Origin of the sequence: Novosphingobium sp. 63-713, assembly GCF_001898925.1 — a bacterium.
Classification (GTDB): domain Bacteria; phylum Pseudomonadota; class Alphaproteobacteria; order Sphingomonadales; family Sphingomonadaceae; genus Novosphingobium.
In genome coordinates, this window is sequence record NZ_MKVS01000006.1 from 1 (window position 1) to 114,401 (window position 114,401).

At 63.1% G+C, this 114,401-nt stretch carries 102 protein-coding genes, 1 tRNA gene and 2 pseudogenes; 55 read left to right on the plus strand and 50 right to left on the minus strand.

Annotated features, from left to right (window positions below; genetic code table 11):
• A pseudogene (locus tag BGP00_RS04440) lies at positions 1-106 on the minus strand (electron transfer flavoprotein subunit beta/FixA family protein); the annotation flags it as partial.
• A gap of 183 nt (positions 107-289) precedes the next feature.
• On the opposite strand from BGP00_RS04440, the gene BGP00_RS04445 reads away from it, so the two are divergent.
• Positions 290-892 carry a TetR/AcrR family transcriptional regulator gene (locus tag BGP00_RS04445; RefSeq protein ID WP_168606045.1) on the plus strand — a complete coding sequence of 201 codons (603 nt, stop codon included), beginning with the start codon at positions 290-292 and terminating at the stop codon, positions 890-892.
• Positions 893-1,417: 525 nt separating this feature from the next.
• Here BGP00_RS04445 and BGP00_RS04450 read toward each other — a convergent pair.
• From BGP00_RS04450 to BGP00_RS04460, 3 genes are all read right to left on the minus strand, one after another.
• A complete protein-coding gene (locus tag BGP00_RS04450) occupies positions 1,418-2,239 on the minus strand; it encodes a helix-turn-helix domain-containing protein (protein WP_292693140.1) in 822 nt (273 codons plus the stop codon).
• A 365-nt stretch (positions 2,240-2,604) separates the two neighbouring features.
• Positions 2,605-4,290: a hypothetical protein gene (locus BGP00_RS04455; RefSeq protein ID WP_292693137.1), complete on the minus strand. Its 1,686-nt coding sequence runs from the start codon at positions 4,288-4,290 to the stop codon at positions 2,605-2,607.
• A 34-nt stretch (positions 4,291-4,324) separates the two neighbouring features.
• Positions 4,325-7,138: a DUF3857 domain-containing protein gene (locus BGP00_RS04460; RefSeq protein WP_292693134.1), complete on the minus strand. Its 2,814-nt coding sequence runs from the start codon at positions 7,136-7,138 to the stop codon at positions 4,325-4,327.
• 506 nt (positions 7,139-7,644) lie between these two features.
• Between BGP00_RS04460 and BGP00_RS04465 the strand changes: the two genes are divergently transcribed.
• On the plus strand, positions 7,645-9,300 hold the full coding sequence (locus BGP00_RS04465; protein ID WP_292693131.1) for an aspartyl protease family protein: 1,656 nt from the start codon (positions 7,645-7,647) through the stop codon (positions 9,298-9,300).
• 147 nt (positions 9,301-9,447) lie between these two features.
• Here the strand turns inward: BGP00_RS04465 and BGP00_RS04470 are convergent, their stop codons facing one another.
• Positions 9,448-11,193 (minus strand): arylsulfatase, encoded by a 1,746-nt coding sequence (locus BGP00_RS04470; protein ID WP_292693129.1) that lies wholly within the window; start codon positions 11,191-11,193, stop codon positions 9,448-9,450.
• Positions 11,194-11,784: 591 nt separating this feature from the next.
• Positions 11,785-11,858: transfer RNA gene (locus BGP00_RS04475), tRNA-Cys, on the minus strand.
• Positions 11,859-12,121: 263 nt separating this feature from the next.
• Here BGP00_RS04475 and BGP00_RS04480 point away from each other — a divergent pair.
• The 8 genes from BGP00_RS04480 to BGP00_RS04515 are packed head-to-tail and all read left to right on the plus strand — an operon-like array spanning position 12,122 to position 19,534.
• Positions 12,122-13,234, plus strand: a complete 1,113-nt coding sequence (locus tag BGP00_RS04480) for an S-(hydroxymethyl)glutathione dehydrogenase/class III alcohol dehydrogenase (protein ID WP_292693126.1) — start codon at positions 12,122-12,124, stop codon at positions 13,232-13,234.
• Between the two features lie 16 nt (positions 13,235-13,250).
• A complete protein-coding gene (locus BGP00_RS04485; protein ID WP_168602910.1) occupies positions 13,251-13,631 on the plus strand; it encodes a VOC family protein in 381 nt (126 codons plus the stop codon).
• Positions 13,631-14,053, plus strand: a complete 423-nt coding sequence (locus tag BGP00_RS04490; protein WP_172249164.1) for an NAD(P)H-dependent oxidoreductase subunit E — start codon at positions 13,631-13,633, stop codon at positions 14,051-14,053. The genes BGP00_RS04485 and BGP00_RS04490 overlap by 1 nt, the downstream gene beginning before the upstream one ends.
• The gene (locus BGP00_RS04495; protein ID WP_292693123.1) at positions 14,050-15,561 is read left to right on the plus strand and encodes an NADH-ubiquinone oxidoreductase-F iron-sulfur binding region domain-containing protein; all 1,512 of its coding nucleotides are present in this window, start codon (positions 14,050-14,052) and stop codon (positions 15,559-15,561) included. Before BGP00_RS04490 ends, BGP00_RS04495 begins: the two co-directional genes overlap by 4 nt.
• Positions 15,558-16,091 (plus strand): molybdenum cofactor guanylyltransferase, encoded by a 534-nt coding sequence (locus tag BGP00_RS04500; protein ID WP_292693121.1) that lies wholly within the window; start codon positions 15,558-15,560, stop codon positions 16,089-16,091. Before BGP00_RS04495 ends, BGP00_RS04500 begins: the two co-directional genes overlap by 4 nt.
• Positions 16,081-18,915, plus strand: coding sequence for a formate dehydrogenase subunit alpha (gene fdhF / locus BGP00_RS04505; protein WP_292693118.1), 2,835 nt, complete (start codon positions 16,081-16,083; stop codon positions 18,913-18,915). The genes BGP00_RS04500 and fdhF overlap by 11 nt, the downstream gene beginning before the upstream one ends.
• Positions 18,912-19,121: a formate dehydrogenase subunit delta gene (locus BGP00_RS04510; protein WP_246870034.1), complete on the plus strand. Its 210-nt coding sequence runs from the start codon at positions 18,912-18,914 to the stop codon at positions 19,119-19,121. The genes fdhF and BGP00_RS04510 overlap by 4 nt, the downstream gene beginning before the upstream one ends.
• Before the next feature lie 2 nt (positions 19,122-19,123).
• Positions 19,124-19,534 (plus strand): ketosteroid isomerase-related protein, encoded by a 411-nt coding sequence (locus tag BGP00_RS04515; protein WP_292693161.1) that lies wholly within the window; start codon positions 19,124-19,126, stop codon positions 19,532-19,534.
• Between the two features lie 258 nt (positions 19,535-19,792).
• Here the strand turns inward: BGP00_RS04515 and BGP00_RS04520 are convergent, their stop codons facing one another.
• Positions 19,793-20,431: a winged helix-turn-helix domain-containing protein gene (locus BGP00_RS04520; RefSeq protein WP_292693114.1), complete on the minus strand. Its 639-nt coding sequence runs from the start codon at positions 20,429-20,431 to the stop codon at positions 19,793-19,795.
• 276 nt (positions 20,432-20,707) lie between these two features.
• Positions 20,708-21,910 (minus strand): LL-diaminopimelate aminotransferase, encoded by a 1,203-nt coding sequence (locus BGP00_RS04525; protein ID WP_292693111.1) that lies wholly within the window; start codon positions 21,908-21,910, stop codon positions 20,708-20,710.
• A 446-nt stretch (positions 21,911-22,356) separates the two neighbouring features.
• On the opposite strand from BGP00_RS04525, the gene BGP00_RS04530 reads away from it, so the two are divergent.
• The 8 genes from BGP00_RS04530 to BGP00_RS04565 all read left to right on the plus strand — a co-directional run bounded on the left by BGP00_RS04530 (position 22,357) and on the right by BGP00_RS04565 (position 32,042).
• Positions 22,357-24,201: an alpha/beta fold hydrolase gene (locus BGP00_RS04530; RefSeq protein ID WP_292693159.1), complete on the plus strand. Its 1,845-nt coding sequence runs from the start codon at positions 22,357-22,359 to the stop codon at positions 24,199-24,201.
• A gap of 311 nt (positions 24,202-24,512) precedes the next feature.
• Complete coding sequence (gene phaP / locus BGP00_RS04535) at positions 24,513-25,469, plus strand: phasin family protein (protein WP_292693108.1); 957 nt, start codon at positions 24,513-24,515, stop codon at positions 25,467-25,469.
• A gap of 280 nt (positions 25,470-25,749) precedes the next feature.
• A complete protein-coding gene (clpS, locus tag BGP00_RS04540) occupies positions 25,750-26,118 on the plus strand; it encodes an ATP-dependent Clp protease adapter ClpS (protein ID WP_292693107.1) in 369 nt (122 codons plus the stop codon).
• Positions 26,119-26,315: 197 nt separating this feature from the next.
• The gene (lptF, locus tag BGP00_RS04545) at positions 26,316-27,545 is read left to right on the plus strand and encodes an LPS export ABC transporter permease LptF (RefSeq protein WP_168602916.1); all 1,230 of its coding nucleotides are present in this window, start codon (positions 26,316-26,318) and stop codon (positions 27,543-27,545) included.
• Complete coding sequence (lptG, locus tag BGP00_RS04550) at positions 27,542-28,636, plus strand: LPS export ABC transporter permease LptG (RefSeq protein ID WP_168602917.1); 1,095 nt, start codon at positions 27,542-27,544, stop codon at positions 28,634-28,636. The genes lptF and lptG overlap by 4 nt, the downstream gene beginning before the upstream one ends.
• Before the next feature lie 180 nt (positions 28,637-28,816).
• Positions 28,817-29,701: a sterol desaturase family protein gene (locus tag BGP00_RS04555; protein ID WP_292693104.1), complete on the plus strand. Its 885-nt coding sequence runs from the start codon at positions 28,817-28,819 to the stop codon at positions 29,699-29,701.
• 129 nt (positions 29,702-29,830) lie between these two features.
• Positions 29,831-30,982 (plus strand): N-acetyltransferase, encoded by a 1,152-nt coding sequence (locus BGP00_RS04560; protein WP_168602919.1) that lies wholly within the window; start codon positions 29,831-29,833, stop codon positions 30,980-30,982.
• A 295-nt stretch (positions 30,983-31,277) separates the two neighbouring features.
• Positions 31,278-32,042, plus strand: a complete 765-nt coding sequence (locus BGP00_RS04565) for a response regulator (RefSeq protein ID WP_168602920.1) — start codon at positions 31,278-31,280, stop codon at positions 32,040-32,042.
• On the opposite strand, the gene BGP00_RS04570 is transcribed toward BGP00_RS04565, so the two are convergent.
• Positions 32,033-33,712 (minus strand): CHASE domain-containing protein, encoded by a 1,680-nt coding sequence (locus BGP00_RS04570; protein WP_168602921.1) that lies wholly within the window; start codon positions 33,710-33,712, stop codon positions 32,033-32,035. The two genes, BGP00_RS04565 and BGP00_RS04570, sit on opposite strands and share 10 nt — an antisense overlap.
• Before the next feature lie 158 nt (positions 33,713-33,870).
• Between BGP00_RS04570 and BGP00_RS04575 the strand changes: the two genes are divergently transcribed.
• Together BGP00_RS04575 and BGP00_RS04580 are read left to right on the plus strand one after the other, a co-directional pair.
• Entirely contained in the window at positions 33,871-34,125 is a 255-nt protein-coding gene (locus BGP00_RS04575) for a NepR family anti-sigma factor (protein WP_292693099.1), read from the plus strand.
• A complete protein-coding gene (locus BGP00_RS04580) occupies positions 34,122-34,700 on the plus strand; it encodes a sigma-70 family RNA polymerase sigma factor (RefSeq protein ID WP_168602922.1) in 579 nt (192 codons plus the stop codon). The genes BGP00_RS04575 and BGP00_RS04580 overlap by 4 nt, the downstream gene beginning before the upstream one ends.
• Here the strand turns inward: BGP00_RS04580 and BGP00_RS04585 are convergent.
• Positions 34,697-35,968 (minus strand): cation:dicarboxylase symporter family transporter, encoded by a 1,272-nt coding sequence (locus tag BGP00_RS04585; RefSeq protein ID WP_292693096.1) that lies wholly within the window; start codon positions 35,966-35,968, stop codon positions 34,697-34,699. The two genes, BGP00_RS04580 and BGP00_RS04585, sit on opposite strands and share 4 nt — an antisense overlap.
• A 150-nt stretch (positions 35,969-36,118) precedes the next feature.
• On the opposite strand from BGP00_RS04585, the gene glmM reads away from it, so the two are divergent.
• From glmM to thiD, 3 genes are all read left to right on the plus strand, one after another.
• Complete coding sequence (gene glmM / locus BGP00_RS04590; RefSeq protein ID WP_292693093.1) at positions 36,119-37,456, plus strand: phosphoglucosamine mutase; 1,338 nt, start codon at positions 36,119-36,121, stop codon at positions 37,454-37,456.
• A gap of 217 nt (positions 37,457-37,673) precedes the next feature.
• Entirely contained in the window at positions 37,674-37,898 is a 225-nt protein-coding gene (locus BGP00_RS04595) for a DUF1272 domain-containing protein (RefSeq protein ID WP_183627226.1), read from the plus strand.
• A complete protein-coding gene (gene thiD / locus BGP00_RS04600) occupies positions 37,895-38,641 on the plus strand; it encodes a bifunctional hydroxymethylpyrimidine kinase/phosphomethylpyrimidine kinase (protein ID WP_292693087.1) in 747 nt (248 codons plus the stop codon). Before BGP00_RS04595 ends, thiD begins: the two co-directional genes overlap by 4 nt.
• Here the strand turns inward: thiD and BGP00_RS04605 are convergent, their stop codons facing one another.
• Entirely contained in the window at positions 38,642-39,529 is an 888-nt protein-coding gene (locus tag BGP00_RS04605) for a TIGR00730 family Rossman fold protein (RefSeq protein WP_292693085.1), read from the minus strand.
• A gap of 253 nt (positions 39,530-39,782) precedes the next feature.
• On the opposite strand from BGP00_RS04605, the gene BGP00_RS04610 reads away from it, so the two are divergent.
• The 7 genes from BGP00_RS04610 to BGP00_RS04640 all read left to right on the plus strand — a co-directional run bounded on the left by BGP00_RS04610 (position 39,783) and on the right by BGP00_RS04640 (position 50,435).
• Positions 39,783-41,042, plus strand: a complete 1,260-nt coding sequence (locus BGP00_RS04610; protein WP_292923422.1) for an efflux RND transporter periplasmic adaptor subunit — start codon at positions 39,783-39,785, stop codon at positions 41,040-41,042.
• Positions 41,039-44,218 carry a CusA/CzcA family heavy metal efflux RND transporter gene (locus BGP00_RS04615; RefSeq protein ID WP_292693081.1) on the plus strand — a complete coding sequence of 1,060 codons (3,180 nt, stop codon included), beginning with the start codon at positions 41,039-41,041 and terminating at the stop codon, positions 44,216-44,218. The genes BGP00_RS04610 and BGP00_RS04615 overlap by 4 nt, the downstream gene beginning before the upstream one ends.
• Positions 44,215-45,627, plus strand: coding sequence for an efflux transporter outer membrane subunit (locus BGP00_RS04620; RefSeq protein ID WP_168602929.1), 1,413 nt, complete (start codon positions 44,215-44,217; stop codon positions 45,625-45,627). The genes BGP00_RS04615 and BGP00_RS04620 overlap by 4 nt, the downstream gene beginning before the upstream one ends.
• A 92-nt stretch (positions 45,628-45,719) precedes the next feature.
• Positions 45,720-47,105 (plus strand): MATE family efflux transporter, encoded by a 1,386-nt coding sequence (locus tag BGP00_RS04625; protein WP_292693078.1) that lies wholly within the window; start codon positions 45,720-45,722, stop codon positions 47,103-47,105.
• A gap of 135 nt (positions 47,106-47,240) precedes the next feature.
• The gene (locus BGP00_RS04630; RefSeq protein WP_168602931.1) at positions 47,241-47,528 is read left to right on the plus strand and encodes a co-chaperone GroES; all 288 of its coding nucleotides are present in this window, start codon (positions 47,241-47,243) and stop codon (positions 47,526-47,528) included.
• Between the two features lie 46 nt (positions 47,529-47,574).
• Entirely contained in the window at positions 47,575-49,212 is a 1,638-nt protein-coding gene (gene groL / locus BGP00_RS04635; RefSeq protein WP_292693074.1) for a chaperonin GroEL, read from the plus strand.
• A gap of 185 nt (positions 49,213-49,397) precedes the next feature.
• Positions 49,398-50,435 carry a serine hydrolase gene (locus BGP00_RS04640; RefSeq protein WP_292693072.1) on the plus strand — a complete coding sequence of 346 codons (1,038 nt, stop codon included), beginning with the start codon at positions 49,398-49,400 and terminating at the stop codon, positions 50,433-50,435.
• A 176-nt stretch (positions 50,436-50,611) separates the two neighbouring features.
• Here the strand turns inward: BGP00_RS04640 and BGP00_RS04645 are convergent, their stop codons facing one another.
• Positions 50,612-50,800 (minus strand): hypothetical protein, encoded by a 189-nt coding sequence (locus BGP00_RS04645; RefSeq protein ID WP_168602934.1) that lies wholly within the window; start codon positions 50,798-50,800, stop codon positions 50,612-50,614.
• Positions 50,801-51,059: 259 nt separating this feature from the next.
• Between BGP00_RS04645 and polA the strand changes: the two genes are divergently transcribed.
• Positions 51,060-53,909 carry a DNA polymerase I gene (gene polA / locus BGP00_RS04650; protein ID WP_292693069.1) on the plus strand — a complete coding sequence of 950 codons (2,850 nt, stop codon included), beginning with the start codon at positions 51,060-51,062 and terminating at the stop codon, positions 53,907-53,909.
• Positions 53,909-55,012 carry a mechanosensitive ion channel domain-containing protein gene (locus BGP00_RS04655; RefSeq protein ID WP_168602936.1) on the plus strand — a complete coding sequence of 368 codons (1,104 nt, stop codon included), beginning with the start codon at positions 53,909-53,911 and terminating at the stop codon, positions 55,010-55,012. Before polA ends, BGP00_RS04655 begins: the two co-directional genes overlap by 1 nt.
• A gap of 570 nt (positions 55,013-55,582) precedes the next feature.
• On the opposite strand, the gene BGP00_RS04660 is transcribed toward BGP00_RS04655, so the two are convergent.
• The 7 genes from BGP00_RS04660 to hisS form a co-directional block, all read right to left on the minus strand.
• Positions 55,583-56,365, minus strand: coding sequence for a universal stress protein (locus tag BGP00_RS04660; protein WP_292693067.1), 783 nt, complete (start codon positions 56,363-56,365; stop codon positions 55,583-55,585).
• Positions 56,366-56,537: 172 nt separating this feature from the next.
• Positions 56,538-57,752, minus strand: coding sequence for a methionine adenosyltransferase (gene metK / locus BGP00_RS04665; RefSeq protein ID WP_168603534.1), 1,215 nt, complete (start codon positions 57,750-57,752; stop codon positions 56,538-56,540).
• Between the two features lie 53 nt (positions 57,753-57,805).
• Positions 57,806-59,446, minus strand: coding sequence for an apolipoprotein N-acyltransferase (gene lnt, locus BGP00_RS04670; protein WP_292693065.1), 1,641 nt, complete (start codon positions 59,444-59,446; stop codon positions 57,806-57,808).
• Positions 59,447-59,508: 62 nt separating this feature from the next.
• Positions 59,509-60,507, minus strand: a complete 999-nt coding sequence (locus BGP00_RS04675) for a DUF4167 domain-containing protein (RefSeq protein WP_292693062.1) — start codon at positions 60,505-60,507, stop codon at positions 59,509-59,511.
• Positions 60,508-60,741: 234 nt separating this feature from the next.
• On the minus strand, positions 60,742-61,596 hold the full coding sequence (prmC, locus tag BGP00_RS04680) for a peptide chain release factor N(5)-glutamine methyltransferase (RefSeq protein ID WP_292693059.1): 855 nt from the start codon (positions 61,594-61,596) through the stop codon (positions 60,742-60,744).
• 10 nt (positions 61,597-61,606) lie between these two features.
• Positions 61,607-62,671, minus strand: a complete 1,065-nt coding sequence (prfA, locus tag BGP00_RS04685) for a peptide chain release factor 1 (RefSeq protein WP_292693057.1) — start codon at positions 62,669-62,671, stop codon at positions 61,607-61,609.
• Complete coding sequence (gene hisS, locus BGP00_RS04690; RefSeq protein ID WP_292693054.1) at positions 62,672-63,910, minus strand: histidine--tRNA ligase; 1,239 nt, start codon at positions 63,908-63,910, stop codon at positions 62,672-62,674. It abuts the gene before it with no gap.
• A 151-nt stretch (positions 63,911-64,061) separates the two neighbouring features.
• Between hisS and BGP00_RS04695 the strand changes: the two genes are divergently transcribed.
• The 3 genes from BGP00_RS04695 to ppa all read left to right on the plus strand — a co-directional run bounded on the left by BGP00_RS04695 (position 64,062) and on the right by ppa (position 67,365).
• Positions 64,062-66,008 carry a peptidase M61 gene (locus BGP00_RS04695; RefSeq protein WP_292693051.1) on the plus strand — a complete coding sequence of 649 codons (1,947 nt, stop codon included), beginning with the start codon at positions 64,062-64,064 and terminating at the stop codon, positions 66,006-66,008.
• On the plus strand, positions 66,009-66,686 hold the full coding sequence (locus BGP00_RS04700) for a DUF1345 domain-containing protein (protein ID WP_292693048.1): 678 nt from the start codon (positions 66,009-66,011) through the stop codon (positions 66,684-66,686).
• 139 nt (positions 66,687-66,825) lie between these two features.
• Positions 66,826-67,365, plus strand: coding sequence for an inorganic diphosphatase (gene ppa, locus BGP00_RS04705; RefSeq protein ID WP_168602945.1), 540 nt, complete (start codon positions 66,826-66,828; stop codon positions 67,363-67,365).
• 39 nt (positions 67,366-67,404) lie between these two features.
• Here ppa and BGP00_RS04710 read toward each other — a convergent pair whose 3' ends face one another.
• Both BGP00_RS04710 and BGP00_RS04715 read right to left on the minus strand, forming a co-directional pair.
• Entirely contained in the window at positions 67,405-68,751 is a 1,347-nt protein-coding gene (locus BGP00_RS04710) for a metallopeptidase TldD-related protein (protein ID WP_292693045.1), read from the minus strand.
• Between the two features lie 86 nt (positions 68,752-68,837).
• Positions 68,838-69,266, minus strand: a complete 429-nt coding sequence (locus BGP00_RS04715) for a hypothetical protein (RefSeq protein ID WP_292693042.1) — start codon at positions 69,264-69,266, stop codon at positions 68,838-68,840.
• A 195-nt stretch (positions 69,267-69,461) separates the two neighbouring features.
• Here BGP00_RS04715 and lptB point away from each other — a divergent pair, with 195 nt between their 5' ends.
• The gene (gene lptB, locus BGP00_RS04720; protein ID WP_168602947.1) at positions 69,462-70,247 is read left to right on the plus strand and encodes an LPS export ABC transporter ATP-binding protein; all 786 of its coding nucleotides are present in this window, start codon (positions 69,462-69,464) and stop codon (positions 70,245-70,247) included.
• Between the two features lie 26 nt (positions 70,248-70,273).
• On the plus strand, positions 70,274-71,788 hold the full coding sequence (rpoN, locus tag BGP00_RS04725) for an RNA polymerase factor sigma-54 (protein ID WP_292693038.1): 1,515 nt from the start codon (positions 70,274-70,276) through the stop codon (positions 71,786-71,788).
• Here rpoN and BGP00_RS04730 read toward each other — a convergent pair.
• Positions 71,785-72,441 carry an MOSC domain-containing protein gene (locus BGP00_RS04730; RefSeq protein WP_292693035.1) on the minus strand — a complete coding sequence of 219 codons (657 nt, stop codon included), beginning with the start codon at positions 72,439-72,441 and terminating at the stop codon, positions 71,785-71,787. The genes rpoN and BGP00_RS04730 overlap by 4 nt on opposite strands.
• 198 nt (positions 72,442-72,639) lie before the next feature.
• Here BGP00_RS04730 and BGP00_RS04735 point away from each other — a divergent pair, with 198 nt between their 5' ends.
• Entirely contained in the window at positions 72,640-73,260 is a 621-nt protein-coding gene (locus tag BGP00_RS04735) for an energy transducer TonB (protein ID WP_292693032.1), read from the plus strand.
• 19 nt (positions 73,261-73,279) lie between these two features.
• Here the strand turns inward: BGP00_RS04735 and BGP00_RS04740 are convergent, their stop codons facing one another.
• Complete coding sequence (locus tag BGP00_RS04740; protein WP_168602951.1) at positions 73,280-73,888, minus strand: HNH endonuclease; 609 nt, start codon at positions 73,886-73,888, stop codon at positions 73,280-73,282.
• 102 nt (positions 73,889-73,990) lie between these two features.
• Between BGP00_RS04740 and gluQRS the strand changes: the two genes are divergently transcribed.
• From gluQRS to BGP00_RS04765, 5 genes are all read left to right on the plus strand, one after another.
• A complete protein-coding gene (gene gluQRS, locus BGP00_RS04745) occupies positions 73,991-74,848 on the plus strand; it encodes a tRNA glutamyl-Q(34) synthetase GluQRS (protein ID WP_292693028.1) in 858 nt (285 codons plus the stop codon).
• An 18-nt stretch (positions 74,849-74,866) separates the two neighbouring features.
• A complete protein-coding gene (locus BGP00_RS04750; RefSeq protein ID WP_310015511.1) occupies positions 74,867-75,100 on the plus strand; it encodes an HIG1 domain-containing protein in 234 nt (77 codons plus the stop codon).
• A gap of 19 nt (positions 75,101-75,119) precedes the next feature.
• Positions 75,120-75,692, plus strand: coding sequence for a cob(I)yrinic acid a,c-diamide adenosyltransferase (locus BGP00_RS04755; RefSeq protein ID WP_292693026.1), 573 nt, complete (start codon positions 75,120-75,122; stop codon positions 75,690-75,692).
• A gap of 20 nt (positions 75,693-75,712) precedes the next feature.
• Entirely contained in the window at positions 75,713-76,582 is an 870-nt protein-coding gene (locus BGP00_RS04760; protein WP_292693023.1) for a 3-hydroxyacyl-CoA dehydrogenase NAD-binding domain-containing protein, read from the plus strand.
• Positions 76,583-76,665: 83 nt separating this feature from the next.
• Positions 76,666-77,076: a hypothetical protein gene (locus tag BGP00_RS04765; protein ID WP_168602955.1), complete on the plus strand. Its 411-nt coding sequence runs from the start codon at positions 76,666-76,668 to the stop codon at positions 77,074-77,076.
• A gap of 3 nt (positions 77,077-77,079) precedes the next feature.
• Here the strand turns inward: BGP00_RS04765 and BGP00_RS04770 are convergent, their stop codons facing one another.
• Both BGP00_RS04770 and mutS read right to left on the minus strand, forming a co-directional pair.
• Complete coding sequence (locus tag BGP00_RS04770; protein WP_168602956.1) at positions 77,080-77,274, minus strand: hypothetical protein; 195 nt, start codon at positions 77,272-77,274, stop codon at positions 77,080-77,082.
• Between the two features lie 50 nt (positions 77,275-77,324).
• Entirely contained in the window at positions 77,325-79,931 is a 2,607-nt protein-coding gene (mutS, locus tag BGP00_RS04775; protein WP_292693020.1) for a DNA mismatch repair protein MutS, read from the minus strand.
• Between the two features lie 113 nt (positions 79,932-80,044).
• On the opposite strand from mutS, the gene BGP00_RS04780 reads away from it, so the two are divergent.
• Positions 80,045-82,321 carry an NADP-dependent malic enzyme gene (locus BGP00_RS04780; protein ID WP_292693017.1) on the plus strand — a complete coding sequence of 759 codons (2,277 nt, stop codon included), beginning with the start codon at positions 80,045-80,047 and terminating at the stop codon, positions 82,319-82,321.
• Positions 82,322-82,381: 60 nt separating this feature from the next.
• The gene (locus tag BGP00_RS04785) at positions 82,382-82,888 is read left to right on the plus strand and encodes a GNAT family N-acetyltransferase (RefSeq protein WP_292693014.1); all 507 of its coding nucleotides are present in this window, start codon (positions 82,382-82,384) and stop codon (positions 82,886-82,888) included.
• Here BGP00_RS04785 and BGP00_RS04790 read toward each other — a convergent pair.
• From BGP00_RS04790 to BGP00_RS04805, 4 genes are all read right to left on the minus strand, one after another.
• The gene (locus BGP00_RS04790) at positions 82,885-84,147 is read right to left on the minus strand and encodes a GGDEF domain-containing protein (protein WP_292693012.1); all 1,263 of its coding nucleotides are present in this window, start codon (positions 84,145-84,147) and stop codon (positions 82,885-82,887) included. The two genes, BGP00_RS04785 and BGP00_RS04790, sit on opposite strands and share 4 nt — an antisense overlap.
• 163 nt (positions 84,148-84,310) lie before the next feature.
• Positions 84,311-85,450 carry an MFS transporter gene (locus tag BGP00_RS04795; RefSeq protein WP_292693009.1) on the minus strand — a complete coding sequence of 380 codons (1,140 nt, stop codon included), beginning with the start codon at positions 85,448-85,450 and terminating at the stop codon, positions 84,311-84,313.
• Between the two features lie 16 nt (positions 85,451-85,466).
• Positions 85,467-86,237: a DeoR/GlpR family DNA-binding transcription regulator gene (locus tag BGP00_RS04800; RefSeq protein WP_292693006.1), complete on the minus strand. Its 771-nt coding sequence runs from the start codon at positions 86,235-86,237 to the stop codon at positions 85,467-85,469.
• Positions 86,238-86,379: 142 nt separating this feature from the next.
• Positions 86,380-87,099, minus strand: coding sequence for a tRNA (guanine(46)-N(7))-methyltransferase TrmB (locus tag BGP00_RS04805; protein ID WP_168602962.1), 720 nt, complete (start codon positions 87,097-87,099; stop codon positions 86,380-86,382).
• Positions 87,100-87,181: 82 nt separating this feature from the next.
• Here BGP00_RS04805 and BGP00_RS04810 point away from each other — a divergent pair, with 82 nt between their 5' ends.
• Positions 87,182-87,358, plus strand: a complete 177-nt coding sequence (locus tag BGP00_RS04810) for a hypothetical protein (protein ID WP_273618048.1) — start codon at positions 87,182-87,184, stop codon at positions 87,356-87,358.
• Between the two features lie 70 nt (positions 87,359-87,428).
• Here BGP00_RS04810 and ctrA read toward each other — a convergent pair whose 3' ends face one another.
• The 4 genes from ctrA to dksA all read right to left on the minus strand — a co-directional run bounded on the left by ctrA (position 87,429) and on the right by dksA (position 90,810).
• Complete coding sequence (ctrA, locus tag BGP00_RS04815) at positions 87,429-88,124, minus strand: response regulator transcription factor CtrA (RefSeq protein WP_168602964.1); 696 nt, start codon at positions 88,122-88,124, stop codon at positions 87,429-87,431.
• 148 nt (positions 88,125-88,272) lie between these two features.
• Positions 88,273-89,757, minus strand: coding sequence for an ABC transporter substrate-binding protein (locus BGP00_RS04820; protein ID WP_292693002.1), 1,485 nt, complete (start codon positions 89,755-89,757; stop codon positions 88,273-88,275).
• Positions 89,758-89,841: 84 nt separating this feature from the next.
• Positions 89,842-90,210 carry a PilZ domain-containing protein gene (locus BGP00_RS04825; protein WP_168602966.1) on the minus strand — a complete coding sequence of 123 codons (369 nt, stop codon included), beginning with the start codon at positions 90,208-90,210 and terminating at the stop codon, positions 89,842-89,844.
• A gap of 141 nt (positions 90,211-90,351) precedes the next feature.
• Complete coding sequence (dksA, locus tag BGP00_RS04830; protein WP_168602967.1) at positions 90,352-90,810, minus strand: RNA polymerase-binding protein DksA; 459 nt, start codon at positions 90,808-90,810, stop codon at positions 90,352-90,354.
• 307 nt (positions 90,811-91,117) lie between these two features.
• Here dksA and BGP00_RS04835 point away from each other — a divergent pair, with 307 nt between their 5' ends.
• Positions 91,118-91,462 carry a hypothetical protein gene (locus tag BGP00_RS04835; RefSeq protein ID WP_292693000.1) on the plus strand — a complete coding sequence of 115 codons (345 nt, stop codon included), beginning with the start codon at positions 91,118-91,120 and terminating at the stop codon, positions 91,460-91,462.
• A 1-nt stretch (position 91,463) separates the two neighbouring features.
• On the opposite strand, the gene BGP00_RS04840 is transcribed toward BGP00_RS04835, so the two are convergent.
• The 5 genes from BGP00_RS04840 to BGP00_RS04860 are packed head-to-tail and all read right to left on the minus strand — an operon-like array spanning position 91,464 to position 94,725.
• Positions 91,464-92,603 (minus strand): GNAT family N-acetyltransferase, encoded by a 1,140-nt coding sequence (locus BGP00_RS04840; protein ID WP_292692998.1) that lies wholly within the window; start codon positions 92,601-92,603, stop codon positions 91,464-91,466.
• Positions 92,600-93,346: a glycerophosphodiester phosphodiesterase family protein gene (locus tag BGP00_RS04845; RefSeq protein ID WP_292692996.1), complete on the minus strand. Its 747-nt coding sequence runs from the start codon at positions 93,344-93,346 to the stop codon at positions 92,600-92,602. Before BGP00_RS04845 ends, BGP00_RS04840 begins: the two co-directional genes overlap by 4 nt.
• 2 nt (positions 93,347-93,348) lie before the next feature.
• Complete coding sequence (locus tag BGP00_RS04850; protein ID WP_292692994.1) at positions 93,349-93,813, minus strand: RidA family protein; 465 nt, start codon at positions 93,811-93,813, stop codon at positions 93,349-93,351.
• On the minus strand, positions 93,806-94,435 hold the full coding sequence (locus BGP00_RS04855) for an HAD family hydrolase (protein WP_292693153.1): 630 nt from the start codon (positions 94,433-94,435) through the stop codon (positions 93,806-93,808). The genes BGP00_RS04850 and BGP00_RS04855 overlap by 8 nt, the downstream gene beginning before the upstream one ends.
• Positions 94,435-94,725 carry a DUF3572 domain-containing protein gene (locus BGP00_RS04860; RefSeq protein WP_292692992.1) on the minus strand — a complete coding sequence of 97 codons (291 nt, stop codon included), beginning with the start codon at positions 94,723-94,725 and terminating at the stop codon, positions 94,435-94,437. Before BGP00_RS04860 ends, BGP00_RS04855 begins: the two co-directional genes overlap by 1 nt.
• A gap of 72 nt (positions 94,726-94,797) precedes the next feature.
• Between BGP00_RS04860 and BGP00_RS04865 the strand changes: the two genes are divergently transcribed.
• From BGP00_RS04865 to BGP00_RS04875, 3 genes are all read left to right on the plus strand, one after another.
• Positions 94,798-95,175 (plus strand): response regulator, encoded by a 378-nt coding sequence (locus BGP00_RS04865; protein WP_168602971.1) that lies wholly within the window; start codon positions 94,798-94,800, stop codon positions 95,173-95,175.
• A 78-nt stretch (positions 95,176-95,253) separates the two neighbouring features.
• Positions 95,254-95,493 (plus strand): acyl carrier protein, encoded by a 240-nt coding sequence (locus BGP00_RS04870; protein WP_168602972.1) that lies wholly within the window; start codon positions 95,254-95,256, stop codon positions 95,491-95,493.
• Positions 95,494-95,495: 2 nt separating this feature from the next.
• Complete coding sequence (locus BGP00_RS04875) at positions 95,496-96,695, plus strand: aminotransferase class I/II-fold pyridoxal phosphate-dependent enzyme (protein WP_292692989.1); 1,200 nt, start codon at positions 95,496-95,498, stop codon at positions 96,693-96,695.
• A gap of 232 nt (positions 96,696-96,927) precedes the next feature.
• Here BGP00_RS04875 and BGP00_RS04880 read toward each other — a convergent pair whose 3' ends face one another.
• Positions 96,928-97,578, minus strand: a complete 651-nt coding sequence (locus BGP00_RS04880) for a YqaA family protein (protein WP_168602974.1) — start codon at positions 97,576-97,578, stop codon at positions 96,928-96,930.
• A 183-nt stretch (positions 97,579-97,761) separates the two neighbouring features.
• On the opposite strand from BGP00_RS04880, the gene BGP00_RS04885 reads away from it, so the two are divergent.
• The 4 genes and pseudogenes from BGP00_RS04885 (at position 97,762) to BGP00_RS04900 (ending at position 100,355) form a co-directional block, all read left to right on the plus strand.
• Entirely contained in the window at positions 97,762-98,241 is a 480-nt protein-coding gene (locus BGP00_RS04885) for a hypothetical protein (protein WP_168602975.1), read from the plus strand.
• A gap of 109 nt (positions 98,242-98,350) precedes the next feature.
• Positions 98,351-98,692, plus strand: a pseudogene (locus BGP00_RS04890) (terminase family protein); the annotation flags it as partial.
• On the plus strand, positions 98,685-99,083 hold the full coding sequence (locus BGP00_RS04895) for a DUF2793 domain-containing protein (protein ID WP_292692986.1): 399 nt from the start codon (positions 98,685-98,687) through the stop codon (positions 99,081-99,083). The pseudogene BGP00_RS04890 and the gene BGP00_RS04895, both read left to right, overlap by 8 nt.
• 162 nt (positions 99,084-99,245) lie before the next feature.
• The gene (locus BGP00_RS04900) at positions 99,246-100,355 is read left to right on the plus strand and encodes an OmpA family protein (protein WP_168602992.1); all 1,110 of its coding nucleotides are present in this window, start codon (positions 99,246-99,248) and stop codon (positions 100,353-100,355) included.
• Between the two features lie 165 nt (positions 100,356-100,520).
• Here BGP00_RS04900 and queC read toward each other — a convergent pair whose 3' ends face one another.
• The 5 genes from queC to BGP00_RS04925 form a co-directional block, all read right to left on the minus strand.
• Entirely contained in the window at positions 100,521-101,219 is a 699-nt protein-coding gene (gene queC, locus BGP00_RS04905) for a 7-cyano-7-deazaguanine synthase QueC (RefSeq protein ID WP_292692982.1), read from the minus strand.
• Between the two features lie 44 nt (positions 101,220-101,263).
• Positions 101,264-102,133, minus strand: a complete 870-nt coding sequence (locus BGP00_RS04910; protein WP_292692980.1) for an Hsp33 family molecular chaperone HslO — start codon at positions 102,131-102,133, stop codon at positions 101,264-101,266.
• An 8-nt stretch (positions 102,134-102,141) separates the two neighbouring features.
• The gene (gene argF / locus BGP00_RS04915) at positions 102,142-103,068 is read right to left on the minus strand and encodes an ornithine carbamoyltransferase (protein ID WP_292692977.1); all 927 of its coding nucleotides are present in this window, start codon (positions 103,066-103,068) and stop codon (positions 102,142-102,144) included.
• Positions 103,068-104,258 (minus strand): aspartate aminotransferase family protein, encoded by a 1,191-nt coding sequence (locus BGP00_RS04920; RefSeq protein ID WP_292692975.1) that lies wholly within the window; start codon positions 104,256-104,258, stop codon positions 103,068-103,070. The genes argF and BGP00_RS04920 overlap by 1 nt, the downstream gene beginning before the upstream one ends.
• Before the next feature lie 252 nt (positions 104,259-104,510).
• Positions 104,511-105,275 carry a cold-shock protein gene (locus tag BGP00_RS04925; RefSeq protein WP_168602997.1) on the minus strand — a complete coding sequence of 255 codons (765 nt, stop codon included), beginning with the start codon at positions 105,273-105,275 and terminating at the stop codon, positions 104,511-104,513.
• Between the two features lie 316 nt (positions 105,276-105,591).
• On the opposite strand from BGP00_RS04925, the gene BGP00_RS04930 reads away from it, so the two are divergent.
• Complete coding sequence (locus tag BGP00_RS04930) at positions 105,592-106,020, plus strand: TIGR01244 family sulfur transferase (protein ID WP_292692971.1); 429 nt, start codon at positions 105,592-105,594, stop codon at positions 106,018-106,020.
• Positions 106,021-106,221: 201 nt separating this feature from the next.
• Here BGP00_RS04930 and BGP00_RS04935 read toward each other — a convergent pair whose 3' ends face one another.
• The 6 genes from BGP00_RS04935 to pheS form a co-directional block, all read right to left on the minus strand.
• On the minus strand, positions 106,222-107,634 hold the full coding sequence (locus BGP00_RS04935) for an ammonium transporter (protein ID WP_168602999.1): 1,413 nt from the start codon (positions 107,632-107,634) through the stop codon (positions 106,222-106,224).
• Positions 107,635-107,663: 29 nt separating this feature from the next.
• Positions 107,664-108,002 (minus strand): P-II family nitrogen regulator, encoded by a 339-nt coding sequence (locus BGP00_RS04940; RefSeq protein WP_168603000.1) that lies wholly within the window; start codon positions 108,000-108,002, stop codon positions 107,664-107,666.
• 283 nt (positions 108,003-108,285) lie between these two features.
• Positions 108,286-109,830 carry a peptide chain release factor 3 gene (locus BGP00_RS04945; protein WP_292692966.1) on the minus strand — a complete coding sequence of 515 codons (1,545 nt, stop codon included), beginning with the start codon at positions 109,828-109,830 and terminating at the stop codon, positions 108,286-108,288.
• Between the two features lie 59 nt (positions 109,831-109,889).
• On the minus strand, positions 109,890-110,774 hold the full coding sequence (locus BGP00_RS04950; protein ID WP_292692963.1) for an aldose 1-epimerase family protein: 885 nt from the start codon (positions 110,772-110,774) through the stop codon (positions 109,890-109,892).
• Positions 110,775-110,850: 76 nt separating this feature from the next.
• The gene (gene pheT, locus BGP00_RS04955; RefSeq protein ID WP_292692960.1) at positions 110,851-113,238 is read right to left on the minus strand and encodes a phenylalanine--tRNA ligase subunit beta; all 2,388 of its coding nucleotides are present in this window, start codon (positions 113,236-113,238) and stop codon (positions 110,851-110,853) included.
• 11 nt (positions 113,239-113,249) lie between these two features.
• The gene (gene pheS / locus BGP00_RS04960) at positions 113,250-114,362 is read right to left on the minus strand and encodes a phenylalanine--tRNA ligase subunit alpha (protein ID WP_292692959.1); all 1,113 of its coding nucleotides are present in this window, start codon (positions 114,360-114,362) and stop codon (positions 113,250-113,252) included.
• Positions 114,363-114,401: the final 39 nt, after the last annotated feature.

The following is a 114,401-nucleotide window of genomic DNA, read 5'->3' on the forward strand; positions in this document are numbered from 1 at the left end:
TCATGCTCATCTTCACATTGCTCAGATCAACACCCGTTCCGTCCCCCTTCACACGCGGCTTCACGTTGTAATCAAGCACCCGCTTGATCGGCACCAAACATTTCATGGCTGCGTCACCCTTACCTTCCAGCACCCGATTCCACAGGCGCTTGCATGGCCGTTGAACAAGGCCTATACCAAACATCTGTTACAGTCAAATGAGGAAACATACTTTGGCTCTGCCCTCCCCCTGCTGCCACACCGCCGTCCAGCCGTCCCACAAGGTCGCGCCGGGGCAAGGGGCATCGGCATGACCAAGGCGAAGCCAGCGCCGCGCACCCGCCGCCAACCCACTGAGCAGGGCAGCAACCGTCGCGCACAAATTCTTGAAATCGCAGCCCATCTCTTCGCAGCCAAAGGCTATGCCGGAACTTCGATGCGAGATATCGGCGAGGAAGCGGGGGTGCTGGGCGGCTCGCTTTATCACCATGTCAAATCGAAGGATGCCCTCTTTGCCGAGTTGCATAACAACGCGCTCGATCAGGCCGGAGCGCGAATCGAGGAGGCCATCGCCACCATCGATGATCCATGGAAAAAGCTGGAAATCGCCTGTATCACGATGCTGGAAATCCAGCTCGATCCGCAATCGCTGACCACGCCGCTGATGAATGATTTCCGCATGGCGCCCCAACCGCTGCGCCATCTGCTGATCGAGCGGCGCGATGCTTTTGAGACGATCTTTGCCCGGATCATTGCCGGACTGGATCTGCCGCCGCATATCGACCTGTCGATCTACCGCAACACGCTGCTCACCATGCTCAACCACACGACCGATTGGTATCGCCCGGGCCGCCTGAGCCCCGCCGACATCGGGCGCCAGGTAGCCGCGATCATGCGCGCGGGGCAAGCCTGAAGAGTTGAGCGCATGAGGTCAACGGCTGCGTTGAGGAAAAGCAAGCCGGCATCAGCGATTTTGAAAGATCGAACGCAAAAAACGTCCTCAGGCTTGGGGCCGAGAACGGGGGAGATCTTTTGGCGATGTCCAGATAAAGTCCTCGCGCCTTCGGCACAAGCGCCTGACGATACCATCAGGTCAAGCGGAGGACAGCATAACGCCAGTCCGATTTTATGCTTCCAAGGATTTTTATATATAAGAAATACAGTTAATACAGGGCGGAATATAAAAATTCTGATTAAATTCAAAATCAGCTTGGTATAACATAACCCTTGGGGACAAAACTTGGAACATCTTCCCATGTTCCATTCGGGTTATGATAGAGTCTGATTTCGCAATGCTTGCATCGTGATATCAAATGAACCCCGTCATGGCGGGTCCTTTTCCTGTTTCTATTGTGCCTCCCTCTGGAACAGAAAAAATATATGCGAAAAATATTATATAGATTCCCTAACACACGATACTCCAGACATATTCACCACCTCATCCCCCCAATATGATTCTGTAGCCGCGCTGCTTTTCGCAGATTATTTTATAATCTTTGTTCAGGAACTTTCGGATTTGGCAGATGAGAACCTGAATATGCTTCACACTCACCTCATCAATGCCATTCCCTATTATGTTGCTGATCTCGTGATACGAAAGATAGCGCCCCTTCCTTGCGACAAGGCCCAGCAAGATCTGCTTGTGCCGGCGTGGGAGACGCGAAATATCGGCGATTTCAATCAGTTGGCTATCCTGGCGCCGATCCCGAAAATGCTGCTCCAGGGATTGAACATAGCGCCGCCACATGGCTCGCGACCGCCAGACAGCTTCTGCCGGCGAGGTCCGTTCAATATCGATAGCATCATCAAAGCCCGCCGCCACGGCGCGCGCCCGCTTGGGCGGGGTGGCATTGGCCAGAATACAAACCTTGAGCTTGTTTTTCAGTATCGGCGAAAAGGATTTGAGCACCCGAATCATTCGGCGAACGTCATTCCCCCCGATGAAAATGGCGTCATATTCCGATGATGCAGTTGCAATGAAATTCGTCGAATTTTCACTATACGAATATTCTTCAAAGAAATGAAAAACTTCGCTCAACCAAACCTTTCTTTCCTCCGACCCGCTGTCATTGAACGAAAGATACCTTACCTTCATTTCATCGGGGAAAATTTTCTGATGATGCTCCTCAGGCTTTGAATGTGAATCATTTCCTTGATTCACATTTATGCACACGTCTCTCCTCGCTATTGCCGTCATGCCCATTTTGCCCCCCGGTAAATGGTTTCGCGCCCTGTATTGGGAACCGTTATAAACCTTCACTTTTAGGGCTATGGCGCAGGAAAATGTTAACGGAAAACCACTAGCTTAACCTTTAAAATCTTTTAACAACAGTCAAATAAGTGATTTGCTTTCATTTTTGGAAATCGATTTTCCTTTGGACAAATTCTCAGCAAGGCCCCATTTGTAGGGATTGCGGCAAAGCCAAGCATCCCGGCATCGAATCCCCGGAAAACGAATCACTACTTCGATTCATGCCCACCGGTTTCGCCGGCAACAGTCCGCCATCCCCAGCACGTGATCGAGCATCTTTATGACAAGGCCGAAGCTGCCTTGACCCGGCGGCTACAGGGCACTTGATTATGCAGCAAACGCCCGCTCATTCACAAGGCGGTTGCCCCCGGGATTTAACGCGACCCGCCCCGCTCAGCTTCCCCACTTTCCAGCAAAAGCGCGCCCAGAGCCTGCTCATGCGATGCATAGCCGCCATAGAGGACCGGGAGCATAATGGTCTTGGCCAGATCGCGCCTGCCCTCGCGCACCAGTTCCTCGGCCAGATAGAGGCGCGGGGCCGGAGCGGCGGGATTGGTCCTTGTCACCTTGACCATGTCAATCAGCGCCTGCTGAGGCGGCGTTTCCCTAGCCTTGGTAAAGCTGCGGAAATAGGCGATCTGGGGGATCACCGCCCTAGCATCGGCAGGCGCGGCGCTCGACAGGATCTGCCGCGCCGAGGCCAGATCGGCCGAGCGCCTGTCGGCCGACCCGTTGATCGCCTTGTCGGCCAGCGCCATGCCCTTCCATGCCAAAGCCAGCGCATTGTCGGGCGACCGGGCCAGCACGGCCTCGGCCTGTTCAAGGCACAGATCATCATGGCCATCGCGGCATTCCGCCTCGGCCATCAGCATATGGGCTTCGGCGGCATCCCCGGCCGGGGCCAGACTGTCGCGCAGGGCGTGAAGCCAGTCCTCCCGGCGCGCCGCATTCTCCTCCGCCAGCCGCGCATCCATCTGCAGGCGCGGCGCGATCAGCGCCACCTGTGCGGGCGAAAGGTTGGTGACGATGGGGTCCTGCCCCGGATCCCTGCCCTTGTCTGACCGCCCATAGAGGATCGCGGATTCCAGATAGACGTTGAATTCATGCTGAAGCACACGCAGATCGCCCAGCTCAACGGCGGCCTGCGCCATGGGCGTGCCATGGGCAATGGCCGACATATATCTGGAAAAGCTGCGCTGCCGATCGGCTTTCAGGCCCGAATAGAGGAAGAAATGCGCCGTCAGCCATGCGTGATAGGGCGTCCACACCATCCGTCGATAGCCCGGCTCCAGATAGCGGCCTGTGACAATGTCGCCGATCCTGACCGCACCATAGGCGCGCAACACTTGCTTGTAATACAGCGGCGGGGCGGCGTAATCGACCGCGCCATCGTCCCGCATCGCCACGGTCGAAAACAGCGCGCCCACCCCATCAAGATACCAGCGCGGATAGGCCGACGGGATATGCGCCAGAATGAAATGCTGGGCGACGCCTGAATAAAGCGCTGCGGTCCAGGGCCGGGGAACCGGCTCACGATTGACGCGTCCGGCATCAAGGCAGTCCTGATCGTTCTCCATCGCATTGTCGCAATCGCGCTCGCGCGCTTCGGCCGTGTTGAGATCAATCACCTGATCGGCCCGCGCCACGGCCAGAACCGCGCCATCCGCACGCGGGTCGTAATAGCGCTGATCGCTCAGGCCCGCGCCATAAGGCCCTTCGGCCGAGCGCGCATTGACCAGCCCCAGATCCTTGAAAAAGCTGCGTTTGCCAAACAGGGTGACGGTCAGCTTGCCCACTTCGTCATGGGCCTGATCGATATGATACAGCCGGGCCAGCAGATGTTGCAGCTTTTCCAGATTGACGGAGGTTCGCCGCAATTCGGCCTCGCTGCCGTCGCTCAGCACGATGAAATGGTCGGTTTCGGCCCTGTTCCATTTTCCCGGCGGGGTTACCGCGCCATTGACCAGAATGTCGGCAGCCGAACGCCCCGCCTCCTGCGCCGCGGCAGACGCGCCGAGGGGCAAAAGGGCAAGGGCGGCAAGAAACGAATGGCGCAACAAAGTTTGTCTTCCCGGTAGCTTGGAGGAGAGGTTTTCAGAAACCGATCAAGCCGAATTGCCGGTAATATTCGGCCATCGCCGGATTGAGCAGGCGTGATGCGGACCAATCGCGCCGCGCCGCTTCCCCATCGCCCCCATCCCGTTCGGCCAGAGCCCGCAGCAGATAAAGGAAAGACTGGTTGGGATTGAGTTCAAGCGCCTGATTCAAATCCCCGATGGCGTCCTTCCAATGGTGCAGACGCCATTGGAGCATACCCCGCACCCCCAGTGCAGAAGTGGCCCCGGCGCCGCCGATCTGGATCGCGTGATTGCAATCGGCCAGCGCATTGTCGAGATCGGTGTTCAACAATCCTTTGAGGCGGCACCGGCTTACCAACAGGCCGGCATTCTCCGACCTCTTGGCCAAACCCGCATTGATGGCCGCCAAAGCGCCCGCCGCATCGCCGCGATAGGCCAGCACATCGGCCTTTCTGGCCTGATGAAACGGTTCCCGGTCGCCGCCGTTGGCGATCAAGCCATCCAGACGTGCAAGTGTCTCGTCGCTTTTCCCGGCCCAGGTTTCGACAAAAACCAATCTGCCCAGCGTCGTCTGATCCGATGGATCAAGATTGTAGGCGCTGGTCATGTCCGCAACGGCATGGTCCTTGTCGCCTGTCGCTTCATACAGGCCCGCGCGTTCCCGATACAAAGCCTTGTCGCCCTTCAGCGCCAAGGCTTTGGTGAGATCCGCAATGGCCTTTTGCCGCTCGAAGATCTCGGCGTAAAATGCCGCCCTTGCGCGGTAACGTTCGGCATCATCGGGCTTTTCCGCGACCCATTGGTCCAGCGTGGCGATGGTCTGGTCGAAAAGGTGGTCGCGCCGGGACTGTTCCAAGTCGTGCCAAGGCGCCGGATAGCCCGCATCGGTGCGCAACGATGGCAGTCTGGCGATCAGATCGGCGTCCTGCCTGCGCATGGCGGGAATGTCTGCGGCGGCCAGTTCGCCGCCGCTGCGCAGATTGTGGAGCGACAATTGCCATTGCCCATCGCGCCATTCGGCCTGCACCCTTTCGCTGCCGCCGGTCGGGAACGAGCGCTGGGCATCGGCCTGCCCCTGCATGGCAATGCCCTTGCCCGCGCGGGGCAGGCGGAAGGTTTCCTCGATCGCCACATGCTGCGCATTGCCCAGCGCAACCGGCACGGCCTGCCAGATCGTGCGCGAGCGATCAGGATATTGCGACGGCCGGACAAGGTTTGTCGGCAGGGTGTAACGACCGTCGGTCCGTTTCCACGGCGATGGAATGATCCCGGATGCGGCGATCGTGCCCGACCCGCTTGCCGGATCATAGGTGAATTGCGGATGCACGAAGATGCTGTTCTCACGCACGCTGCCCAACACCCTGCGCAGGGTCTGCGCCTTGCCTTCCGGATCGAGACTGGCCAGCCCGGAATTGAGCTGTCCCGCCAGAGAGCCGCGCAGCAGGAGCCTGATCTGGAACGGCGCCATGAGGGCGACGCCCGCGCGCATGTCGATGTCTGTATGCACCTCGATATGCGGCCGCGCGGGCGGGCGCAGGGGCGCCTGCATAAGATCCGCCCCTGCCGCTCTGACCGGCAGGACCCAGCCATAGGCTGCCACATCGTCCAGATCAGGCTCCCGGCTGCCAAGCCCGGTGCCATCCAGCCAGAGCACGGATGGGCCGACATGGGCCAGAACCATCACATGATCGAAGGCCGCCACCGAGGGCAGCCGATCATGCACCAGATCGCCATTGTGCAGGTTGGCCAGCGCCGGTTCCGCCTCGATACCCAGTTTGTGAAGCACGGCCAGCAGGAGCAAGGTCTTCGCCTTGCAATCGCCATAGCGTGTGCTCCAGGTCTGCTCCGGGGTTTGCGGCACCAGATTGCCACCATTCATGGCAATCGCGAAATAGCGCACCTTGTCCTGCACCAATTGCAAAGCCATCGCCGTGCGCCGCCGAGGATCGCTGGTGGCGGCGGCGATCCGGGCGATCTCCTGATCCAGCTCGCCGCCCGGCCTGATGGCCGCCGATGGCGCATCGATCCGGTAAAGCGGGGCCATCGTGCGGCTTACCTCGGCCCAATCGGCAAAATCGGTAAATTCGGCCAGAGGCGGGCGGGTGAACCGGCCGGGCGCCTGCGCGGCCGGATCGGGTTGGCGGGCCACAGGCATGGATACCTGCCATTCATGCCAGCCGTGCTCCGATTTTTCGTTGGCGGTCACATCATTCAGATAGGTTTTCCAATGAACCTTGTCGGTATCGCTCCACAGAACGCGCGCGCGGCCAAAGCCCATCGGAACCGGCTGCGGCAACAGGGGCACCGCCGTATTGACACGTCCCAGCAGGACGGGGTCCTTTTCGGTCAAAGAATAGCGGCTGATGATCGTATCGCCCACCTGAAGGCCGGTGATCGGCAGGGTTGCCGTCAGCGATCCGTCAAGCTGGAGCGATTCCAGCTTTGCCTCGCGCCGCAAAACCGTGAAATGCTGGCCCGAGGCCAGAACATCGATTTTCCTGCCGTCGCGCAAAATCTCGATCCCATGGACAATCAGATCGCCATGGTCCGGCCGCCACGAAATCGTGAGTGTGCCCGAACGCGCCATGGTTTCGGGCGTGTCGATCCGGCGGGCGGTGGCGACATAAGTCCATACCGCGCCATGGTCGATCCGCGCCTGGACATCATAGAGGCGCAGGACCGGCGAAGCGCTTTCCTTGTCGGCCGAGGGGGAAACCGGAGCCGGCAGCACCCAGTCGGGAGCGGGGCGATATAGGGGCTGATCTCCGGCATGGGCCGGAATGCAGGTCTGGATGAAAGTTCCCCCAAGCAGCGCGATTGCAAGGGGCATGCGCGAAAACCGCGCTTTCAGGTCGTGCTGCATCAGGGGAATCCCGGCAAGATGGATGGAGGATTTCGATTATCAGCGCGGCCCGTATAGTATTTGCATAAAAATTTGGGCTTATCCAGTGGATAGTGAGCGCCATGTCAGGCTCAATCTGGGGCTGCGAAGATCTGGATAAGTCCACTCCGGCGGCGGCTATGGAGCGGGTACAGCCTCCATAGGCGACATTGAGGGCCGCTCTCGTGATAGCCGAAAGCGTCCCTTCATTGGTGCAACGTTCCGCTTCGAGACCGACGCGGACAAGGGATCATGCCGCTTGATTTGAATGCGACGTCGCATAAGATGCCCCTGACAGCGTAAAGCTCGAAAGAATCCCTTAAAAACATAAATTATGGGTGGGGTGGATGCGTTTGAGAGATTCCATGGCCTGCGGGCTGTTTTGTGCGCTCACCATTGTATCGCCCGCTGCTGCGGAATGTCGATTGGGGCGCGTTGCGCAGCTTGCCGTTACGATGGAAGGCAGACTTGCCACGGTGCCGATCACGGTCAATGGCAAGCAAACCAGATTTGCACTCGACAGCGGCGCATTCCTGAATGTCATGTCTCAGGCGCGCGCCAAAGAACTGGGGCTGCCGCTGCAGGCTGCTCCGTCCGAATTTACCGTGGTGGGCGTCGGCGGCGCGGCGGTGCCGCAAAAGACGACCATCAAATCCTTCGGCATTGCGGGCGTCGACATCAAGAATGTCGGCTTTCTGGTGGTCGGCAACAGCTTGGACACCGGGTATATCGGGCTGAACCTGTTGGCATCCTTCGATACCGAATATGATCTGGCCAACGGCAACGTCAATCTCTTCGCCCCCAAGGAATGCGAAAACACCAATCTGGCCTATTGGGCCAGGGACAAGGCGGTATCCGTCATCGACTGGCTGCCGGGCGACTACAGCAATGACAAGCATCTCTATGTTCAGGTCCGTATCAACGGCAAGACGATGCGGGCCATGCTGGACACCGGCGCCTCGATCAGCACCTTGAACCGCACGGCCGCAGAAAAGGCTGGCCTTGATCTATCGGACTCCTCCGCGCAACCGGATGAAGCCATAACCGGAATAGGCAGCAAGGCGCGGCGGTCATGGAATGTCAGGCTGGCAAGTTTTGGCATAGGCGGCGAAGAGATCCGCAATGCGACCATTCGCGTGATGGATGCAGGTTTCGATCCCTTGAGCGATATGGTTCTTGGGGCGGATTTCTTTCTGGCCCACCATGTGCTCGCGTCCTACACGCAACGCCTGATTTATCTGACCTACAATGGCGGACCGGTCTTTTCTCTGGATAATCCCGCATCGGCGGGAGGCGCCAGGCCCGCTGAGGACATCGACACCTTGGCCGGTGAGCCAGACGATGCCGATGCCTATGCCCGGCGGGGCGCCGCGCGGTTGACGCGGGGCGATTCCGTTGGCGCGATCGGCGATCTGACCCAGGCCATTCGGAAAAAGCCCGATACCGCCAATTATCACTATATGCGGGCGACCGCCCATCTGGCCCGTCACGATGCCGCAGCGGCCGCCGTGGATTTCGACAGCGCGGTCAAACTCGCTCCGACAGAGAGCCGGTTTCTGATCGCGCGCAGTTTTAACCGGCTTTCACAAAACGATAAGACCGGCGCCCTTGCCGACGCCGAGGCCGCCAGCGCGCTGATACCGGCAGGATCACTGGAAAACCTGAAGCTGGTCGCCTTGTTTGATCAGTTGCAGAAACCGGAGAGAAGCCTGAAAATGCTCGATGAGGTGATCCGCCTGCATGCCGAAGATCCGCTGCTGGGCGAATTGCTGAATGCGCGGTGCTGGACGCGGGGCGCGGCCAATGTCGAACTGGATATGGCCATGGCGGATTGCGCAAAGGCGATCCGCCGCGACGGCGCCAGACCATCCTATCTCGACAGCCGCGCTTTGATCTATCTGCGGCAAAAGAACTACCCCGCCGCCATCGCGGATTATGATGCCGCTTTGGCTCAGCAACCGGGACTTGCCTCATCGCTGTATATGCGCGGGTGGGCCAGGCAGGCGATCGGCCAAAATGAGGCGGGCGCGGAAGACATGGCCAATGCACGCAAACAGACCCCCGACATCGCGGATAAATTTGCCCGGTATGGTTTCAACACGAAATCGTGAACTGAAATTCGGCTTTGCGGCCTGTCCATTGGGCGGCGACGCTGCGGTCAAGGCCTTGTCTTGAGGCCGGGAGCAGAGGAGAGCGGCAGGTCAGCGCCGCCCTCTCCTTTTCAGCCCTCCGCGCGATGATTTTGCGTGCGGCGCATTCTATGTCCGATCCGCCTTCAGGTACTTCGGCAAGGGCAACTGGCCGCCTTGCTGCCCGGCAGGCGTCTGGGGCAAGGGCCAAGGCTGCGCGCCCACCCGCGCGGCCCAGTCGCGATAGGCCTGGGCAAGACGCACAACGACCTGCGGCTGGGCGGCGGACAGATCGTGAAGTTCGGTGCGATCCGCCTCCATGTCATAAAGCTCCCATGTATTGGGATAGGCGGAAACCAGCTTCCATTGGCCGTCGCGAACGGCGCAATTGCCTTCATGCTCCCAAAACAACATGCCTCGGTCATCAACCCTGCCGCCCGAGAAAACGGGGCGAAGGCTGCGTCCTTCCGGCGGAATGGGGGCCTTGCCCGAAACCGCCTGTTTGGGAAATTCGGCGCCGCTGACATCCAGACAGGTCTTCAAAATGTCGATCTCATGGCTGACCTGATGCGTGATGGCCCCGCGCGCAGCGATGCCATTGGGCCAATGCGCCACCAGCGGTACGCTGATGCCGCCCTCATGGGCAAAGTGTTTGTAAAGGCGGAAGGGCGTGTTGCTGAGATTGGCCCAAGGGCCGCCATAGCTCTGGAATGTGGTGGCTGGTCCGGGCATGATTTTGGGATCATTGCCCGCGATAACCGGGGCGCCGGTCTTGGTGCGCTCGGGCATCCAGATTTCGCGCTTGGCGCCGGGCTTGACCTCGTCGGTCTCCTCATAATTGCCGCCATTGTCGGACATGAAGAAGATCAGCGTGTTGTCGAGCTGGCCCATCTTCTCCAGTTGCGCCACGATGCGGCCGATGCCCTGGTCCATGATGTCGACCTGCGCGGCATAGACCGCCATGCGCTCGATTTCCCATGCTTTGAACGAAGCGCGATCCCAACCCGGCACGCGCGGATCACGCGGCCCCATCGACCATGCCGAGCTCAGCAACTGCATCTTCAACTGTTTGGCATGGCGCTGTTCACGCAGCGCATCCCAGCCAAGAGCATAGCGGCCGCGATATTTGGCAACCGTCTGTTCGGGCGCCTGAAGCGGCCAGTGCGGGGCGTTATAGGCGGCGTAGAGAAAGAAGGGCTTGCCCGCCTTGCCCGCATCCTTGAGCATATCGACCGCATTGTCGGTGATGCCGTCGGTCAGGTAGAAATTGGGGTCCTTCTCCTCGATCTGCTGATCGCCGCGGAACACATAGGCCGGGGTGAAGTAATCCGACACGCCGCCGATGAACCCATAGAATTTGTCAAAACCCCGGTTCACCGGCCAGTTCGACTTGTCATCCACCTTCTCGCCCAGCGCGGTTTCCTGAAACGGGGTGATGTGCCACTTGCCGCTCATCATCGTGGTATAGCCCGCGCCTTTCAGCATTTCCGCGATGGTCACCGCGTCCTTGTTCAGATCGCAATCATAGGCCGTCAGCGCGGCGGGATAGCGGCCGTGGTCCACGGTCATCATCGCCATATTGGCCTGATGCGGGTAAAGACCGGTCAGCAAGGAGGCGCGCGACGGACAGCAGCGCGGCGCGTTGTAATACTGGCTGAAACGCAGCCCTCCCGCCGCCAGACGGTCAATGTTGGGCGTGTCGATCTCGCCGCCAAAACAGCCGATATCCGAATAGCCCATGTCATCGGCCATGATGAGGATGATGTTGGGGCGGCGGGGCGCTTTGGCCGCCTGTGCCGCGACGCTGCCCGACGACATGGCCAATCCGCCCGCCACCCTGGCAGCACCCGAAAGGAACGTCCGACGATCTTGCATCAAAATCACTCCCATGCATGGCGCATTCGCAGGATGCGCAGATAGATTGGCAAAAATTGGTAAGTTAGCCTTGTCGGAAAAACACGTCCAGATCACAGTACCAGTGCATCCTGCCGCCACGGCCAGGCCGGACATGAACCCAGAGACGACTGATTTTAGGCCTTCATCTCTCCATTATTATGAGCGCCAAGCTATAGCATTTCCAAGGGAAGTCCAGTATCATCATACCATATCCCCTTTATTGGTTTGACCTTTTTCTGAAATTTGGCACACGATACCGAATGGCCTGATGGACAGGGTTTGCCCGATGTGGACAGATCAAAAGCTAAGGGCAATGCCTGCCGAAACCTGAGGGAGGATAGCGCGTTACCGCCAGGCGGCGGCGGCAAGCCCGCGCCACGCCAGCAGCACACCTGCCGACCGCATCAATGTCCAAACGCTATCAGGGGTGGCTGGTAGTGGCCCACACATTGGGCCCCGATTGCTGTGTTTGTTCCGGAACGGAGACGAACACACACGAACCCAAGGGTGCAGAATATGGCGAATTATCAGGGGTGTCCACTCACAGGCGAACGCCCGCGAAGGAGGTGGTGGAGGCCCGAGCCGGAATCGAACCGGCGTGCACGGATTTGCAGTCCGCTGCGTCACCACTCCGCCATCGGGCCATCCATGCGGTGAGGCGCTGCCACTAGACGAGGCGGGCGCGGATGGCAACAGCGATTCGTGCAAATCTTTTGCGAATGGGCCGCCTGCCCCTTTGGGCCTGCCGCCTCGCTGATTGCCTCCTTGCCATTGGCCCTTTGGGGGACCACAATTATCTTTCCAGCGCCTTGATGCCATTGGGGCGTTGACGCCGCCCCCGTCCGGTTTGTATGTAAGGCAAACAAAAAGGTCGGGGACTCATCGGCCTATTCAGGAGAGCATACAGATGAAGACCCGCGCCGCCGTTGCTTTTGCGCCCAAATCCCCGCTCGAAATCGTGGAAGTCGATCTCGAAGGCCCCAAGGCCGGTGAGGTTCTGGTGGAGATCATGGCAACGGGCATTTGCCACACCGACGCCTACACGCTCGATGGTTTTGATTCCGAAGGCATCTTCCCCTCGATTCTGGGCCATGAAGGCGCAGGGATCGTGCGCGAGGTGGGGCCGGGCGTGACCAGCGTGGTCCCCGGCGACCATGTGATCCCGCTCTACACCCCCGAATGCCGCCAGTGCAAAAGCTGCCTGTCGGGCAAGACCAACCTGTGCACCGCGATCCGCGCGACGCAGGGCAAGGGGTTGATGCCCGACGGCACCACGCGCTTTTCGTACAAGGGTCAGCCGATCTTCCACTACATGGGCTGCTCGACCTTCTCGAACTTCACGGTCCTGCCCGAAATCGCGGTGGCCAAGATCCGCGAGGACGCGCCGTTCCAGTCCTCGTGCTACATCGGCTGCGGCGTGACCACGGGCGTGGGCGCGGTCATCAACACCGCCAAGGTGCAGGTGGGCGACAATGTGGTGGTGTTCGGCCTTGGCGGCATCGGCCTCAACGTCATTCAGGGCGCGCGTCTGGCGGGCGCCAACAAGATTATCGGCGTCGATCTCAACCCCGACCGCGAGGAATGGGGCCGCCGCTTTGGCATGACCGACTTCCTCAACACGCGCGGCATGAGCCGCGAGGATATCGTGGCCAAGATCGTGCTGATGACCGATGGCGGCGCCGATTACACCTTTGACGCCACCGGCAACACCGAGGTGATGCGCACCGCCCTTGAGGCCTGCCACCGCGGCTGGGGCACCAGTATCATCATCGGCGTGGCCGAGGCGGGCAAGGAAATCAGCACGCGTCCGTTCCAGCTTGTCACGGGCCGCAACTGGCGCGGCACGGCATTCGGCGGGGCCAAGGGCCGCACCGATGTGCCCAAGATCGTCGACATGTACATGACCGGCAAGATCGAGATCGATCCCATGATCACCCATGTCATGGGCCTTGAAGAGATCAACACCGCCTTTGACCTGATGCACGAAGGCAAGTCGATCCGCAGCGTCGTCGTATTCTAATTCGGGAGAAAGAATGATGTTTACCCATATCATGGTCGGTTGCAGCGATCCGGCCAAAACCAAGGTCTTTTACGATGCGCTGTTCGGCGCGCTGGGCGGCACGCCCGGTTTCGACACCGGCAAGGGCGCCTTTTATCAGCATAATGGCGGCGCTTTCGGCTTCACCCTGCCCGCCAATGGCCAGCCGGTCAGCTATGCCAATGGCGGCACTATCGGCTTTGCCGCGACCAGCACCGATATGGTCGAGGCTTGGCACGCGGCGGGCCTGGCCAATGGCGGCACCTGCGAAGGCGCGCCCGGACCGCGCCCGATGCCGGGCCGCAACCTGTATGGCGCCTATCTGCGCGACCTTGATGGCAACAAGATCTGCGCCTTTGTAGACCTGGATAAGGCATAATGACCAACGAGCGCCTGCAAGAGATCCTCGCCCGGCATGCCGGGACCGAAGGCCCGCTGTTGCCGATTTTGCACGATGTGCAGCGGGCCTTTGGCTGCGTTTCGCCCGACACGCAGCAGGCCATCGCGCAGGCGCTCAACCTGTCCCGCGCCGAGGTGCATGGGGTGGTGAGTTTCTATCACGACTTTACCGAGGAAGCCGACCCGCGCCCCTGTGTGCAGCTCTGCCGGGCCGAGGCCTGTCAGGCGCGCGGGGTTGAGGCGTTGATCGAGGCCGCGGAGGCCGCCGCCGGGAACCGGGTGCGGATCTCGCCCGTTTATTGCCTTGGCCTGTGCAGCGTTGGCCCTGCGGCAAGGATTGGGGATACGCTCCATGCGCGGCTGGATGCGGCTTCGCTGGTGCGGCTGGTGGAGGCGGCATGATGATCGTCCGCATTTCCGATGATTCGCTCGCCCTCGCGCTGGGGGCTGATGCACTGGCCTCGGGTTTTGAGGCGGCGGGCGCGACGGTCGAGCGCGTATCGAGCTGGGGCATGCACTGGCTCGAACCCTTGGTTGAGGTGGATGGCATCGGCTATGGCCCGGCGACGGTCGATGATGTGTCCGCGATCCTTGATGGGACCAGCGCGCTCTCCATCGGCCCGATTGCCGAACATCCTTTCATTAAGCCCCAGCAACGCCTGACCTTTGCCCGCGCGGGTAAGACCCGGCCCCTGAGCCTTGAGGATTACGAGGCCACCGGCGGCTGGTCCGGCCTGCGCCGCGCGCAGGCCATGTCCGGCGAGGCGGTGATCGCCGAAGTCACGCAATCCGGCCTGCGCGGACGCGGCGGGGCGGGCTTTCCGGCGGGGATCAAGTGGAACACCGTGGCCAAGGCGCAGGCCCCGCGCAAATATGTCGTCTGCAACGCCGATGAGGGCGATTCCGGCACCTTTGCCGACCGGATGCTGATGGAGGGTGATCCCTTCCAGCTTATCGAGGGTCTGGCCATCTGCGCCCATGCCGTCGGCGCGCAAACCGCCTATATCTACACCCGCAGCGAATATCCCCATGCGATCGCCAAGCTGCGGGCCGCCATTGACCTTGCCGCCGCCATCATCGCCCCGCTCCACATGGAAGTCCGCGAAGGCGCAGGCGCCTATGTCTGCGGCGAGGAAACTTCGCTGCTCAATTCCATCGAGGGCAAGCGCGGGGTGGTGCGCGCCAAGCCGCCCCTGCCCGCGCTTGAAGGCCTGTTCGGCTGCCCCACGGTGGTCAACAATGTGCTGACCATCGCGGCCATCCCGCATATCCTGTCCGAAGGCGGAGCGGCGGAATATGCGGCCCTTGGCGTGGACCGCAGCCTTGGCACCAAGCCGATCCAATTGGCGGGCAATATCAAGCATGGCGGGCTGTATGAGACGGCCTTCGGCATTTCGCTGCATGATCTGGTTTACACGATTGGCGGCGGCACGGCGTCGGGCCGTCCGGTCAAGGCGGTGCAGGTGGGCGGGCCTTTGGGCGCCTATATCCCCCCTGCGCAATTCGACCTGCCGTTTGATTATGAAGCCTATGCCCGCGCCGATGCTCTGATCGGCCATGGCGGGGTGGTGGTGGTGGACGACAGCGCCGATATGGGCCGTCTCGCCCGCTTCGCCATGGAGTTTTGCGCGGTGGAAAGCTGCGGCAAATGCACGCCATGCCGGATCGGATCGACGCGCGGGGTCGAATTGCTCGACCGTATCCGCGTCGGGGCCAAGGTGCTCGATCCCGTGGGCGCGCTGCCGCAGATGCATAATGCGCCCAAAGTGGCCCGCACCGCCGATCAGGACATCGCCCTGCTCGAAGAGCTTTGCGAGACGATGAAATTCGGCTCGCTCTGCGCGCTGGGCGGGTTCACGCCCTATCCGGTGCTCTCGGCGTTGCGCCATTGGCCGGAGGATTTCCAGTGATTCTGGGCGCGGTTCTTGCCGGTGGCCGCTCCACCCGTTTCGGCAGCGACAAAGCGCTGGCCGTCCTCGACGGGCAAACGCTGATCGCGCGCGCGGTTGCCCTGCTGGGCCGCCAATGCAGCGCGGTGGTGGTGGTTGGTCGCGAGGAGGCCCCCGCCCCCTGCATCCCCGACTGGCCCGCGCCGGGCATGGGGCCGCTGGGCGGATTGGCCGCCGCGCTGCGCCATGCGCGCGACAATGGGTTTACCGATGTGCTGTGCATCTCGGTCGATGCGGTGGGGCTGGATGACCGGCTGCTGGGGCAACTTTTCCCCTCGCCCGCCTATGTCGAGAGCCAGCCCGTGATCGGCCTGTGGCCCGCCCATGCCGCCGATGCGGTCGAGGCGATCCTGCGCAGTGACGGCAAACATTCGCTACGCGCGCTGATCGAGGCGACCGGCGCGAGGGGCGTCACGCTGCATCGCCCGCCCGCCAATATCAATTCCCCCGACGATCTCGCCCAATGCGAGGAGGCAATCCATGGCCTATGAAATGCAACCCGATTTCGGCACCCCGGCGCGTGATGGCGCGCCGGTAACACTGACCATCGACGGCCGCGCCGTCACCGTTCCGGCGGGCACCAGCGTGATGCGCGCCGCCGCCGAAATCGGCGGGGCGATCCCCAAACTCTGCGCCACGGACAATATCGAGGCGTTTGGGTCTTGCCGGATGTGTCTGGTCGAGATCGAGGGCGCGCGGGGATTGCCTGCCAGTTGCACCACGCCGGTTTCGGCGGGCATGGTGGTAAAAACCCAGACGCCGCGCTTGGAGAAGATCCGGCGCGGGGTGATGGAGCTTTATATCTCCGACCACCCGCTCGACTGCCTGACCTGCAGCGCGAACAATGATTGCGAATTGCAGGATACCGCCGCGCAGGTCGGCCTGCGCGATGTGCGCTATGGCTATGCGGGCGAAAACCATCTGGGGCAGGCGCCGGATCTGTCCAACCCCTATTTCGCGTTTGACGCCAGCAAGTGCATCGTCTGCTCACGCTGCGTGCGGGCTTGCGAGGAAGTGCAGGGCACCTTTGCGCTGACCATCGAGGGACGCGGGTTTGATTCGGCCGTTTCCGCAGGCGCGGCTGCGGATGATTTCCTTTCCAGCGAATGCGTGTCCTGCGGGGCCTGTGTTCAGGCCTGCCCGACGGCGGCGCTGAATGAAAAATCAGTGGCGGAAATCGGTAAGCCCGAACGCGCCGTGGTGACGACCTGCGCCTATTGCGGCGTGGGCTGCACGTTCCGGGCGGAAATGCGCGGCGATCAACTGGTGCGCATGGTGCCGTGGAAGGATGGCAAGGCCAATCGCGGGCATAGCTGCGTCAAGGGCCGCTTTGCATGGGGCTATGCCAACCATGCAGACCGCATCACGCGCCCGATGATCCGCGAGAGCATCACCCAGCCATGGCGCGAAGTGTCGTGGGAGGAGGCGATCAGCTTTACCGCCAACCGCTTGAAGGCGATCAAGGCGCAATATGGCGCGCGGGCGCTGGGCGGGATCACGTCGAGCCGCTGCACCAATGAGGAAGCCTTCCTTGTCCAGAAACTGGTGCGCGGCGGGTTTGGCTCGAACAATGTCGATACTTGCGCGCGGGTCTGCCATTCGCCCACCGGCTATGGGTTGAAGACGACCTTTGGCACCAGCGCGGGGACGCAGGATTTCGACAGCGTTGAGGACAGCGACGTCATCCTCATCATCGGCGCGAACCCAACCGATGGGCATCCGGTGTTTGCCTCGCGCATGAAGAAGCGTTTGCGCCAAGGGGCCAAGCTGATCGTGATCGACCCGCGCCGGATCGACATGGTGCGCAGCCCGCATATCGAGGCCGCGCATCATCTGGCGCTGCAACCGGGCACGAATGTCGCGGTGCTGACGGCGCTCGCCCATGTGATCGTGACCGAAGGGCTGGCCGATGAGGATTTTGTCCGTGAGCGTTGCGACTGGGATGAATATCAGGATTGGGCGCGGTTTGTGTCGGACGCGCGCCATTCGCCCGAAACACTGGAACCGGTGACGCGGGTTCCAGCCGAAGAATTGCGGGCGGCGGCGCGGCTATTTGCCACAGGCGGTAACGGCGCGATCTATTACGGCCTTGGCGTGACCGAACATTCGCAGGGTTCCTCCACCGTCATGGCGATTGCCAATCTGGCGATGGCGACAGGCAATGTCGGGCGGCGCGGCGTGGGGGTGAACCCTCTGCGCGGGCAGAACAATGTGCAGGGCGCCTGCGACATGGGCTCGTTCCCGCATGAATTGACCGGTTATCGCCATATTTCCGATGGCGACACGCGGGCGCAGTTCGAAGCGGAATGGGGCGTGGCGCTGGATGCCGAACCGGGCCTGCGCATTCCCAATATGCTGGATGCGGCGGTCGATGGCAGCTTCCGCGCGATCTATATTCAGGGCGAGGATATTCTCCAGTCCGACCCCAACACGCATCATGTTGCCGCGGGTCTGGCGGCGATGGATTGCGTGATCGTGCATGACCTCTTCCTCAATGAAACCGCCAATTACGCCCATGTCTTCCTGCCGGGCAGCACTTTCCTTGAGAAGACCGGCACTTTCACCAATGCCGAGCGGCGCATCCAGATGGTGCGGCGGGTGATGGACCCGGCCAATGGCTATGAGGATTGGCAAGTCACGCAATTGCTGGCCCGCGCGATGGATCTGAATTGGGATTACAGCGATGCGGGCCAGATCATGGATGAGATCGCCCGCCTGACGCCTTCCTTCGCCGGGGTTTCCCATGCGCGGCTGGATGCCGAAGGGTCGCTGCAATGGCCGGTGAATGAGGCCCATCCCGATGGCAGCCCGATCATGCATGTGGATGGTTTCGTGCGTGGCAAGGGCAAGTTTGTCGTCACCGAATATATCCCCACCGATGAGCGCACCGGGCCGCGCTATCCGCTGCTGCTGACCACGGGGCGGATTCTCTCGCAATACAATGTGGGCGCGCAGACGCGGCGGACGGCCAATTCTGTCTGGCATGCCGAGGATGTGCTGGAAATCCACCCGACCGATGCGGAAAACCGGGGCCTGTCCAGTGGCGACTGGGTGAAGCTGGCAAGCCGTGCGGGCGAGACGACGTTGCGCGCGCTGGTGACGGATCGCGTGGCGCCCGGCGTGGTTTACACCACCTTCCACCACCCCGACACGCAGGCCAATGTGGTGACCACCGAGAACTCTGACTGGGCCACCAATTGCCCGGAATATAAGGTCACGGCGGTGCAGGTCATGCCTTCGAACGGGCCGACCGCGTGGCAGCGCGACTATGAAGCGCTGGCCCAGCAGGCGCGCAGGATCGAGGCAGCCGAATGAACACCACAGACCATCTGATCAAAATGGCCAACCAGATCGCCGCCAACCTTGCCGCGCAAGGGCGCGAGGTGGCGATCCGGGAAACCGCCCAGCATATCATCGACTTTTGGGACCCGCGCATGAAGGCGGGGATCGCGGCGGCCGATCATGCGCAATTGTCCGAAATCGCCCGCGCGGCGGTGGGCATCGTGACCGCAAAGGCCTGATGATGAGCCAGAATGAAGCGCTGGCCCTGCTGGGGCGCTATTATGCCGCGTTCAATGCGGGCGACAATGAGGCTATGCTGGATTGTCTGACCGAGGATATCGCGCATGACATCAATCAGGGCGCGCGTCAGATCGGCAAGGAGGCTTTCCGCGCCTTTCTGGCCCATATGGACCGCTGCTATCGCGAAAGGCTGGAGGATATCGTGTTGATGGCCGATGGCCATGGCGAGCGCGGAGCATCGGAGTTTACCGTGCATGGTGCCTATCTGGCCACGGATGAGGGATTGCCCGAAGCGAAGGGGCAGACCTATGTGCTGCCTGCGGGGGCGTTTTTCACGTTCCGCGACGGGCTGATCGCGCGCGTCAGTGTCTATTACAATCTGGCCGACTGGATGCGCCAAGTCGGGGGATAGTCCCCCTTCCCATGCCGTTTTCTTAACGCCCCGCGCCGATCGGTTGCGGGGCGTTTTGCTGCGCATTAGCCATATTGGATAGCGAGATGCATCGCATAGGCAAAAAAAGACCCGGCCAAAGCCGGGTCGTGGAAGTTTGGGAGAGGATGCCTGAAAGGCAGGTTCTAAGTAGGCCCGACCGCCTCATTCGGCAAGGCAAGAATTGCAATGATTCCCTTATTGGTTAGAATAATTGAAATTGAAATCCTAAAAGGGAAATTACGCCAAAGATACGCCTATTTGGATATTATCGGAAATTTTTTGTTCCCTATCAGAACTGCCTACCAGTTGGTATCCACCGCCCGGCGCGGTCTGAATCCACCCCGGCAGGCCCGCTAAGGCCAGTTTGGACCGCAAGCGACTCGTATGAACCGCCACGCTGTTGGTTTCCGGCACGAAAGACAGGTTCCAGACATCGCGCAGCAGTTCGCGCTTACCCACCGTCTCGCCCGGAGAATCCATTAACCGCCAAAGAACCGCAAATTCGCGCGGATGCAGCCCGACCGACTTGTCGCCGACAAAGGCGTCGCGCTCGATCAGATCGAGCCGCAGTGGCCCATGCTGGCGCCAGCGCACCAACGCCTCGGCCTGCTGGGTGATGCGCAAGGCCCGCGCGTGCAATTCGGGCAGGCCGATGCCCAAATCGCAAATATCACCAAAGCCCCGGCGCAACAGACGCGCCCGCTCCTGCCCGTCGCTCATGCCCACCACCAGCGCCCAGCGCCGCAGTCGCACCCCGCGCGGACCATTGAGCCAGCGCCACACACCGGCATCCACCGTTTCATGATCGATCAGAATCGGGGTGTCGGGCGTCAGATCACGGATGGCTTCGAGCGAATTGATGCTATCCGACTGCATCCGCCAGCCGGAGATCCGCAGATCGACGTCACCAAAAATAGAACGTCCGGCCAGCCAGTGAAAACACCGCACCGCGTATCCCCTAACAGAAAAAATTCAGCAGCGGGAACAGTGGGCACAATAGCTGAGGCATTGGTAATGCCAAAAAGTTAACGCTGGTTTAGGGATATTACCTTTATTTGCAGTCGCTATCGCAAAGAAAGGGTTAAACAAAAACGCCCGGCACATCTCTGCACCGGGCGCTATGCTAATTCCAAAAACTTAAAAATTTGACGCTTATTTGCCCGCAGGCACATTGACGCCCATGCTGGTCAGATAGCGCTTCACATTGCGCGCGGCCTGACGCAGGCGCTGCTCGTTTTCGACCATCGCAATGCGGACATAGCCCTCGCCATCCTCGCCATAGCCCACGCCCGGCGCCACGGCGACCTCGGCATGGGTGAGCAATTGCTTGGAGAACTCAAGGCTGCCCAGATGCGCCAGCGCGGGCGGCAAAGGCGCCCAGGCGAACATCGATGCCTTGGGGCTGGGAATATCCCAACCGGCGCGGCCAAAGCTTTCCACCATCACATCGCGGCGCTTTTGATAAAGCAGCCGGTTCTGTTCGACGATATCCTGCGGACCGTTCAAAGCAGCGCAAGCCGCCGCCTGAATCGGCGTGAACGCGCCATAGTCGAGATACGACTTCACCCGCGTGAGCGCGGCGATCAATTGCTTGTTGCCAACCGCAAAGCCCACGCGCCAACCGGCCATGCTGAAGGTCTTGGACATCGAGGTGAATTCCACCGCGACATCCTTGGCGCCGGGCACTTCGAGGATCGAGCGCGTCGGATTGCCGTCGAAATAGAGCTCGGAATAGGCAAGGTCGGACAGGATCCACACCTTGTTTTCCTTCGCCCATGCCACCAGCCGTTCATAGAAGGCCAGATCGACGGTTTCGGCGGTGGGGTTCGAGGGATAATTGACGATCAGCACCGAGGGACGCGGCACAGAATATTTCATCGCGCGGTCCAGCGAATCCCAATAACGCTCATCCGGCGTGGTGGGCACAGAGCGGATCGTGGCCCCCGCAATGATAAAGCCGAACGTGTGAATCGGATAGGACGGGTTGGGCGCCAGCACGACATCACCGGGCGCGGTGATCGCGGTCGCCAGGCTTGCCAGCCCTTCCTTCGACCCCATCGTCATCACCACTTCGGTTTCGGGATCGAGATCCACGTTGAACCGGCGGCCATAGTAATTGGCCTGCGCGCGACGGATGCCGGGAATGCCCTTGGATGCGGAATAGCCGTGCGCGCTGGGCTTTTGCGCCACTTCGCACAGTTTTTCGATCACATGGGGCGGCGGGGGCAGATCGGGATTGCCCATGCCAAGGTCGATGATGTCCTGCCCGCTAGCTCGTGCTGCGGCCCGCATCGCATTGACTTCGGCGATGACATAGGGCGGCAGTCGCTTCATGCGGTAGAATTCTTCGGACATTGGACCTTTCCTGTATTACCTCCCCACGGATCACGCATCGCACGTACGCCACCATGGCGAAGTGCAGGCGCCCAAGCGGCGCCACCACGGCGGGGGAGGCCGCTCCCATGCGCCTTTTTGCCCCGAAACGCGAGAGCAGGATGCAAAAAATTTGCGTGAAGGATGAATCTGGAAAAGGCGTCATCAATTTTACGCCATGCCGGGCCATCAAATGCTTGCCGCAGGCGCACAGTCGTATCATGCTGATACCTGAGGCGTAAGGCGAGCGGGAGAACAAGCGCATGAGCACCACAACCGACAGTATCGAAGGCACCGGCACCAAGGCCCCCACCATCGATCCGCTGTCGAGCTTGATGATGCTCCCCTTCGAGGTGGCCAGCCAGACGATGGATCAATGGCTGAACCCCAAGACCGCGATTCCCGATGTGATGGAACAGGCCGGCGCCATGATGGATGCCGGATTGGCCGAAGGGGGCCCGGTGGTGAACGGCGAGGATGCCGCGCAATGGGCCGATGTGGCCGCGCGGATGCAGGCCAAATGGATGGAGTTTCAGACCCAGCAGGCGGGCAAGGCGATGTCGGGCCTGCTCTCGGGCGATCTGTTCAAGGCCGAACTGAACGGCCTCGCCTCGCTCTCGCCCGCGATGAACGAGATGCTGGCGCAATGGGGCCGACAGATCCCGCTGGTGCGGCCCGAAACCCAGCAGAAGCTGCTTTCCGACGGGATGAAGTTGTGGGAGGGCGTGCTGGCGCAATGGGGGCTGCATGCCGTGAAGGGCGAGGCGCAGAATGCCCACCTGCCCCGCAGCGACCGCCGATTTGCCGATGCGGCATGGCGCGAGACGCCCTATTTCGCGCTGGTGCATCAGACCTATCTGCTAATGGCCGAACAGATCACGGCGATGGCCGATTCGGTCGAAGGGCTGGACGATGCCCGCAAGGAGCAATTGCGCTTCTACACGCGCACGATGATCGAGGCTCTCAGCCCCGACCATTTCGCGCTGACCAATCCGCTGGTGATGGAAAAGGCGATTGAGACGCGCGGCGAAAGTCTGGTCAAGGGGCTGGAGCATCTGCTCGAGGATATGAAGCGCGGGCAGTTGAGCCACACCAATCGCGACGCCTTCAAGGTAGGCGAGAATATCGCCGCCACGCCCGGCAAGGTCGTGCACCGCACCCCGTTTTACGAATTGATCCAATATTCGCCCAGCACCGAGAAGGTGATGGCCGCCCCGCTGCTGATCTTTCCGCCCTGGATCAACCGGTTCTACATCCTTGATCTCAACGCGAAGAAGAGCTTCGTCAAATGGGCGGTGGATCAGGGCATCACCGTGTTTCTGGTCAGCTGGAAATCGGCCGATCCCAATGACCCCGACATGGATTGGGGCGCGGTGACATGGGACGATTATATCGGCGCCCAGATCGAGGCCATCGACGTGGTGCGCGAGCGGCTGAAGGTGCCCTCGGTTCACACCATCGGCTATTGCGTGGCGGGCACGACGCTGGCGGCGACGCTGGCGGTGCTGGCGCGGCGGGGTGAGGCGGAGAAGGTGGCCAGCGCGACCTTCTTTACCGCGCAGGTCGATTTTGAAAAGGCGGGCGAGCTCAAGACCTTTATCGACGATCAGCAACTGGCCGCGATCGGCGCGCTGGCGCAGAACGGGGTGATCGACGGGCGCTATCTGGCCGCGACCTTCAACCTGCTGCGTTCGCAGGATCTGATCTGGAGCTATGTGACGCGCAATTACCTGCTGGGCGAGGATTATTCCGCCTTTGACCTGCTGTTCTGGAATGGCGACAGCACGAATCTGCCCGCAGGCTGGCATCAATCCTATTTGCGCGATCTCTATCGCGACAATCTGCTGGTTCAACCCGACGCGCTGAGCGGTTGCGGCACGCCCATCGACCTGTCGCGCATCGCCACGCCCGCCTATATTCAGGCCGGGCGCGAGGATCATATCGCCCCGCCCGAAAGCGTGTGGCGTTTGAGCGGGCAGTTGAAGAACAGCCCGCATGTGTTTGTGCTGGCCGGGTCGGGGCATATTGCGGGTGTGGTCAATCCGCCTGCGGCCAAAAAGTACCAGTTCTGGACCAATGACGAACCGGCCGAAAATCTGGCCGCTTTTGTCGCACAGGCGAAGGAAACGCCCGGCAGCTGGTGGAATCACTGGCTTGGCTGGTTGCAGGAACGGGCGCCCGAACAGGTGCCCGCCAAGGGCAAGCGCGTTCCGGGTGGACGAGGCGACAAGGTTCTGGGCGATGCCCCGGGCGAATATGTGAGGGCGCGATAGGAGGATCTGCAAACGCTCTTTTATGCTGCAAGTGCGAAATGCTGAATTTTCGCCCGCGAGCCTGATGAGCTTTTCGCGCCGCAAACCTATTACAAAATCGCCTCATTTGTTTGATTTTCGTCAAATTTAGGCAAAATCCTCTCCGATCCGGGGGAATCATATGCTGCGCCGCACAAAAATCACTTGACTTCGGGGCGCCGAATCATCATTGTGCATCGCAACAAAGGTGAGGATCTCGGCAGGCCCGATCGCATCGGAAGCACTGGGATTATGCACCAATTCAACAGTCGGTTGAACGGGAAGCAGGTCCAATGAGCAAGAAGCCCACTACCAAGGCTACCATTCGCACCACGCGCGCGCCCTTTGTCAAGCGCGCCGCACCGTCGATCATTCCGCAAACCGCTGTTGAGGAATTGCCCGCCACCGAAACCCCCGCCGTTGAGCCGGAGGTCGAAGTGACGCCCGCAGTCGAAACGGCCGCGCCGGTCGAAGAAGCGCCCGCTGCCGAGGAAGCGCCGGTTGAGGCCACCCCCGAGCCGGTTATCGAAGCGGCCGCTGTCGAAGCGCCCATCGAAGAAACCCCTGCCCCCGAACCCGAGGCCAAGATCGAGGCGCCGGTTGCGCCCGTCGAGGCCGAAGCACCGGTGGCCAAGCCCGTCCGCAAGCCTGCCCCGCGCAAGGCCGCGACCAATGCCGAACCTGTATCCCCCACCTCTCTTTCCGAGGTTGAAGCCCCCACCGTGGAGGTGAGCGCCCAAGCCCCGCTGTCGACCGAAAATGCCGCCCAGCCGCCGCGCTGGCCCAATGTCTTCGCCAAGGAGTTTGCCATGTCCACGTTCCCCAGCTTCGATTTCGCCGCCCCCTTCCAGACCGCTTTTTCCGAATTCCAGGAAAAGGCCAAGGCCGCCTATGAAAAGGGCAATTCGGTGTTTGGCGATTACAGCGAATTCGCCAAGGGCAACGTCGAAGCTCTGGTCGAATCGAGCAAGATCCTGGCCGCCGGCCTGCAGGAACTGACCTCGGCCTATGTGTCGGAAGGCCGCGCCGGTTTTGAAACGCTGACCGCCGAAGTCAAGGAACTGGCCGCTGCCAAGAGCCCGACCGACTTCCTCAAGCTGCAGAACGATCTGGCCAAGAAGCACTTTGACGACGCCGTTGCCGCCGCTTCGAAGCATTCCGAAGCGCTGGTCAAGCTGGCCAATGAAGCGGCTCAGCCGATCTCGACCCGCGTGACGCTGGCCGTGGAAAAGATCAAGGCGGCTGCCTGATCCATTGATGCGGGGCGGCCCCCGCCGCCCTTGCCTGCAAAGCCCGGCCATCCGCCCTCTCACCGGATGCCGGGCTTTTTGCCGCCTGCCGGGGCGATTTCCATTTGCGCCCCGCCGGATAATGCGGCAGCATCCGCCATGCCGACATATATTTAAGTCGGAGGATGCAAGGGACTGCGCATAGAAGCGCTTGTCCTGCCCCCCTGATTCGCGGTATTTGGGCCGGATGATTCTCTCCCGTTCCCCTAACTCGGCCACATGTGGCTTGGCGGCCTCATGCATGGATGCGGCACATGACGACGGCGGCGATGCGCGGCCGGTCTTTGCCGGTGAGGATGACGATCGCGGCGGTCAGGGACAGATCGGCCTTGCCACGCGCACCCGTGCCCGCCCCAAAAAGCCAAGCCAGTTCAAAGTCTTGATGCTGAATGACGATTACACCCCGATGGAATTCGTCGTCATGGTGCTCAAGCGCTTTTTCAACATGGATCTTGAACAGGCCACCCGCGTGATGCTGCATGTGCATCAGCGCGGCGTGGGCGTCTGCGGCATTTTCCCCTACGAAATCGCCGAGACAAAGGTGAATCAGGTTATGGATTGCGCAAGGCAAAACCAGCACCCGCTGCAATGCACTCTGGAAAAGGCCTGAAGACACAGGCCGGAGCCGATTTGCGGCGGGCGGCCTCACTCCCCCTTGCGCCGCGACGCCGCCCCGCTTAACTGAACCGCAAAGTCCGGGTTGGCGTGCCTGCGCGTCGGCCCGTCCGGCCCGCTGTGTGAAGAGAGCCCCCATCGCGTGAAATCCCGCCCGACCCTCCATCGCCAGGCCGCCGTCGCGGGGCGCGCATGAAATTCTTTACGGCGGCCGACCGCTACATCTTCCGGCTTGTGCTGATGCCGATGCTGGCGGTGTTCGTCATCGCGGCCTCGCTGCTGATGGTGGACAAGATGCTGCGCCTGTTCGAATTCGTCTCCACCGAGGGCGGACCGGTCAGCGTGGTGTTCAAGATGCTGGCCAACCTGATGCCCGAATATGCCAGTCTGGCGATCCCTCTGGGCCTGATGCTGGGGGTGCTGCTGGCGTTCCGCAAACTGGCCATGTCGAGCGAACTGGACGTGATGCGCGCGGTGGGGCTGTCTTATACGCGCCTGCTGCGGGTGCCTTTTATGATGGCGCTGCTGATGGCCGCGATCAATCTGATCATCGTCGGCTATGTTCAGCCGATGGCGCGCTACTATTATGAGCAGCTTGATTTTGAACTGCGCACCGGGGCGCTGGGCGCCTCGATCAAGGTGGGCGAATTCAACACGCTGAAAGACCGGATGAGCCTGCGCATCGAGCAGAGCCGCGAGGATGGCCACGAATTGCTGGGCATTTTCGCGCGCGTCACCGAGGCCAATGGTGAAGTCCTCTCGATCAGCGCCCGCCGGGGCCGCTTCCTCGCGCTTCAGGGCAATCTCGACACCGTGATCCTGCGCCTGACCGATGGCCAGATCGTGCAAAGCCCCAAGGGCCTCACGCCCCGCGTGCTCAGCTTCAGCACGCATGACTTGCCCATCGATCTGCCCGCTCTTGAAAAATTCCGTAAGCGCGGCGGGCGCGAGCGCGAATATGTGCTGCCCGAACTGCTTAAAATCGGCTGGGACAAGGGCAGCAGCGAGCATGACAAGACCGTGGTCAAGGCCAGCCTCAACTATCGTCTGGTCGAGGTGGTGATGATCCTGATGCTGCCTTTGCTGGCGGTCGCGCTGGCGGTGCCGCCCAAGCGTTCGAGTTCTTCGCTGGGGGTGTTTGTCTCGATCGTGATGGTTGTGGCCTATCACAAGGTCAATGAATATGGGCAATCGGTGGCCGAACTGGGGCGGATTGATCCGGCCATCGCGTTATGGGTGCCGTTTGCCGTCTTTGCCGCGATGATCGGCTGGATGTATTACACGCTGGCCTATGTTCCGGGCGGACAGCCCATCGGCGCGCTCGAACGCTTTGCCGCCACGCTGGGCAAGTCGATCACCCGGATGCTGGACCGCACTGCCGCACAAAAAGGTGGCGCACAAAAGGGTAAGGCCGAGGCATGATGGACCTGTTCCCCTCGCGCACGCTCACGCTCTATTTGTCGCGCCTGTTCATCACGCGCATTCTGGGCGTGCTGGTGATGCTGGTGCTCGTGTTGCAGGTGCTCGATCTGCTGTCGGAAAGCGGCAATATTCTGGCCCATCCTGGCAATGGCCAGGCCCAGATCTGGCACTATGTCACGCTGCGCAGCCCCCAATTGGTGGCGCGTTTCCTGCCCTATTCGGTGCTGCTGGCCACACTGTTCACCTTCTTTCCGCTGAACCAGAACAGCGAGGTGATCGCGATGCGCGCCGCAGGGCTTTCCGCGCATCAGATCCTCGCGCCGATGCTGGCCACCGCGCTGGTTGTTTCGGGCGTCAGCTTTGCCTTCAACGAGATGGTCGTCACCCGCGTCACTGCCGATCTCAAGGCGTGGCAGAATGTGCAGTTCGGCGAAATTCCCGACGAACCGGCCGAGCGCACCAACCTCTATCTGGCCGATGGCAACAATATCATCGGCGCCGACACGATGAACGGCAGCGGCAAGGCGATTCGCCTGCACGGGGTCACATGGTATGAACGCAATCCGCAGGGCCTGATTACCCGCCGCGTGATTGCCCCGCTGGCCACCTATGCCGCTCCGGGCTGGCGTCTGGAAAAGCCGGAGAGCTTCGATGTGGCCAGCGCCGCGCTGACCCGCCCCGGCCCGATGGTGGTGGCCAAGGGCATCACCCCGGCCCAGATCGACATCACGCAGGCGGACGCCGACCGCATGAACCTGTTCCAATTGCACCGCACGATCGAAGCGCTGCGCGCGGGCGGACGGCGGACCTCGGATCTGGAAAGCAAATGGTGGCACAAGATTTCAGGGCCTTTGTCGGCGCTGCTGATGCCGCTGCTGGGTTCGGTGGCCGCTTTTGGTCTGGCGCGTTCGGGGCAATTGTTCATCCGCGCCATTCTGGGCATGGCGCTGGGCTTTACCTATTTCGTGGTCGACAATCTCAGCCTCGCGGTCGGCAATTTTGGCGGTTATCCGCCGCTGGTGGCGGCATGGGCGCCCTTTGTGCTGTTCCTGCTGGTGGGCGAAACCGTATTGGTGCGGACCGAGGAATAGGCTGGTCAAACGCGTTGGCATAAAACGCCCCACCCCCCGCTTTGCCCCGTTTATGCCCCAATTGCATGGTCTAGGGCGCGCAAGAGACGAGCGCGCCCTGCTTCCCCTAGATACAGGGGGCCTTGCCCCGTCCGCCTCCGACCTTTAAATATGCGCCAAGACTTTCGAGGAACCGATCACGTGGCCACCAACAACGCCGCACTGGACGAAGCCAAGCTGCCCTTCTGGAAGCGCTCGCACTATCTCGACCGCATGAATTTGCGCGATCTGGTGTTCGCCTATTTCCAGCATTACACGATCATCGCCTATATGGCGCTGGCCGTGGCGGGCTTTGCCGTGTTTGCATGGAACCCCACGGGCCTGTGGCGCGCGCTGGCCATTGTGGCGGCGGCGGCGGCGGTCTATCCGCTGGTGTGGCATCTGCTGCATCAATATATCCTGCACGGGCAATGGCCGTACAAGTTCAAATGGCTGGCGGGCACGTGGAAGCGCATCCACTATGACCACCATCAGGACCCCAACCATCTGGAGGTGCTGTTTGGCGCGCTGCACACCACCGTGCCGACGATCTTTATCGCCACGGCCCCGGTGGGCGCGCTGATCGCTCCGGAAGGCGCGCGGATCGGCGGCGCGGCGCTGGCCTTTTCGATCGGCATCCTGACCACCTGCTATTATGAATTCATGCACTGCATCCAGCATCTGGCCTTCAAGCCGAAGTGGAAGTGGGTGCAGCACATGAAGCAGCGCCACAATGAGCACCACTATGTGGACGAGGACGGCAATTTCGGGATCACCAATTATTTCTGGGATCACGTGCTGGGCACCTATTACGAAAAGAAGGATCGCCCGGGCCGCAGCCCCACCGTGTTCAACCTTGGCTATACCGAGGAAGTGGCCAAGAAATACCCCTGGGTGAAGGATCTGTCGGGCGGCATCGCCAGCGACCATCCCCGTCGCCGCGCCATCGCCAATGCCAAGAAACTGGCCGCCGAGGCCAAGGCGCCGACCGAGGAACAGATCCTGGCCCACGCCGCCGAAGCGGTGGGCATGGACACCGAAGCCTGAAACACCGGCCCTGATACAAAGTTCATGATGCGAGGGCCTGACCGCCCTCGCATTTTTCTTTTATTCCCGGCGCGCCCCGCTACACATCGCCGCCATAGCCGCGCCACAAGCCACAGGGAGAACCGCCACATGACCGCCATCACCATCACGCCCGCCAATTCCAAGGCCGAGCGCGCGCAATGGGTGGATTATGTCTATGTGGCCAATGCGGGCGATCCCAATTTCGTGCCGCAATTGCGGATGGAAGAAATCGAGAAGGTGACGCCCGGCGGCAATCCTTTCCATGAACATGCCGATTGCCAATTGCTGCTGGCGCGGCGCGGCGGGCGGATCGTGGGCCGCATTGCCGCAATCGTCGACCATCAGGCCACCGGCATGCCCGTCGAACAGGGCATGGGCCCGGGCACCGGCAATTGGGGCGCGCTGGAGGCCGAGACGCAGGAAATCGCCCATATCCTGATCGCCAGCGCCGAGGACTGGCTGCGGGTCAAGGGCATGCACCGGGTGCTGGCGCCGATGAACCTGTCGGTGTGGGAAGAGCCGGGCCTGCTGGTCAAGGGCCACGACCATCCGCCCACGGTGATGATGGGCCACCAGAACGCCAAGTTCCAGCCCTGGATCGAGGCGGCCGGTTATACGCCCGCCAAGATGCTCAACACCTATGAACTGGACATCACGCAGGAATTCCCGCCGCTGATCCAGCGCATCGTCAAATCGGGCGAGAAGAACCCGCGCATCAACATTCGCGGCGTCAATCTGAAGGAATTCGACAAGGAAGCCGCGATCATCCTCGACATCCTCAACGATGCGTGGAGCGACAATTGGGGCTTTGTTCCGATCACCGACAGCGAAGTGGCCTATACGGGCAAGAAGCTGAAGCCGCTGGTCAAATCGGATCTGGTGCAGATTGCCGAATATGATGGCGAACCGGTCGCCTTCATGATGACCCTGCCCGATATGAATGAAGTGCTGAAGAAGATCGGGCCCAAGCCTTCGCCGCTGGGCTGGATTCGCCTGTTGCTGTGGATCTGGCGCCCGCGCGTGCGCACGATGCGCGTGCCCTTGATGGGCGTGCGCAAGCGGCTGCAATCGAGCCGCATGGCCAGCCAGCTCGCCTTTATGATGATCGAATATATCCGCCGCAATTCGGTGGCCAATTATGGCGCCAGCCGGGGCGAAATCGGCTGGATCCTTGATGACAATCAGGGGATGAATTCGATCGCGCGCGAAATCCATTCCACCGTGAACAAGGAATATCAGATCTATCAAAAGGATCTGTGAGAGGTCTTTGGGGGTTGCGGCACCGGCCCACCCCCTTTTCCCCACCCATAAATTAGAAGGCCCTTGCTCTGGGGGGAGCAAGGGCCTTCACGGGATCGCGTCACCGCCGCGCTAGGACGGGAGGGGGGTCTGCAACGGTGACATAGGGGAAACGCGGGTCTCAAAATTTGGTTCCCGTATTTTTGAAAATTATTTTCGTCATGGCGCAAATGATCGCAATTGCTAAGGTGCAAGGCCGTCCGATCCGCTCTATGTATCGGAAAAGGCGGGCGCCTGCCGCTGGTTGAGGGTCAATATGCCTTTGGGAACTGAAATCGCATCGCATTTGCCCTTTCTGCGGCGCTATGCCCGCGCGCTGACCGGGGATCAGCAAGCCGGCGATGGTCTGGTGCGCCGCCTGCTGGAAATGGCGCTGGCCGAACCGGAATTGCGCGCGCGGTTGAGCGGGGGACGCCTGCCGCTTTATCGCGCCTTCTCCGACCTTTTCGCCGCGCAGGAAACGCCCCGCTCCTCCACGTCGCGCGCGCCCGCCGATCTGCGGCTTGGCCGGATCGCCCCGCTGGCCCGTCAGGCGCTGCTGCTCACCACGGTCGAGGATTTCAACACCACGCAGGCCGCCCATATTCTCGACCTTTCGGTGGAGGAGACCGCCGATCTGGCGCGCGGCGCAGTGGCCGATATCGCCCGCGACAGCGCCACCAGCGTGCTGGTGATCGAGGATGAGCCGCTGATCGCGATGCAGCTCGAAACGCTGGTCACCAGCATGGGCCACAGCATTTTCGGCACCGCCGCCACGCGCGCGCAGGCGCAAAAACTGATGGCAAAGGGCGTGCCCGGTCTGGTGCTGGCCGATATTCAACTGGCCGACGGATCATCCGGGCTGGATGCGGTGGCCGATCTGCTGGCGGTGGCCGATGTGCCGGTGATCTTCATCACCGCCTTTCCCGAAAGGCTGCTGACCGGCGACGGGCCGGAGCCGACCTGGCTGATCACCAAGCCCTTCCGCGAGGATTCCGTGCAGGCCGCCATGGCGCAGGCGCTGTTTTTCCGTCAGAGCTGATCGGCGCCTTCCGCCCGTTTGGCCCGCATCTTGAACATGGCGGGCGGGCGCAAGGGCAGCAGCATCTCGCAGCGCACCCCGTTGCGGGCAAAGACCAGCTCGAACCGCTCGCCCAATTCGTGGGCGAGGATTCGCTCGATCAGTTCGGTGCCAAAGCCGCGCGGGCGCGCTTCGGGCACAGGCGGCCCGCCGCTTTCCGCCCAGCGCACCCGCACCCGGTCCGTGCCGAACAGAGCCCAGCGGATCGACACCCGCGCGCCCTCCACCGAGAGCGCCCCATATTTGCTGGCATTGGTGGCCAGTTCATGCATCGCCAGCCCCAGCGAAAGCGCATCATTGGGCGCCAGTTCGACATCGGGCCCTTCGAGCAGCACCGTGTCCCCCCGCGCATAGGGGGCCAGTTCCGCCTCGACCACGCCGCGCAAGGGTGTCGTACCCCAATTGCTGGCAATCAGCAGATCATGCGTGGCCGAGAGCGCGCGGATGCGGCCTTCCAGCGCATCGGCAAATTCATTGAGCGCGGGCGAAGTCGGATCACTGCCCCGCCGCCGGGTCAGGGCGATGATCGAGAGCACATTGGCCAGCGTGTTCTTGACCCGGTGGTTCAATTCGCGGCTCAACACCCCCCGGATCGAGGCCTGTTCGCGCAGCCATGCCAGCGAGGCGCGATCCTCGGAGGCCTGCCGCGCGACCAGCCAGGCCATGCCCCCCAACAGCCCCGCCACCACCGAACCCAGCGCCAGCGTGATGATCGCCACCTTGGACAGACCGGGCGCGGCCGGGGCGCTGACCACCAGCACCATCGGGCGATGGGCCACCATCACCGGCACCTGTACCGGTCCGTCGCTGCCCCCCGGCGGCCCCACCTGCGCCAGCAGACGATCGGGCCGCACCGCGCCGTCATAGAGCGAAACGGAAAAATCCGTCACCGGCTCAAGCTCGATCACCGATTGCAAAAAGACCTGGGCATTGAAAGGCGCGCCCAGAACGCCGCGCATCCGCCCCGTCGCTTTGTCGAACAGCGGCATATAGATGAGGAACCCAGGCCATGCGGGCCGCCCGCGATCCATGGCCAGCCGGATTGGCCCGGTGGCGATGGGCCGTTTCTCCCGCTCGGCCCGGTCGATCGCGGTGCGACGCTGGATTTCGGAATACATGTCATAGCCATAGGACAGGCGGCGGCGCGGCGTGGGGTCGCCCAGATAGGTGACGGGCGTCAACATCCGCGCGCCCGGCGCCGGGGCGGGATGGACGGTGTAATTCGCCATCCCTTCGGCGCGGCGCGCGGCTTCAAAGGCGGGGATCTGAGCGGGGGTAATCGCCTCGGCCCAACTGATACCTTCGGAGCCGCGATATTCTTCGTCGCCCGACAATTCCTGCGACAGGGCGATGAATTCGGCCTGCGTCATGCCCCGGCGCTTTTCCAGCAACAGGGCCGCCGCGCGCAGATAGGCGGTATGCGCATTGACCCGCCGCCCCAGCGAAGCGCCCACCACGCTGGCCGCAGCGCGGGCCTGCTGCTGACGCTGGCGGTATTCGGTGCGTTCGGTGGTATAGGCGTAAACCAGGCTGGCCAGCATCGCCAGCGCAAAACCCGCTATCGGCAGGGCGCGCGGCATGCGTTCATACCACCCCTGCGCGCCTACCTTGTCTGCAATAATGCGATCCAAAACGCGCCCCTTACCCCGCCAATTGTGCCACTTTGCAACGCCATCATGCAACAAACGGTTGCGCGTGGGAACCAAGCTGGGCAAGCTTCGTTCCCGTCCCTGCAAGTTTATGCGGGATTGGCGGATTGGGCGGGGGCGCTCAAATTGGGCAGATTGATGTGAATCGCGAGCAAAAGCCACGCAGTGCTGATTTATCGGGCGATATTGTTGCCGGATCGCCCGTTCCGGGCGAGATGGGGGCGAAACCCGAGGCCGGGCATGAAACCGGAGATACCGAACGCAAGGACGGCGGCATGGACGAGGCGCCGCCGTGGGCTGCTCCCTTGCGCGACATGTATCAACAGGTGGTCGAAGAGCCGCTGCCCGATTTCCTGTCCGATCTGCTGTCCCGGCTCGACCGCGACGCCGAATGAGCAAGGTCGAAGCCCAGCCGCCGGATTTCAAGCGAGAGCTGACGCAGGTCGTGCCGCATTTGCGCGCCTTTGCGCGCGGGCTTTGCGGGCGGCCCGATCTGGCCGACGATCTGGTGCAGGACACGCTGCTGCGCGCATGGGCCGCGCGCGACCGCTTTGTGCCGGGCACCTCGATCCGGGCCTGGACCTTCACGATCCTGCGCAATGCATGGTTTACCGAAATGCGGCGCAACCGCTTTCGCGCCGACTATGACGAGACCGTCGCCGACCGTATCCTGACCTCGCCCGCGGGGCAGGAAGCGCCGCTGCATCTGGCCGATCTGTCGCGGGCCTTGATGGAACTGCCCGCCGAAAGACGCGAAGCGCTGCTGCTGGTGGGCGCGGGCGGCTTTTCCTATGAGGAAGCGGCTGCGATCTGCGGCTGCGCAGTGGGCACGATCAAGAGCCGGGTGGGCCGCGGCCGCGCGCAATTGACCGCGATGATCGAGGAAGGGCGCATCCCCACGCGCGGCAATGCCAGCGAGAGCAGCCAGGCGCTGATGGCCGAACTCGACCGGATCACGCCCAAGGACTAATCCTGACGCCCGGCCCTGTCCACGCTGCTGGTCACGGCCACATCCATGAACACATTGCCCAGCGTGCGCATCAGATCGGGCAGCATTTCCACAGCCACCAGCAGCGCCAGCGGACCCACCGGCACGCCCATGGCAATCGCCACCGGGCCGATGGAGAGCACAAAGCTGATCGATCCGGGCAGCGAGGGTGTGCCAAGCTCAGTCAGTGCCGCCACCGCGATCCCCGCCAGCATGGCCGAGACGCCCAACGGCGTCCCGGTCAGATGGGCGACATAGATGACCACCGCCAGATTCATTGCAGGTCCCGTCGCGCGGAACAGCGCCACGCACAAAGGCAGGCTGAATTCCGCGCTCGACGAACGGATGCCAAGGCGCGAACAGGCCGAAAGCATCGCGGGCAGGCTGGCCAGCGAGCTTTGCGTGGACGCCGCCACCACCGAAACGGGCAGCATTGAACGCAGATACTGGCCCAGCGCCAACCGCCCCGCCACCACCGCGATCACCGGCGCCGAAAGCAGCACCAACCCGCCGATCCCCGCCACCAGCGTCACATAATGCGCCAGCGCGCCCACCGCCGCCGTGCCGGTCTTCACCGCCAGCCCCAGCGCCAGCGCGAACACCCCGATCGGCGCAATCGAGAGCACCCAGCCGATCATCACCATCATGATGCCCGCCAACGCCTCAAAGAAACCGATCATATGGCGGCGCGGCCCCTCGGGCAATTTTCCCATGGCCAGCGCGAAAACGGCAAAGAACACCACCACCGGCAGCATCTCTCCCCCTGCCGCCGCCGAGGCGATATTGGAGGGCAGCACCGCCAGCAGGAATTCCGACAGGCCCGGCACCGGCCCGGCGTTCTGAGCCGTGCTGCCGGCCAGCGCGCCTGCGGCCGAGCCGGGAATCGGCCACATCTTGAGCCAGAGCGGCATGACCACCACGGCCACCGCGCCGCTGACCAGATAGAAGCCCAGAATCCAGAAGATCGCCCGCCGGGCCATGGCCCCTGCCCGCGCGGCGGCGGCCGTCTGAACCAGACCCAGCACCAAGAGCGCGACCACCAGCGGCAAGATCGTCATCTGCAGACCCTTGAGCCACAAAGTGCCCAAAGGCTCGATCACCCGCACCACCGGCATGGCCGCCGGAAAGCGCGAGAGCACCAGCCCGCATACCAGCCCCGCCCCCAGCGCCACCAAAGCGCCCAGCGATGCCACGCGGATCTCCGGCAGGTTGAAACCGCCCTTTTCCGCCTGCTCAACCTGGTCCGTCAACGAATGCCCCTGTGGTTTACCATTGCCCGCCTTACCATTGTTTGCGTGACATTAACTTCGCCGCGTCACATAGCAAGGCAAGCTGCGCGTGCCATGCCCGGAACAGCATGAGCGATGCGCAAAAAGACGGATCGGTTTGAGGGCAAACGAATGGGACGACAGTTTTTCGGCACCGATGGCATTCGCGGACGGACCAATGCCGGGGTGATGACCGCCGAAATCGCGATGAAGGTGGGTCAGGCCGCGGGCACGCATTTCCTGCGCGGCAAGCATCGCCATCGCGTGGTGATCGGCAAGGATACGCGGCTTTCCGGCTATATGCTGGAAAACGCGATGGTGGCCGGGTTCACCAGCGTGGGCATGGATGTGGTGCTGCTGGGCCCGATGCCGACGCCCGCCGTGGCGCTGTTGACGCGCGAATTGCGCGCGGACGTGGGTGTGATGATCTCGGCCAGCCATAACCCTTACGAGGACAATGGCATCAAGCTATTCGGCCCCGATGGGTTCAAGCTCTCAGACGAGGATGAGCTGGCCATCGAATCGATGCTGGGTCAGGCGCTGCCTCTGGCCGACAGCCCCCAGATCGGGCGGGCGCGGCGCATCGAGGACGCGCGCGGGCGCTATATCCACGCGGTCAAGGGTTCGGTGCCGCATAACATCCGCCTTGATGGGCTGAAGATCGTGGTCGATTGCGCCAATGGCGCGGCCTATCAGGTGGCCCCCTCGGCGGTCTGGGAATTGGGCGCGGAGGTGATTGCGGTGGGCGTCACGCCCAACGGCAAGAATATCAACGACAAATGCGGCTCTACCCACCTTGATCTGATCAAGGAAACCGTGGTCGCCTCGGGCGCGGACATCGGCATTGCGCTGGACGGCGATGCCGACCGCCTAATCGTGGTCGATGAAATGGGCCAGACGGTCGATGGCGACCAGTTGATGGCGCTGATCGGCACGCAATTGCACCAGCGCGGCGAATTGCGCGGCGGGGGCGTGGTGGCCACGGTCATGTCGAATCTTGGGCTGGAGCGTTACCTGAACGCGCAGGGGCTGAATCTGGAGCGCACCAAGGTGGGCGACCGCTATGTGCTCGAACGCATGAAGGAAGGCGGATTCAATGTCGGCGGCGAACAGTCGGGCCATATGATCATGCTCGACCATGGCACCACCGGCGATGGCACCGTGGCCGCGCTGCAGGTGCTGGTCGCGCTGGTGCAATCGGGCAAGAAGGCGAGCGAATTGCTCCACCTGTTCGACCCCGTGCCGCAATTGCTGAAAAACGTGCGCTTTTCGGGCGGCAAGCCGCTGGAGGCGGACAGCGTGAAAAAGGTGATCGCGGACGCCGAGGCGCAGCTTGCCGGGCGCGGGCGGCTGGTGATCCGGCCTTCGGGCACCGAACCTGTTATCCGCGTAATGGCCGAGGGCGATGATGCGGCCGAGGTCGAGCAGGTGGTGGATGCCATTTGCGATGCGGTGAAGGCGGCGGTTTAACGTAAGTTTGCCTCCGGCGGGCAAAGGGTCTTGGACCCTTTGCAATCCCTTTAATGGAGTGGCGTTTGACCGGCCGAGGAACGCATCTGCGGAGCGGTTTATAGAGCCTGCGGCGCGGCGGGGTGGCGCTCTGGTTGAACCTGTGACGCAACAATGACAGTAATGGGAGCGCGAGGGTCTAGACCCTCGCATTTCATCTTTTCTTGGAAAAACCCTCATGCTCGAAATGCGCCCCGATTGCGAAAAATGCGGTCAAGACCTGCCCGCCGAGGCCCCCGGCGCCTTTATCTGCTCATTCGAATGCACGTTTTGCGCGGAATGCAGCGAGGAACTGGACGATCTTTGCCCCAATTGCGGCGGCGAACTGATGGACCGCCCCACCCGCGCGAAGAAGCACCACGCCAAGAACCCGCCCTCGACGGTGCGGCACTACAAGGGATGACGCCTGCCCGGATTTTGACGATTGCCGGATCGGATTGCAGCGGGGGCGCTGGGCTTCAGGCGGATCTGAAAACCATCACCATGCTGGGCGGCTATGGCATGAGCGCGATCACCGCGATCACCGCCCAGAACACGCGCGGGGTTTTTGCGGTCGAGCCGCTCTCGCCCGAAATGGTGGCGGCGCAAATCGACGCCTGCCTTGATGACATCGGCGTCGATGCGGTGAAGATCGGTATGCTGGGCAGCGCGGCGATCACGCATATCGTGGCCGACCGGCTGGAAAAAATCGCCGCGCCCGTGGTGTTCGATCCGGTGATGGTGGCTACCAGCGGGGGCCTCCTGGCCGATGCGGATACCGTGGCGGCGTTTGACCGGATGATGGCGCTGGCGGCGCTCACCACGCCCAACCTGCCCGAACTGGAGGCGCTGGGCGGTGAGGCAGTGGTAAGGGCCAAGACGCAAGCCTTGCTGATAAAAGGCGGCCATGGCGAAGGTGCGGTGATCGAAAACCGCCTGATCTCCCCCCATGGCGAGCATATTTTCGCCAGCGAGCGCATCCACACGCGCCATACCCATGGCACCGGCTGCACTCTGGCCAGCGCGATCGCCACCGGGCTGGGACAAGGCATGGCATTGCCCGAGGCCGTCAAACGCGCGGGCGATTTCGTCCATGCCGCCCTGCTGGCCGCGCCGGGTTTCGGCGCGGGCCATGGGCCCCTTGGACATCAGGCCGTCAGGCTCTGATCATTCCGCAAATTTGGGGAAACAGTCGATCTCGTAATAGCCGGTGATGTGCTCCCACGCATCCTCGGCGGTTTCGACCGGCGTGAAGAGTTCCAGATCGCGCCGGTTGACCACGCCTTCCTCGACCAGAGCCTCGAAATTAACCACCCGGTTCCAGAATTCGGCGCCGAACAGCAGGATCGGGATCGGCTTCATCTTGCCGGTCTGGATCAGGGTGAGCAGCTCGAAAAATTCATCGAATGTGCCGAACCCACCCGGAAACACCGCCACCGCCCGCGCGCGCAGCAGGAAATGCATCTTGCGCAGGGCGAAATAGTGGAACTGGAACGCCAGACGCGGCGTGACATAGGGATTGGGCGCCTGTTCATGGGGCAGCACGATGTTGAGCCCGATGGTCTCGGCCCCGACCTCGGATGCGCCGCGATTGGCCGCCTCCATGATCGAGGGGCCGCCGCCCGAACAGATCACGAATTGGCGCATACCCTTTTCGACAATCGCACATTGACTGGCGATGCGGGCCAGTTTGCGCGCCTCGTCATAATAGCGGGCATTGGCGACCAGACGCTCGACAATCGCCTTTTCCTCGGGTGTGGTGGCGGCCGCGAGGCGCTCTTCCACCTTTTCCGGGGCGGGAATACGCGCCGAGCCATAGCATACCAGCGTCGAACCGATGCCCGCCTCGTCGAGCAGCATTTCGGTTTTCAGCAGTTCGAGCTGAAAGCGAACCGGGCGCAATTCCTCGCGCAGCAAAAATTCAGTGTCGCGAAAAGCCAGCTTGTAACTGGCGCTCTGCGTCTGGGCGGTGCGGGTTTCGTGTTTTTCGACAAAGCCGGCTTCCTGCTCGGCCTTATAAAAACGACGGGACAGACGTTTTTCTTCTTCAGTCATATTTTGCTCTTATACGTTCCAATTGACCTTTTTAGCGCAAAAGAGTGAATGGGCAATGACCGAGAGAGCCTTGGGAATCAGGCGGTAAGCAAGCACTCCGGGGACATCCTTAGGGGCTACCCTTGTATTTATATAAAAATTTTATATCCGTTCATATTCAATTCAGCGCCCCCCGTGCTTGGAGCAAACTCGAAGAGCTGGGCGTGCTAGGGGCTGATAGGGATTGGCGGCACGATGCAGGCGAGGAATAAAAGTGACGGATAATCAAGCGGTTGGCACGCTTTCGGTCAAGAATCAGCTTGGCCTTTTGCTCAAGGCGGTGCTGGCAGTGGGGGCGGTTGCGCTTCTGGTGCTGGCCTATCGCCATTTCACGTATAAGGAGCCGGTGGCGCCTGCGCCCCTGCCCGAAGGCATTGTCGAAATGTCGCCATCGCAAATGGCCACGCTCAAGGTCGAGGCCGTGGGCGGGGGCGATGGCTGGCTGCAGACCGCCGCCACCGGCATGATCGCGGTGGATGAAACCCATGCCACGCCGATTTTCCTGCCCTATTCGGGGCAAGTCACGCAGGTGATGGTTCAGCAGGGCGCCACGGTGGTTCAGGGCCAGCCCCTGCTGACCTTGCGCACCAGCGACGTGGTGGACGCGCGCAACGCGCTGTTCGGCGCGGCCGCCGCCCGATCGAGCGCTTTTGCCGCAGCCAAGCTGGCCGAGGAAAACCTCAAGCGCCAGGAACAGATCTATCGCACCGCCGGTGGCGCGCTGCGTGATTATGAACAGGCTCGTAACGATGCCGTCGCCGCCCAGGCCGCGCTGCGCAGCGCCGAGGCCACGCTGGGCGCCGCGCGCGACAAGCTGGAAATCTATGGCAAGAGCCAGGGCGAAATCGCCCGCCTCGAAGGCGCGCATGAGGTCAACGGCTATCACCCCGAAACCACGTTCCGCGCGCCCATCGGCGGGGTCATCGTCAACCGCGCCGTCAGCCCGGGCCAGTTCGTTCAGGTGGGCGGCACCACGCCGGTGCTGACGATCGCCAATCCGGGCCAGGTGTGGCTGGTGGCGCAACTGGCCGAAAGCGACGCGCCCCATGTGCATATGGGCGACCGGGTGGACGTGACCGTCTCGGCCTTCCCCGGCCGCGTGTTTCAGGCCGTGGTCGACAATATCGCCAGCGCGCTTGATCCGCAAAGCCACCGCCTGCCGGTGCGCGCGACGATCGCCAATCCGGACGGGGCGCTCAAGCCGCAGATGTTCGCCAATTTCACCATCCGCCATCAGGACGCCGCCCCCGTCAACGGCCGCCCGGTGATGTCGGTGCCCGCACAGGCCGTGATCCGCGAAAATGACACTGCCCGCGTGTGGATCCAGATTTCGCCCAACCGTTTCCGCTGTGTCGATGTCACGCTGGGCGAAAGCCATAATGGCCGGGTCGATGTGACCTCTGGCCTCAAGGGCGGCGAAAAGGTCGTCACCACCGGCGCTATCTTTGTGAACGAAGCGGGATTCGGCGCGTGAACAGTCTTGTCCGTTTTGCGCTGCGTTCGCGCATGCTGGTCATGGGGCTGCTGGCAGGGATGCTGGCGGCCGGTGGCATTGCCTTTTACAACCTGAACATCGAGGCCTATCCCGACCCGGTTCCGCCGATGGTGGAAATCATCACCCAGTCCCCCGGCTCCAGCGCCGAGGAGATGGAGCGCGGCGTCACGATTCCCATCGAGGTGCAGCTGGCGGGCCTGCCGCATATGACGGCGATCCGCACCATCAGCCTGTTCGGCCTGTCCGACGTGAAGGTGCAGTTCACCTACGATTTCACCTTTGAACAGGCCCAGCAGCAGGTGATCAACCGCCTGTCGCAGCTTGGCCCCCTGCCCGGCGGCGTCTCGCCCGAACTTTCGCCCACCAGCCCGATCGGCGAAATCTATCGCTATCGCATCAAGGCGCCCAAGGGCTATTCGGTGATGGATCTGAAAACGCTCCAGAACTGGATTCTGGAACGCCGCTTCAAGGCCATTTCGGGCGTGATCGACGTCACCGGCTGGGGCGGCAAGGAGCGCGCCTATGAGGTGGTGGTCGATTCGGCCAAGCTGACCGCGCATCAGACCAGCGTTGCCGCCGTGATCGCGGCGCTGGGCAAGGGCGACAGCAATGTCGGCGGCCAGACGATCAACTTTGGTCCGCAGGCCGCCATTGTGCGCGGCGTGGCGCTGATCCAGTCGCCCAGCCAGATCGAGAACACGCTGGTGACCAACAATGCGGGCGTGCCGGTCTATATCCGCGATGTCGCCAGCGTTCAGGTCGGCAACCAGCCGCGCTTTGGCGTGGCGGGCCTTGGCAATGAGGACGATATCGTCGAGGGCATCGTGCTGATGCGTCGCGGTTCGCAATCCATGCCCACCATCAACGCGGTCAAGGAAGAGGTCGAAAAGATCAATTCGGGCGGCATCCTGCCTCCGGGTGTGACGCTGGTGTCGAATTATGACCGGTCGAAGCTCATCGATGTCACCACGCATACCGTGATGGAAAATCTGGTGGTCGGCATCCTGCTGATCTTTGCGCTGCAATGGGGCCTGCTGGGCAATCTGCGCAGCGCGATCATCGTGGCCACCACCATTCCTTTCGCGCTGGCCTTTGCGGTGCTGATCCTGACGCTTCAGGGCGAGAGCGCCAACCTGCTTTCGGTGGGCGCGCTCGACTTCGGCCTTGTGGTGGACGCCACGGTCATCATGGTGGAAAATATCTTCCGCCATATGGTCGAACGATCCGAGCATGTGGAACGGGGCGAAGGGCATTTCTCCTTCGCCAGCCGCCTTGGCTCGATCCTTCATGCCAGCAGCGAGGTCAGCCGGGGCATTTTCTTTGCCGCCGCGATCATCATCGCCTCCTTCCTGCCGCTCTTCACCCTGACGGGCGTGGAAGGCCATATCTTCGGCCCGATGGCCAAGACCTATGCCTATGCCATCGCGGGCGGGTTGATCGCCACGTTCACGGTGGCGCCGGTGATGTCGGCGCTGCTGCTGCCCGATAAATTGTCCGAGGTGGAAACCTTCATCGTCCAGCGCCTGCGCCGGGTGTACGAACCGGCCTCCAGCTTTGCGCTGGCCAATCCGGTGGTGACGATCGGCGGCGGTCTGCTGCTGTTTGGCGCGGCGATGGTGGGGGTGCGCTCGCTGGGCGTCGAATTCCTGCCGCATCTCGAAGAAGGCAACCTGTTCATCCGCGGCGAATTGCCGACATCGATCTCGCTGGAGGCGGGCCTGCCCACCACCAATGCGATCCGCCGCCGCATCGCCTCCTATCCCGAAACCCAGAATGTGCTTTCAACGCAGGGTCGCCCCGATGACGGCACCGATCCGACGGGCTTCTTCAACGCCGAATTCTTTGTGCCACTGAAACCGCAGAAGGAATGGCCCGCAGGGATGGACAAGGACAAGCTCGTTGCACAAATGAGCAAGGATCTGGCCGAGCATTTCCCCGGCGTCGATTTCTCGTTCTCGCAAATCATCGAGGATAACGTGGCCGAGGCGGCCAGCGGGGTGAAGGGCGCCAATTCGGTCAAGCTGTTCGGGCCCGATCTGGAAACGCTGCAAAAGATCGCCAACCAGATCAAGGATGAGATGGCCAAGGTGCAGGGCATTGCCGACCTCGGCGTGTTCCAGTCGCTTGGCCAGCCCACGGTGCGCATCGATGTCGACCGCGAAAAGGCGGGCCGCTATGGCCTGACGCCCGATGACATCAACCAGACCGTGGCGGCCGCTGTGGGGGGCTCCTCGCCGGGCGAATTGTACGAACCGCACACCGACCGGCACTTCCCGATCATCGTGCGTTTCCGCCCCGAACAGCGCGACAGCATCGACACGATCAGCCACATCACCGTGGCCACGCCCAATGCCAGCGGCGGCGTGACGCAGGTTCCCCTGTCCGAGGTGGCCAGCATCCGCCTCGTCTCGGGCGCCAGCTTCATCTATCGCGAGCACCAGACCCGCTATGTCCCGATCAAGTTCAGCGTGCGCGACCGCGACCTGGGCAGCGCGGTGGCCGAGGCGCAGGCCCGCATCGCCCAGAAGATCACCCTGCCGCCGGGCTATAGTCTGGAATGGGCGGGCGAAATGTCGAACCTGAAGAATGCGGTGGCGCGTCTGGAAATCGTCGTGCCGATCAGCCTGCTGATCATCTTTGCGCTGCTGTTTGCCAATTTCGGCAATCTGCGCGATGCCTGCCTTGCCCTCTCGTCCATTCCGATGGCGATCATCGGGGGCGTGCTGGCTCTGGTGTTGACGGGAACCTCCTTCTCGATTTCGGCCGCCATCGGCTTTGTCGCGCTGTTCGGCATTGCGGTGATGGACGGGATTTTGGTGGTCAACAATTTCAACACCGCGCTCAATGAAGGGCAAAGCCGCGAGGAAGCCTTGCAGACCACCACGAAGAATTCGCTGCGTCCGGTGGTGATGACCTGTCTGGTGGCGGCCATCGGCCTGCTGCCTGCCGCCGTTGCCACGGGCATCGGTTCGCAGGTGCAAAAGCCGCTGGCGCTGGTGGTCGTGGGCGGCATGACGCTGGCCCCGGTGCTGATCCTGCTGGTGCTGCCGCTGCTGATCGGGCGCTATTCCAAGCATGTGCCCAACAAGTTCGCCGTGGCCCATGGCAAGGACGAGCGCGATCTGCCCCATCATCATGAGGGAGAAACGGCATGAGCATGACCGCCCTTTTGCTGGCCGCAACGGTTCCCGCACTGCCTTTGCCTCCGACGCCGGCGGGCAACGCGCCCGCCTCGGTGCTGAGCGCCCCGGTGGCGCCCGAGGGCGGCCCGGCGCAGGCCATTGCCGTGGGGGCCCCGGTCCCCGCGCAATGGTGGCGCGAATTCGGCAATGACGCGCTCAATGCGCTGGTCGAACGCAGCCTGAGCGCCAACCCCGACATCGCCGCGGCCGATGCCACCCTGCGTCAGGCGCAGGAACTGGCGCGCGCCTCGGTAGGCGGGCTGCTGCCCCAGGTCGATGCGGGCTATCAGGCGAGTCGCGCGCGGACCAGCAACACGATCGCACCGGTTCTGGCTGATCAGAATGTGTTGCTCTACACCCTCCACACCGCGCAGGTCAGCCTGTCCTGGTCGCCCGATGTGTTCGGCGGCGGGCGGGCGCGGGTGCGCTCGGCGCAGGCGGCGGCGCGGGCGCAGGCGGCAAGGGCCGACGCGGCGCGCTCAATGGTTGTGGCCAATCTGGTGCAGTCGGCGATCCAATATGCCGCGCTGGGCGAGGAGATCGACGCGACCCGCGATGCCGTCACCGCCTATCGCGATGTGCTGGCGCTGATCAAGCTGCGCCAGAAGATCGGCGCGGTGGGCGCCTCGGACGTGGCGGCGCAGGAAACCGCGCTGGCCGCGATCGAGGGGCAATTGCCGGGGCTGGAGCGCGCGCGCAAGGCGCAGGAGGCCCAGATCGCCGTGCTGATCGGCGTGGCGCCGGGTTCGCCTTTGCCCCCCGTGCCGCGCATGGATGAACTGACCCTGCCCGCGCAATTGCCCTTGAGCCTGCCCGCGCAGGTGGTCGCCCATCGCCCCGATGTGCGCAGCGCCGCCGCGATCATGGAAGGCGCCTCGGCCGATGCCAAGGCCGCCGTGGCCGCCCGTCTGCCCTCCTTTACGCTCAGCGCGCAATATGGCGGCACGGCCAACACATTTGCCGACATGTTCGCAACCGGCAATCCGTTCTGGACGCTGCTGGGCGGGGTGTCGGCGCCGATCTTCCATGCCGGATCGCTGCTGCACCAAAGCCACGCCGCCAAGGCCGCGCTGGAGGCCGCGCAGGCGCAGTATCGCTCGACCGCGCTTCAGGCCTTTGCCGATGTCTCGAACGCGCTGACCGCAATCAAGACCGATGGCGATGCGCTGGCCGCCGCCGACCGGGGCAACCGCGCCTCGGCCGACAGTCTGAACTTTACCCGCCGCCAATATGAACTGGGCGCGGTCGGCACTTTCACCTTGCTGCCGGTTCTGGCCGCCAGGGCCGAGGCGCGCAGCACATGGGTGCAGGCCCGCGCGGCGCGGCTGGTCGATACGGTGGCGCTCTACCAATCGCTGGGCGGCGGAACCGGCCAGAAATAATACGAAGGGGCGCCCGGCCAAGGCGCCCCTTTTCTTTTCAGCAACACGAAATGGCTTTGTCCCGCAACAAAGCGCGCCTATGTCCGCGCCTTATGACGACGGGGGCGAACACGGGACTCTGGCGCAGCGAAGCGCTGGCCACGCTGCGACTGGCGGTGCCATTGGCGGCGGCCAACCTATTGCAAATGGCGGTTTATGCCATTGACGTGATCTTTGTGGCGCGGCTGGGCCAGACCCCGCTGGCTGCCTCTTCCCTCTCGGTCAGCCTGTTCGGCCTGCTGGCGTGGAGCCTGTCGGGCCTAACGGGCGCGGTCTCGGCGCTGGTGGCGGCGGAACTGGGCGCGCGCAATCATGCGGTGCGGTCGGTGCGGCGATCGACGCGGATGGGCCTGTGGCTGGCGGTAGGGACCGGCGCTTTAGCCATGATCCTGTGCAGTTTCGGGCGCGAGATCCTGCTGCTGACCGGACAGGCGCGCGAAGTGGCCGATCTGTCAGGCGGGTTCCTGCATGTGCTGAAATGGGCGATGGTGCCGATGCTGATCGCCAATGTGCTGCGCTCGGTGGTCTCGGCGCTGGGGCGGCCGGTGTTTGCCACTTTCATCACGGCGCTGGCCATCGCGGTCAATGCGGCGGGCAATTATGCGCTGGTGTTCGGCCATTGGGGCATGCCCGCGCTGGGGCTGCAAGGCTCGGCACTCTCCAGCGTCATTACGGGATGCGTGACGGCGCTGGCCTATACGGGGGCGATTTTCGCCAATCGGCGGCTGCGGCGGCATTATCTGTTCGGCCATCTCTGGCGCCCTGATTGGCAGCGCCTGCGCGAGATCGTGGCGATCGGTGCGCCGATCTTCTTTCAGGTGCTGGCCGAGGCTGGTCTGTTTGGCGCCGCCGCTTTCCTGATGGGCCGGATCGGCGAGGCCGAACTGGCCGCACATACGGTGGCCTTGCAGATTGCCGCCTTCACCTTCCAGATCCCGATGGGCATCGGTCAGGCGGCGACCATCCGCGTGGGATACCATTACGGCGCGGGCGACCGGGCGGCGATGGGGCGCGCGGGCTGGGCCTCGCTGCAGATTGGCCTGTGCATCGCGCTCTTCTCATCCTCGCTGATGGTGATTGCCCCGCGCCTGCTGCTCTCGGCCTATATTGACGTGAATGCGGCCGAGCGCGCGGTGATGGTGGCGCTGGCAGTGCGCTATCTGGTGGTGGCCGCCGCGTTTCAGTTGGTCGATGCCACGCAGGTCATTCTGGCGGGGGCGCTGCGCGGATTGCAGGACACCAAGGTGCCGATGGCGATTGCCCTGCTGGGCTATTGGGTGCCGGGATTTGGGGTTTCGGTGATGCTGGGTCTGGGCACGGGGCTGCGCGGGTTTGGCGTGTGGATCGGGCTTGCCACCGGCCTTGCCGTAGTGGCAGTGATGCTGCTGTGGCGCTGGAACCGGCGCGAGGCGCTGGGGCTGGTCCAGACGCGGGCCTGAAATTTTTTGGGTCCTGAATTTTTTTGTCCAAGGGTGCCTTGACGCCCTCTGACCCCGCACCCATATCCGGAGCGTTGGCACTCTCAGGGTGGGAGTGCCAAGAAGCATTTTCAACTTGAGAGAGGTAACACTCCCATGTCGTTCCGTCCTCTGCACGACCGCGTGCTGGTCCGCCGCGTCGAAGCCGAAGAAAAGACCGCCGGTGGCATCATCATCCCCGACAGCGCCAAGGAAAAGCCTGCTGAAGGCATCATCGTTTCGGTGGGCTCGGGCGCCCGCAACGAAGCCGGCGTTGTGACCCCGCTGGAAGTCAAGGCGGGCGACCGCGTGCTGTTCGGCAAGTGGTCGGGCACCGAAGTCAAGGTCGCGGGCGAAGACCTGCTGATCATGAAGGAAAGCGATATCCTCGGCATCATCGGCTGAGTTGATACGCATCTTTTAACCCACTGATATTTCAAAGGAACAGATCATGGCCGCCAAGGACGTGAAATTTGGTCGCGACGTTCGCGAACGCATTCTCAAGGGCGTGGACACGCTTGCCGACGCCGTCAAGGTGACGCTGGGCCCCAAGGGCCGCAACGTCGTCATCGAAAAGAGCTTCGGCGCTCCCCGCATCACCAAGGACGGTGTGTCGGTCGCCAAGGAAATCGAACTGAAGGACAAGTTCGAAAACCTGGGCGCGCAGATGCTGCGCGAAGTGGCCAGCAAGGCCAATGACAAGGCCGGCGACGGCACCACCACCGCCACGGTTCTGGCTCAGGCCATCGTGCGCGAAGGCCTCAAGGCCGTTGCCGCCGGGATCAACCCGATGGATCTGAAGCGCGGCATCGACACCGCCGCTGCTGCTGTGGTCGCCGATCTGGCCAGCCGCTCGAAGCCGGTGGCCGATTCGGCCCAGATCGCTCAGGTCGGCATCATTTCGGCCAATGGCGACACCGAAGTCGGCCAGAAGATCGCCGAAGCGATGGAAAAGGTCGGCAAGGAAGGCGTGATCACCGTCGAGGAAGCCAAGGGCCTCGAATTCGAACTCGATGTCGTCGAAGGCATGCAGTTCGACCGCGGCTACCTGTCGCCCTACTTCGTGACCAACCCCGAAAAGATGACCGTGGAACTGGATAATCCCTATATCCTGATCCACGAAAAGAAGCTTTCGTCGCTGCAGTCGCTGCTGCCGATCCTCGAAGCCGTGGTGCAGTCGGGCCGTCCGCTGCTCATCATCGCCGAGGACATCGAAGGCGAAGCGCTGGCCACCCTCGTGGTCAACAAGCTGCGCGGTGGTCTCAAGATCGCTGCCGTCAAGGCTCCCGGCTTCGGCGACCGCCGCAAGGCCATGCTGGGCGATATCGCCACGCTGACCGCCGGTGAAATGATCTCGGAAGATCTGGGCATCAAGCTCGAAACCGTCACGCTCGGCATGCTGGGTCAGGCCAAGAAGGTCACGATCGACAAGGACAACACCACGATCGTCGACGGTCTGGGTTCGGCTGACGACATCAAGGGCCGCGTTGAGCAGATCAAGGCGCAGATCGAAGTCACCACCAGCGACTACGACCGCGAAAAGCTGCAGGAACGTCTGGCCAAGCTGGCCGGCGGCGTGGCCGTCATCAAGGTCGGCGGTTCGACCGAAGTGGAAGTCAAGGAACGCAAGGATCGCGTTGACGATGCCCTGCACGCCACGCGCGCTGCTGTCGAAGAAGGCATCGTCCCCGGCGGCGGCACGGCTCTGCTCTATGCCACCAAGGCTCTGGAAGGCCTGAAGGGCGCGAACGAAGACCAGACCCGCGGCATCGACATCGTCCGCAAGGCGATCACCGCTCCGATCAAGCAGATCGCTGAAAACGCTGGCGTCGATGGCGTCCTCGTGGCCGGCAAGCTGCTGGATCAGGCCGACGAAACGCTGGGCTTCAACGCCGCGACGGAAACCTACGAAAACCTGCTGGCCGCAGGCGTGATCGATCCGACCAAGGTTGTCCGCACCGCGCTGCAGAACGCTTCGTCGGTGGCTGGCCTGCTGATCACGACCGAAGCCGGTATCGTGGAAAAGCCTGAAGACAAGCCTGCCATGCCCGCGATGCCGGGCGGCGGCATGGGTGGCATGGACTTCTAAGTCCACGCATTATCCAAGGCAAAATGGGAAACCCGGAGGGAGCAATCTCTCCGGGTTTTTCCTTATGTTTACGGAGGTTCCCTGATCCCATCGCAGACACGGGGCGCTTCATCGACAGGTGGGATGACAAGGAGTGGGAATTGGAGTTTACCGGAAATTAGCTTAGACGGGCCTATTTCCAGAACATGCTAAAAGCTCAGAACGCGATTCTCGGCGCTTTGGCGCTCACCGTGGCAATTGCCGCTCCCCCTGTGCTGGCCAAAGGCGATGTCGATGGTCTGGAACAGGCTTTCGACCGCGTGTTCAGCAGCGGCGCCACGCGCCCGCCCCAGCCTGCGGTCCTGCTGCCCCGGCAAAACCCCACCGGCATCAATGGTTTCGAAGCGCGTCTGGCCCAATTGGCGGGCGCTTCACAAGGCCGGATCGGCGTGGCGGCGGTGGACCTTTCCTCCGGGCGCGGCGTCTCGGTGATGGGCGATCAGCCCTTCCCGCTGGCCAGCACCGGCAAGATCGCCGTGGTCGCCACTTTCCTCGAAGGAGTGGATCAGGGGCGCTACAAGCTGTCCGACCGATTCCCGTTGATGATGCCGGTGCCTTCGGCGCGATTCTCGACCGCCGTGGCCCCGGTGCGTCCGGGTGCGATGCTTTCGGCCGAACAATTGATCGAACTGGCCATCACCCGCAGCGACAATCACGCCACCGATGCGCTTCTGGCCGCGATGGGCGGGCCGCAGGTGGTGACGCGCTGGCTGCGCCGCAATGGCATCAACGGCATCCGGCTCGACCGCGACATCGCCACAATGGTGCGTGATGACGGCGAGGTTGATCCCGCCCGCAAGATCGATCTGCGCGATTCGACCACGCCTCAGGCGATGGCCGTGCTGCTGGCGGGCCTGTATCAGGGCCAATGGCTGAGCGCGCAGAGCCGCGAAGTGCTGCTGGGCGCGATGGCGCGTTGCCGCACGGGCATTCACCGTATGCGCGCGGCCCTGCCCGGCGACGCCATGGTGGGCCACAAGACCGGCACGCTGTCGAACACGTCGAGCGACGTGGGCCTGATCCGCAGCAGCGATGGGCGCACGATTGCCGTGGCGATCTATGTGACCGGCCAGGGCGGCAAGCCCGGCCGCGATCAGCGCATCGCCAGCATCACCCGCGCGATCTATGACGGCTATCAGGCGGAACCGGCCGCCGATCTGGCCATGATCGGCGGATCGCGCTAAACCATTTCCTCTCAAGGCATGAAAAAGGCGCCGGACGAGTGATCGTCGGCGCCTTTTTCATGCCTTGCGTCTCTGCGCCCCATTTTGTCAAAGCGCCGCGCGGGCAAAGGAAAAGGCGCGCGGGACATATCCCACGCGCCCTGACCTCTAAAACTTCGCGCTTTCGCGCAGAAGAATTAGTTCGACGAAGCAGCCGAAGCAGCTTCCGAAGCAGCCGAGTCAGCAACCGAAGCGGCCGAGTCAGCAACCGAAGCAGCGTCCGAAGCAACCGATTCAGCCGAGGTAGCGGCTTCTTCGGTCTTCGAGCAAGCGGCGAGCGACAGAGCAGCGCCAGCAACGGCAGCGGCGAGAATGATCTTGCGCATGTGAGTATCCTTGAACAGCGAGTGGACCACGCGCGACACTGTCCACCGGGGTGGTCGCGCCGTGCGGAAAGCCTACCGCAGGAGTAGACTTCACGCGCCAAATAAACGGCTTGTTCATTCGATGCAAGCGCTAGTCGCATTTACCTGTGCATCCCATCGCATTTGCATCAGGATAACCGAGTTGGCTCGGCCTATTTTCCCCCCGAATCCGGCCCCCCTGCGCCTTTTCGTGGGGCCGCCTTGGCCCTATGGATAATCCATGGAAAACACGACACCGCGCCGCCCCCATCTCTATCTGGTCGATGGATCGGCCTATATTTTCCGCGCTTATCACCGGTTGCCGCCCCTGACGAATCCGGCCGGGACCCCGGTTGGCGCGGTTTTTGGCTATACCACGATGCTCTGGAAACTGGCCGAGGACCTGCACAAGGCCGACGGACCGACTCACCTTGCCGTGATTCTCGACAAGTCGGGGAAAAGTTTCCGTAATGACATCTTTCCGGCCTATAAAGCGAACCGCCCGCCCGCGCCCGAGGATCTGGTTCCGCAATTTCCCCTGATTCGCGACGCCACGCGCGCCTTTTCGCTGCCCCTTATTGAAGAAGCAGGGCTTGAGGCCGACGACATGATCGCCTCCTATGCCCGCGCGGCGCAGGCGCAGGGGTGGGATGTCACCATCGTTTCCTCGGACAAGGACCTGATGCAACTGGTGGGCGAAGGCCCGGACGGTTCGCGAGTCGATATGCTCGACACGATGAAGAACCAGCGCATCTTCATCCCCGAGGTGGGCGAGAAATTCGGCGTGACGCCCGAGCTGGTTGGCGATGTGCTGGCGCTGATGGGCGATGCGGTGGACAATGTGCCCGGCATTCGCGGCATTGGCCCCAAAACGGCGACCAAGCTGATCCAGGAACATGGCAATCTGGATAATGCTCTGGCCGCCGCCGCGACGATGAAGGCCAGCAAGCTGCGCGACAATCTGATCGAACATGCCGAGATGGCACGCCTGAGCCGGATTCTGGTGGCGCTCAAGGAGGATTGCGCCCTTCCCCTGCCTCTCGAGGCGTTCGAGCTGGGCGCGATCCCTCCTGAGCCTCTGGCGGCTTTTTTGGGCGAACATGGCTTTACCAGCCTTTTGAAGCGCCTTGACGGCGGCCGGGGCAGCCCGGAGCGCGCCACCCAACTGCATCCGCCCAAGGCCGTCACAGCCGGCAATACGCCCGCCACAGGCGCCGCACGTCAGGACAGCGCCGCGATGCCCGCCATCGACCTGGCCGCCTTTGAATGCGTGCAGAGCCTTGAAGCGCTGGATCGCTGGATCGCGGCGGGCTTGGCCGCGCGGCTGGTGGCCTTTGATACGGAAACCAGCGCGCTGGACGCGATTGGTGCCGATCTGGTGGGCATCAGCCTGTCGGTCGGACCGAATCAGTCCTGCTATATCCCGCTGGGCCATCGCGGCAGCGATATGTTTGCCGAAAAGCCCCAGCAGATCGACCGCGACGAAGCGCTGCGCCGGTTGAAGCCGCTGCTCGAATCGGATGCGGTGATGAAGGCGGGGCAAAACATCAAATATGACCTGAACGTCATGGCGCGTTTCGGCATCACCGTTTCGCCCATCGACGACACGATGGTCATCAGCTTCGATATGGACGCGGGCCGCAGCGAGGAAGGCATCGGCGGCGGGCATGGCATGGACGAGCTGGCCCAGCGCCACCTTGGCCACACCTGCATCGCCTTCAAGGACGTCTGCGGCACCGGCAAGAAGCAGATCAGCTTTGCCGAAGTCGCGCTGGAGCGCGCCACCCAATATGCCGCCGAAGACGCCGAGGTGACATGGCGCCTGCATCATTTGCTCAAGCCCCGTCTGGCCGCCGAGGGCGCCAGCCGGATCTATGAGCGCGTCGATCGCCCGCTGGTGCCCGTGGTGGCCCAGATGGAGCGCCACGGCATCAAAGTCGACCGCGAGCGCCTTGCGGGCCTCTCGCAGCAATTTGCCGAGGCCATCGCCGCGCTGGAGGGCGAGATCCACGCGCTGGCGGGCGGGCCCTTTACCATCGGCAGCCCCAAGCAATTGGGCGAGATCCTGTTTGACCAGATGGGGCTGAAAGGCGGCAAGAAGGGCAAGTCGGGCCAGTATTCCACCGACCAGTCGGTGCTGGAAAAGCTGGAAGCCGAAGGCGTGCCCATCGCGCGCAAGGTGCTGGAATGGCGCCAGCTCGCCAAATTGCGCTCGACCTATACCGAGGCGCTCCAGGCCGCGATCAGTCCGGTCACGGGCCGCGTTCACACCAGCTACAGCCTCGTTGGGGCACAGACGGGCCGTCTTTCCTCGACGGAGCCGAATTTGCAGAACATTCCGATCCGCACCGAAATCGGCCGCCAGATCCGCGACTGCTTTGTGGCCGAACCCGGCAATGTCCTGCTGGCCGCCGACTACAGCCAGATCGAACTGCGCCTTGCCGCGCATATGGCCGATGTGCCCGCCTTGAAGGAAGCCTTTGCCAGCGGCGCCGACATTCACGCCGCCACCGCGCAGGAACTCTTCGGCGAGGTCAACCGCGAGACGCGCGGGCGGGCCAAGACGATCAATTTCGCCATCCTCTACGGCATCTCGCGCTGGGGCCTTGCCCCGCGTCTGGGGGTGACGCCCGAGGAGGCGCAGGCGATGATCGACACCTATTTCGCCCGCTTCCCCGGCATCCAGCGCTATATCCACGAAACGCTCTCGACCGTGCGCGAGCGGGGCTATTCCGAAACGCTGTTCGGCCGCAAATGCTGGTTCCCGCGCATCAGTTCGAAGAATCAGGCCGAACGTCAGGGCAGCGAGCGCGCCGCCATCAATGCGCCGATCCAGGGCACCTGCGCCGACATCATCAAGCGCGCCATGGCCCGGATGCAGCCCGCGCTGGCCGCCGCCGGTCTGCCCCATGTGCGGATGCTGCTGCAGGTGCATGACGAACTGGTGTTTGAATTGCCCGAGGGCGATGTCGAGGCCGCCAAAACCGTCATCCGCGCTGTCATGGAGGAGGCCGCCGGGCCGTCCGTGGCGATTTCCGTGCCGCTGGGCGTGGAAATCGGCGTGGGGGCCAGCTGGGGCGCGGCGCACTGATGATCACCATCACCAACCTTGCCAAGGGCAAATTGCCGCTGGCGCTGCCCGCCGATGCGCTTGATCCCGACCAATGGCCCTCGATCGACGAGGTGATGCATTGGTCCAGCCGGATGACTCACGCCGCCGTGGTGCTGGGAATCGGGCTGGCGGTGGCGCTGGTGCTGCATCTGGCCTGTTTCGCGTTCCTGCGGCGCATGGCGCGGCGTAGCGACAATCCCGCCGAGGCGGTGGCCGCCGCGCAGCTCTACCATGCCTTCCGCTGGGCCTTTCTGGCGGGCGGTATGGCTTCGGCGGCGGGCGGCAACAAGCTGGTCGCCAAGCTGTGGAACGGGATCGAGGGCTTTGTCGTTCCGGCGCTGACGGGCTGGGTGCTTTATGCGCTGGTCAAGACCGGCGCGGAATTGATGGCCCGCCGTGCGATCACTTCGGGCGATGAATTGACCGCGCGCAGCCGCACCACGCGAATCGCGCTGATCTCGCGCTCGATGGCCTTTGTCATCATCTTCATCACCGTGGCGCTGATGCTGCTGGGCGTGCCGGCGGTGCGCCATATCGGCGCGACGCTGATTGCTTCGGCCGGTTTGATGGGTCTGGCGGTCGGCGCCGCGGCCCAGCCTGCGCTCAAATCGCTGATCGCCGGTTTGCAGATCGCGCTGACCGAACCGATTCGCATCGGCGATTTCGTCGTGGTCGAGGGCGAGCAGGGCCGTGTGGAGGATATTCGCCTGTCCTATGTCGTGGTGCGCACCGGCGACGAGCGGCGTCTGATCGTGCCCACAGTCAAATTTCTCGATGCCACGTTCCAGAACTGGACCCGCGTGGGCGGAATCACCGGATCGGTGGTGCTGCCGATTCGCCCCGGCTTTGCCATCGAGCCGATCCGGCAGGCCTTTCGCGCGGCGATTGACGAGATGGAGACCTGGGACCGGCGCACCGGCGATCTGGTGGTGTCGGAATCGCGGGTGGGCTCGGTCGAGCTAAAATTGCTGGTCAGCGCGGCCAACCCTGCCGATCTGGGCGCTTTGCGCAGCGGCTTGCGTGAGGTGATGCTGGAATGGCTGCGGGTTAACGCGCCCGACGCGCTTTGTACTGAAACCTGATGGCGCCACTGATTGCGCGCAAATCATCTGCGCGCAATTACGTGCTCCGCTGCGGTTGCGCGCAAAGCGGGCAAAGAAAAACCCGGCCGAAGCCGGGCTTGGAAGTTTGGGAGAGGATGCCTGAAAGGCATGGTCTTTATGACCCCAACGCCGTTTTTGTGCAAGTGCGAAATGCGAGACGCTCATTGCAAATAATGCAATCATGCTGATGCGCCAAAATCCGGGCGTTTCATGACTCAGCAATGGTTTGCACAACCCGACGCTGCGCCGCACAAAGCAGGGCACAAAAAAAGGCCCAACCGTTGCCGGTCGGGCCGTGGAAGTTTTGGGAGAGGATGCCTGAAAGGCCTCTCCTCTATGCCCATCATGGTGCTTTGCAGCAAATGCACATTCATCATGGCCGATTGCATAAAACGCAATTTTGAAGGGGTTATGATTTTCCATTTGTAAATCATAGCCTTACCAACCCGCCATCCCGATGCATTATTTTGCAATACGTATGCGAGACAAATCAAAGGCCGAAGCATGCCCACACATGCTCCGGCCCGCGACCGCCAGACAGGCCGACGATCAATGCGCAAACAACAGACTCGGCCCATCCTTGAGGTCGAGGAAATAGCGCGTCACCCCGCCCAGCAGGAATTCGCGCAACCGGCTGTGGCCAAAGGCCCCCATCACCAGCAGTGCGGCCTGCAGACGCGAGACGGCAGCCGCCAAAGTCTCCTCGATCGATCCGACACGGGTCAGCGAATCAATTTCCGCCTTCACCCCATGGCGCGAGAGATATTGCACCGCATCGAGCGGCGGAAACACGCCCGCCTTGTCGCCCACGGTCAGGACATGGACCGATTCGGCAAGCCGCAACAAAGGCAAAGCCCCACGCAGCGCCACCGCCGCCTCATGCGAGCCGTCCCAGGCCACCGCCACGCAATTGACCGGCGTGATCAACGGGCGATCCTGATCCACCACCAGAATCGGCGCCTTGCCATCCATGGCCAGTTGCCCGGCGAATTCACACCCGCGCGACAGCACGATCACATCGGAGAGCAGCGAAGCCTCGGTCATCGCGTCAACCGGCTCCTCCTCGCCGCGCAGGACGTCGAAAGGCACATCCTCGCCGCGCAGCCGCTGGGCCAGTTCCTCGGCGAATTCATCATCGCGCTTCACCGCCTCGCGCACAGCATCCGCCGCCAGATAGCCGCCGCCCAACGCATCCATCGCCATAAACCGGGCCACCGGCGTATCGATCAGCACGCTGACATGGCCGCCCGTGGTGCGCGCCAGCGAGAGCGCTGTCTCCAGCCTTGCGGGGGTTTCCTCGGTTTGGTCGGCATAAACCAGAATAGAGCGCATATTCGGTCTCCCTTTTTTCTATGGACCGTGTCCCATCCGTCGCGGGCAACAATACTCCTGCAAAAGTAACCTACCATGACTCAGGTCAAGCCACGCCATCCAATAGAGCGCCCACGAAAAAAGGCGGCGGTGCGCGATGCACCGCCGCCTTCAATCGTTAATGGCACAAGGCTCAGGCCAGAGCGGCTTTCAGCGCATCGACCAGATCGGCGCGTTCCCACGGGAAGAAATCGCCATCCGGGGTACGGCCAAAGTGGCCATAGGCAGCGCTGGGGCCATAGATCGGCTTGTTCAGGCCCAGACCCAGACGGATGCCGCGCGGGGTCAGACCGCCCAGCTTTTCTTCCGCCACCTTGGCAATCGCGGCTTCGAGCGCGGCATCGCTCACCGTGCCGGTGCCGGCCGTGTCGACATAGAGCGAGAGCGGACGCGCCACGCCGATGGCGTAGGAGAGCTGGATCGTCACGCGCGTGGCAAGGCCCGCAGCCACGACATTCTTGGCCAGATAACGCGAGACATAGGCGGCCGAACGGTCCACCTTGGTCGGATCCTTGCCGCTGAACGCGCCGCCGCCATGCGGGGCCGCGCCGCCATAGGTGTCCACGATGATCTTGCGTCCGGTCAGGCCCGCGTCGCCATCCGGGCCGCCGATTTCAAAGCTGCCGGTGGGGTTGATGTGCCATACGGTCTCGCCCGTGATGAAGCCTTCGGGCAGGATCGCGCCGACGGCCTGCTTCACATAGGCTTCCAGCTCGGCCTTCTTCGCGCCTTCGTCATAGCCCGCCTTGTGCTGGGTCGAAACGACGATGGCAGTCGCGGCCACCGGCTTGCCATGGTGATAGCGCAGCGTGACCTGGCTCTTGGCGTCGGGTTCGAGGAAAGGCGCCGCGCCAGAGTGGCGGTCCGTGGCGAGCTGTTCCAGAATCTTGTGGCTGTAATAGAGCGTGGCCGGCATCAGGTCGGGGGTTTCATCGCAAGCGAAACCGAACATGATGCCCTGGTCGCCCGCGCCCTCGTCCTTGTTGTCGCCCGCGTCCACGCCCTGCGCGATATGCGCCGACTGGCCATGCAGGCGGTTGATAAATTCCAGCTTCTCCCAGTGGAAACCGTCCTGTTCATAGCCGATGCGCTTGACCGTATCGCGCACAGTCTTTTCGATTTCGGCCTGCGCGCCCGGCGCCCATGCGCCGTTCTCATACACGCCCTTGCAACGGATCTCGCCCGCCAGCACCACCAATTGCGTGGTGGTCAGCGTTTCGCAGGCGATGCGCGCCTCGGGGTCCTTGGACAGGAACAGGTCGACGATAGCGTCCGAAATCTGGTCCGCCACCTTGTCGGGATGGCCTTCCGAAACGCTTTCGGAGGTGAAGAGGTAATCACTGCGCACGGTATCGGACATGGAAATCCTGCCATATAAAGGTTTCTTTATGCGACCCCCTACTAGCCCCGAGCGCGGCGCAACACAAGGGTGGCCAGCATAAGAAGAACTAATCCGATCCCAATCGAAAGCATGTTGCCCCAACGCGCAAACAGCGTGGGCGCAAGCGCGGGCGGGACCATGCCGTCAAGCCGCGCCGCCTGCCCCCGGTCGGCCCTTTGGCGCACAACGCCATGCCCATCAACCACCGCGCTCACGCCATTGGTGGTCGAACGCAGCACCGGCAGCCCTTCCTCAATCGCGCGCAAACGGGCCTGCGCCAGATGCTGGGGCGGGCCCCAACTGCCGAACCAGCCGTCGTTGGAGGGGTTGAAAATATAGTCGGGCCGGTGCGCCCGATCGACCACCGCGCCGGGGAAAATGATCTCATAGCAGATCTGCATCCCCGCCTTGCCCAGCGCGCCCAGATCGAGCGTTTGCGGCCCCGGCCCCGGGCGGAAATCGAAATCGCCCGGCACCAGCCGTTCCAGCCCGATCATCTTGAGCCATTGGCGCTGGGGCAGATATTCGCCGAAAGGCACCAGATGCGCCTTGGCATAATGGGCGGCGATGCGGCCATGATCGTCGATCCCGGCGATAACATTCTGGCCCCCGGTGGCGTTCACACCTTTCAGATCCAGATCGACCGTGCCCGTCAGCAGCAGCCCCCCTTCTCCGATCGTGCGCGCCAGACGCCAGCGCGCCAGCCAAGGATCGCCGCCAAAGGTGAACTGATAATACCACGCCGGGTAGCCATCGCGGACATAATCGGGCACCCCCGATTCCGGCCAGAGCACCAGCCGCCTCTGCCCCGCCACTCTAGGCGCGGACAATTTGGCCGAGGCGACATATTGCGCCTCGAAATGGGTGGGATCGTCCAGATCCTCCTGCGCGATATTGGGCTGGATCAGCGTATAGGCGATATGGCCCTGGGGCGTTGCCGGGCCGGGGAGAACCATGACGGCAAGGCCCAGCGCGAATGGCCCCGCCATCATTGCCCCGCCCGCTCGGCGTTCACCCTGAAACCACAGCATCCGCCCCTCGGCCGCCACGCCCGCCATGACGACCGCCAGCCCCGACAGACCATAGGTGCCCAGCCAGGGCGCCAAAAGCGCCAGACCCGGCCGCGCATCCCCGCCCAACAGCGCCGCACCCAGCGGATTCCACGGAAAACCGGTAAAGAGAAAGCCGCGCAAAGCTTCGGCTAGAATCCAGCATCCGGCAAAACCCAGCACCCGCGATACTGCGCGCCCGCGCAGGAACCAGCCCCCCGCCATCGCCATGGCCGGAAAGATCGCCAGATAGAGCGAGAGCAGAAACACCGCCAAACCGCCCAGCCATGGCGGCATCTTGGCCTGATAGGTGAAAGCCGTGGCGATCCAGTTCAGCCCCAGCGTGAAATGGCCCACGCCCCACAGCCAGCCTGCCAGCGCCGCCCAGCCCGCATGGGGCAATCGCGCGGCGATCCACAACAGGACGCCAAGGCTGAGCAAGGTGAGCGGCCAGAGGCCGAGCGGCTGAAAACCCAGCGCGCCGACCGCGCCGATGGCGGCCAAAGCCGCGCCGCGCCAGCCCCAATGCCAGCAGGCCCGCGCAAAGAGCTTCGCCTTGCGCTTGTATTTGCCGAAATATCTGTCGTGCCAAGGCTTTGCCGCGTCATCCATGGCGGCATGCTTTAGCGGGGGCGGCCTTTGCCGTCACCCCGCCTTGGCATTATCGGCGCAGATTACTCTGCGCTCTCGCTGGGCGCGGCCACGGCCTTACGGCGGGGCGCACGGCGCTTGGGAGCCGGAGCGGGCTCGGCCTCAACGGCAACCGGTGCCTCGACAGCGGCCTGCGCCACCGGTTCGGCGAGTTTAGGCTCGGGAGCCTTGACCTCGGGAGCCTTCGCCTCGGCGGCCTTCGGTTCGGGAGCCTTGCGCGGCGTGGCGGAAATGGCAGGCGGCAAAGCCGCTCCCAGACCCGAACCATCCACCGGCGCGGCCGCCTTTTCGGCCGTCACACGCGGCGCGCGCGGGGCGCGTTCTTCGCGGGGAGCACGTTCTTCACGAGGAGCCCGTTCTTCGCGGACAGCACGTTCCTCACGAGGCGCACGTTCTTCACGCGGGCGGTCGTCGCGGCGAGGGCGGCGTTCCTCTCGGCGGCCACGCGGTGCGCGCGGGCTGCGATTTTCACGCAGGAAGGGGTTTTCCGCAGGCTCATAGATGTTGGGTGACGATTCGCCCGCACCCTCGGCCCCGGTCTCGCCGGTTTCGCCACCCTGCTCTTCGCCGGGTTCCTGAGCGGCTTCCTCGCTGCGGCGCGGCGCTTCGGCGCGCGGCTCGCTGCGCTCCTCGCGTTCGCGGCGGGTATAGACCGGCGGTGCGTCGAAAGCGGGGAAATCGCTGTCCACGGCGAAATCGCCCTGATCGTCGCCATCATCGCGGCCCGCATCGCCATTGTCCTGCCAGCGGTCATCGCGGCGCGCGCGCGATTCTTCCTGACGCAGGCGCGTATCGGCGATCACACGAAAGTAATGATCCGCAAATTGCAGATAATATTCGGCCTGAACACGGTCGCCATTAAGATGAGCGTCCTGTGCCAGCTTGCGATATTTTTCCAGCAATTGCGGCGCATTGCCCCGCGCCCGGCTGTCGATGCGGTTAAGCTGCTGACCACCATTTTGCGGCCGACCATTGTTGTTGCCCCGGCCACGGCGGCGGTTATTCCCACGATTGTTGTTCAAGGGTGAGTATTCCTTAACCCCGGATCGCCGCTCGGCCTCTATGCCGGCGTGCTCCTCGTCCTGTCTTACGCCTCACCGCGAAATCGCGGCGTGGCCCTGTTTCGTCGGGTCCAGCCTTAATCGGCCTATCCTGACGAAGATGCTGGAGTAGCACCAGCCAGAGGGGAAGATCCCATCCCTCGGCGGTCCTGTTGGTTCAATTAAAAGCCCCGCCCGCAAAAGCCAAGCGGAATCTTACGAAATTCCCCGGCTTTCCTGAGAAAGCACCAGCGCACGGGGCCGATTGGCCAGATCAAGCCGTAATTTTACGGCAAAACCGGCCTGTGCGGCAATTTGTCCTACGGCCTGCGCCTGTTGATAGCCGATTTCGATCACAGCCACCCCGCCCGGCATCAGGAGATCGGGCAATTGGGGAATCAGGACGCGATAATCATCAAGCCCCTCGGCCCCGGCAAACAGCGCGCCGGCCGGTTCGTAATCGCGCACGCTGGGGTCCAGCGCGGCGTCTGATTCCACATAGGGCGGATTGGCCAGAATGAGATCGAACCGCCCCAGCCCATCGGCCCAGCCCGCCTGTGTCCAGTCGGCCAGCACCATGCGCGCCCTTGCGCCCAGCCCCAACGCCTCGGCATTGCCCTGCGCCACGGCCAGCGCATCGCCTGAGGCATCAATGCCCACACCCTGCGCCCCGGCCCGTTCATGCAGGACCGAGAGCAGCAAGGCCCCCGTTCCCGTACCGCAATCCAGCACGCGGCCCAGAACGTAATCAGGCGCGGCGCAGACCTCCAGCGCCGCCTCGACAATCGTCTCGCTGTCGCCGCGCGGGATCAGCGTGGCGGGCGTGACGCGAAAAGGCAGGCCCCAGAATTCCTGATGACCGGTGATATGGGCAACCGGCTCATGGGCGGCCCGCCGCGCGATCAAAGCATCGAACCCATCGGGCGCGCCATCGCTCATATGGCGCAGCAGCACATCGGTGCGGCTGCATCCCAGCGCATGGGCCATCAGCACCTCGGCATCCAGCCTTGCGGTGTCGCTGGTCGCGCTCAGACTCTCGGCAGCGGCGCGGATCGCCTGCGCAACGCTCATTCGCGCCTGATTATTCACCCAACGCCGCCAGCCTTTTGGCCTGATCCTCATGGATCAGCGCCGAGACCAGTTCACCCAGACCCGGCCCTTCAAGGATCTCGGGCAGGCGGTGGAGCGTCAGGTTGATCCGGTGATCCGTCACGCGGCCTTGCGGGAAATTATAGGTGCGGATGCGTTCGGATCGGTCGCCGCTGCCCACCATGGCCTTGCGGGCCTCGGCTTCCTCGCCCTGGGCAGCGTCGCGCTGGGCCTCGAACAGGCGGGCACGCAGGACCTGCATTGCCTTGTCCTTGTTCTTGTGCTGGCTGCGCGCATCCTGACAGGTGACGACGGTGCCGGTGGGCAGGTGGGTGATGCGCACGGCCGAATCGGTGGTGTTGACGTGCTGCCCGCCCGCGCCGCTCGCGCGGTAGACGTCGATCTTGAGGTCCTTGTCCTCGATCTGCACATCCACCTCGTCCGGTTCGGGCAGGATGGCGACCGTGGCCGCGCTGGTATGAATGCGCCCGCCGCTTTCCGTCACGGGCACGCGCTGGACCCGATGAACGCCGGATTCGAACTTCAGCTTGGCGAACACGCCCTGCCCGCTGACATGGGCGACCACTTCCTTGAAGCCGCCGATCTCGCTGGCGTTCGCGCTGACCATTTCGACCCGCCAGCCCTGCTCGGCGGCATAGCGTTCATACATGCGGAACAGGTCGGCGGCGAACAGGGCGGCCTCGTCTCCCCCGGTTCCGGCGCGGATTTCCAGCATGGCCGGGCGGCTGTCGGCATTATCGCGCGGCAGCATGGCGATGGACAGCGCGCGCTCGGCCTCGGGCAGCGCCGTGCGGATGCGGGCGATCTCCTCCTCTGCCAGCTCGCGCATGTCCGGATCATCCAGCGCGGCAAGGCTTTCCAGCTCGCCGCGCATTGTCGCCACTTCCGATGCCGCGCGGGCCACCGGCTCCAGCTCGGCATAATCGCGGGACGCCGCCACGAAATCGGCCCCCTCCAGCGTGCCGGAGGCCAGACGCGCCTCCAGCTCGGCAAAACGCGCCGAAATCTGGGCCAGACGAGTCGAAGGGATGGTCATTTAGGCGATCAGCGCCTCAATCCGCGCAGCATCGGCATCGACATTGCGCAGACGCTGCGTCACGCCCTCTTCGCCCCAGCCCAGCGCGAGAATGGCGCGTGTGTTGGTCTTGACCGCCTTGTCGAAACGCTTGCGCGGACTGCCCGTAGCCACCAGTTCGGCCGACAGGCCGCCACGGCGCAATTTCGCGGCCATCGCCACGCCTTCGGTGATCGCACGGTCATCCTCGACGACCACGGTCACATCGGTGCGATCCTCGGCAATCAACCCGCTGCCCGACACCAGCATCGCCAGCCGCTCAACGCCCGCCGCCCAGCCGACCGCCGGAGTGGGCGCGCCGCCAAGGCTTTCCATCAACCCATCATAGCGCCCGCCGCCAAGGACCGTGCCCTGCGCGCCCAGACGATCCGTCACAAATTCAAACGCGGTGTGGCGATAGTAATCCAGCCCGCGCACCAGCGCCCCGTTGCGCGTCCAGGCCACGCCCGCCGCATCCAGACCGCCCGTAACGGCAGCGAAGAAATCCTGCGCTTCCGCCGAAAGATAATCGTCGATGCGCGGGGCGTTCGGCAGGAAAGCCTTGTCGCGGGGGTCCTTGGAATCGAGGATGCGCAAAGGATTCTTTTCCAGCCGCTCCTGCGAATCTTCCGAAAGTTCGCCCTTCACCGCGCGGAAATAGTCGATCAACGCTGCGCGCCAAGCCTCGCGGCTTTCCCCATCGCCCAACGTGTTGAGCGTCAGGGTCACGCCCTCGCTGATCCCCAGTTCTTTCAGCAACTGATCGGCCATCACCAGCAATTCAACATCGGCGGTGGGCTCAGCCGCGCCGATCACCTCGGCGTCGATCTGGTGAAACTGGCGATAGCGGCCCTTTTGCGGGCGTTCATAGCGGAAGAGCGGACCATGCGTCGCCAGCTTGACCGGCGCATATTGCTTCCACCCGTTGGTCAGATAGGCGCGCGCCAGACCTGCGGTAAATTCCGGGCGCAGGGTCAACGATTCCCCGCCGCGATCCTCAAAGGAATACATTTCCTTCGACACCACATCGGTCGTCTCGCCAAGGCTGCGCGAAAACACCGTGGTCTTTTCAAAGACCGGCATTTCCACCCGGCGGAAACGGTACAATTTGCGCACGCGCTCGAACGTTTCCACCACGAAGGCGAAAGCGTCGGCATCGGCGCCGAAAATGTCCTGGGTGCCGCGGATGGCCTGCGGCGTTTCGATCTGGGGCTTGCTCATGGATTTGCCCCCTATACGCAGGCGCGCCCAAGGTGAAGCCCCATGATGATCCGGGCCGAAAACGGGACTTGCTGACAATGCGGTAAATATCCTGTTCAGCCCCCTTGCTGGCGGCCCGGCTTCGCGTCATGAAGTCGTCATGACAAAACCCATGAATTCATGCGCCCGTATCGCCTTGGGCCTTTCCGCCGCCCTCCTGTTCACCTCGCCCGCGCTGGCCGAACGTTCCGCGCCCACGGCCATTCCCGTGGTGCAAGGCGTGCCCGATGCCAAGGATATCCCCTATCCGGGCGGCACGATCACGCTGGATATTGACGCGACCGATATTGCGCGCGGCCTGTTCCGCGTTTCGCAAACCGTGCCGGTGGCGCCGGGGGCGAAAGAGCTGATCCTGCAATTGCCGCAATGGGTTCCGGGCGGCCACAATCCGCGCGGCACGATCGATCAACTCGTCGATGTCAAATTCTATGCCGACGGCAAGCTGCTGACCTGGCACCGCGATCCGGTCGAGGTCTTTGCTTTCCACATCGATCTGCCCGCGGGCGCCAAGGCGGTGGTGGCCAAATTCATCCACACCTCACCCCTGCAGAGCAGCGAGGGGCGCATCACGATGACGCCCGAAATGCTCAACCTGCAATGGGACCGGATGAGCCTTTATCCCGCCGGCTATTACACCCGCCAGATCAAGTACAAACCCACCGTCACCTTCCCCGAGGGCTGGCAGGTGGCCACCGCGCTGGACGGCAAGCAGGTGTCGGGCAACAAAGTCACCTGGGATGTCATCGATTATGAGGCGCTGGTCGATTCGCCGATCTTTGCCGGAGCCTATTTCAAGCGTTTCGACCTTGGGCGCGGCGTGTTCATGAATGTCGTGGCCGACAAGAGCGAATTGCTCGACATCAAGCCCGAACATCTGGCCACCTACAGGGCGCTGGTCGAGGAAGCATGGGTCAATTTCGGCGCGCTGCATTTTGACCACTATGATTTCCTGCTGGCGCTGACCGAGCGGATGGGCGGGATCGGGCTGGAGCATCACCGCTCTTCCGAAAACGCGATGATGCCCAAGGCCTGGACCGACTGGAAGGATCTGGACTGGGCGCGCAATGTGATCAGCCACGAATTCACCCATAGCTGGGACGGCAAATTCCGCCGCCCGGACAAGCTGTGGACCCCCGATTACCGCCAGCCGATGCAGGGCAATCTGCTCTGGGTCTATGAAGGGCAGACGCAGTTCTGGGGCTACGTGCTGGCCGCGCGGTCGGGCATCCAGAGCAAGGAAGCCATCCTTGGCGCGATTGCCGCCAATGCGGGCATGTTCACCCAATGGCCCGGCCGCGACTGGCGCAGCGTCGAGGACACCGGCTTTGATCCGGTCATCTCGGGCCGCCGCGCCAAGCCCTATGCCAGCATCAACCGCAATGAGGATTATTACACCGAAGGCGCGCTGATGTGGCTGGAGGCGGACCAGATCATCCGCGAAGGCACCAAGGGCAAGAAGGGCCTCGACGATTTCGCCCGCGCGTTTTTCGGCATCAAGAATGGCGACTGGGGCGAGGTGGTCTATAATTTCAAGGATGTGGCCGCCGCGCTGAACGGCGTCTATGCCTATGACTGGGACGCCTTCCTCGACAAGCACATGAACCAGCCCGGTCAACCTGCGCCTTTGGCGGGCATCGAAAAGGGCGGCTACAGGCTGGTGTGGAAGGATACGCCCAACCCTTATGACAAGGGCCGCTTCGCCGCCGCCAAGGCGCTCAGCCTCGCCCATTCGCTGGGCATCGTGCTGAACCGTGAAGGGGTGATCACGAGCACCTTGTGGAACAGCCCGGCCTTTGAGGCCTCGCTTGTGACCGGCACCAAGATCGTCGCCGTCAATGGCGCGACCTACAGCGAGGATGCGCTGAAGGCCGCGATCACCGGCGCCAAGGGCAATGACAAGCCCATCACGCTGGTAACGCAGCGCGGCGAAAAGGTGGCGACCGTGGTGCTGAATTATCACGACGGGTTGCGCTATCCCTGGCTGGAGCGCGCGGTCGAAGGCAAGGAACCGGCGGGGCTTGACCTGCTGCTGGCGCCCAAGCGTCTGACGGGCAAGTAAATGAAAAAGCGTGCAGGTTTGCGTTGGCCGCTGCCTGCGCGCTTTTCGCTGTTTCTGGGCCTGTTCGCGCTGGGCACGGGGCTGCTGGGGACCCAGGGGCTGCGCTGGGGTCAGGCGGTGCTGGGCGGGTTCGATCTGGGGGCGCTGGTGTTCATCGCCTCGCTCTGGCCGCTTTCGCGCGACAATACGCCCGCGCAAATGCGGCTCCATGCGCGCCAGAATGACGCCAACCGCTTTGCCGTGCTGGTGATCAGCGCGATGTTCATGCTGGTGATCGTTACCGCGCTTTTTGTCGATCTGCCCCATGCGCGGGGCGATACAGGCTATGCCAAAGGGGCCGCGCTGATCCTCATTCTGGCCAGTTTGGTTATAGCATGGTTATTTTCGAACCTCGTTTACACATTGCATTACGCCCATGTCTATTATGGTGCAGAACATGAAGGCGGGCTGCGCTTTCCCGCGCCCGACCCTGCCAATTCATCCAGCTCTATGGCCCATTGCCCTAATTTCTGGGACTTTTTCTATTTCGCACTGACGATCGGCATGGCCTTTGCCACATCAGATGTGGAAATCACCAGCCCGCGCCTGCGCCGGGTGGCCACGGTCCATGGCGCGCTGGCGTTTTTCTATAATCTGGTCGTGCTGGCTTTTACCATCAACGTCACGGCAGGCAGTTAATCACTTCACCAATTCGGTGCAGGTATTAAGACCGCGCCGCTGTTGCAATGCAATACGGCCAAGGCTAGGGCTTTCCCCGCAGATTCCTGCGCGGCACCCGCAAGGGGCGGTGTCGCTCACATATAATAATGACGGTGCCATGGACATCAGCAAAATTTCGGTCGGCAAGAGCCCGCCTGACAATCTGAACGTCATCATCGAGGTTCCTACCGGGGGCGAACCTGTGAAGTATGAGTTCGACAAGGACTCGGGCGCTCTGTTCGTGGACCGTATCCTGCACACGCCGATGCGCTATCCCGCCAACTATGGCTTTGTGCCGCATACGCTTTCGCCCGATGGCGACCCGCTCGATGCGTTGGTGGTGGCTCGTTCGCCCTTCGTGCCGGGTTCGGTGGTGCGTTGCCGCCCCATCGCGGTGCTCAACCTCGAGGACGAAGCGGGCGGCGATGAAAAGCTGCTCTGCGTCCCCGACGACAAGACCTTCCCCTACTATGCCAACGTGAAGGAAAAGGAAGATCTGCCCGACATCATCGCGCAGCAGGTCGAACACTTCTTCACCCACTATAAGGATCTGGAATCCGAAAAGTGGGTGCGCGTGGGCACCTGGGGCAATGCCGCCGATGCGCGCCAGATCGTGATCGAAGCGATCGAACGCTATCAGGCCGGCAAGAAGGCCTGATAAGAAAGAGGGGCGGGGTCATTCCCGCCCCTTTTGCTATCAGTCCCCGGCAATGGTCATGCCATCGACGCGGATGGTGGGCACATTGATCGTGCGATACCATTCCAGGTCGCTGGCCGGGGTCATTGCCCGGAACATATCGACCAGATTGCCCGCCACGGTAAATTCGGCCACCGGCCCGGCGATCTGGCCCTTCACTATGCGATAGCCCGAAGCGCCCCGGCTGTAATCGCCCGTCACCCCGTTAACGCCATGCCCGATCAGCTCGGTCACATAGACGCCATCCTCAATATCCGCGATCAGTTCGGCCACGGACTGGCTGCCCGCCTCCAGATGCAGATTGCCCGGCGACACGCCCGGCGCCCCGCCGCCGCCACGCCCGGCATGGCCGGTGGGCGCAAGGCCCAGTTGCCGCGCCGAGGCGCATTCCATCAGCCAGCCCGTGATCCGCCCATCGCGCACCAGATCGCGCGGGGCCGTGCGCAACCCCTCGCCATCGAAGGGGCGCGAGCGGAACCCGCGCAGCCGCAGCGGATCATCGACAATCCGCACCGCGCTGTCGAACAATTGCTCTTCCAGCCGCCCGATCAGGAAGCTGGAGCGCCGGGCAATCGAAGCCCCCGACATCGCGCCCAGCAAATGGCCGATCAGCGATCCGCCCACGCGCGGGTCCAGCACCACCGGCGCCGGGCCGCTCTTCATCCGCCCCGGATTGAGCCGCGCCACGGCCCGCTCGCCCGCCTGACGGCCGATCTCGGCGGGGGGGATCAGGTCCTCGCGGTGGCGGGCCATGCGGTGCGCGTAATCACGCTGCATCGCGCCGCCTTCCCCCGCCACCACGCTGGCCGAAATCGAGCGGCTGGTGGCGGCATAGGCTCCGGCAAAACCATGGCTGGTGGCCAGCGCCATGACGGCACCGCCGCTTGATGCGCCCGCGCCTTCGCTGTTGGTCACGCCCGCAATGGCGCGCGCGGCATCCTCGGCCTCTTCTGCAAGGCTGCGCAATTCCTGCGGGCTGGGCTCGCCGCTGTCGACCAGATCGAGATCGGGAAACGGCCCCTTGAACAGCAATTCTTCGGGCGCGAGTCCCGCATTGGGATCTTCGGGCGCCCCCTGCGCCATGGCCAGCGCGCGCGCCGCCAGTTCGGCCAGCGCATCATCGGAAAGATCGGAGGAACCAATCGAGGCCGAGCGCCGCCCGACAAACACCCGCAGACCGATATGCTCGCTTTCAGACCTTTCAACATCTTCCAGCCGTCCCAGCCGCACTGACACGCTTTCCGAAGCATCGGCGATATAGACCGCATCGGCGGCGTCCGCCCCGGCCTTGCGCGCGCGTTCGATCAGGGCCTGCGCCCTTTCCTGTGCCTGAAGCGGGGTAAGCATGGCGGTCTGGGCAACTCCTGAAACCTTGGTAGGGCGCAGGCTCTAACGCCCCGCCCCGCCAAGAGCAATCCGCTTCGCCAGCCCCCTCAGGCCATCATCATCGCGACCAGCCGAAAACCCCCGGTGACAATAAAGGGCAATCCGATGGCGGCGGTCCAGACCATCGCGCGATCCCGGTAAAAGGCCGCGGCGCGCGCCGGATCGCCCGCCTCGGCATCGCTCAGCCGCGTCCAGCGCCGCTCCATCATCCGGCACGCCGGGATGATGGCGCCCACCAGCACCACCAGCGCCAGCCCCGGCAGCACTGAAGCGCTGCCCTCGCGCAGGGCAGCGATGGTCACGAAGATCTGCAGGCCGGTGTAAACCAGCAAGGCATAAGCGATATGATCGCTGATCCGCTTGCGCCAATCCAGCAAGATGCCCCCCTGTTTGCGAGGGGTCCATACGCTATCCGCATGCGGGCGCGAATTACGCGACACCACATCGGCAGGCGCATCAAGGCGTGCCTTGGCCATGAACCCTCTTCCCCTATCCCGACCTGTTGGCCGCTGGCCCTATTGGCCTTTGGTATGAGTAAAACATTGATGGCCACCACGATCAAGCGCAATCGGCCGCGCCGCATGGGCGTTTTGTCCCAGCCATGCATGAAACCTGCCAATCACCCGCATCGCCCTTGCCCAATGCCGCCGCGATGCCTAAAATGATCCCAGATGACCCAGACAATCGCCCCCGAAGCCGGCCCTGCCGACCGTCAGTCCGATCCCAACGGCTCGTTTTCCGGGCTGCAGGTCGTGTCCATCGCCAAAAGCTATGACAAGCGCGCGGTCCTCACCGACATCTCGCTGGAGGTGGCCAAGGGCGAGGTGATGGGCCTGCTCGGCCCCAATGGCGCGGGCAAGACGACGTGTTTCTATTCGATCATGGGGCTGGTGCGGCCGGATTCGGGGCGCATCCTGCTCGACGGGATCGATATCACCAATCTGCCGATGTATCGCCGCGCGATTCTGGGCCTTGGCTATCTGCCGCAGGAAACCTCGATCTTTCGCGGGCTGACGGTGGAGCAGAACATTGCCACCGTGCTCGAACTGGTCGAACCCGATCCGGCGACGCGGGCGGGCGAGCTGGAGCGGCTGCTGGAGGAATTCGGCCTGACGCGGCTGCGCGCCAGCCCGTCGATGGCGTTGTCGGGCGGCGAGCGGCGGCGTGCGGAAATTGCCCGCGCGCTGGCGGCCAAGCCCTCGATCATGCTGCTGGACGAGCCTTTCGCGGGTATTGATCCGCTGTCCATCGCCGATATCCGCCATCTGGTGCATGATCTGAAACAGCGCGGCATCGGCGTGCTGATCACTGACCACAATGTGCGCGAAACGCTGGAAATCTGCGACCGCGGCTGCATCATCTATGGCGGACAGGTCTTGTTCGCGGGCAGCCCCGAAGCGCTCGTGGCCGATGAAAACGTGCGCCGCCTCTATCTGGGCGAGGGCTTTACGCTGTGATACCGGCTGGGGGCGCATAAAGGATTATGGCGCTGGGGCCGCGCCTCGATCTACGCCAGACACAGTCGCTGGTGATGACGCCGCAGCTGCAGCAGGCGATCAAGCTGCTCACGCTGTCCAATCTGGAGATCGAGGCGTTTATCGGCGATGCGCTGGACGCCAATCCTCTGCTCGAAATGGGCGAGGCGCTGCCTGTCGAACCCGTCGAGATCGAGGCGCGCCGCACCAGCCTTGAAAGCAGCCCCTGCGACCAGTTGATCGGCGAAGGCATGGCCGCCGAGGACCGCCCGCTGGACATCAGCGCCGAGACGCTCGATGTGGACCGGGACACGGGCGATGGCGGGGGTGATACGCCCGAACGCTATGAACCGGCCTTTGAGGGCGAAGCAACCATCTCCGGCGGCGGCGAAGCCCCGGCGATGGAGGAATATGGCGCCTTTGACGAAACGCTGGCCGAGCATCTGCATGGTCAGATCGGCGCGGTGGTGCGCGATCCCAAGCTGGCTTTCATCGCCCGCTTCCTGATCGATCAATTGGACGATGCGGGCTACCTGGCCGCTTCCCTGCGCGAAATCGCCATGGACCTGCAAGTCTCGCCCGCCGAGGTCGAGGCCGCGCTGGCATTGGTCCAATCGCTCGACCCCACCGGCGTTGGCGCGCGCAGCCTGTCGGAATGTATCGCGTTGCAGGCCAGGGAAGCGGATCGCTACGATCCGGCGATGGCCCGGCTAATCGACAATCTGGAAATGATCGCGCGCGGCGAATTGCCCCGCCTGCGCCGGATGTGCGGCGTAGATGAGGAAGATTTCGCCGATATGCTGGCCGAATTGCGCGGCTATGATCCCAAGCCGGGCCTGCGCTATGGCGGCGGGGCGGCCGCGCCCGTGGTGCCCGACATCCTGATCACCGCGCGCGCCGATGGCGGCTGGAATGTCGCGCTCAATCAGGCCACCCTGCCCAAGCTGATCCTCAATCGCAGCTATTATCTGGAAATGCGCGGGGCCTGTGCGGGGAAAACCGCAGGCAAGGAGGATCGCGGGTGGTTGTCGGAAAAGCTGGCCGATGCCAACTGGCTGGTCAAAGCGCTGGACCAGCGGCAGAAGACGATCCTGAAAGTGGCCAGCGAATTGGTGCGCCAGCAGGAAGGCTTTTTCCGCCGCGGCGTCAGCCAGTTGAAGCCGCTGACATTGCGCGCGGTGGCTGAAACGGTGGGGCTGCATGAATCGACCGTCAGCCGCGTGACAAGCAACAAATATCTGATGTGCGAGCGGGGCACGTTTGAGCTGAAATATTTCTTCACCAGCGGCGTCTCGGGCGCCGATGGCGAAGGCGTTTCGGCCGAGGCGGTCAAGGCCGCGATCAAGCAATTGATCGACAACGAAGACCCGAAAAAGATCCTGTCGGACGACACGCTGGTCGATCTGCTCAAGGCCAAAGGCTTTGAACTGGCCCGTCGCACCGTGGCAAAATATCGCGAGGCGATAGGGCTTGGCTCCTCGGTGCAGCGCCGCCGTCAGAAAGCGCTGAGCGGGAAACGTTAGGCCGCCAGTTCCACAGCCCGCTTGCGCCATGCCTGCGCCAGCACCGGCATCGCCGCCAGATCGGGCAGCACGCTTGGGTCCGCCTTGTGTCCGCCCCCGATCAGCACATGGAACAAGCGCGAAACCGGCCAATCCACCAGCCCACGCTCGACCAATTCAAGCGCATCGCCCACCTGCACCGCGCCTTCCTCGATCACACGGTAATACCAGCCCGAGCGCCGGTTCTTGACGATCCGCGCGGCCAGCGGCGCATGATCGAACCGATGCCCCAGCTTCCAGCAGGGCTGGCGCCCATGGCTGACCTCGATCAACGCGCTGCCCAGCCGGAACCGATCGCCCAGCAGCACATTGTCCTCGGTCAGGCCCAAGGTCGAGATATTCTCGCCAAACCCGCCCGGCGCGCTCAGCAAGGGGTGATCCCCCAGATCAGCCGTCCATGTCGGATAATGGTCAAAGGCATAGTGGTGGATCGCCTTGTCCGGCCCGCCATGATGCTTGCGGTCGGCCTGTTCATCGCCCTCCAGCCCCAGAAAGCCCACACGGACGGGGCCGGTGACAGGCTGCTTGGCAATCGCGCTATGCTCGTCGGCATCACAGAAACGGACGGCGCGGCCGGTCATCACGGCAAGGATGGGGGTGGAAAAGGCGTTCATAGGCCCGGATTTGCGCGCGCACCACCAAATCCGCAAGCGCGAAATTAGCGCTGGGACGGCATGAAATTTATGTTACGATACACCATCACCCAATCAGGTCGGTATTGCCGGACGCAACAAAACAGGGTGGACCGGATCGGGTGACAGAAGGGGAGATCTGTCATGACGTATACTGCACAGACAAGTCTTAAGTCCCGTATGGCCTCGCTCGGAGCGGTCGCACTGCTGCATGTCGGCGCGGCGGTGGTGCTGGTCTCGGGCCTTGCCGCCTATCGCGTGATCGCGCCCGAACATCATACCGATGCGGTCAACATGCCGCTGGCGCCCCTGCCCCAGCCCGAGGTGAAGCCCAGCCAGAAGGCCGATGCCAAGCCCGTGCTGGCGCCTGAAACCGTGATTACCCTGCCGCTCGATCCGATGCCGCAGCTCACGGTTGATCCCATGCCCGCGCAGGGGCTGGACATCACCCCCACGGCCACGCCGGAGCCGCGCGCCACCGCCGAACCGGCCCGCCCCCATGGCCAGCCCAAGGCGGCCAGCCCGCGCACGCGTCCGGGCGAATGGGCCAATGAGGACGATTATCCCGCCATGGAATTGCGCATGAATCATGAGGGCGTGGTGCGCTTTCAACTGGCGGTGGGCAGCGATGGCCGCGTCTCCTCCTGCACCGTGGTGCAGAGCAGCGGATGGCCGGGGCTAGATGCCGCCACCTGCGCGCTGGTGACCAAACGCGCCCGGTTCAACCCGGCGCAGGATGAAAGCGGCCAGCCGATGGCGGGCAGCTACAGCAATGCGATCCGCTGGATGATCCCGCGCTGAACAGCCGCGAGCTGGGGGCCTAGGCCTCCAGCTCGACATCCCAATAGAGCCAGTCGCGCCAGGTTTCATGCAAATAATTGGGCGGAAAGGCGCGGCCCCGCTCCTGCAACTGCCAGCTTGTCGGCCGGATGGGATGAGTGAGCAGCGGCATATGCGCCTCACGCGGGGTGCGCCCGCCCTTTTTCAGATTGCAGGGCGAACAGGCCGCGACGATATTTTCCCAGCTCGTCCGCCCGCCAAGGCGGCGCGGCAACACATGGTCAAAGGTCAATTGATGCGGATTGCCGCAATATTGGCAGGAGAACCGGTCACGCAGGAACACGTTGAACCGGGTAAAGGCGGGAAACTCCGAAGGCTTCACATATTGGCGCAGCGCGATCACCGAAGGCAGTTGCATCGCCCAGCTCTGCGAGTGCACCTCTCGCTCGTAACTGGCGACAATATCGACCCTTTCCAGGAAAACCGCCTTGATCGCGGTCTGCCATGGCCAGAGGCTTAAAGGGTAATAGGAAAGCGGGGTAAAGTCCGCGTTCAACACCAATGCGGGACAATCGCTCAAATGGCGGGAGGGATCCTCCCCGGCGCTGCGGAACCGGGCCGCGCGCTCTATCAGCTCCGCCTTGAGCATGGCTCCTGATAACAAGCGGGCATGACGGTTTGGCGACAATTCATGGGCCTAATCAACACCGACTTGCCGCCAAGGTCAAGGGGTGCCAGAGGGCAAAATGCGATGATCCGAACCCGCTTTGCCCCCAGCCCGAACGGCCTGCTGCATCTGGGCCATGCCTATGCGGCCATTGTCGCGCATGATCTGGCGCGCGCGCTAAATGGCGGGGCGGACGGCGAGTTTCTGCTGCGGATCGAGGATATTGACGCCGCCCGCTCGCGCCCCGAACTGGCCGAGGCGATGATGGTCGATCTGCAATGGCTGGGCCTCGGCTGGGATGGGCCGGTGGTCTGGCAATCCTCGCGGCTGGACTCCTATGGCGCGGCGGCGGATCGGCTGCGGGCGATGGGCCTGCTCTATCCCTGCAACTGCACCCGCGCCGAGATCGCAGCGGCGGCCACGGCCCATGGCCCCGACGGGCTGATCTATCCCGGCACCTGTCGCGGGCGCGACATTGATCCGGCGGGGGCGGCATGGCGGCTGGATATGGCAAGGGCGGTGGAGATCGCCGGGCCTTTGGTGTGGGAGGATGCGCTGGCCGGGCCGCAGACCGCCACGCCGGAGATCTTTGGCGACATCGTGCTGCTGCGCAAGGAGGCGCCGGCCTCCTATCATCTGGCCGCGACATTGGACGATGCCACCGATGGCATCACGCTGGTCACGCGCGGGGCCGATCTGTTTGCGGCCAGCCATGTGCATCGCCTGCTTCAGGCCCTGCTCGACCTGCCCGTGCCGCGCTGGCATCATCACGGGCTGATCGTGGAAGGCGACGGGCGCAAACTGGCCAAGCGGCGAGGCAGCCCATCGCTGGCCGATATGCGCGGCGATGGCGTGGATGGGCGGGCCTTGGCCGATGACCTGCGTCATGCCCTTTTGCCCGCTGGCCTTTCGCTGATAAGGGGCATAGGCTGCGCCCGATAAGAAATTGGGAGACGGGCGATGCTGAAATATATCCTCATTCCGGTGATCGTGGTGGCCATGGGCTTTGTCGTGGTCAGTCTGGCCAAAGGGATCATCGCCTTTCTGCAGACCACGCGCGATGATCTGGAAAGCGGCGGCGGCAACGGCCCCAGCCCGATGCAGCTGAAACAGAACGAGATGATGTTTGCCCGCATCAAATATCAGGCGCTGGCGGTGATCGTGGTGGCGGTGCTATTGGCCGCGTCGAGATAATGGCGAACAGGACACGGACTTGGTCAAGCTGAACAAGATTTACACCCGCACCGGCGATGACGGCACCACCGGGCTGGTCGATGGATCGCGCGTGGGCAAACATGCCGCACGGATGGAGGCGATAGGCGCGGTGGACGAGGCCAACAGCGCGCTGGGCCTGGCGGTTCTGGCGCTCGATGGCGCGCATCGCGCCGCGCTGCTGCGAATCCAGAACGACCTGTTCGATTTGGGCGCGGATCTGGCCACGCCCGGCGATGATTTCACGCCCGGCCCGATGTCCTTGCGCATCGTGCCAGCGCAGGTGGAATGGCTGGAAAGCGCGATCGACGCGGTGAATGAAGATCTCAATACCCTCACCAGCTTCATCCTGCCCGGCGGATCGGAAGGCGCCGCGCGCACCCATATCGCCCGCGCCGCCGCGCGCCGGGCTGAGCGCGCCTGCGTGGCGCTGGCCGCTGATGAGCCGGTCAATCCGGCGGCGCTGGCCTATATCAACCGTTTGTCGGATTATCTGTTTGTGCTGGCGCGCGCGCTCAATAACAATGGCGCAGACGACATACTGTGGGTGCCGGGCGCAAGCCGGGGTGCCTGAATACTAAGGGGTTGATGCAGATGACGATTGTTGGGGTGATCGGCGCGGGCCAGATGGGCTCGGGCATTGCGCAGACTTCTGCCGCGTTCGGCCATGAGGTTTTGTTGGCCGATGTGTCGGTGGAGCTGGCGCAAAAGGCCAAGGACAAGATCGGCAAGGGGCTGGACCGGCTCGTCGCCAAGGAAAAGATCACGGCGCAGGCCGCCACCGAAACCCTGGCCCGCATCACCCCGGTGGGCGATTATGCCCCGATGGCGCAGGCCGGTTTCATCATCGAGGCCGCCACCGAGCGCGAGGACATCAAGGCCAAGATCTTTGAGGCGGCGGGCAAGGTGCTGGGCGCGGACGCGATTTTGGCCAGCAACACGTCATCCATCCCCATCACCCGCATGGCGCGCCAATCGCCCGATCCGGCACGCTTCATCGGACTGCATTTCTTCAACCCGGTCCCGGTGATGAAGCTGATCGAGATCATTCCCGGCCTTGCCACCAGCCCTGAAACGATTGCCGCCACGCGCAGCTTCGCCACCGGCCTCGGCAAGACGGTGGTGCTTTCGCAGGACGAGCCGGGCTTTATCGTCAACCGCATCCTGATGCCGATGATCAACGAGGCGGCCTTCACGCTGGGCGCGGGCACGGCCAATGTGGTCGATATCGACACCGGGGCAAAGCTGGGCCTCAACCACCCGATGGGCCCGCTCGAACTGGCCGATTTCATCGGGCTCGACACCTGCCTTGAAATCACCCGCATCCTTTTGAACAGCACGGGCGACAGCAAGTATCGCCCCGCCCCGCTGCTGGCCAAATATGTGGAGGCCGGGTGGCTTGGCCGCAAGACCGGACGCGGATTTTACGATTACAGCGGCGAAACACCCGTACCCACGCGCTGAAACACGCAAGGGCAAGGGAACCTGAGGCTGCCCCGGCGGCTTTCCTGTTGGCCCCGTCCTTTCGGGCGCAACAGGAGAGCCCCATGGCCAGCACGCCAAACCAACCCATCCCGGAAAGCCCCGTCCCGCAAACCCCGACACCCGACATTCCCCCCGCCATCGAGCCGCAGGTGCCCCCGCCGTCGCAGCCCGAACCCGGCCTGCCGGATCTGACCGACGACCCGCCGCCCGAAACCGTCAACCTGTCTCAGGAAGACGAATCGACTCAGGCTCAGACCTATGGCGAGGCCGCGCAGCAGCTCGACAGCGACAAATTCGTGCTGGAGGACAGCAGCAAGCCGGTGAGCGGGGATGTCGGCGACGATGTTCAGGATCTGGTCGACCACATGCGCGACATGGAGGCATCAGGCCGGATCGACATGGATGCCTATCGCGGCGAACGCAATGACGATGATGAGGAAGAGTCGCTGGGCCCCGCCGCCGCGCGGGAATAGGCTTTACTTGGCCCAGGGCGAGGACGGGTTGCCGCCGGACGAAGGCTGCACCACCGGAGCGGCATGAGTGTCGGCAGGGTCGTCATGTCTGGCTTCGCTGGCCGTGAAATAGGCCGTCACCATCACGCCCGCCGCCCAGAACAAAGCCTTCCAGCGACTGGCGAAAACAGTGGTCAGGCGGGGTCCGAAGGGAAGCATGGCGCAAGGTTTACACCGGGTCCGGTTAAACCTTGCTCCGCCAAGGATGGTTAACCGATCTCGCGCTTCAGTTCATAAAGCCAGCCGAGCGCATCGCGCGGGGAAAGCGCGTCAATATCAAGCGCCGCCAGCTTTTCGCGCAAAGGGTCCCCCTTGGGCGCCTCCTCGACCACATTGGCAAAGAGCGGCAGATCGCCCAGCCCTGCGGCGATTCCCCCGGTTTCCGCCCGTCCCTTTTCGAGTTTCGCCAGCACCGACTTGGCGCGGGAAACCACCGGCCCCGGCACCCCCGCCAGTCGCGCCACGGCCAGACCGAAAGAGCTTTCAGCCGGCCCCGTGGTGACTTCATGGAGCAGCACCAGATCGCCCTTCCATTCGCGCGCGCGGACATGGTGGAGCGTCAGCGCCTCGCAACTATCGGCCAGCCGCGCGAGTTCATGGTAATGCGTGGCAAACAGACAGCGACAACGGTTGACCCCATGCACCGCCTCGGCCACCGCCCACGCCAGCGCGAGGCCGTCATAGGTGCTGGTGCCGCGCCCCACCTCGTCAAGGATGACGAAGCTGCGCGGGGTGGCCTGTTGCAGGATGGCGGCGGTTTCGACCATTTCGACCATGAAGGTCGAGCGCCCCCGCGCCAGATTGTCCGACGCACCCACCCGGCTGAACAGACGGTCGACCAGGCCAATGGTGGCGGCGCGGGCAGGCACAAAGCCGCCTGCCTGCGCCAAGAGCACGATCAGGGCATTCTGGCGCAGAAAGGTCGATTTACCGCCCATGTTCGGCCCGCCCAAAAGCCAGAGCCGGTCAAACTGGCTGAGCGTGCAGTCATTGGCGACGAAACGCTCACCAGCCACGCCCAGCGCGGTTTCGACGACGGGATGGCGGCCCTCGACGATGGCGAGTTCGCATTTCTCGCTGATGGCGGGGCGGCACCAATTGCCCTCGGCGGCACGCTCGGCCTGCCCTGCGGCCACGTCGATGCGGGCCAGCGCGGCGGCGGTTCGGGCGATTTCATTGCGCGCGGCAACCGCGACGGCGGTCAGTTCTGTGAAATGCGCTTCCTCGGCGTCCAGAGCATGGCCGCCCGCCTCGGCAATCCGGCCCGCTTCCTCATGCAGTGCCAGCGCGTTGAAACGCATCGCGCCTGCCATGGTCTGGCGATGGGTAAAGCCGCTGTCGGGCGCCATCAACTGATCGCCATGGCGGGCGGGCACTTCGATATAATAGCCCAGCACGCCATTATATTTGATTTTCAGCGCGGCAATGCCGGTCTGATTGCGATATTTTTCCTCCAGTTGTTTGATCGCTTCACGGGCATCCCTGGAGACGCTGCGCAAGTCATCGAGATCGGCATCATAGCCCTCGGCGATGAAACCGCCCTGCGAGCGCTCGGTGGGCGGGGTAGCGATCAGGGCGCGCGAGAACAGGTCGATCAGCCCATCATGCCCGACCAGCGCGGGCAGCAGAGCATCGAGCATCGCGGGGCGCCCTTCAACCCGCGCCAGCCTTGCGGCCAGTCGCGCCGCGCCCGCCAGACCATCGCGCAATTGCCCCAGATCGCGCGGGCTTCCGCGCCCGGCCACCACGCGGCCCAGCGCGCGCCCGGCATCCGGCAGGCTGCGCAATTGCCCGCGCACATCCCCGCGCAGCAACGCATCATCATAGAGCCACTGGACCAGTTCGAGCCGCTCCTCAATGGCCGCGCGGTCCAGCAAGGGCGCCGAGAGATCCTCGGCCAATTGCCGCGCGCCCGCACCGGTGACGCAGCGGTCCACCGCCTCGATCAGGCTGCCCGAACGGCCCCCGGTTGATGAGCGCAGGATTTCCAGACTGCCGCGCGTGGCCTCGTCCATCGCCATATGGGCCTCGCCATGGCGGGCAACGGGGGGCAGCAGCAGCGGCAGTTTGCCCCGGCCCACATGGTCGAGATAGGCCAGCAAGCCGCAGGCCGCCGCCAGCATCGGCCGTGTGAACGCGCCAAACCCGTCGAGCGTCGCCACGCCGTGAATGCCGCAGAGCCGGTCCGCGCCGCCCTCGCTGGAAAATTCATGGGCGCCGCGCGGAATCGACTCGAAAGGCGCCTCGCCCCAATTGTCGGGCGCGATGATCTCGCTGGCGCCAAGGCGAGCCAGCGCCGCGCCCATATTCTCGGGCTCGCACTCCTCCAGTTCCATACGGCCCGTGGAAATATCCACCGCCGCCACGCCCACCTTGTCGCGCAGCAGACATGCCGCCGCCAACACATTGGCCCGGCGCGGTTCGAGCAGAGCCTCCTCGGTCAAGGTTCCGGCGGTGACGAATCGCACAATGTCGCGCATCACCAGCGCCTTGTATCCGCCGCGCTTTTTGGCCTGTTCGGGGGTTTCGACCTGTTCGGCAATCGCCACGCGGCATCCGGCCTTGATCAGGCGCGCCAGATAGGATTCGGCCGCATGGACCGGCACACCGCACATCGGGATCGGTTCCCCGCCATGTTCGCCCCGGCTGGTCAGCGCGATGTCGAGAATCTGCGATGCCTGTTTCGCATCCTCGAAAAACAGCTCAAAGAAATCACCCATGCGATAGAACAGCATACAACCATCGGCCTTATCCTTTAGACCAAGGTATTGCGCCATCATGGGCGTTGCGGCTGGGGGGGCGGATTTCTCACTCATGATGCCGGATTAGCCGCAGAATCGATACGATGGAATGCCCACACCCCACGCTTTCCCCTATCGCGGCGCTCTCTCTTTGGTTAGGGCAGCCTTGCAAGAAGGAGAAAGTTTCGGTGTCCGAGGAAAGCCCCGAGCAAGCCAACGTCCGGTTTACCGAGCGCGAAGCGCTGTTCTACCACAACACGATCCGCCCTGGCAAAATCGAGATCATCGCATCCAAGCCGATGGCCACGCAGCGAGACCTGAGCCTGGCCTATTCGCCCGGCGTCGCGGTTCCCGTCGAAGCCATCGCCAAGGATCCCGCCACCGCCTATGATTACACCGCCAAGGGCAATCTGGTCGCGGTGATTTCCAACGGCACGGCCATCCTTGGCCTTGGCAATCTGGGCGCGCTGGCCTCCAAGCCGGTGATGGAGGGCAAGGCGGTCCTCTTCAAGCGCTTTGCCGACGTCGATTCCATCGACATCGAGATGAATTCCGAAGATCCCGACGCGCTGATCGAAGCCATCGCGCTGATGGAGCCCAGCTTTGGCGGGATCAACCTTGAGGATATCAAGGCCCCCGAATGTTTCGTGATCGAACAGGCACTGCGTGAACGGATGAAGATCCCGGTCATGCATGACGACCAGCACGGCACCGCGATCATTTCGGCCGCCGGTCTGATCAACGCCTGCATGATCACCAACCGCAAGCTGGAAGACATCAAGGTCGTGGTCAATGGCGCGGGCGCGGCGGCGCTGGCCTGCACCTCGCTGATCAAGTCGATGGGCGTGCGCCACGAAAACGTGATCGTGTGCGACCGTGACGGCCCGATCTATCGCGGCCGCGAAAAGCCGGTGAACCAGTGGCAGAGCGCCCATGCGGCCGATACCGATGCCCGCTCGCTCGAACAGGCGCTGAAAGGTGCCGACGTGTTTCTGGGCCTGTCGGCGGCGGGCGCGCTGCCTGCCGAATATGTCAAGGAAATGGCGCCCGAGCCGATCATCTTTGCGATGGCCAACCCGGTGCCCGAAATCACTCCGCCCGAGGCCAAGGCCGCGCGCCCCGACTGCATCATCGCCACCGGCCGTTCGGATTTTCCGAATCAGGTGAACAATGTGCTGGGCTTCCCCTTCATTTTCCGCGGCGCGCTGGACGTGCGGGCCACCGCGATCAACGAAGAGATGAAGATCGCCGCCGCCAACGCCATTGCCGAACTGGCGCGCGAACAGGTGCCCGAAGAAGTCGCGCTGGCTTATGGCAAGAACCACAGCTTTGGCCGCGATTACATCATTCCCGCCCCGTTTGACCCGCGCCTGATGGAGGTGGTGTCGATGGCCGTGGCCAAGGCCGCCATGGACAGCGGCGTGGCGCAAAAGCCGATCGAGGATTTCAACGCCTATCGCCATCAGCTTAAAGGCCGTCTGAACCCGACCACCTCGGTGCTGACCAACGTCTATGAACAGGTCAAGGCCAACCCCAAGCGCGTGATCTTTGCCGAGGCCGAGAACGAAGTGGTGCTGCGCGCCGCGATCCAGTTCAAGGATTTCGGCTATGGCACGCCGGTTCTGGTGGGCCGTACACAGGCCGTGCGCGACAAGCTGGTCGAGCTGGGCGTGGGTAAGCCGGATTCCTATGAAATCCACAATGCCGCCGACAGCGAGCATGTCGCGGAAATGGGCATGATGCTTTACGAGCGCCTCCAGCGCCGCGGCTATCTGGAGCGCGACATCAAGCGTATGGTCAATCAGGACCGCAACGGCTTTGCCTCCGCGCTGCTGAAGATGGGCGTGGGCGATGCGATGGTGACGGGCGCGACCCGCCCCTTTGGCCAGACCATGCGCGAAGTGCGCCATGTGCTGGACCCCAAGCCGGGCCACCTGCCCTTTGGCATCCATGTGATGGTGGGCAAGAACAACACCACCTTCCTGGCCGACACGACCTGCAACGAGCGGCCCAATTCGGAAGAATTGGCCGTCATCGCCAAGGAAACGGCGGCCGTGGCGCGCCGTCTGGGCCATGAACCGCGCGTGGCGTTCCTGTCCTTCTCGACCTTTGGCAATCCCACGGGCAAGTGGCTGGAGCCCATTCGCGGCGCGATCTCGATCCTCGATTCAGAGCCGCAGAACTTTGAATATGAAGGCGAAATGACGCCTGACGCGGCGCTCAACCCGGCGGTGATGAAGCATTATCCCTTCAGCCGCCTGACCGCGCCGGCCAATGTGCTGATCTTCCCGGGTCTGCAATCGGCCAATATCGCGGCCAAGCTGCTGCGCGAACTGGGCGGCAATACGGCCATCGGCCCGATCCAGATCGGCATGGAAAAGCCGGTGCAGATCGTGCCCATGACCGCGATTGCGCCCGATGTGCTGACGCTGGCGGTGCTGGCGGCGGCTGGTATCACCGGGTGATCGAATGAAGGATACCGGCGCGGGGATCATCCTCGCGCCGGTCATCCCGAGGAAGCGCGCATGCTGATCCGCGATGCAGGCCGGGATGATCTGGCCGCTGTTTTGGCCATTTATAACCATGCCGTTTTGCACACGACGGCGGTGTGGAACGAAACACCGGGCAGTATCGAGGAACGCCACCTCTGGTTCGACGCCAAGCATCAGCGGGGTTTTCCCGTGCTGGTGGCGGTCGAAGGCGATCATGTGCTGGGCTTTGCCTCTTATGGCGATTTTCGGCCATTTCCGGGCTATTCGCGAACGGTCGAACATTCAATCTATGTCGCCCCCTCTGCGCATCGGCGCGGGATCGGGCGGGCCTTGCTCGATGCGCTGATCGCGCGGGCAAAGGCTTCGGGTTTTCACGCGATGGTCGGCGCGATCGATGCCGGCAACACAGGCTCCATCGCCCTGCATCAGGCCCTGGGCTTTGCGCAGGTGGGGCTTATGCCGCAGGTCGGGCACAAATTCGGGCGCTGGCTCGATCTGGCCTTTATGCAGAAATTGCTGTCGGACAGCCCCGCTCCTTAGGCCGGACAGGCCGCCCATTCCACCCGGTTTCGCCCCAGCGCCTTGGCCTGATACAGCGCCGCATCCGCGCTGCCCAGCAGGGCTTCGCAGGTCTTGCTGGTTTCCGGATAGGTCGCCACGCCAAAGGAGGCGGAAATCTTGGCGTGATGCGCACCCGACAGGGCCTCGATCCGCCCCCGGCACTGCTCAGCCTTGACCAACGCCTGATCGAGCGAGCAATCGGGCAGGATCAGCACCAGTTCCTCGCCGCCATAGCGACACGCCAGATCCGAAGCGCGCAGATGGCCCTGAATGACATGGGCCACATCGCTGAGCACCGCATCGCCTTTGGCATGGCCATAGGTGTCGTTGAGCATCTTGAAATTGTCGAGGTCGATCATTACCAGACTGAGATGCGACTGGTTGCGTTCGGCCAGCCGCTGAAGCCGATCAAGCGTTTCATCCAGATAGCCCCGGTTATACAGGCCCGTCAGCGGATCGCGCAGGGATTGATTGCGCAGGGTTTCGCGCAATTGAATATTGGACAGGGCCAGCGAAATCGACTCGGCCATCGCCCGCCCGATCCTCTCGGCATGGCCCAGCCGGACGCAGCCCTCCTCGCCCTCGCCGATGAATTTGATCAGGCCGAACACGCTGCCGCGCGCCTGCATCGGAAATTCCAGCGTGATGGTGCTGCCGGTATGATGGGTGCAACAGACCGAGCCATGCAGCGGATCGTTCAAATGGCTGCGCCCGCGCTTCAGCGCCCAGCAATTGTCGGGCGCCAGCGTGGGCGAAGGCTCGCAGCCTGCGGGCAGGTTCCATGCCTTGCTCAATTCGAGCTGATCGCCCGCCTGATTGAAAATATAAAGCGCCGTGCCAAGATCGGGCAGGATCTGCTGCGTCGTCACCTGAAGGACGGCGGTGGCGTCCTCATAGCTGTCCGCGCTTTGCAGCATATCGGTCAGGTTGAACAATTCGTCGGCCTGCTGGCGCGCTTCCTGCGCCTGCTCCAGCGTGACCAGCGAGGCCACGATGCGGCGACGGCTGAACACGATCAGGCCCAGCAGCAGCGCGATAGCCACGATCGTCATCAGGCGCGAGACCAGCAGGTCAGCCGGAGTAACGACAGTCCCCAAGCCATGGCGGTCCAATTCGTAAAGCACCGTGACCAGCGAGAACAGCAGCAGGCCCAGCAAGGTGTCGCAAAGAGTCATGTCCTTGCGCCCCGCGCGCGCATTGGTGCTCAGACGGTCGTTCCAGATCGACGCCCCCGTCATGCCGCGCGATCCATCGCCCGGGATTGGCCAAAATATGCGATCACAGCGCAACACCCTTTTTCCGTGGGCGGCCTATGCCACAAACTGATGTAAAAGTTTTTTCGGAATAACCCTATTAAACCAAGGACTTTGCCTAAGGAAAATTACTTTGCCCCGGGGAAAGTCATAAGGACGCCTTGGCGCGGACCACCTGCCCCGAACAGAGCGGCACAAGGCACATCAGCCCGGCCAGCATCACAAAGGACATGGAAAGCCCGGCATATTTTGCCACCAGCCCGATGGCCGCAGGCCCCAGCAGGACCCCCGCATAACCGGTGGTGGAAATCGCGGCAATGGCCAGCGCGGCGGGCATCTGCTTTTGCGAAGCGGCCTGACGGAACAGCACCGGCACGATATTGGCCGCGCCCAGCCCGATCAGCACAAAGCCCGCCCATGCCAGCCCCGCCACCGGCGCCGCGATCAGCACGCCAAAGCCCGCCACCGCCATCGCTCCACCCCACAGCAGCGCGGCCCGGTCCCCGATTCGCGCCGTCAGCGCATCGCCCGTCAGCCGCCCCAGCGTCATGGCAATGGCAAAGAACATATAGCCGAACCCTGCCCGCTTCACATCGACCAGCCCGCCCTCGGTCAGGAACAGCGCGCCCCAATCAAGCAAAGCCCCCTCGGCCAGAAAGGTGATCGCCGTCAGCCCGGCCAGCAACAGCACGATGCCATGGGGCAGCGCGAAATGCGGTTCGCCCTCCACCGCCTTGGTCCGCAACAGGCGCGGCGCGGCATAAAGCAGCGCCAGCAGCATCAACAGCGACCCCAGCAAGGCCCCGGCCAGCGCGCTGCCCCCCAGCGAGAGCAGCAGCGCCATCATCAGCGATCCGGCAAATCCGCCAATGCTGAAAAGCGCATGAAAGCCCGACATCAGCGGGCGGCCTGCGTGCTTTTCCACCTCGACCGCATGAATGTTCATCGCCACATCCAGCGACCCCAGCGAAGCGCCAAACACCAGCAGCGCCGCCCCCAGCGTGAGCACCGAGGGCAAAACCGCCAGCAGCGGCAGCATGGCGCAAAGCCCCAACCCGCCGACCAGAATGACCGGACGCGTGCCGAAACGGCTGCTGAGCGCGCCTGTGACCAGCATCGCCATCACCGATCCCGCGCCAAGACAGAGCAGCAGAGCGCCCAGCACCCCTTCATCGACCCCCAGCCGTAATTTGACAAAGGGCACCATCGGCGCCCAGCAGGCTATGCCGAAACCGGCAACAAGAAAGGCCAGGCGCGTGGCAAGCCGCGTCGAGGGGCTGTCAGACATCTCAGACTCCGAAAGGTCAGGCAGGCGGGCGGGCAAGGATCACCCTTTGCCCGATCTGCGCCATCAAGGCGGGCGCCAGCGCGGCGGCGTCATGTTCGAGCACCAGATGCGTGATCCGGTCGAGCGGGGCGATGCGGAAATGGGTGCGGCTGTCCAGCTTGTCGCTGGTGGCCATGACGACACTGTGGCGGCTGACCTCGATGGCGGCGCGTTTGAAGGCGGCATCGTCGGCGTAAAAGGCCCCTATGCCTTCCTCGCCCGAGACCGCGCAGGCGCCCAGAAAGGCCCGGTCGATGTTGAATTGGCCCAGCGCCTGCACCGCGCCCGCATCGACGCAGCCGCCCACCTGCGCGTCCACCTTGCCGCCGATCATATAGGTGGCGATGGTGCCGCGCGCCTGCAGCGCCCCGGCGATCACCACCGAATTGGTCACCACCGCGATGCCATCGGGCAGCAAGGGCACCAGCGCCAGATTGGTGCTGCCGCTGTCGATAAAGATCATCTCGCCCGGCGCGATCAGGCTCACCGCAACGGCGGCCAGCGCCCGTTTGCGCTCCTCGCTCTCGCCGATGCGCTGGTTGATCGGGGTCGATGGGGCCGAAAGCGGCAGCGCGCCGCCATAGACCCTGCGGCAGCGCCCGTCGGCGGCAAGGTTGCGCAGATCGCGCCGGATCACATCCTCGGACACATCGAATTCGGCGGCCAGCACATTGGCCACCACGGCCTGTCCTTCATCGAGTCGGCGCGCGATCACCTCGCGGCGGCCAAGGGGGAGGTTGTTGTCCATGGGGGGTCTTATGCGTCGCACGATTTCACCTGTAAATATACATTCATATACGTTTTATGCAGTTCATATGAAGAACACGCAAAAACCGCCCCAACCCGGAGAGGGTTGAGGCGGCCTGAAAAACGGCAATTATTGAACGAAATCAGTCTTTACGGCGATAGCGGAAGTACCAGACCTCATGCCCGTAAACCGTGCGCGCCTTATGCTCATAGCGCGTTTGGGGCCAGCCGCCGGGGCGGACCTGAAAATCCTTGGCTTCCTTGGCCAGCCATTCGAACTTGTCGGTGTGCCGCTGCATCACCATCAGCGCATGGCGGACATAGATCGCGTGATCGGTGCCGAATCGGAACTCGCCGCCGGGCTTGAGCTTGCGGGCGAACATTTCCACCGGGCCATCATTCATCATGCGCCGCTTGGCATGGCGCGCCTTGGGCCATGGGTCGGGGTGCAGCAGATAGAGCATGGTGAGCGAGCCATCGGGAATGCGCGACAGCACTTCGAGCGCGTCGCCATGATGGATGCGGACATTGGGGATCGGGGCATGGGCGCCATTATCCCCGGACACATGGGTCAGCGCCTGCGCCACGCCATTGATGAAGGGCTCGGCGCCGATAAAGCCATGATCGGGCAGCATATCGGCGCGATAGGCCATATGCTCGCCCCCGCCAAAGCCGATCTCGAAATGCAGCGGGCGGTCTTCGCCAAACAGGCGCTGGGCCGTCACCTCGCCCTCCATCGGCACGGCGATCTGGGGCAGCAGCGTATCCACCAGCCCTTGCTGTCCGGCGCGCAGGGGCTTGCCCTTGGAGCGGCCATAGAGCCGGTTGAGCGTGGTGGGATCGCCTTCTTTATGCGCGGTCATGTCTATGCCTTCAAGATTTCGCCGGGCGCGATGGCAGGCCGTTAAGGCAGGGTCAAGGCCCAGCAGGCAAAGGGGGGGCGCCATGTTTGCCCTCGGTTGCCTTGCGCTGATCGTTCTGCCGCTGCTCGGCTTTATCGCCGGATTGGTGATGGGCGGACAGGCTGCGGGCCTATGGGGCGCGGGCGTCGGCCTGATCGCGGCCCTGCTGATGAGCGCCATTGCTGCCCTCGCGCTGGTCAAGGCCAGCCGCAAGCGCTGAGGCCCAATGAAAAGCCCGCCTTCCTTGCGGGGGCGGGCCTTCATGTCGGGTTGTTCGGGGGATGGCCGGTTCAGGCCGCCACAGCATCCTCGCCCGGATCGCGCAGCACATAGCCGCGGCCCCAGACGGTTTCGATGTAATTCTCGCCGCCGCAGGCATGAGCCAGCTTCTTGCGCAGCTTGCAGATGAACACGTCGATGATCTTGAGTTCGGGTTCGTCCATACCGCCATAGAGGTGGTTGAGGAACATTTCCTTAGTCAATGTCGTGCCCTTGCGCAGCGAAAGCAGCTCGAGCATCGCATATTCCTTACCGGTCAGATGCACGCGGGCGCTGTCAACCTCCACCGTCTTGGCGTCGAGATTGACCGAGAGCTTGCCGGTGCGGATGACCGATTGCGAATGGCCCTTGGACCGGCGGACCACGGCGTGAATGCGCGCGATCAGCTCTTCGCGGTGGAAGGGCTTGGTCACGTAATCGTCAGCGCCAAAGCCGAACGAACGGACCTTGGAGTCCATTTCCGAAATGCCCGAAAGGATCAACACAGGCGTCTGAACCTTGGCCACGCGCAGCTTTTTGAGCACGTCGTAGCCATGCATATCCGGCAGATTGAGATCCAGCAGGATGATGTCGTAGTCATAGAGCTTGCCGAGATCGAGGCCTTCTTCCCCGAGATCGGTCGAATAGACATTGAAGCCCTCTGTGGTGAGCATCAATTCGATGGCTCTGGCCGTAGTCGGCTCGTCTTCGATCAACAGCACGCGCATATGGGTGAACCCCCTTGCCCCGAAACCCGCGAACGCACCTTCACCGGGCAAATCCGCTATTAACCATAGGAGGAATGAACGCGAAAGGTTAATTTAATGTAAACCGGCATTAAAGCCCCCATTTTTTTGGGGTAACTCGTAAATGCCCCTAACGCGCCCCATCGGCCAAAGGGTAAAAAGGGTGAACCCCATAGGCATTGGGCACAAGGCCGCGCAAACCGTTGCCCGCCCCCCTGCCGATCATGGTCCAGCGCACCGGTAAAGCCAGTGGAATGAACAGATTGGCCTCCATCACCTCGCGCTCGGCCTCGGCATAAAGGGCGGGGGCAAGGGAGGCTTCGACATTCCATGCCTGGGCCACCAGATGGTCCACATCGGGTGTGCATACGGAATGCACACCGCAATGCAACTGGTTAAAAAACCAAACCGGCGAAGGATAACGCGCCACTTCATCAATCACACGCAGATCCGCCGACTCGCCCATCCCCACCCGGCGCAGCCGCAGCCCGATCGCCGCCACATCCTGCGCCAGCCGGGAAAACAGCACATTGCTCCCCGCGCCGCCCGGCATTGCGATCCGCAATTCCAGCCCGTCGCCCTCCTCGGGCCGGGCGGTCGGGGCGCGGGCCTTGCTCCACACCGCCACCCGCTCGACCGCCACGGCGCGGCGGTGGTCCATATCCATATCGGTCCAGCGCTCGGGAAGCTGCACTTCGCCGATGCCCGGCGAGATCAGCCGCGTGGTGGGGCTCCATCCCGGGATGCCGCCCGCCTGCATGCCCAAGGCGTTCACCAGCGCCGCGCGGTCGATCACCATGGCCAACGCGGCGCGATTCGTCGGCACCGCCAGAAAGCCGCTGCCCTTTTCCACCAGCAGGCCGAACAGGCCCGGCGTCACATCGAAGCGCGCCGCCCGCTGGCCCAGCAGGCCCCGCTGAATCAGCGGCAGATCGGTGATCCGCCCGCCCAGCACCACATCGACCTGCCCGCCCAGCAAATCCGCCACCGCCTTTTCGCCGCCCATCGCGCGAATCGAAAGCGGCCGCATCGTCGCGGCCCAGCCCTCGGGCATGGGCAGGCCGCGCGCATCGGGTGAAATCGGAGTCAGCCAGTCCAGCCCCTCGACATGTTTGCGCCGCATCGGCCCGGCGCCTTGCCCGCGATGCTCCAGCCCCAGTTCGGGCTGGGCCAGCAATTGCAGGAAATTGGGCATGGGCTGGGCCAGCCGGATTTCGATCACGCGCCCGGCCATCGCGCGAATATCCTCGATGATCGTCAGATCCTGCCCCAGCGCGCGACCTTTCTGCGCGGCAATGGCGCGGCGCAGCGCCTGTCGGGCCGTCTCGCCGCTCAGTTTCGTGCCGTCGGGCCACGCACTGTCGCGCAAGCGGAAGATATAGCCACGCCCTTCATCCGCCACGATCCAGCGTTCGGCCAGACCGGGCACGACCTTGCCCTCCTCATCCAGACTGACCAGACCTTCGGCCGTGGCCGCGCGCAATTCGCGATCGAGCGCGGCAGGGCCCGAATCATTGACCATCACCACCCGCAGCGGTTGCTGCTGGGCCGAGCCATGGCAGGCCGCCGCCAAAAGGGCGGCCATCAGAATGGAGATGCGGTTCCTGCGCAGCATGATTGCGCCAAGCCTAGAACAATTTGGCGGCCAGAGGAACGTCCGCCGCGCTCCGAATCAGGTTTGCACCCCGGTTTTTGCGGTTCAGACTTTGCGCAACTGGCCCGGATCGACCTGTTTCACCGCAGCCAGCGGACGCATCGGCACAAAGCCCGAGTCGTCGGGGGCGGATTGCGCGGCGCGCACGCTCTTGGCGTCGATCTCTTCGTTGAAGGCTATGCCGCAGCGGTTGCCCTGAACCCAGGCGACCGATCCCGCCACCCAGCCGACATTGCGCAGCTCAACCTCCAGCACCATGCCGGCCGCTACGCGCATATCGCCTTCGGCCATCAAACCGCCGCTGGAAAGATTGCGAATCTTGACCCGATGCACCGGATCACGGTCGCTGATACGCAGACAGGCCAGCATGAACAGGCTGTCGCGGTTGATCTGGCGTTGCTCGTCACCGGCCATGGTTGGCTCACTTCCCGCTGCCGTGGCCCGGCCCGGCATGGATCGATCCAGACCGGGACGGGCGCGCTAATTCACAACAAGGTATTAACGCAAAATGGCAAATAAAGCGTAAATCTATCCGGTAACTTGCGGATATGGCCGTCAATCGTCGCGTGATACCCGTTCACGACGTTCATGGGCTTCCTGCGCCTCGACCGTCATGGTGGCGATCGGACGGGCGATCAGGCGGCCAAGTCCAATGGGTTCGCCGGTGACTTCACAAAAGCCATATTCGCCTTCCTCGATGCGGCGCAGGGCCGAGTCGATCTTGGAAATCAGCTTGCGCTGGCGGTCGCGAGTGCGCAATTCGATGCCCCAATCGGTTTCCGACGAGGCGCGGTCATTCAGGTCAGGTTCGCGCAGCGGGCCTTCCTGCAACTGGCTCAGCGTGTCGGCCGCCGCGCTCAGGATCAGCTTTTTCCATTGTTGCAGCAGCCGGCGGAAGTAGTCCAGCTGTTCGGCGTTCATGTATTCTTCGCCGTCGGACGGGACATAATCACCGGCCAGCGACCGTCTGGCCTTGACCAGCACATCGATTTCGTCTGCCAGACCACTTGCCATTATAACCCTCCGAAATCCATCCGCGGGATTGATAAGCATCCCATTCTATCGCCCGGCCTATAGTTTGCCCCCTGAAGGTCCACAAGCGGCAAAGCCGATCTGCGACAGCTTAAACCACCGCAAAATTGCGAATAGGGCGCGCCTTGCCCATGTTTTGGTGACAAGGTCATGACATGACCCCGGCAGTGGGCGCAGTCGCGCGGCAATGGCGCGCGACACGGGCGACAGAAATTACCGCGCCATTTACCACTTGTTATCCAACTTGCGACAGCTTGAGCCTCATGAACGGGAAATGGGGAACTTCGACATGGGATACAACTGGACACAATCGCAGGACCATCTGTTAGCCGCCTCAGGCCATCCGGCATCGGGCGAGATCACCGGCCTGATCGCCAATTGCCTGATCGCGGCCAGTCAGGGCTGCGTGGATGCCTATTTCGATCTGGGCGTGGCCTTTTCCACCGGCAGCCATGGTGCGGTGTGCGATCTGATCGAGGCGCATAAGTGGTTCAATCTGGCCGCGGTGGGCGGGCATGACGAAGCCGCGCATTGCCGGGCCGAAGTATCCGAAGAAATGACCACGCGCGATATTGCCGAGGCCCAGCGCCGCGCCCGCGCATGGATCGCCACGACCACCCGCCGCGCGGCCTGAATTATCCGCCGCGCCGGAAAGGCGTTCTGGCTTCCAGAAAATTCTGATCTGCGGCAATGCCTTCGCGCTCGCGCCGCAGGAAATCCTCGACCGCGCGGCGAAAACCGGCATGGGCGATGAAATGCGCCGATGTCGTGCGCACCGGCGCATAGCCGCGCGCCAGCTTGTGCCCGCCCTGCGCCCCGGCCTCGACCCGGCGCAGGCCCAGCGCGATGGCCGCATCGATCGCCTGATAATAGCACAGTTCGAAGTGCAGGAAGGGCTTGTCGACAATCGCCCCCCAATAGCGGCCATAGAGGCAATCGCGCCCGATGAAATTGAGCGCGCCCGCCACCGGATGATCCTCCACAAAGGCCATCACCAGCAGGATTTTGTCGGCCATCCTCTCGCCCAGCAGGTCAAACGCCGCGCGGGTCAGATAGGGATGGCCCCATTTGCGGCTGCCGGTGTCCTGATAGAATCGCCAGAAGGCGTCCCAATGTTCGGGGCGAATCGCATCGCCCGTCAGCGCGCGAATCGTCACGCCATCCTGCGCCGCGCGCCGCTCCTTGCGCAGATTCTTGCGCTTGTCCGACGACAGCGCGCCCAGAAAATCATCAAATCCGGTATAACCGGCATTGGCCCAGTGAAACTGAATGTCATGGCGAATCAGCCAGCCCGCGTTCTCAAACGCCGCCACCTGATCCGGTTCGATAAAGGTGGCATGGGCGCTCGAGAGCCCGGCATCGCGGCACATCTGCTCGGCGGTACGAATCAAGGCGGGCATCAATTCGGGATGCCGCGTCAGCAATCGCGGGCCGGTGGCGGGGGTGAAAGGCACCGCAATCTGCAATTTGGGGTAATAATCGCCCCCTGCCCGCTCCCACGCATCGGCCCAGCTATGGTCGAAGACATATTCGCCCTGGCTATGCGTCTTGACATAGGCGGGCAGAGCGGCGGCCAGATGGCCCGCCCCGTCATGGATCGTAATAGGCGCCGGGGTCCATCCCGTCCCCTCGCCCACGCTTTGCGAATCCTCCAGCGCGGAAAGGAAAGCGTGGGAGACAAAGGGATTGCCCCCATCGGTCAGCGCGTCCCATTCCCGCGCCGATAGGCCGGACACGCCGGGCTGCACATGCGCGGTATAGGGGGCTTCGCTCACGCCAGACCATCTCCTTCGGCGATCAGCGCGTCGGCATGTTCCAGCGCCACCTCGCGCTGGATGGCGCGGCGCACCGTCCATGTGGCGATGGGCCACGTTTCGCGCCAACGCGCAACTGTATCATGGGGCAGACCGCGAATATCCACGGCGAGAAACTCTATTTCTGCGGCAGAAAACCGGCGCGGCATCAACCATTTCGCGCGCCAGCCCGACATGTCGCGCGACTCCAGCACCATGCCGCGCACCACGTCGGGCGCGTTTTGCGCAAACCAGCGCGGCGCGCGATGGTCGAAACTCATGATGGCCACCGGCCCGACGTAATCGGCCAAAGCGCGGGCGACGCCCTCGCACAAAGCCGCCGGATCCTCGCGCTTTTCCACCTTGATCTCGATCAGCAGCGGGACACGGCCCCCCACCAAGTCCAGCATCTGAACCAGCGAAGGGATCACATCGCGCGTGCCCCCCACCGGCAGGCGCGAGAGCACCTCCATGCCGTGATCCTTCACCGGCCCCCGCGCATGGGTCAGCCGGTCCAGCACGGCGTCATGAAACACCACCACCGTGCCGTCGCCCGCCAGCCGAACATCGCATTCGATGCCATATCCGGCCGCAATCGCGCAGGTGAAGGCGGAGAGGGTGTTCTCCGCCCAATGGCCAATCCATTGTCCGCCGGATCGGGCCATATCATGCAGGCCCCGATGGGCGATCACCGCCCCGCGCAGCCAATCGGCCCTTTCCGTCATCCTCAGGCCTTGATCGCCACGATAGCGTCCACCTCAACCGCCGCGCCCAGCGGCAGAACCGGCACGCCCACCGCGCTGCGCGCATGCTTGCCGGCGTCGCCAAACACCGCGACCATCAGCTCGCTGACGCCATTGGCAACCTTGGGCTGGTCGGTGTAATCGCCGGTCGAATTGATGAAAGCGCCCAGCTTTACAATGCGCTCAACCCGTTCGAGGCTGCCCAGTGCGGCCTTCAACTGGGCCAGAATCATCAACCCGCAGGCGCGCGCGGCGGCATAGCCTTCCTCGGTGGAAACATCTTCGCCAAGGCGGCCCTTGACCAGAGCGCCGTCGATAAAGGGCAATTGCCCCGAAACATGGGCCAGGCCACCCGCCTCGACCACCGGCACATAGGCCGCAACAGGCGCCGCCGCGACCGGCAGGGTAAGGCCCAGTTCGGCCAGACGAGCTTCAACAGAATCAGTCATTGGTGTCTCCATGCAGTCGGGCTTTCAGCCAAGGCAAAGCGCTGGCCCAGTCATCGATGCGGGCGTGAGCATGGCCTTGGGTGAAAGCGCAAGTGATATGTGGGGCCAGCAGAGGCTCGCCGCAAAGATGCAGGCGCGAAACATCGGGCGTCACCTCAAAGGCGGAACCGTGATGCTGGGCGATATCGTCGATGAACACCGCGCGGCTGGGGCGGTATTCGTCGAGGATCGCGCGAATCGCGGGGCCTTTGGGGCCTTGGTTGGTAAAGACGCGGATGTTCAGGCCATGATCGGCCAATTGCCTTGTGCGGGCCTCTTGCCGGTGATCCTCCAGATTGGTCAGGATCACGACATCGGCATCCTGTGCCAATTGCGTCATGCCCTCGATCGCGCCCGCGATGGGCGATTGGCGGTGCATTTCGGTGTCGAAGAAAGCGCCCAGCAGGCGCCACATCTCCGGCCCCGGCACGGCGCTGCCATCGCCGTAATGCATCGAGCGCGAGAAATCATTGCCGTTCATGGTGAAGGTGACGCCCTGCGTCTCGCCCAGCCAGTCGCGGAAGGGAGCGATCATGTGCAGCAGCACCTCGTCGCAATCGGAGATGATAAGCGGGCGCGCCATCATGCCCCCCAATCCGCATCGCCCATCGGCGCGGCCAGTGCGGCATGGGCCTTTTCCAGTGCCTTGGGCGGCACACCCAGCGCATCGGCGCAGGCAAGAAGGTCAGGTTCGTGGCTCAAGACAAACTCCAATATCGCGGCCAGCACCACGCGCTCGCCGATTCTTTCGCGCAATTCCTCCGGGCTGACGCCGGTCAGCGCCAGCAGCCGGTCGGCATGATCGTCATCGGACAAGACCCAGCCCAATGCGGCCAGAGCCAGCCCTTCGGCCTCTCCATCATCTTTTACCATGCGCAGAATTGTCAGCCCCCTTGATAGGTCCTAGAGCCTTGGCCCGAACGCATTACGATCACAGGCAGGCGCATGGCAAAGCGAATTATGGTTGTCGAGGACAATGACCTCAATCGCAAGCTGTTCTGCGATGTTTTGAAGAGTCAGGGCTTTACCGTCGAGCCGGTGGGCGATGGGCTGGAGGCGCTGGACAAGGCGCGGGCCTTTGTGCCCAATCTGATGATCATGGACATACAATTGCCCAATATTTCCGGGCTGGAGCTGATCGAGGGGGCCAAGGCCGATCCCTTGCTGCGCATGATCCCCGTGCTGGCCGTCACCGCCTATGCCGGAAAGGGCGACGAGGACCGCATCCGCGAGGCGGGCGCCGACGGCTATCTGGCCAAGCCGGTGTCGATCGGGCCATTTATGGCGGCGGTCAAACGCCTGCTGGAAAACGCGCCCGCTTGACATTTGCCGCACGCCGCCCCTTTTGCGCCGTAATTGTCGGCCAGAGGGCCTTCATCGCATTTGCATAAGGAATCTTGCATGGACCGCGCCGCCACCAGCGAAAAGATCGCCGCGCTGATCGAGCCTTTCAACAAGAAGGGCATCGCCATTTCCGACGCCACCAGCTTTGCCGGCGATCTGGAATTCGACAGCCTGACGGTGATGGATTTCGTGGCCGCCATCGAGGACGAGTTTGACATCATCATTTCGATGAACCAGCAGGCCGAAATCGAAACCTATGGCCAGCTCGTCGACGCCGTGGTCAAGCTCAAGGGTTGAAGATGACTGATCTTTTTTCCAAATTCGACCCCCTGATCCAGATGCGGACGGATCTGCTGTCCACGGGCGTGACCGATCCTTTCGGCCTGGTGATGGAAAAGGTGATCTCGCCCACGGTGGCCATGTGCAACGGGCGCGAGACGATCCTGCTTGGCACCTACAACTATATGGGCATGACGTTCGACCCGGACGTGATCGCCGCGGGCAAGCAGGCGCTGGACGATTTCGGATCGGGCACCACCGGCAGCCGCGTGCTGAACGGCACCTATGCCGGGCACAAGGCTGTCGAACAGGCGCTTTGCGACTTCTACGCCATGGATCATGCCATGGTGTTCTCGACCGGCTATCAGGCCAATCTGGGCATCATCAGCACGATCGCGGGCAAGGGTGATTACATCATCCTCGACATCGACAGCCATGCGTCCATCTGGGACGGGTGCAAGATGGGCGATGCCGAAGTCGTGCCTTTCAAGCACAATGACATCGAGGCGATGGAAAAGCGCCTCAAGCGCATTCCCGAGGGCGCGGGCATTCTGGTCGTGCTCGAAGGTGTCTATTCGATGCTGGGCGATATTGCGCCGCTCAAGGAAATGATCGCCATCGCCAAGAAATATGGCGCGATGGTGCTGGTGGACGAGGCCCACTCGATGGGCTTTATCGGCCCCAACGGGCGCGGCGTGGCCGAAGAGCAGGGCGTGCTGGATCAGGTCGATTTCGTGATCGGCACGTTCAGCAAATCGGTCGGCACAGTCGGTGGCTTCTGCGTTTCGAACCATCCCAAGTTCGAGATCATGCGCCTCGTCTGCCGCCCCTATGTGTTCACCGCCTCGCTGCCGCCCAGCGTGGTGGCAACGGCGGCGACCAGCGTGCGCAAGCTGATGCATGCCGCCGACAAGCGCGCGCATCTGTGGGAAAATTCGCGCGTTCTGCATGGCGGCCTGCGCGAACGCGGGTTCAAGCTGGGTACCGAAACGCCCCAGTCGGCGATCATCTCGGTCATCATGCCCGACCTCGAACGCGGCGCGGCCATGTGGGAGGCGCTGCTGCACGAAGGTCTCTATGTGAACCTGGCGCGGCCCCCGGCAACGCCGGCCGGCATGACGCTGCTGCGCTGCTCGCTGTGCGCCGCGCATTCGGCCGAGCAGGTGCAGACCATTATCGGCATGTTTGAACGGGCCGGTAAGAAGGTTGGGATTATTTAAGGGGTTAAAGGTGCGAGGGTCTAGACCCTCGCGCTCCCGTTACTGTCTGCGTTGCGCATAGGGTTCGGCGTTTTGTGTCGGACGCGGCGTTGAAATGAAAAAGCCTGCGGCGCCTTTGAACGCGCCGCAGGCTTTTTCATTTTATCTAGATTACGCCCCGCCGCCATCAAAGCGCCACCCCATTATCGGGATTGCAAAGGGCCCCCGCCCTTTGCCCGCCAGAGGCAAACCTTCACTTCACCGAAGCCAACGACTCCATCGTCACCCCGGTGCATTCGTCGGCCGCGCCTCCCTTGTGCCCGCCCAGCATCGCGGCGGCGACAAACCCGGCGACCACCAGCACGACAAACCCGGCGACCGCCATGCCGAGATACTTGTCGATCCACGCCTTGATCGGCGCGCCGAACAGGCGGAACAACACGCCCACGATCATGAAGCTGATCGAGCGCGAGATCACGCTGGCCAGCAGGAATTTGGCGATGGGCATGCCGATGAAGCCCGCCGTGATGGTGATGAGCTTGAAGGGGATCGGCGTCGCGCCCTTGGCGATAATGGCGATAAAGCCCGCCTCGCCGCGCAATTTGCAGGCGGCATAGGGGAAGCTGGCGGTCAGATGCAGCGCATCGAGCAGCTTTTCCCCCACCATCGCAAAGGCGAAATGACCGATGGAATAGCCCAGCAAACCGCCCGCCACGGAAGCCAATGTGGTTATAATCGCATAGCGAATCGCGCGTTCCGGGCGCGCCAGACACATCAGCCCCAGCACCGGATGCGGCGGAATGGGGAAAAAGCTGGCCTCGACAAAGGCGAAGAGGGCGAGCCAATATTCGGCAAATGGCCCGGCGGCCTTGCCCATCGTCCAGTTATACAGGCGGCGAAGCATCTGAATTCCCCTTCTATCCGTGGCGATGCTTAACCAGCACAGAGCCTCTGGGCAAGCGTGGATCAATAACCCATTTGGCACTTTTCCATTGACATCGTCACGCTCAATGGGTACATACAGGGAACATCGCGAAAGACCGAGTCGCTCCCGGCCGCGAAAACCTTCAAGCAATGGATCAAAACTATGGCGGACAATCCCAAGTCCCGCCGTCAGGGTGAACTGACGGCGCCTCCACGGTGCGCCCATGCCGGATGGAGCGCAATCTTCTTGGCCGAACTGGCCGCAACATCGAATGTGACGGCATCGGCGGCCAAGGCGGGGGTTTCCACCCGTCTGGTCTATGACACGCGCCGCCACGATGCCGAATTTGCACGCGCCTGGCGCTCGGCCCTTTGCGAAGGGTATGATGCGCTGGAAATGGCGTTGCTTTACCGCCTGCGGGTGGGCGAGTTGAAACCGGCAACCGGCGCCAAACGCGCCACGCGCAGTTTCGACAATGCCACCGCGCTGCGCCTGCTGGCCGCCCACCGCGAAACAGTGGCCCGCGAACGCGCCATCCGCGAGGAGGAGGACGCCGATGCGATCCTCGCCTCGATCAATGCGAAGCTGGAAAAGATGCGCGAACGCTGGCTGGCGGCAAAGGATGCCACCCATGAGGAATAAGCCGCCGCTGCTGGAATGCCTTCTGGCCCAGCCGACAGCGCAAAGGCTGGCGGCGCTGGCCGTGCTGACCGGGGCCGAGCGTGCCGAATTGCGCCACCATTGGGAGCTTTGGGCGCGCCCCGAACAATTGCCCCCGCGCGGCGACTGGCGGATCTGGCTGGTGATGGCCGGGCGCGGGTTTGGCAAAACGCGGCTGGGGGCCGAATGGGTCCGCCGCGTGGCCGCCGACCATCCCGATGCACGGATTGCTTTGGTGGGTGCGTCTCTGGGCGATGCCCGCGCGGTGATGGTCGAGGGCGAGAGCGGCATTCTGGCCTGCTCTCCCCCCCGCCGCCGCCCGCGCTTTGAACCCTCGCTGCGGCGGCTGGTCTGGCCCAACGGGGCGCAGGCGACGATTTACTCGGCGGGCGAACCCGAAAGCCTGCGCGGGCCGCAGCACAGCCATGCCTTCCGGACAGGCGCAAAAGGAGTTCTACGTCAACGAGGCCTTCGCCATCACCGATGCGCTACTGCATTGCGCGATCGAAGGCACGGCGACCACCCCGCCCGCATCGCCGGTTGACGGCCAGAACTGGAGCATCGGCACGGGCGCTACCGGGGATTGGGCCTCGCATGTCGGCCAGATCGCCTGTCGGCAAAGCGGAAACTGGATTTATGTCACGCCCAAGGACGGCATGAGGGTTTTCGACCGATCCTCTGGCCGTTCATGGCTTTACACTTCCGGCTGGAAGATTCCTTCCGCAGTGAGCGCGCCCACCGGCGGCTCGACCGTGGATTCGGAGGCCCGCGCCGCCCTCAGCCAGTTAATCGCCGCGTTAAGGCTGGCGGGCATTTTGCCTTAAGGCGCCATACAGAGGCCAAAATGCCGCAATTCAAGAATTGAAATTGCCTCACCTGTGGCAAATTTGCAACGATCCTAAGTATTTCTCGGCTTGCACGCCTGTAAGCGAGGGGTTAGACCTGCGCGCAATTGGTAGCCTCTCACTCGCACAAGGGGAAAACAAATGCGCAAGATTGCCTTGGGCTTGGCGCTGGCATCTACTGCCCTCGCTACGCCGGCACTGGCCAAAGACAAGACCTGGTACGTCGAAGGCGACGCCGGTGCTGTCATCGTCGAATCCAACCCGCTGGGCAACGTCACGAGCGGCGCCGCTCTTGGCAACATCAAGTCGAAGCTCGGCTACGACTTCGGTGGCATCGTCGGTTACGACTTCGGCCCCTTCCGTCTGGAAACCGAAGCCAGCTATCGTCGCGCCCGGACCAAGTCGTTCGAAGCCGCCAATGGCACGATCTACACCCATAGCAACGGCCAGGTCGGCGGTGGCACCGGTGCGCTCAGCTTCATGGCCAACGGCCTGCTCGACTTCGGTCCTGACAATGGCCTTCAGGGCTTTGTCGGCGGCGGCGTCGGCGTGGCTCGCGTCAAGAGCTACAACGCCACTTCGGTTGCGGCTTATAACGTTGATGATTCGGCCACCGGCTTTGCCTGGCAGGCTCTGGCTGGCGTGCGCGCGCCGATCAGCAAGCACTGGGATCTGGGCCTGAAGTATCGTTACTTCAACGCTCCGGGTGCAGACCGTTTTGTGGGCGTGACCGGCAACACCCTGTCGGAAAAGTTCCACTCGCACTCGCTGCTGGCGACGCTGACCTACAACTTCGGTGGCGCTGAGCCGGTTGCCCCGCCTCCCCCGCCCCCTCCGCCGCCCCCGCCGCCCCCGCCTCCGCCGCCCCCTCCGCCGCCTCCGCCGCCTCCGGCTCCGGTGTGCAACAAGGGTCCCTACATCGTGTTCTTCGATTGGGATAAGGCCGACATCACCCCTGAAGCCTCGTCGATCCTCGACAGCGCCATTCAGGCCTATGGCAATTGCGCCTCGGTTCCGGTCGTTCTGGCTGGTTACACCGACCGCTCGGGCACGCCCAAGTATAACCTGGGTCTGTCGGCTCGCCGTAATGCTTCGGTCCGCGCCTACTTCACCTCGCATGGCATCGCTGACTCGGCGATCTCGAGCCAGGCCTTTGGTGAAGCCAACCCGCGCGTTCCGACCGCCGATGGCGTTCGCGAACTCCAGAACCGTCGCGTGGAAATCACCTACGGTCCGGGTTCGGGCAACTAAGTCCAGCCTTTCAGGCAAAAACGGAAGGGGCGGCGCAAGCTGCCCCTTCTTTTTTGCGTGCATCCCTGGGCAAAGGGCAGTCAATTTGACCTTAGACACAATTAAGGCCGGAACTCCGAAAGGAGCCCGGCCTTAATTGTGTTTGGGAAATGGCAAGCGATCGATTTACTTTACGGCATAGCGCAATTTGTCTTGAAGCCCCGCCTCAGCAAAACCGCCCAGACGCAGACGGCAGCTGTCACACAGGCCGCATGCCGAGCCATCCGGTTGAGGATCATAGCAGGACCAGCTGAGTGCCACATCCAGCCCCAACCGAGCCGCTTCGCGAACGATATCGCCCTTGCCAAGGAATTGGAGCGGCGCATGGATCACAAACTCGCCGCCCTCATCCCCCGCCTTGGTCGCCAAACGCGCGACTTCAGTAAAACCCGCGATGAATTCCGGACGGCAATCGGGATAGCCGGAATAATCGAGCGCATTGACCCCGATGAAAATATCCCGCGCGCCAACCGCTTCGGCCCAGGCCAGCGTCAGCGACAGAAACACCAGATTGCGCGCAGGCACGTAAGTGACGGGAATCCCCGGCTCCAGCCCGTCCTTGGGCACATCAATATCATCGGTCAGCGCCGACCCGCCAAACTGGCGCAGATCGAGCGGCAGCACCACATGGCGCACCGCCCCCAATTCCTTGGCCAGCACCTTGGCCGCATCAATCTCGCATGCGTGGCGCTGGTTGTAATCGATGGTCAGCGCATAGATTTCATAACCGGCCTCACGCGCCAGCCCCGCCGAAACCATCGAATCCAGCCCGCCCGAGAGCAGGACAACCGCCTTGCGGCCTGCGGGAACATCAGTCTGGGTCATATTTCCATCTCTATTGCGGCAAGGCCCGAACCAGCCACGCCACCTTACATCGAAATCGGGAAAAGCCTTGAGCAAAAGGCGCAATCAATGATGATCTGGCCATTTTCATCCCGCATTTCGGCCAATTCGCCCTCGCCAAAACGCGAGAGGATCGAGCGATAATGCTCTTCGCTGCAGCGGCAGCCGCGCTTGAGAGGCGCATCTTCAGACACGCGCACTTCGCTCTCCTCGTGGAACAGGCGCCAGACCAGCTGGTCGAGAGCCAGATCCTTATCCACCAGTTCAGCGTCGCGAGTCGATCCGGCCAGAACGGCAACATGCTCCCAATGCGGGTGGTCCAACTGCACATGCAGTCGCGCGCGCCCTTCCTCACCATCGGGCAAATGCTGCACCAGCAGCCCGCCGGCCACGCAATGGCCGCCCACATCCGATGTCGCCACGCGAATCAGCGTCGGCACCTGCTCGGACTGGATGAAATAGGCCTGACAAGCCTGCGCCAGAGAATCGCCCTCCAGCGGCACGACCCCCTGATAACGCTGCTTGGTCACGGCCAGATCGAAGGTGATCGCCAGATAGCCCTTGCCGAACAGGTCATGCAGAGTCGGGTTCGGCCCCAGCGCGGCCAGACGCTCCTCGTCGTGGCGCGCATAGCCGCGCACCTCGCCATTGCGATAATCGCAAACCAGCAGATCGACCACGCCATCCTGCGTCTGCGCCTGCATGGTCAACTGGCTGTCCTGATCCTTCAGCAAGGACCCCATCAGCGCGCCCAGCACCAGCGCCTCGGCCAGCAGCTTGCGGATCGGCGGCGGATAATCATGGGCCGATTGCACAAGGTCGAGCACGGGGCCGAGCCGAACCGCCCGCCCCCGTGCATCGCGCGACGGGATGGTGAAGTGCAGAACGCAATCCATGCCCGTGCTCACAATTGGCCAAAGGCCCAGCGCAGCACCGATTTCTGGGCATGAATGCGGTTTTCCGCCTCATCCCAGACGACGCTTTGCCCGCTGTCGATCACGCTGTCGCTCACTTCCTCGCCGCGATGGGCGGGCAGGCAGTGAAGGAACAAAGCCCCCGGCGCCGCCTGCGCCATCAGGCCATCATTGACCTGATAGGGCTCCATCGCCTTGATGACGGCATCACCACCGGGCTGGCCCATCGACACCCAGGTATCAGTGACCACCACCTGCGCCCCACGCGCCGCTTCGGCAGCATCCTGCGTAAAGGTGATTTTCGCCCCCAGCGTGCGCGCCTGTTCAACAAAAGCAGCATCCGGCTCAAAGCCCTTGGGGCCGCCGACGCGAATGTTGAACTTCAGCAGCCCCGCCGCCTCGATCAGCGAGTGCAGCACATTGTTGCCATCGCCCAGCCAAGCCATTTCCATGCCGGGCAACGCCACACCGCGCTCCAGCAGGGTGAGCAGATCGGCCATGATCTGACACGGATGCGAGGCATCGGTCAGCCCGTTGATCACCGGAACATCGGCGTAATGGGCCAGTTCCTCGATCTTGGCGTGATCATTGGTGCGGATCATGATCGCATCGACCATGCGGCTGAGCACGCGAGCGGTGTCGGCAATCGTCTCGCCGCGACCCAGTTGCATGCCGCCTGCGTCCATCACGATGGCGCTGCCGCCCAACTGGCGCATCGCCATATCGAAGGACACGCGCGTGCGGGTCGAGTTCTTTTCAAAGATCATCGCCAACACATGGCCGTCCAAAGGCGCATCGGCATCGACGCGCCCCTTGGTCCAGCTGCTGCGCGCCCGCTTGCGGTCGAGCGCGTCATTCAACATCGCGACGACCGCATCCCCTCCCGCATCCGAGAGGTTGAGGAAATGCCGCGCCATCACGCCACCTCTTCAGGTTGATAGCTGGCGGCCGCAGCCGAGAGCTTTTCCATGAACTCGTCGATATGGCTCTCGTCGATCACCAACGGCGGCAGAATGCGCATGGTCTTGTCGCCCGCCGAAACGCAGAGCAACTGGTGATTGTCGCGCAGGTGGGCGACGAAAGGCCGCGGCTCGACCTTCATCTTCAGGCCTAGCATCAGGCCGCGCCCACGCACCAGCTCGAACAGATCGGGATAATTGCCGATGAACTGTTCCAGACGACTGGTCAGCTTGGCGCCCATATCGCGCACGTGGGCCATGAATTCCTCATTGGCCACTGCGTCCAGCACGGCATTGGCCGCCGACATCGCCAACGGGTTGCCGCCATAGGTGCTGCCATGGGTGCCCGCCACCATGCCGCGCGCGGCCTTCTCACTGGCCAGACAGGCGCCCAGCGGGAAGCCGCCACCAATGCCCTTGGCCGTCGCCAGAATGTCGGGCACCACGCCGAACTGCTCATAGGCATAGAACGTGCCGGTACGCGCCACGCCGCACTGCACCTCGTCAAAGATCAGCATCAGATCATGCTCGTCGCACAGCGCGCGCAGAGCCTGCAGGAACTCGTCGCTGGGCACCTTGATGCCGCCCTCGCCCTGAATCGGCTCGATCATGATGCCGCCGGTGTTGGGGCCGATGGCCGCCTTCACCGCTTCCAGATCGCCGAAATCGACATATTTGAAACCGGGCAGGATGGGCAGAAAGCCCTTATGCATCTTTTCCTGATTCGATGCCGAGATCGTCCCCATGGTGCGCCCGTGGAACGCCTCCTTGAAGGTGATCAGCTCGTACTTGTCGAGATTGCCGATGTGCTGATGATAGGCGCGCGCGGTCTTGATAGCGCATTCCACCGCCTCGGCGCCCGAGTTGGTGAAGAACACCGTGTCGGCAAAGGTCAGTTCAACCAGCCGCTTGGCCACGCTTTCCTGATGCGGGCTGCCATACAGGTTCGACACATGCATCAGCGTCGCGGCCTGTTGCTGAATCGCGGAAATCAGCCCTTGATGGCTGTGGCCCAGCAGATTGACGGCGATCCCGGCGGCAAAGTCCAGATATCGGCGGCCATCCTCGCCAATCAGATGGCAATGCTCACCGCGCACCGGCCGAAAGGCGGTCCGGGGGTAAACAGGCATCAACGGCGAAATGGTCATCGATAGTTCCTTTGCATTCCAGAATGGCCCCAGGATTGCGGGGCCGCTCTTCAATCCAGACAATGTTCGGTAGAATATTTCGGCGGAAGCTGAAAACGCGAAATGGCGGCGACCCGAAGCGAATCCTTCGGACCTGCCGCCATTTGCGCGCGTTTATGCTGTCGCCGCCCCCGGGTCAAACCTGTCCTTAAAGGAAATCAGGTTTTAACCCATTGGGGGCCGTGCGTCCTCTTGAAGGCAAGAGGTTCGGGATCAACCCTGACGCGGCGAGAGGTTGACCGCCGAGTACTTGCCTCGTCGATCGACTTCGATGTCGAATTCCAGACGGTCGCCTTCGTTGATTTCACGAAGACCCGAACGTTCGACCGCGCTGATGTGCACGAAGGCATCGGGCTGGCCGTCATCACGCGTGATGAAGCCGAAGCCCTTCATCGCGTTGAAGAACTTGACCGTGCCGGTGGCCTTTTCACCGGTCAGCTGGCGCTGGGGAGCAGCGGGTTCGCGCTTGGCGACCGCGATCACATCACCCACAACCGACAGATCGCTGGCCGACACCTTGCCGCCACGATCCACCAGCGTGAATTCCAGACCCTGACCTTCGGCCAGACCTTCAAGACCGGCGCGTTCGACCGCGCTGATGTGCACGAACACATCTTCGCCGCCGTCTTCACGCTGGATGAAGCCAAAACCCTTTTGAGCGTTGAAGAACTTCACGACGCCCTTGCCCTGGCCAACGACCTGGGCAGGCATGCCGCCACCGCCGCCGCCGCGCGGGCCGCCGAAGCCGCCGCCACCGCCGCCGCCAAAGCCGCCGCCACGCGGGCCGCCGCCGAAGCCGCCACGATCACCGCCGCCGAAGCCGCCGCGATCACGGCCGCCGCCAAAGCGGTCACCGCCGCCGAAACGGTCGCCACCACCAAAGCGGTCGCCACCGCCCATGAAGGGATCGAAACCTTCTTCGCCGAACCCGTCGCGCTTGTCTCGGCCCCTGCCGCGACGCCCTCTATCAAAACCCATAAAACCGAAAGCACCTTCGCTTCGCCCTGATCCAAATCGCGTGGCGCGAGGACGAATCACACCAAACGACAGGGCAAGCAGCCGCGCAAAACACGCGACCCTCTCCTCTGCACTCTCCGGCATATCCTAAATTCCAGGTCATAGCGAATAGAATCGTGCACATCCCCAAGAATATCCGAAAATAATGCGCCAAGACCGCGACTCAGCCGCCTTGCGCAAATCCCCGCTTGTCTGATTCCCCGCCCCTTGGCAGAGCGAATCCAGCCCTTTGGCGCGCCCCCTCCGCCTTCGCGCCTACCAGGATCAGGAGACGATCATGTTCCGTCAGATTTCCCAGCGTGTCTGGGCCAGCCCGCAGATCAGCCTTGCCGATGTCGATGCCGCCGCCGCGCAGGGCATCACCCTCATCATCAACAACCGCCCCGAAGGCGAAAGCGACGACCAGACGCCGGGCGACGCCATCGCGCAGGCCGCCGCCGCCGCGGGTATGGGCTATGTCGCCATCCCCGTCACCCATGCCGGTTTCAGCCAGGCTCAGGTGTCCGCCATGGCCGAGGCGCTCAAGGGCGACGGCAAAATCCTGGCCTACTGCCGGTCGGGCACGCGTTCGACACTGCTCTGGTCGCTGGCGCAGGCCAGCCTCGGCGCGGACCTTGACGAGGTCACCGCGCAGGCCGCCTCGGCCGGCTATGACGTCAGCCCGGTGCGCCCGCTGATGGACATGCTGGCCGCGCAGGCCGGTTGAACCACCACCGATATCCAAACGCGAAAAGGCCGGAGCCCACCGCTCCGGCCTTTTCCATATCCTCGATCTGCGCATAAAAAATGGGCCGGAGCGGCTGGCTCCGGCCCTTTGTAAGTTTGTCGTTCGCAGGAGGAACATCGGTAGGCGGGACCGGGGAGGAGGAGAGGGAGGAGATCCCCGGCCCCGCCAAACTTTTGAAACTTAGTAGTTGTAGGCGCGTTCGCCGTGCTCGGTGATGTCGAGGCCTTCGCGCTCGGCTTCTTCCGAGGGACGCAGACCGATGGTCTTGTCCAGAGCGAAGAACAGGATCGCCGAACCACCGCCCGAGAGCACCAGCGTCAGGACGACAGCCTTGATCTGGGTGATGACCTGGGCAACCATGTCATAGGTGCCGGCCTTCGAGGGGAACACGGTGTAATCAACCCAGCCCTGGCCGCCCAGCGAGGGGTCGGCGACGATGCCGGTGCCGATGGCGCCGACGATACCGCCGATGCAGTGCACGCCGAAAACGTCGAGCGTATCGTCATACTTGAGCTTGTTCTTCACGGTCGAGACGAAGAAGAAGCAGATCGGCGAAACCACCAGGCCCAGCACGATCGAGGTCATCGGAGCGGCAAAGCCCGAGGCCGGCGTAATGGCCACCAGACCGGCCACAGCACCCGAAGCAGCGCCCAGCATCGAGGGCTTGCCATGCTTGACCTGTTCCACCAGCGACCAGCTGACAGCGGCAGCGGCGGTGGCGACGAAGGTGTTGATAAAGGCGAGCGAGGCCAGACCATTGGCTTCCAGGTTCGAACCGGCGTTGAAGCCGAACCAACCAACCCACAGCAGCGAGGCGCCGATCATGGTCATGGTCAGCGAGTGCGGCGGGGTGGCTTCCTTGCCAAAGCCCACGCGCTTGCCGATCACGAGGCAGCCGACGAGACCGGCAATACCGGCGTTGATGTGCACCACGGTGCCGCCCGCAAAGTCCAGAGCGCCAAGACCATAGAGATAGCCGGCGTCAGACGTGTTGGCCGACAGGAAGTCGGGACCAGCGAAATACCACACCATGTGGGCCATCGGGAAATAGATGAAGGTCAGCCACAGCACCGTGAAGATGATCAGCGGCGTGAACTTCACGCGTTCCGCAAAGGCGCCCACGATCAGCGCCGGCGTGATGCAGGCGAAGGTCATCTGGAAGATGACATAGGTGTATTCGGGCAGATAGACGTTGTTCGAGAAAGTGGCCGCATAGGTGCTGGCCGAAACGCCCATCAGAAACGCCTTGGAGAAGCCGCCGACAAAGGGCGAACCGCCGGTAAAGGCCATCGAATAGCCCCAGCAGACCCACACCAGGGCCGCCACCGAAACGATCATGAACACCTGCATCAGCACGCTGAGCATGTTCTTGGTGCGGACCAGACCGCCGTAAAACAGCGCCAGAGCGGGGATGCTCATCAGCAGCACCAGCACCGAGGACATCAGCATCCAGGTGTTGTCGCCCTTGTTGACCATGGTGGCCATCTGTTCGGCAGTCGGCGCCTTGATCGGCGCTGCCTGCGCAAAAGCGGTGGTGGCGGCAAAGAGCGATGCGCCCAAAGCCCCAGCGCCGCAAATCATCTTGCGGATCATAGTGGGTTCACTCCTAAGGCTAGCGCCGCTCACAGAGCGGTATCCCCGGTTTCACCGGTGCGGATGCGGACGGCCGAGGCCAGATCAAGCACGAAGATCTTGCCATCGCCGATGGCTTCGGTGCTGGCGGCCTGTTGGATGGTTTCGACCACGCGCGGCGCCAGTTCGTCGCTGGCGGCGATCTCGATCTTCACCTTGGGCAGCATGTTGGTCGAATATTCGGCACCGCGATAGATCTCGGTTTGCCCTTTTTGCCGACCAAAGCCCTTCACTTCGGACACCGTCAGACCGGCGACCCCAAGTGCGCCGAGGGCTTCACGCACCTCGTCGAGCTTGAACGGCTTGATGATGGCGATGATGAACTTCATGCCTATCCCCTATTAGCCAACCGGCCCAGCGCCGGTATGCCACATACCTAGCAAGGGGTGTGCCAATTTAGGGTTTTTTGAGATTCGCAGGGATTCGCCAAGGCGATTGCCCCGTCTGGTGGTTAATCAGGCCCGGCCTGCGCCCGATTCCTATGCATCTGCTCAAAAATTAGGCAGCGTTTTGGAGGCAAAAGCCGTCAAACATCCCGCACGCGCAAAAAACAGGCGCGCCGGAACTTATGTCCCGACGCGCCTGTCGAAACCGCAAAAGCGGGTAATGCCCTTACCGCTCCTTGGTCGCGGAAAAGGTCAGCTCGGGGTTGCGCTCCTGCTGATAGGACACATCCCACGACGATCGCGCCATGAACACCGGATCACCATCGCGGTCCTTGGCCAGATTGGCGCGGTTGAATTCGGCAAAGTCGGACAGCGCCTTGGCATCGCCCTTCACCCAGCGCGCCGTATCGAAAGGCGCGGGCTCCAGCATGGCGCCTACCTTATATTCAGCCTCCAGTCGCGAAATCAGCACGTCGAGCTGAAGCTGGCCCACCACGCCCACGATCCACTGGCCACCGATTTCGGGATAGAAGACCTGAATCACGCCCTCTTCGCTCAGATCATCGAGAGCCTTGCGGAGTTGCTTGGTCTTGGTCGGGTCCTTGAGCTGAACGCGGCGCAGGATTTCCGGCGCGAAATTGGGCAGGCCGGTAAAGCGCACCTTGTTCGTTTCCGACAAAGTATCGCCCACGCGCAAAGTGCCATGGTTGGGAATGCCGATGATATCGCCGGGCTGGGCCTCATCGGCAATCTCGCGGTCCTGCGCAAAGAACAGGATCGGCGAATGCACCGCAATCGGCTTGCCCAACGCGGATGGCGTCAGCTTCATCCCGCGCTTGAATGTGCCCGAAACCAGACGCATGAAAGCGATGCGGTCGCGGTGCATCGGGTCCATATTGGCCTGCACCTTGAAAATGAAGCCCGTCACCTCATTGCCCGACGGATCGATCACACCCGCTTCGCTGGGCTGCGGGCGCGGAGGGGGCGCGATGCGGGCGATGGCCTCGATCAATTCGGCCACACCGAAATTCTTCAGCGCCGAGCCAAAGAACACCGGCGTCAGATCGCCATGCCGATAGGCCTCAAGATTAAATTCGGGATAGCCCGCCTGACCCAGCTCGATCTCCTCGGCAAATTCCTCCGGCACCGGCTCATGATCGACCTTGCCCAGAAATTCGCGGCTGTCGCCCTCGGGGCGGCTGATACGCCCGCTGTTCAGGTCAAGGATGCCCTCAAACGTGCCGCCCATGCCGACGGGCCAGCTTTGCGGCGAAACGTCCAGCGCCAGCGCATCGGCCACCTCGTCCAGAATCTCGAACACCGGGCGGCCTTCGCGGTCCACCTTGTTGACGAAGGTGATGATCGGCACATTGCGCATCCGGCACACTTCAAACAGCTTGCGCGTCTGCGGCTCGATACCCTTGGCCGCATCGATCACCATGATCGCCGAATCGACCGCCGTCAGCGTGCGATAGGTATCCTCGGAAAAATCCTCGTGGCCCGGCGTGTCGAGCAGGTTGAAGGTGATATGCCCCAGCCCTTCAAACTCGCGGGCAAAGGTCATGACCGAGGAGGTCACCGAAATCCCGCGCTGCTGTTCGATCTTCATCCAGTCAGACCGGGCACGCCGCGCCGCGCCGCGCGCCTTCACCTCGCCCGCCAAGTGAATCGCGCCGCCGTTCAGCAACAGCTTTTCGGTCAGCGTGGTCTTGCCCGCGTCAGGGTGCGAGATGATGGCAAAGGTGCGGCGGGTGGCAAAGGCGTCAGTCATGCGCGCGCGCTTACATGGCGGCGGGCTTTTCGTCTATCCCGCGCTTGCGCGCTTGGCGCCTATCCCGCGCTTACACGCACATCCATGCGGAAGCTGCGGCTTTCACCCGGCGGCAACAGGACAATCCCCGGCTTCTGGCCAATCTCTCCGTCAAAGCCGAGCGGGTCCGCATAGCCCGCCCATGGCTCGATGCACAGATAATGCGCGCCCGGCACCTGCCACAGGCCAAGGTCGGGGCTGTCGGGAAAGGCAATATCGAGCGCGGGGCCTTGCGGAGAGGTATAGCGCAAGGCGCGGCTGGCCAGCCCGGTCCAAACCATCGCATCGGCCTCAAACAGAGTTTCATGCAGCGCCAGTTCGCGCCCCGCCACCGGCGTCGCCTCGCCGCCCGGCAGCAATTCGCCCGTGGCCTTGCTGAGGCGGCGGATCTGCTCGGGCTCATCCTTTTCAAAGATGATGTGGTGGGCGGTTTTTTCGCCTCCACCCGGCAAAGGCCAGGCAAAGGCCGGATGATAGCCAAAGCTGAAAGGCATCACCGCCTCGCCGCGATTATGCACCGTGGCGGCCATATGCAGCGCCCCGCCATGCAAGCGAAACGCCATCTCCAGCCGGAAAGCGAAGGGGTAAACCGCCCGCGTCGCCTCGCTGTCCTCCAGCGCGAACGTCACCGCATCCTCGCTCCGGGCGGCAATCGCAAACCGGCTGCGCCGCGCGAAACCGTGGCGCGGCAGGGTATATTCGCGCCCCTCATGCCGAAACGCATCGCCCCGCAGCGCGCCGATGATCGGAAAGAGCAAAGGCGCATGGCCCGTCCAATAGGCCGGATCGACATCGGTCATATATTCCCGCCCCGCCCCATCGCGCAGCGATTGCAGTTCGGCGCCCAGCGGATGGATCAAGGCGCGCCATTCGCCCGAAACAAGGCTCACCAGTTCTTCGCTCACACCATTCCCCATCCGGCCAACAAAAAAGGCGCTGCGAGAATGCCCGCAGCGCCCTTTTCTTTCAACCCCTTGGCGTTCAACCGCGCAGAACCGCGCCCTGCTTGGCCGCCGCCGCCGTCACCTTGTCGGCAATGGCCTTCAGGTCGGCGTCATTATAGCTCTTTTCCGCAGGCTGCAGCGTGACCTCGATGGCCAGCGACTTCTGGCCCTCGGGCACGCCCTGCCCCCGGAAATCGTCGAAGACGCGCGCAGCGATGATATTCGCCTTGTCCGCGCCCTTCACCGCGCGCAGCAGGTCGCCCGCAGGCAAATCGGCGCGAACGAGGAAGGCGAAATCGCGCTTCACCGCCTGCAGGGCCGGGGGCGCATAATTGACGCGAGCGAAACCAGCGGCCCCCTTCTTGCCCGGAATGGCATCGAGGAAAATTTCCGCCACCGCCACCGGACCATCGAGATCAAACGCCTTGGCCGTGGTGGGGTGCAACATGCCGAAACGCGCCAACACATTCTTGGGCCCCAACCGCAAGGTCGCCGACTGGCCGGGGTGGAACTGCGCCCCTGCCTCGCCCATGATCTGGAGGTTATCCACCGGCGCGCCCGCCTCGGCCAGCAAGGCCAGCGCCTCGGCCTTGGCGTCGAAAGCGTCGAACGCCTGCGCCTTGCCCGTCGCCCAGCCGCGCGGGGTCTTGTCCCCCGCCAGCACCACAGCCAGCGTCAGCCGTTCCGCACCCTTGCCATTGGCATCGCGCAAATAGCGGCGACCGATTTCAAACAGGCGCAGCGAGGAGCCCCCACGCGCCAGATTGCGCTTGGCCGCGCTCAGCAGACCCGGGATCAGGCTGGGACGCATGACTTTCAGGTCTTCGCTGATCGGATTGGCCAGACGCCAGAGCACGCCTTCAGCAAAATGCTCCGCCTCACCCTCAGGCAGGAACGACCACGTAATCGCCTCGTTCAGCCCGCGCGCGGCAGCAGCACGGCGAAGGCGGCGCTCTTGGCGTTGCACCGGGGTCGCGGTCGGCTTGGCCACGCCATCCTCACGCGGCAAAGGCACGCTCTCGATCCCGTCGAGGCCGTGGATACGCACCACTTCCTCAACAATATCGGCCGCGCCATCGACATCCGGGCGCCATCCCGGCACGGTCACGGCCCAGTCATCGCCCACCGTAAAGCCCAGCGCGGCAAGGATGCGCTTCTGCTCATCGCCCGCAATCTCCACGCCGCCCAGCTTGGTCACCAGCGCAGGATCAAAAGCCACGGTCTTGGGCGTGGCGGGCGCAGCACCGGCGCGCACCACTTCGGATGCCTCGCCGCCGCAGATCTCGAGGATCAGGCCCGTCAGCAGATCAAGCCCGGTGTCAAGGAAAGCCGGGTCCACCCCGCGCTCAAACCGCGCGCGGGCGTCAGAGGTCAGGTTCAGCGCGCGACCCGTGGCGGCAATCCGCTCGGGCGTGAAATAGGCGATTTCGAGCAGGACATCGGCGGTGTCATCGCTGCAACCCGAATGCTCGCCGCCCATGATCCCGGCAATGTCATGCACGCCCGCCGCATCGGCGATTACAGTCATGCTCTCGTTCAGATCATAGGTCTTGCCATTGAGCGCAAGGCATTGCTCGCCCGCAACCGCGCGGCGGGCCACGACCGCGCCCGACAGCTTAGCCAGATCATAGGCATGGGCCGGGCGGCCATAGGTCAGCATCACATAATTGGTGATGTCGACCAGCGCCGAAATCGGCCGCTGGCCAGCAGCCTTGAGCGCAGCCTGCAGCCATTCCGGGCTGGGGCCATTCTTCACGCCCTTGATGGTGCGGCCATAAAAGGCGGGGCAGCCATCCTCATCCTCGGTGCGGATTTCAACCGGGCAGGCATAGGAACCGGCAATCCCCGGCGCGGCGATGGGCTTGAGAAAGCCCAGACCAGCCGCGGCCAGATCGCGCGCGATGCCATAGACGCCCATGCAATCAGGACGGTTGGGCGTGACCGAAATGTCGAACACCGGATCGGCGCCGTGATATTCTGCGAAAGCGGTGCCGACCGGAGCGTCTTCGGGCAATTCTATGATGCCGTCATGGCCCTCGCCCAATTCCAGTTCGCGCATCGAACACATCATGCCGTTCGATTCGACGCTGCGCACGGCGGCAACCTTGAGCACCATGCCATTGGCGGGCACCACAGCCCCCGGCAGGCCCAGCACGCCGACCAATCCGGCCCGCGCATTGGGCGCGCCGCAGACCACCTGCAAGGGCGCGCCCTCGCCGGTATCGACGCTCAGCACCTGCAGCTTGTCGGCATTGGGATGACGCTCGGCGGTCAGGATGCGCGCAACGCGAAAGCCCTTCAGCTTTTCCGCCGGGTCCTCGATGCCTTCGACTTCAAGGCCGATGGCGTTCAGCTTGCCCGCGATCTGTTCAACAGTCGCTTCGGTTTCCAGATGGGCTTTCAGCCACGAGAGAGAGAATTTCATGCGGAAGCCCCTTATGCCTGTACGCCAACGCCGCCCGAAAGGGTCGGCACATCAAGGCCGGAAAAGCCGTAATGGCCCAACCAGCGCGCATCGCCATCAAAGAAGGCCCGCAAATCGTTCATCCCATATTTCAGCATGGCGAGGCGATCGACGCCCACGCCAAAGGCAAAACCCTGCCACTGATCCGGATCATAACCGCCCGCGGTCAGCACATGGCGATTGACCATGCCGGACCCCAGCAGCTCCATCCACGCATGGCCCGGCGCATCGCCCGAACCACCCACCACGCGGCGGCCGTCGACATAGGAATAGCCGGTGTCGACCTCGACGCTGGGTTCGGTGAAGGGGAAATAGGACGGGCGCAGGCGCAGCACGATATCGTCCCGCTCAAAAAACGCCTTGAGCATGGTTTCCAGCGTCCATTTCAGATGCGCCAGCGTGATGTCCTTGCCGATCACCAGGCCTTCGACCTGATGGAACATCGGCGTATGGGTGGCATCGGAATCGCTGCGATAGACGCGGCCCGGCGCGATGATGCGCAAGGGCTTGTCGCCGCCCGCGGCCAGCATCGCGCGGATCTGCACCGGGCTGGTATGCGTGCGCAGCACCATGTCCTGCTCGGTTTCATAACCGCTGGCGGCCTTGTCTATATAGAAGGTGTCATGCATCGCGCGCGCCGGATGGCTTTCGGGCATGTTGAGCGCGGTGAAATTGTGCCAGTCGTCCTCGATCTCCGGCCCGGTGGCGACGGCAAAGCCCAGATCGGCAAAGATCTCGGCCAGTTCGTCCATCACTTGGCTGACGGGATGCACGCTGCCACGGGCGCTTTCCGGCGCGGGCAGGGTCAGATCGACCGTCTCGGCGGCGAGCCTGGCCTCCAGCGCGGCAGCTTCCAGAGCGGCCTTCTTGTCGGCCAGCGCATTCGTCACGCCTTCGCGCAGCGCATGAATCTTGGGCCCCGTGGTCTGGCGCTCCTCCGGACTCATCCCGCCCAGCGTTTTGAGCAGGCCCGAGATCGAACCCTGCTTGCCCAGAAACGCCACGCGCAGCGCCTCCAGCGCGTCCAGATCCTGCGCCTTTGCAATGCTGTCGAGCGCCTGTGCGCCGAGACTTTCGTAATCCATGCTCTGTCCGTCTGCTGATGGGCGCGCCGGCATCGGGCC

What these genes read in the sequence shown, in the direction of transcription:
- BGP00_RS04445 (WP_168606045.1), top strand. Translation starts at nt 290, where the DNA reads ATGACCAAGGCGAAGCCAGCGCCGCGCACCCGCCGCCAACCCACTGAG.
- BGP00_RS04460 (WP_292693134.1), bottom strand. Translation starts at nt 7,138, where the DNA reads ATGCCCCTTGCAATCGCGCTGCTTGGGGGAACTTTCATCCAGACCTGC.
- BGP00_RS04465 (WP_292693131.1), top strand. Translation starts at nt 7,645, where the DNA reads ATGGAAGGCAGACTTGCCACGGTGCCGATCACGGTCAATGGCAAGCAA.
- BGP00_RS04470 (WP_292693129.1), bottom strand. Translation starts at nt 11,193, where the DNA reads ATGCAAGATCGTCGGACGTTCCTTTCGGGTGCTGCCAGGGTGGCGGGC.
- BGP00_RS04480 (WP_292693126.1), top strand. Translation starts at nt 12,122, where the DNA reads ATGAAGACCCGCGCCGCCGTTGCTTTTGCGCCCAAATCCCCGCTCGAA.
- BGP00_RS04485 (WP_168602910.1), top strand. Translation starts at nt 13,251, where the DNA reads ATGTTTACCCATATCATGGTCGGTTGCAGCGATCCGGCCAAAACCAAG.
- BGP00_RS04490 (WP_172249164.1), top strand. Translation starts at nt 13,631, where the DNA reads ATGACCAACGAGCGCCTGCAAGAGATCCTCGCCCGGCATGCCGGGACC.
- BGP00_RS04495 (WP_292693123.1), top strand. Translation starts at nt 14,050, where the DNA reads ATGATGATCGTCCGCATTTCCGATGATTCGCTCGCCCTCGCGCTGGGG.
- fdhF (WP_292693118.1), top strand. Translation starts at nt 16,081, where the DNA reads ATGGCCTATGAAATGCAACCCGATTTCGGCACCCCGGCGCGTGATGGC.
- BGP00_RS04510 (WP_246870034.1), top strand. Translation starts at nt 18,912, where the DNA reads ATGAACACCACAGACCATCTGATCAAAATGGCCAACCAGATCGCCGCC.
- BGP00_RS04515 (WP_292693161.1), top strand. Translation starts at nt 19,124, where the DNA reads ATGAGCCAGAATGAAGCGCTGGCCCTGCTGGGGCGCTATTATGCCGCG.
- BGP00_RS04520 (WP_292693114.1), bottom strand. Translation starts at nt 20,431, where the DNA reads ATGCAGTCGGATAGCATCAATTCGCTCGAAGCCATCCGTGATCTGACG.
- BGP00_RS04525 (WP_292693111.1), bottom strand. Translation starts at nt 21,910, where the DNA reads ATGTCCGAAGAATTCTACCGCATGAAGCGACTGCCGCCCTATGTCATC.
- BGP00_RS04530 (WP_292693159.1), top strand. Translation starts at nt 22,357, where the DNA reads ATGATGGATGCCGGATTGGCCGAAGGGGGCCCGGTGGTGAACGGCGAG.
- phaP (WP_292693108.1), top strand. Translation starts at nt 24,513, where the DNA reads ATGAGCAAGAAGCCCACTACCAAGGCTACCATTCGCACCACGCGCGCG.
- clpS (WP_292693107.1), top strand. Translation starts at nt 25,750, where the DNA reads ATGGATGCGGCACATGACGACGGCGGCGATGCGCGGCCGGTCTTTGCC.
- lptF (WP_168602916.1), top strand. Translation starts at nt 26,316, where the DNA reads ATGAAATTCTTTACGGCGGCCGACCGCTACATCTTCCGGCTTGTGCTG.
- lptG (WP_168602917.1), top strand. Translation starts at nt 27,542, where the DNA reads ATGATGGACCTGTTCCCCTCGCGCACGCTCACGCTCTATTTGTCGCGC.
- BGP00_RS04560 (WP_168602919.1), top strand. Translation starts at nt 29,831, where the DNA reads ATGACCGCCATCACCATCACGCCCGCCAATTCCAAGGCCGAGCGCGCG.
- BGP00_RS04565 (WP_168602920.1), top strand. Translation starts at nt 31,278, where the DNA reads ATGCCTTTGGGAACTGAAATCGCATCGCATTTGCCCTTTCTGCGGCGC.
- BGP00_RS04580 (WP_168602922.1), top strand. Translation starts at nt 34,122, where the DNA reads ATGAGCAAGGTCGAAGCCCAGCCGCCGGATTTCAAGCGAGAGCTGACG.
- glmM (WP_292693093.1), top strand. Translation starts at nt 36,119, where the DNA reads ATGGGACGACAGTTTTTCGGCACCGATGGCATTCGCGGACGGACCAAT.
- BGP00_RS04595 (WP_183627226.1), top strand. Translation starts at nt 37,674, where the DNA reads ATGCTCGAAATGCGCCCCGATTGCGAAAAATGCGGTCAAGACCTGCCC.
- thiD (WP_292693087.1), top strand. Translation starts at nt 37,895, where the DNA reads ATGACGCCTGCCCGGATTTTGACGATTGCCGGATCGGATTGCAGCGGG.
- BGP00_RS04605 (WP_292693085.1), bottom strand. Translation starts at nt 39,529, where the DNA reads ATGACTGAAGAAGAAAAACGTCTGTCCCGTCGTTTTTATAAGGCCGAG.
- BGP00_RS04620 (WP_168602929.1), top strand. Translation starts at nt 44,215, where the DNA reads ATGAGCATGACCGCCCTTTTGCTGGCCGCAACGGTTCCCGCACTGCCT.
- BGP00_RS04625 (WP_292693078.1), top strand. Translation starts at nt 45,720, where the DNA reads ATGACGACGGGGGCGAACACGGGACTCTGGCGCAGCGAAGCGCTGGCC.
- BGP00_RS04630 (WP_168602931.1), top strand. Translation starts at nt 47,241, where the DNA reads ATGTCGTTCCGTCCTCTGCACGACCGCGTGCTGGTCCGCCGCGTCGAA.
- groL (WP_292693074.1), top strand. Translation starts at nt 47,575, where the DNA reads ATGGCCGCCAAGGACGTGAAATTTGGTCGCGACGTTCGCGAACGCATT.
- BGP00_RS04640 (WP_292693072.1), top strand. Translation starts at nt 49,398, where the DNA reads ATGCTAAAAGCTCAGAACGCGATTCTCGGCGCTTTGGCGCTCACCGTG.
- BGP00_RS04645 (WP_168602934.1), bottom strand. Translation starts at nt 50,800, where the DNA reads ATGCGCAAGATCATTCTCGCCGCTGCCGTTGCTGGCGCTGCTCTGTCG.
- polA (WP_292693069.1), top strand. Translation starts at nt 51,060, where the DNA reads ATGGAAAACACGACACCGCGCCGCCCCCATCTCTATCTGGTCGATGGA.
- BGP00_RS04655 (WP_168602936.1), top strand. Translation starts at nt 53,909, where the DNA reads ATGATCACCATCACCAACCTTGCCAAGGGCAAATTGCCGCTGGCGCTG.
- BGP00_RS04660 (WP_292693067.1), bottom strand. Translation starts at nt 56,365, where the DNA reads ATGCGCTCTATTCTGGTTTATGCCGACCAAACCGAGGAAACCCCCGCA.
- lnt (WP_292693065.1), bottom strand. Translation starts at nt 59,446, where the DNA reads ATGGATGACGCGGCAAAGCCTTGGCACGACAGATATTTCGGCAAATAC.
- prmC (WP_292693059.1), bottom strand. Translation starts at nt 61,596, where the DNA reads ATGAGCGTTGCGCAGGCGATCCGCGCCGCTGCCGAGAGTCTGAGCGCG.
- prfA (WP_292693057.1), bottom strand. Translation starts at nt 62,671, where the DNA reads ATGACCATCCCTTCGACTCGTCTGGCCCAGATTTCGGCGCGTTTTGCC.
- hisS (WP_292693054.1), bottom strand. Translation starts at nt 63,910, where the DNA reads ATGAGCAAGCCCCAGATCGAAACGCCGCAGGCCATCCGCGGCACCCAG.
- BGP00_RS04695 (WP_292693051.1), top strand. Translation starts at nt 64,062, where the DNA reads ATGAATTCATGCGCCCGTATCGCCTTGGGCCTTTCCGCCGCCCTCCTG.
- BGP00_RS04700 (WP_292693048.1), top strand. Translation starts at nt 66,009, where the DNA reads ATGAAAAAGCGTGCAGGTTTGCGTTGGCCGCTGCCTGCGCGCTTTTCG.
- ppa (WP_168602945.1), top strand. Translation starts at nt 66,826, where the DNA reads ATGGACATCAGCAAAATTTCGGTCGGCAAGAGCCCGCCTGACAATCTG.
- BGP00_RS04710 (WP_292693045.1), bottom strand. Translation starts at nt 68,751, where the DNA reads ATGCTTACCCCGCTTCAGGCACAGGAAAGGGCGCAGGCCCTGATCGAA.
- BGP00_RS04715 (WP_292693042.1), bottom strand. Translation starts at nt 69,266, where the DNA reads ATGGCCAAGGCACGCCTTGATGCGCCTGCCGATGTGGTGTCGCGTAAT.
- lptB (WP_168602947.1), top strand. Translation starts at nt 69,462, where the DNA reads ATGACCCAGACAATCGCCCCCGAAGCCGGCCCTGCCGACCGTCAGTCC.
- rpoN (WP_292693038.1), top strand. Translation starts at nt 70,274, where the DNA reads ATGGCGCTGGGGCCGCGCCTCGATCTACGCCAGACACAGTCGCTGGTG.
- BGP00_RS04730 (WP_292693035.1), bottom strand. Translation starts at nt 72,441, where the DNA reads ATGAACGCCTTTTCCACCCCCATCCTTGCCGTGATGACCGGCCGCGCC.
- BGP00_RS04735 (WP_292693032.1), top strand. Translation starts at nt 72,640, where the DNA reads ATGGCCTCGCTCGGAGCGGTCGCACTGCTGCATGTCGGCGCGGCGGTG.
- BGP00_RS04740 (WP_168602951.1), bottom strand. Translation starts at nt 73,888, where the DNA reads ATGCTCAAGGCGGAGCTGATAGAGCGCGCGGCCCGGTTCCGCAGCGCC.
- gluQRS (WP_292693028.1), top strand. Translation starts at nt 73,991, where the DNA reads ATGATCCGAACCCGCTTTGCCCCCAGCCCGAACGGCCTGCTGCATCTG.
- BGP00_RS04750 (WP_310015511.1), top strand. Translation starts at nt 74,867, where the DNA reads ATGCTGAAATATATCCTCATTCCGGTGATCGTGGTGGCCATGGGCTTT.
- BGP00_RS04760 (WP_292693023.1), top strand. Translation starts at nt 75,713, where the DNA reads ATGACGATTGTTGGGGTGATCGGCGCGGGCCAGATGGGCTCGGGCATT.
- BGP00_RS04765 (WP_168602955.1), top strand. Translation starts at nt 76,666, where the DNA reads ATGGCCAGCACGCCAAACCAACCCATCCCGGAAAGCCCCGTCCCGCAA.
- BGP00_RS04770 (WP_168602956.1), bottom strand. Translation starts at nt 77,274, where the DNA reads ATGCTTCCCTTCGGACCCCGCCTGACCACTGTTTTCGCCAGTCGCTGG.
- mutS (WP_292693020.1), bottom strand. Translation starts at nt 79,931, where the DNA reads ATGAGTGAGAAATCCGCCCCCCCAGCCGCAACGCCCATGATGGCGCAA.
- BGP00_RS04785 (WP_292693014.1), top strand. Translation starts at nt 82,382, where the DNA reads ATGCTGATCCGCGATGCAGGCCGGGATGATCTGGCCGCTGTTTTGGCC.
- BGP00_RS04790 (WP_292693012.1), bottom strand. Translation starts at nt 84,147, where the DNA reads ATGACGGGGGCGTCGATCTGGAACGACCGTCTGAGCACCAATGCGCGC.
- BGP00_RS04795 (WP_292693009.1), bottom strand. Translation starts at nt 85,450, where the DNA reads ATGTCTGACAGCCCCTCGACGCGGCTTGCCACGCGCCTGGCCTTTCTT.
- BGP00_RS04800 (WP_292693006.1), bottom strand. Translation starts at nt 86,237, where the DNA reads ATGGACAACAACCTCCCCCTTGGCCGCCGCGAGGTGATCGCGCGCCGA.
- BGP00_RS04805 (WP_168602962.1), bottom strand. Translation starts at nt 87,099, where the DNA reads ATGACCGCGCATAAAGAAGGCGATCCCACCACGCTCAACCGGCTCTAT.
- BGP00_RS04810 (WP_273618048.1), top strand. Translation starts at nt 87,182, where the DNA reads ATGTTTGCCCTCGGTTGCCTTGCGCTGATCGTTCTGCCGCTGCTCGGC.
- ctrA (WP_168602964.1), bottom strand. Translation starts at nt 88,124, where the DNA reads ATGCGCGTGCTGTTGATCGAAGACGAGCCGACTACGGCCAGAGCCATC.
- BGP00_RS04820 (WP_292693002.1), bottom strand. Translation starts at nt 89,757, where the DNA reads ATGCTGCGCAGGAACCGCATCTCCATTCTGATGGCCGCCCTTTTGGCG.
- BGP00_RS04825 (WP_168602966.1), bottom strand. Translation starts at nt 90,210, where the DNA reads ATGGCCGGTGACGAGCAACGCCAGATCAACCGCGACAGCCTGTTCATG.
- dksA (WP_168602967.1), bottom strand. Translation starts at nt 90,810, where the DNA reads ATGGCAAGTGGTCTGGCAGACGAAATCGATGTGCTGGTCAAGGCCAGA.
- BGP00_RS04835 (WP_292693000.1), top strand. Translation starts at nt 91,118, where the DNA reads ATGGGATACAACTGGACACAATCGCAGGACCATCTGTTAGCCGCCTCA.
- BGP00_RS04845 (WP_292692996.1), bottom strand. Translation starts at nt 93,346, where the DNA reads ATGACGGAAAGGGCCGATTGGCTGCGCGGGGCGGTGATCGCCCATCGG.
- BGP00_RS04850 (WP_292692994.1), bottom strand. Translation starts at nt 93,813, where the DNA reads ATGACTGATTCTGTTGAAGCTCGTCTGGCCGAACTGGGCCTTACCCTG.
- BGP00_RS04855 (WP_292693153.1), bottom strand. Translation starts at nt 94,435, where the DNA reads ATGGCGCGCCCGCTTATCATCTCCGATTGCGACGAGGTGCTGCTGCAC.
- BGP00_RS04860 (WP_292692992.1), bottom strand. Translation starts at nt 94,725, where the DNA reads ATGGTAAAAGATGATGGAGAGGCCGAAGGGCTGGCTCTGGCCGCATTG.
- BGP00_RS04865 (WP_168602971.1), top strand. Translation starts at nt 94,798, where the DNA reads ATGGCAAAGCGAATTATGGTTGTCGAGGACAATGACCTCAATCGCAAG.
- BGP00_RS04870 (WP_168602972.1), top strand. Translation starts at nt 95,254, where the DNA reads ATGGACCGCGCCGCCACCAGCGAAAAGATCGCCGCGCTGATCGAGCCT.
- BGP00_RS04875 (WP_292692989.1), top strand. Translation starts at nt 95,496, where the DNA reads ATGACTGATCTTTTTTCCAAATTCGACCCCCTGATCCAGATGCGGACG.
- BGP00_RS04880 (WP_168602974.1), bottom strand. Translation starts at nt 97,578, where the DNA reads ATGCTTCGCCGCCTGTATAACTGGACGATGGGCAAGGCCGCCGGGCCA.
- BGP00_RS04885 (WP_168602975.1), top strand. Translation starts at nt 97,762, where the DNA reads ATGGCGGACAATCCCAAGTCCCGCCGTCAGGGTGAACTGACGGCGCCT.
- BGP00_RS04895 (WP_292692986.1), top strand. Translation starts at nt 98,685, where the DNA reads ATGCCTTCCGGACAGGCGCAAAAGGAGTTCTACGTCAACGAGGCCTTC.
- BGP00_RS04900 (WP_168602992.1), top strand. Translation starts at nt 99,246, where the DNA reads ATGCGCAAGATTGCCTTGGGCTTGGCGCTGGCATCTACTGCCCTCGCT.
- queC (WP_292692982.1), bottom strand. Translation starts at nt 101,219, where the DNA reads ATGACCCAGACTGATGTTCCCGCAGGCCGCAAGGCGGTTGTCCTGCTC.
- BGP00_RS04910 (WP_292692980.1), bottom strand. Translation starts at nt 102,133, where the DNA reads ATGGATTGCGTTCTGCACTTCACCATCCCGTCGCGCGATGCACGGGGG.
- argF (WP_292692977.1), bottom strand. Translation starts at nt 103,068, where the DNA reads ATGGCGCGGCATTTCCTCAACCTCTCGGATGCGGGAGGGGATGCGGTC.
- BGP00_RS04920 (WP_292692975.1), bottom strand. Translation starts at nt 104,258, where the DNA reads ATGACCATTTCGCCGTTGATGCCTGTTTACCCCCGGACCGCCTTTCGG.
- BGP00_RS04925 (WP_168602997.1), bottom strand. Translation starts at nt 105,275, where the DNA reads ATGGGTTTTGATAGAGGGCGTCGCGGCAGGGGCCGAGACAAGCGCGAC.
- BGP00_RS04930 (WP_292692971.1), top strand. Translation starts at nt 105,592, where the DNA reads ATGTTCCGTCAGATTTCCCAGCGTGTCTGGGCCAGCCCGCAGATCAGC.
- BGP00_RS04935 (WP_168602999.1), bottom strand. Translation starts at nt 107,634, where the DNA reads ATGATCCGCAAGATGATTTGCGGCGCTGGGGCTTTGGGCGCATCGCTC.
- BGP00_RS04940 (WP_168603000.1), bottom strand. Translation starts at nt 108,002, where the DNA reads ATGAAGTTCATCATCGCCATCATCAAGCCGTTCAAGCTCGACGAGGTG.
- BGP00_RS04945 (WP_292692966.1), bottom strand. Translation starts at nt 109,830, where the DNA reads ATGACTGACGCCTTTGCCACCCGCCGCACCTTTGCCATCATCTCGCAC.
- pheT (WP_292692960.1), bottom strand. Translation starts at nt 113,238, where the DNA reads ATGAAATTCTCTCTCTCGTGGCTGAAAGCCCATCTGGAAACCGAAGCG.
- pheS (WP_292692959.1), bottom strand. Translation starts at nt 114,362, where the DNA reads ATGGATTACGAAAGTCTCGGCGCACAGGCGCTCGACAGCATTGCAAAG.